Origin of the sequence: Methylobacterium sp. WSM2598, assembly GCF_000379105.1 — a bacterium.
Taxonomy (GTDB): domain Bacteria; phylum Pseudomonadota; class Alphaproteobacteria; order Rhizobiales; family Beijerinckiaceae; genus Methylobacterium.
The window spans coordinates 7,157,699-7,240,838 of sequence record NZ_KB900609.1 but is presented as its reverse complement, the minus strand read 5'-3'; the positions used below and the strand labels follow the sequence as shown (position 1 = coordinate 7,240,838).

The window sequence follows — 83,140 nt, the reverse complement described above, 5'->3', positions numbered from 1 at the left end:
CTGGTGCAGGGTGGCGATCGAGATCACCCCGTCCGCGCCCGCCGGCGCCGCCTCCCAGCGCCCGATCGGCCGCAGGTCGCCGGCCTGGTACCAATCCGTCGTGAAGTTCCAGCCCGCGTAGCTCGCCGCCTGGCGCGCCGACGCGGTGGTCAGGCCGGTGCCCATGCCCCCGGCGCTGGTCCCCTGGCCGGTGGTCTGCGTGTCCCAAAACGACGAGGTGATTTGGGGGAACATGCTGGCCCCGACAAGGCCGCCGACAGCGCCGCTGCCCGCCACGCTGCCGGTCGCGTAGGCTTGGCTGATGCTGCCCTCGCTGTTCCCGACGAGGCCGCCGACAGCGCCGCTGCCCGACACGCTGCCGGTCGCGTAGGCTTGGCTGATGCTGCCGACATTGTTGCCGACGAGGCCGCCGAGTGCGTCGGCGCCCGTCACGCTGCCGGTCGCGTAGGCTTGGCTGATGCTGCCGGAATTGTCCCCGACGAGGCCGCCGACAGTGCTGCCGCTGCTCGTCACGCTGCCGGTCGCGGAGGCCTGGGTGATGCTGCCGGAATTCGCCCCGACCAGACCGCCGAGAGCGCTGCCGCCCGTCACGCTGACGCTGGCAGAGGCTTGGCTGATGCTGCCGTAATTGGTCCCGACCAGCCCGCCGACATTGCTGACGCCGGTCATGCGGCCGCCGACGAGCCCGACGTTGCGGACCGCCGCGCTCCCATCCACGACACCGAACAGACCGATATTGGACGTGCTCCCCCGGTTGCTCACGAGGCCGGTGATCACGCGGCCCTGGCCGTCGAACAGGCCCTTGAACCGACGGGTGTCGCTCCCAAGCGGCGCGAACCCGCTCCCGTTGTTCCAGCCCGCCGTCTCGCTCGCATCGATGTCCCGGCCGAGCGCGTAGCCGCCCGACAGGTTCTTGCTGACGTCCTGCAGGTTCTGCGCCGTGTTCACCAGCATCCAGGCGCTCAGCACCGTCCCCGATCCGGCATTCGCCGCGTAATCGGTCGCGTCGCATAATCGGCCGGGTTGTAGTACAGCGCCACGCCGCCCGACGCCGTCGCCTGCACGCCGGACCCGAAGGTCACCGTGCCGGTGCCGCTGCCGGCCGCATCCGCCCGCAGCACGATCTGCGCGCCCGTCCCCCCGGTGAGGTTCGCGTTGACCGCCACGTGGCGCGCCGCCGCCAGCGTCAGCGTCGTGCCGCCGCTCCACGTCACCGGGTCGGCCACCGTGATGTCGCCCGCCTGGCTCCCGCCCGTGCCGGTCGTCACCGTCACGTTCGCGCTGCCCAGCGCGGTCTGCAGCGTGCCCACGCTCAGCACGCTGTCGTTCGCCGACGCGGCGAAGCCCGACAGGCCCGAATCGGCGGCGCCCGAGATCGTCAGGTCGTAGGGGTCGAGCAGCAGCGTCCCCGCCGCCCCCGCCGGCGCCGTCAGGTCGGTGCGGCCCCGATAGGCCAGCACCACCTTCGACGACACCTCCGCCGCGCCGCCATCCCCGCCCAGGCGGCCGCCCGTCGCCACGATCGTCCCGGAAAAGTCGGTCCGCCCGTCCGACCACAGCACCACGTCCCCGCCCGCGCCGCGCGCCGTCGCCTCCGCCCGGATCTCGCTGCCCGCATCCACGCTCAGCGTCGTGGCGTGCGCCAGCCCGCCCTGGCCCTGGCGCCCGCCCCCGAGCCGCACCCGCCCGCCCCCGGCCGCCCCCGACACGTCGATCCGCGCCAGGCTCAGCGCCATGGCGGGCGCCGTCGCCACCACGCTCCCGCCCGCACCCGACCGGCCCGCCGCCGCGAGGAGGCCGCTCAGCGCCAGGCTCTCGCCCGCCCGGATCCCGACCCGGCCGCCCCGCGCCCCCGAGGCCTCGATCCGGCCCGCCACCGAAACCTCCCGGCCGCGGATCCGCACCCGGCCCCCTTGCGGGCCGCCCGAGGCGTCGAGCCGCGCCGCCGCCCCGACCTCGACCTGCCCGTCCCCGCCCGAGAGCAGGATGGTGCCGCCCCGGGTCGTGAAGCTGCGCGCCTCCACCACGCCGGACAGGTTCACGGCCTGCCGCGCCATCTCCCGCGCCGCCGCCGCCCGCAGGGTCACGGTGCCGCCCTCGGCCGAGATCACCCCCGAATGGGCCACCAGCGCGCCCGCGCCCGCCCGCCGCGTCGGCACCGCCACCTGCAGGAACCCGTCCCCGGCGAGGTCCAAAGTCGCCTCCTCGCCCGAGCCCAGCCCGACCTTGCCGGCCGGCACCGTGATCACGCCGGAATTCGCCACCTCCCCGCCGATCAGCGCCGCGTAGCCGCCGCGGGCGATGGTCAGCGTCCCCGCTTGGGTCACCGGCGCCGAGGCGCCCGAGCCCCGGAACGACCGCCGCCCGGCCAGGAAGTCGCCGTCCGTGATGCCCAGCGAGGAGGCCACGAAGGCCCCCGCCTCGACTCGGCCGGTCGGGGTGATCGCGATGCCGTTCGGGTTGACGAGGTAGACCTGCCCGTTGGCGGTGAGCTGCCCGGCGATGGTCGAGGGCGTCGTCCCCGTCACCCGGTTGAGGATCGCCGCCTGCGCGTCCGGCTGCCGGAACTCGACCCGGCCGCCCTGGCCGATCGAGAAACCCTGCCAGTTCACGATGGCGTTCGGGCTGGCCTGGGTGACGGTGAGGGCGCCGTTCCGCGGCGCGCCGATGCTGACGCTGCCGGCGACGACCTGCCCGCCGCTCGGCAGGGTCTGGGCCGGGGCCGTCCGGGTCAGGGCCGTGGTGGCCAGCAGCGCGGCGAGGAGGCGGGGGGCGAGGGAGCGCACGGGCATCGGCGGGGCCGTTCGATCAGAATTGCAGGGTGACGCTGAAGGTGACGCGGTCCTCGGCGGGCAGCCGGTCGGAGCGCGCGGAGCGGCCGTATTCGAGGCTGGCGCTCAGGTTGGTGAAGCTCGCCTGCGGCGAGGCCGCGAGCCGGAGCCCCAGCCCGTAGGAGGCGCCCCGCACCATCGGCCGCTCCAGGGAGGTCGGGCGCTGCTGGCGCACCAGCCCGAAGGCCCCGAAGCCGTAGGGCGTCGCGACCAGCCCCGCCGCGGCGCTCTCCGCCTCCTGGAAGCCCGTGCCGAGCTGGGCCGGCAGCGAGGGCAGGCGGAACGGCATCGGGACCGAGGCCACGAAGGGGAATTGCACCTCCCCGCGCAGCACGTAGCCCTCGTCGCCCTGGAACAGGCCGGAATCGAACGAGGACAGGCCCGACAGGCTGGCGATGCCGAATTGCTCGGCCCGCGGCAGGGCCTGGTTGAACGAGGTCTGGGCCCGGGCCCTGAGGTCGAGGGCGAGGTGCTCGGCCAGGGGCTGCGCGAGGCCGAGGCTCGCCTCCAGCTTCTGGAAGTCCGGCCGCGCGCCCTGGCGCGAGAGCGGCACCACGCCCGGCCCGGGCAGGGGCGCCGCCCGGGCGCCGAGCCCGTCGAGGCCGAAGGAGCCGGTCAGGCGCGCCGTCAGGACGCCGTCCGTGGGCAGGACCCAGAGCGCGTCGCCGCTCGCCCGGGCGACCCGCAGCCGGTCGAGGCTGAACGGGGCCTCGATCGGCCGGATGACCGTGAGGCGCTCCTCCTGCGCGTCGAAGCTCGCCTCGGCGGCGAGGGTGAGGTCGCGCGCGCGGATCAGCGGGTAGCGCAGCCGCGCGGAGTAGCGCGAGAAGTCCGAGGTGAAGGCCGGGTTGCCGGGGCGCGGCTTGGCGGTGGTGCGCGCATCCGTGGCCTCCAGGTTGAGGGTGACGCCGTCGCTGCCGAGGGGCAGGATCAGGCCGGCGGCCAGGGAGCGGTTGAGCGGCCGCGGCGAGAACAGGCTGGCCTGGCCGGCCGGGATCGCGGCGCCGCCGGCGCGCAGGTAGAGCTGCTCGCCGTGGCCGGTGGGCGAGTTCATCTCCAGGCCGAGGCTCGCCGGGTTCCGCCCGAGCGCGTCCGAGAGGGTGTTGTCGACGCCGACCATCCCGGTGACGGGCTTGTAGCGCGCCTCGACCACCAGGATGCTGGAGCCCGGGGCGGTGCCGGGGGCGAGGGTGGAGCGCAGCACCGTGCCGGGGGTGTCGCCGGCCAGCATCAGCCCGCGCTCGATCTCGGCGAGGCGCAGGCCGCGGCGCCCGGCCAGGGGGGCGAGGAGGGCGGCGACGCGGTCGCGGATCTCGGGCGGGAGGGCGGCGGTGTCGATCCGCTCCAGGGTGCCGTCGATCACGACGAGCCGCAGCGCGCCGCCGTCGCGGAGCGCCTGGGCGGGCAGCACCACCCGCACCAGGGCGTATCCCTCGGCGGCGTAGGCCTGTTCGAGGTCGCGGGCGGCCGCGAAGATCTGCGCCAGGGTGACGGGGCCGGCGGCGAGCCGGTCGGCGAGGGCGCGGGTGGCGCCCTCCAGGGCCGGCAGGGTTCCCTCGGCCGCGACGGCGCCGAGGCGGACCGAGACGCGCTCGGCGCCGGGCGGCGCCTCGGGCCCGGCCCCTTCCGGGATGACGAGGCCCGCCCCGCGGGCCTGGGGGGCGGGGCGGAAGGACGGTGGCGTGATCTGCGAGGCGGTCTGGGCGCGGGCCGGGACGATGCCCGCCGCCGCGGCCGCGAGCGCCCCGATCGCCATCGCCGGCCACGGCCCGGCCCGACCGGCGACCGCTGCCCGCCCGCGCGCCGTCGAATCCTGCATCATGACGCCCACCCCGAGTAGATTGTCCGGCCGACCAGCGTTTCCGATCGGTGCGCCGCCTTGGATTATCTCGCGATCGGCCCGATCAGACCGGAGCAAGCGGGGAAATATTCCTGGCATTATCGCGGTTCTTGATCGGATATGCGGACCGATAGGCACTCGCCTGCGACGCGAGCTGCGTCGAAAGCAGGGTTCTCATACCTACTTACTTTACGCAAGCTTCCTTAAGGTCAAGTGCGGCCGGAGCCCGGCGGGATCGCCGCAAAGGCGCCGGGTGCGGCTTCGCGAACACACCCCGCGCGGCTTCGAGGACCCGGCGGCGCCCGCGGGGCGATCCGCGGCGGCGCCCGGCGGGACCGGCTCGGCCGGGCCGCGCGCGGGCCGGGCGGGATCGTCCGGCTTCGGTCGTGCGGGAGCGGTGCGCCGCGCTCGGGCGTTCTCTCGGCCTCGGGGGGCTTGGTTCCGATCTGCGCGGGATGGGTGCCGGACGGAGTCCCGGTGGGCGGTCCGGCCCGACCTTCGGCTCGGCGAGAGCTCCGGCCAAGGCTCTCCCCTGTCCCGCACGACCGGACCGGAGGGGAGGGGGGCCGGGACTCGGCGCAGGCGGCCGCGAAGCGTCCGTGTGCCCGCACCGCTACGCGATCAATCGACAATCTTACCGTTCAAGTCTTGTGCCGATCACAATTTCAGAAGATCACCGCACGTCACGCGCGGCATCCCCATCCGTCCCGCCTCGCGGTCGGTTCCTGGAAGCAGATCCGAGCCGGACAGGTCCTCGCCATTCGGTTGAGCGGAGTGGTCGTGCCGGAGACCGAAAGATCTCCGACCCGTCAGGAGAGATGCTCCGGCCGCAGGCGGCCGTCGTGGAGCGCGCTCGCGACCAGGATCCCGGCGGCGCCCGCCGCGCGCAGACCCGCCAGATCCTCCGGGCCGCGCAGACCCCCGGCGGCGTAGAGCCGGGCCGCGGGCGCCCGCGCCCGCACCGCCGCGATCCCGGCGAGGTCCGGCCCCGCCCCGCTCCCGACCCGCCCGAGCGCCATCACGATGATCTCGGACGGCCACAGGGACGGATCCTCGTGCAGGGCGGCCGGGCCGAGCGGCGCGCCGTCCCGGCTGTCGAGGGACAGGATCGCCGCGTCGCCGAGGCGGCGCACGAGGTCCGGATCGCCCTGGCTCTCGCTGCCGAGCACCGGCCGGCCGAGCCCCGCCTCCAGGAAGGCGGCGACCGCCGCCTCGCCGGCGAAGCCGGCATCGACCCACAATTCCACCCCGGGCGCGGCCGCCGCGACGGCGCGCAGCGCCGCGCGGTCGGGCGGCGCGCCCTCCATGATCGCGTCGAGATCCGCCACGTAGAGCCGGCGCGCCGGCCAGGCGGCGAGGAGCCCGGCCGCCACCGCGCCCGGATCCGCGCTCGCGCTCAGCGGCGTGCGGATCGGCGCATAGGCGTGGCGCTCGCCGGCCCGCGCCCGCACCACCTGCCCGCGCCGCAGGTCGAGGACCGGGATGATCGCGACCGGCTCCCGGCCCGCGATCGGGCTTGCGCCCGCGGCCCCGCTCATGCCACCCCGGCCCCGGTTCCCACCCGCCGCGAGACCTGCCCGTGCCCCTGCCGCATGATTCCGCCTCCGCCGCCCGCACCATCGGCTGGGACCTCGGCGGGGTGCATGTCAAGGCGGCGCTGGTGGAGGAGGGCGCCGTGCGGGCGGTGGTCCAGGCGCCGTGCCCGCTCTGGCGCGGGCTCTCCGCCCTCGACGCGGCGCTCGCCGGCCTGCCGGACTGGGCGCGGGGCCCCGCGCACCACGCCGTCACCATGACGGGCGAACTCACCGACTGCTTCGCCGACCGGGCCGACGGGGTGGCGCAGCTCGCCGCCTGGGCGGACCGGTCGCTCTCCGGCCCGGTCGCGATCTATGCCGGGCGGTCGGGCTTCGTCGCGCCCGAGGCGGCGGCCCCGGCCGCGGCGGAGATCGCCAGCGCCAATTGGTACGCCACCGCCGCCCTGGTCGGCCGCCTCGTCCCGGAGGCGCTGCTCGTCGATATCGGCTCGACCACGGCCGACCTGATCCCGGTCGCGGCCGGGCGGCCCGCCGCGCGCGGCTACAGCGACGCGGAGCGGCTGGAGACCGGCGAGCTGGTCTATACCGGCGTCGTGCGCACGCCGCTCCTCGCCCTGAGCCCCTGGGCGCCCTTCCGCGGCCGCCGCACCGCCCTGATGGCCGAGACCTTCGCGGCGACCGGCGACGTGCACCGGCTGCTCGGCGACCTGCCCGCCGAGGAGGACCAGCAGGACACGATGGACCTCAAGGGCAAGTCGCGGCCCGAGACCGAGACGCGGCTCGCCCGCATGATCGGGCGCGACCGCCACGAGGGCAGCCCCGCCGATTGGAGCCGCCTCGCCGGCCACTTCGCGGAGGCGCAGCTGCGCCTCCTGCACGACGCGGCCGCCGTGATCCTCTCGCGCGGCGACCTGCCGGCGCGGGCGCCGGTGATCGCCTGCGGGGCGGGCCGCTTCGTCGCGACGCGCCTCGCCGCCCGGCTCGGGCGCCCGGTTCGGGACCTCGCCGACCTGATCGCCCCGCACCTCGCGGCGGGCGCCGAGGCCTGGGCCTCGACCTGCGGGCCGGCGGTCGCGGTGGCGTGGCTGGCGCGGCCGGCCGGCTGAGCGGGGCCGCCCGTCATCCCCTGCCCGGCCGTGATCGTCCGGACAGCGGATGACAAGCCCGCGCGGCGCGTGAGCGAAGCCGAAATCCGCATTGCGAAGCAATCCATCGGATTTCGTATGGCAAGCCCGCGCGGCGCGTGAGCGAAGCCGAGTTTCGCATGGCGACGCAAGCCGTCGGATCAGGCGGTCCGGCGGCCCTCGGCCCAGCACTGCGCGGCGAAGAGGTCGGCCGCCATCGGCTGCCCGAACAGGTAGCCCTGGCCCTCCTGGCAGCCCTCCGCGGTCACGCAGCGCAGCATCGCGGGGGTCTCGATCCCCTCGGCCGTGACCTCCAGGCCGAAGCTGCGCCCGAGCGCCACCACCGAGCGCACGATCGCCAGGTCCTGGGCGGAATCCGGGATGCCGCGGACGAAGGAGCGGTCGATCTTCAGGCGGGTGAGGGGAAAGCGCTTCAGGAGGCTCAGGGACGCGTAGCCGGTGCCGTAATCGTCGAAGGCGAGGCCCACGCCCATGTCCCGCAGCGCCCGGAGCGGCGGGATCAGCGCGTCGTCGTGCTGGAGGATGATGGTCTCGGTGATCTCCAGTTCCAGGGCCGAGGCCGGGAGCGCCGCCTCGGCGAGGGCCGCGCGCACCTCCTCGACGAGGTCCCGGGACAGGAACTGCCGGCTGAACAGGTTGACCGCGACGCGCAGTTCCCCGAGGCCGCGGCGGCGCCAGCCGGCGGCCTCGGCGCAGGCGGTGCGCAGCACGAAGCGCCCGACATCCTCCGCGGCGCGGCTGCTCTCCAGCGGGGCCAGGAAATCCGCCGGGGCGAGGAGGCCGCGCTCCGGATGCCGCCAGCGGATCAGCGCCTCCGCCCCCGCGATGGTGCGGTCGCGCAGGCGCAGCTGGGGCTGGTAGAACAGGACGAACTCCCCCTCGGCGAGGGCGCGGGGCATCTCCTGCTGGCACGCCGTCCAGGCGAGGAGGCTGCGCCGCATCTCGGGCCGGAAAACCCGCCGGCAATGCTGCCCCGCCCGCTTCGCCTCGTGCAGCGCCATGTCGGCGCGGGCCAGGAGATCGTCCGCCCCGCGCTGGCCGTGCGGCGCGACCGCCACGCCGATGCTGGCGTCGAGGTGGAAGATCTGCTCGGCCACCCGGAAGGGCTCCGCGAGGCCGCCGAGGATCCTGTCGGCGGTCCGCTCCCCCTCGGCGGGCTCCGCCAGATCGGGGAGCAGGACCGCGAACTCGTCCGCGCCGATGCGCGCCACCAGCCCCGACCCGCCCACGTCCCCCTGCAGGCGCTGGCCGACGAGGCGCAGGAGGACGTCCCCGACGGCGTGGCCGAAGCTGTCGTTGACCCGCTTGAAGCCGTCGACGTCGATCAGCAGCAGCCCGGCGAGGCCCCCCGCCGGCCGGGCGTCGAGGGTCGCGAGGTCGCGCGTCAGGGCGCGGCGATTGTACAATCCGGTCAGCCCGTCCGTCTCCGCCTGCCGGCGCAGCGTCTGCATCAGGTTCGCGCGCTCCTGCAGCCGCTTCTGCAGAACCAGGAGGGCGTCGAACAGGAGGGCGATCTCGCGGACGCGCATGGGCGCCCGGACGGGGGCGGGATCGACGCCTCCCGCCAGGGCGACGATCGCCTCCCGCGCGTCGAGGAGCGGCCGCAGGATCGAGGCGCGCAGGGAGCCGAGGAGGCCGCCGATCAGGGCGAGGGCGGCGAGCGTCACGAGGCCGGCCGCGGCGAGCGCGTCGCGCGCCCCGTCGCGCTCCCGGGCGGAGGCCGCATTCATCCGGGCGAGAAAGGCCGTGCGCAAGTCCTCGAGCGGCTTCAGGGTCGGGACGTAGCGGGCGGTCAGCGTCTGCGCATCGAGCGAGTAGCGCCCCGAAGGTCCGCGCCCCTCGGCGATCACCGCCTCGACCGTGCCGAGCCCCTCGCCCAGGAAGCGGCTCTCGACCTCCCGCATCAGCGGATCGAGGGCGGCGGGGATCTGGCCCTGCAGGAGCTGCCAGATCTCGCGCAGGCGCCCGCGGGTCTCGACGGCTTCGGCGAGGTGGACCTCGCCGAGCGGCGCGCGCACGGCCAGCGCCGGGACGATGAAGGAGGCGATGCGCCCGCCATGCTCCCTCAGGTCGCTCACCGCCCGTGCCACCATGGCTTGGCCGGCGAGCGCCGGGTCGAGCTCGCGCAGCGTCCGGACCTCCCAGGTCACGACGTCCTGGAACTGGTCGACGACCGCGATCATCGCCCCGACGGCCGCGCGGATCTGGTCCGCGCCGCGGGCGGCGGCCGGCATCCGGGCGATCTCGTCGACCTCCCGGCGCGCCGCGCGCAGCCTCGCCTGCGCGGCGTCGATGAGGTCGGCCGGGAGGCGCCGGGCCGGGCCGGTGAGCCCGTCGGGATCGTCCGGGCCGTGGAGCTGCGCGAGCGCCCGGTCGGTGGCCTCGCGGAACTCCCGCAGCCGCGTCAGGGCCGCCGCGTTGCCGGCGGGATCCTGGGACATGGCGACGTTGGCCGGCCCGCGCTCGGCCGAGATGCGGTTGGCGGCCTCGAGCACGCGCGCGAACTGCGCGATCTCGGCGAGGTTGTGCCGGGACCGGAGGAAGGCCGTCACGGCCGGGGCGACCAGCGTCGCGCTCAGGGCCGCGAGGCCCGCGCCGATGAGGAGGATCGCGATCCAGAGGCGGCGGCTGAGGCTGGTGGCGCCGTCTGTCGTCCTGGCCTGCACACACACCTCCCGCGTACCGGCCGCAGCCGACGTCCCCGACACCTGCCCCAGCTGGCCCGACGCCGGATCCCGGCGCGCCATCTCTCCAGATGCGGCCGGACTCGTTGCGGAAAGATTATCTATTCAGTCCCCCTAGGTCACGTCAGCCGTAAAAATCAGGCAGTGCGGCGGATTGACCGAGAGGAACAGCGCTCGTTGAGCGGGCAAGTTGATCCTGCGGCCGTCATGCTGCAATGCAGCGCCGCACGAGGGCGACGACCAGCGGGTGCCCCTGGGAGTCCTGCCGCAGGGGCGTGCCCGCCAGCAGCCGGCCGGCCCGGGCCAGCCGCTGATCCGCCCTGGCCCGGCAGGCCTCGGCGGCCTCCCGCAGGGTCCGGGCTTCCTCGAGGTCCCTGTTCGCCTTGCGCAGGAGCCACATCGCCCGCAGGGTCCGGATGAAGCGCATCGCCCGATCTCCGTCGTGAGGCGGGCATCCTTCCCGAGCCGCGCTCCGGCGGCGGTGCGTCGCCGCACCCCGTCACGGGGCCGGGCGCGCCGCCCCGAGCACGGCGCGCAGCTTGGCGGCGAGCTGCGCCACCGTGAAGGGCTTGGTGATCAGCTGCGTGCCGGGATCGAGCATGCCGTTGTGCACGATGGCGTTGCGGGTATAGCCGGTCATGAACACGACCTTGAGGTCGGGGCGGCGGCGCAGGGCCTCGTCGGCGAGCCTGCGGCCGTTGACCTCCGGCATCACGACGTCGGTGAGGAGGAGCCCCACCTCCGGGTGGAGCGCCAGCAGGTTGAGGGCGGCGGCGGCCCCGTCCGCGGCCAGCACCCGGTAGCCGAGATCCGCGAGCGCCTCGACGGTGAACTGGCGCACCGCCGCCTCGTCCTCGACGACCAGCACGGTCGTGTCCTCCTGCGCGAGGGCCAGGGCGTCGGGGACGGGGGGAGGGGGGCGCTCCTCGGGCCCCGCGTGGCGGGGCAGGTAGATCTTGACCGTCGTGCCCTGGCCGAGCTCCGAATAGACCGCGACGTGCCCGCCCGACTGGCGCACGAAGCCGTAGACCTGGGACAGGCCGAGGCCCGTCCCGCGGCCCTGCTCCTTGGTGGTGAAGAAGGGCTCGAAGGCCCGCGCCAGCACCTCCCGGGGCATGCCGCTGCCGTTGTCGGTCACCGCCACGAGGACGTACTGCCCGGCCGCGACCTCCGTCCGGGCCGCCGCGTAGGCGTCGTCCAGGTCGGCGTTGGCGGTCTCGATGGTCAGGCGCCCGCCGGTCTCCGGCAGGGCGTCGCGGGCATTCACCGCGAGGTTGAGGAGCGCGTTCTCGAGCTGGTTGGGATCCGCGAAGGTCCGCCAGAGCCCGCCGGCCAGCACCGTCTCGAGCCGCACCGTCTCGCCGAGGGTCTGGCGCAGGAGCTCGGCCATGCCCGAGACGAGGGCGTTGGCGTCGACGGGCCTGGGGTCGAGGGGCTGGCGGCGCGCGAAGGCGAGGAGGCGCTGCGTCAGCGCCGCGGCGCGCTGGGCCCCGCCCACCGCGTTCTCCAGGAGGCGCAGCTGGCGGGCATCGGTCTCGCCCATGCGCCGCTGCAGCAATTCGAGGGAGCCCAGCACGACCGTGAGGAGGTTGTTGAAGTCGTGCGCGAGCCCGCCCGTGAGGCGCCCGACCGCCTCCATCTTCTGCGACTGGCGCAGCTGCTCCTCGCTCGCCTCCCGGCGCAGGATCTCGGCGCGCAGCTGCGCCAGGGCCTCGCCCTCGCGCCGGGTCCGCCGCAGGGCCACGAGCGTCAGCGCCACCAACCCGGCCGTCGCCGGGATGCCGAAGACGAGGTGGCTCGCCATCGTGTCGCGCCACTCCGCCAGGATGCGCGCGCGGTCGATCCCGGCGGTGACGTAGACCGGGTAGGTCGGGAGCCGCCGGTAGCCGTAGAGCCGCTCCTGCCCGTCCACCGCCGAGCGGGTCACGTAGAAGCCCTGTCCGGGCGCCCGGGACAGGGCCGCGAGGAAGCCGCTGTCGGGCGGCACGCGCGCGACGCGCCCCGGCTGCTCGGGCACCCGCGCCAGGATCGCCCCGTCTTCCCGCAGCAGCGAGACGGTGTCGAGGCCGCTCTCGCGCACCTGCGCGTAGAAGTCCCGGAAATAGGCCGGGTCGATCGCCACCGCGACGATGCCCCGGAAGCCCTGGCCGCGCCGGGCGGTGCTCACCTGGAAGACCGCGGCCCCGTCCACCCCGGTCATCACCTCGCCGACGTAGTCCCGGCCCGGCGGCAGGCCCCCGTCCCGGTGCAGGCGGAAGAAGGGGCGCTCCAGGAATTCCGGCTCGCGCCCCTCGGGCGGTGCGCCGGCGCTGACCAGGGGCCTCGCCCGCGCGTCGAGAACCCAGATGTCGCTCACCTGCGCCAGCGTGTCGCTGAGCTCCCGGAGCTGGCGGGAGAGGTCGGGGCCGCGGGCCCGGATCGCCTCGTCCGGCAGGCCGTCCAGGATCTGGTTGGCCTGCCGGGTCACGAGGTCCGCCGTCTCGAACACCTTGACCGCGTGCTCGCGCACGAGGTCCAGGGTCTGGGCGAGGCGCAGCCGCGCGTCCCGCCAATGGCTCTGGTAGGAGAGCCAAGCGCCCGTGGCGAGCACCAGCGCCGGCAGCAGCACGGCGGCCACCACGACGATCCGGAGCGACCGCTCGGCCCCCGTGGGAGGCGGGCGAGGCGCGCCGGCGCCGTCGGCGCGGGTGGGCGGCACGGGAGCTGTCACGGGGGCGCGGCCGGGGAGCTTGGGTGTTTAGTCCTATTCGGTTACCAGACGGGCCGGCCGGTCGCCAGCGCCGGCGCGGCGCGCGCGCCGGGGCGGGAAGGGTGGAATGAACGAAGGGTTGCGCCGATCGCGCGGGCGCGGGCGGGGTCCCGCGCCGTGACGGACCGCCCCGTCCTGACCGCCGCCCTGATCGCCCGGGCGCATCCCGATCCGGTGCCCGACGACGCCGCGGCGGTGCCGCTCCTGTCCGAGGCCGAGACCGAGGCGCTGCTCGCCGCCGCCCTCGCCGCCAAGCCCGGCCCGCCGGACGAGATCTGGCTCTTCGCCTACGGAGCCCTGATGTGGCGGCCCGAATTCCCGTTCGCGGAGCGGCGCGCGGCCGGCCTGCCCGGGTGGCACCGGCGGTTCTGCCTCTGGCAATGGCGCTTCCGCGGCACGCGCGACAATCCCGGGGTGATGCTCGCCCTCGACCGCGGCGGGCGCTGCCGCGGCCTCGCCTACCGGCTCGCCGGGCCGGACCCGCTCGCGGCTTTGCGCCCGGTCTGGCACCGGGAGATGCGCGGGCGCGGCTACGCGGCGCGCTGGCTGGCGGCCCGGACCGAGGCCGGGACCGTCCCGGCGCTCGCCTTCGTGGCGAACCGCGCGGGCGAGCGCTACGCCGGCCGCCTCGGCGAGGAGGCGATCGCCGCGCGCATCGCGGCGGCCTGCGGCCATCTCGGGCCGAACGCGGAGTACCTCCTCAACACCGCCGCCTCCTGCGCGGCGCTCGGCCTGCGCGATCGCCACCTGGAGCGCCTCCAGGCCCTCGTCGCCGCCCGCCTGGAGGCGGCGGCGCGCGCCCGAGCCGGTGCGGCGGACATGGCCGCCGGCGCTGCGAGGCGGCCCCCGGCGAGGCGGCCCCCGGCGGCGCGCGCCCCGGCGAGTCCGGAGCCTGAACCCGAGGCCTGAGCGGAGGACGCCTCGGCCCGCCCACGCCTGCTGCCCGGGGCCCGGGCGGAATCCGGGTTCGTGCGCCTCCCGGACCGGTGCCGAAGGCCCGGAACCCGGCACCCGTCCCGGGCATTTCCGAGGGGTGAGGCGGTCCCTGTCCCCAGCGGGCCGCACCGCAGTGAAAAACGCCGCCGAACCACCGCTGCGCGCTTGACGCCGGCCGCCTCCGAGCGCAATTGGGGGCGTCCGCGCGTCCTCGCCTCGGCCGTTCGCGCGGCTCCACCGGAACCACGAACTCCATGTCCAGCGACAGTAGTCGAAGGACCACGCCGCCTGCGCTTGGTGCGTGAGCCGCGCCTGATCGTGTGATCGGGCTCGCCCGCGACCAGTCGAGAGGCGGCTGGTCGCATGAGGTGAGCCATGACCCTGTTTTCCGGAACCGCCCGCGCGGCCGCGGTGGCCGATCGCCGTGATCAGAGCATCGCCGTCGCGCTGATCCTTCTCCTCGCCCTCGTCTTCGCACCGGCCATCGGCCTCCACGTGGCCGTGAGCACCTTCGGCGTCGGCGCGCCCGCGCCCACGCCCGAGGGAGTCGCGGCGGCCCCGGCAGAGGCCAAGCCGTCCCGCGGCTGAGCCGTCCCGCGGCTGAGCCGTCCCGCGGCTGAGCCGTGCCGCGGCTGAGCCGGCGCGGCCGAGCCGGCTCGCAACCGGCTTCCGGCTGTGCTTGGATCGGCCCCGGCGGGCGCCCGCAGGCGCCCGCGCCGGATCGGCCGACTCGAGAACGGCGCCTCATGAACGACGACCTGCGCGAATCCCGCGGCGCCCTCATCCTGCTCGCCGCCGCGGTCCTCTCGGTCCTGCTCTTCGGGGCCGCGACGCTGCTCGGCCTCACCGGCTGACGGGAACCCTCCGGCCCGCTCGGCGGATGTGTCGTCAGGAGGAGCGCACCATGACGGCCACCGATCCCGCCAAGGATTCCGCCAAACCCGGCGACAAGGCCCCGCCCGGTACCCCCGGCACCGGCGAGAACATCTGTCCCCGCTGCCACGGCTCCGGCCGCGTCGAGGGCACGTCCTGCCCGGACTGCGCCGGGACCGGCAAGGTCACCGAGCCGATCGGCGGCGCCTGAGGCGACCGACCCCGCCGCGCAACCCCGTCTTCACGTCCCGCCTGCGATAACCATCCGGTGACACCCACGGTCGTTGCTCACGAACGTGGGTTCCGTTCTCGAATCGGCGCCAAGCCTCGGGCTTGGTGTCGCCCATTCGAGAGGGTCGGCGGCCCGATGCGTCGGCATCCCGGGCCGCCGGGATGAGTGTGCCCGGAGGAGCGAGCGGATGGCGGGGGAGCGCAGGAGCAAGGCGGCGGAGTGGCGGGAGGCGCGCAACGCCGTCTCCCGCGCCCGCCTGGAGAAGGCGCTGCCCGCCATCTTCCCGCCGCTGGTGCTGCGCCACGCGCTCTCGCGGCCCTTCGTGCCCCCGACCCCGCGCCTCGCCGTCGAGAGCTACTGGCGCGGCCACGTGATCCGGGCCGACCGTCTCGCCCGGGCCCTCGCCGCCCGCAGCGGCCATCCCGAGGGCTGGACGTGGCGGCTCGGCAGCAAGGAGGAGGGGCTCGGCGCGAGCTTCCGCCTGCCGCCCGCCCCCTTCCGCGAGCCGGCCTTCGCCCGCGGGCGCGGCCATTGCTGCATCTGCGGCCAGCCGGTCTTCCGCTTCGGCTGGCACGCGGATCTCTGGGGCGCCGGCGCGCCCAACCGGAATGCCGGCTGGCACGCCGCCTGCGTCACCGCCTGGAAGTTCTGGATCGCCGCGAGCGACCACGCGAAGGTGCTGAAGGCGCGCCAGCGCCACCGCTGCCCGGAGACCGGCAAGCGCCTGCTGCGCAGCGCCGAGGTCGATCACCGGGTGCCCCTCTACCAGGTCTGGCGCGAGCACCGGGACGCGCCCTGGCCGCGCCTGCTCGGCTACTGGGGCGTGCCGAACCTCCAGGTCGTCAACCGCGCCGCCCATGTCGGCAAGTGCGCGGCCGAGGCCGGCGAGCGGGCCGCCCACCGGCGGCTCGCGGCGGCTCAGCGCGGGACGATGTGAAGCCCGTCGTCGGGCAGGAGGTTGCGGGCCGGTCCGCCGGTCTGCTGGCCGCGGCCCTGCTGGTAGTAGGGCCGCTCGGGGTGGTGGTCGTTGTCGCTGCCCGAATCGTACTCCCAGGGCTGCGACCAGGGCGCGCGCCCGCCCACCGTCCCGGTCGCGTCGATGTCGGGCGGGAGGCGCCGGGGCCCCGCCTGCGCGGAGAGCGGCAGCAGCCCCGCGGCGCCGAGGCAGAGGATCCGGATCAGCCCAGCCATCGTCATCGTCCCGCTCCGCCGGGTCCCGCCCGGCCATCCCGAGTCTCAACGGTCCAGCTGAAGGCTTCGTTCCCGAAGGGCAGGGCGCGAAGTGTTGCGTCCCCCGCCGCGCGACGCAATCCGCGATGTGCGCCGGCGCAATTCGCGCGCAACGCCGCGCGCCTACACAGCGCCCCAGAGACGGCCGCAGGGCCGCGAGGGGAGCGCACCATGATCCGGACCGCCACGCTGATCACCGCCCTGGCCGCCCTGGCCTCCTACGCCCTGGTCCCGTCCGGGACGGGCGCCGAGGCGCACGTCGCCCCTGCGGCCAAGCGCTTCACAGACAAGCGCTTCACCGAGCGGCTGCCGGTGGCGTCCTTCCGGCCCGAGCCGCAGGACATCGCCCTGTTCTCCCTCGCGGGCGCGCAGCGGACGGCCGCGCGGCCCTGCAGCACCTGGCCCTACGAGGGCGCCCGCTGCGTCGCCGAGGCGCCGGAGCCGGGCCTCGCCCGCGTCGCGGGCCTGGCGCGGCGATGACGCGGCGTCTGCACGAGGCGCTCCTGATCGCCGGCAGCTTCGGCCTCGGCGTCGGCCTGGCCTTCCTGGTCGCCCCGCTGATCTGAGGAGCGCGCGCCGATCGGGCGGGGGGCCGGCGGCGCGCCGCGCGTCGGAAGCCGGGACTCTCGGGCCGCGACGCGCTATACCGCGGCCATGCTCAAGCTCGCCCGCATCCTCGGTCTCCTGCTGCTTCCCGGCACCGCCCTGGCCCGGGACCTGCCGAACCGCGTGCCGGCCCCCGCCCTGCGCTGCGGCCAGGTCCTGGCCCTGCTGAACCAGCGCGGGGAGGCCATCGTCGACACCGGGCCCTTCACCTACGAGCGCCTGGTGCGCGACATCGGCTTCTGCCCGATCGAGCAGACGACCGAACCCTTCTTCGGTCCCTCGGCGGATGCCGGGAGGTGCTTCCTCGGCTATCGCTGCAAGGACCGGATGAGCGAGGGCCGCCGCGGCGACTGAGCGGCGGCGCGGCTCAGCTGCGCCAGCGCAGGAGCCGCGGCGCGAGCGGGTTGGCGAAGGCCGCGCCCGCCTCACGGGCGCGCAGGAACTCGCGCTTGAGGCTGAAATACCATTGCGACTGCACGTCGCTCTCCCCGATCAGCACCATCGCGGGCTTCCGGTCGAGGCCCTTCTGGGCGACCTGCAGCACGTCGCGGTCCTGGCCGAGGAATTGCCGCATCAGCGGCCGCGCCAGCGGCCGCAGGAGGTTCAGCAGCGGCAGGTTCCAGTACATCGCGTTGACGAGCGCCGTGCGGCCCGGGCCGAGCGGCGTCGCGAAGGTGTAGTTCGCCATGCGCTTCTCCCCGGCCCTGATCCGCTCCAGCCGCACGCCCGGCAGGCGGAACTCGATCTCGACCTCCGGCACCGCCCCGAGCAGGCGGTAGACCGCCGAGGCGCTCTTCGCCCTGTGGCTCGTCATGGTGAAGCCGAACGGGGAGGGGGCGAAGTGCTTCTCCTTCTCCCGCAGGGTCTTGGAGGTCCGCCACCACCACAGATCGTGCACGTAGGCGACATGGGCCGGATCGACGAAGCTCAACGCCACGAGGTCGAAGCTCGCCTCGACCTCCAGCGTCTCGACCAGCATGCCCGCGTAGGGGAACTCCACCTCCGGGATCGGCGGCGCGTCCGGCCGCGGCTCGCCCGCCGCGATCCAGACGAGGCCGGACACCTCCCTCACGGAGAAGCGCGGCAGCCGCACGGTGCGGAAGTCGGATTCGTCCCGGGCCGCGAGGGCGGGAATCGCCGCGCATTGCCCGTCCGGCCGGAACTCCCAGCCGTGGAACGGGCAGACGAGGCGGCCCTCGACCAGGCGCCCGGCCGAGAGCGCCATGCCCCGGTGCGGGCAGCGGTCGCGCAGGGCGAAGAGGCCGCCGCCCGCCGCCCGCCCGACCACGATCGCCTCCTCGCCGAGCGTGACGGCACAGAGCCGCCCCTCGCGGAAGCGGCGGCTCTCGCCGACGCAGTACCAGACGTCGTCGAGCGGGCGGCGGATGGGATCCCCTGTCATGCTGTCCTGCGGGTCGGGGCCGGGCCCCATGATGTCATGCGCGCGCCGGCTGCTTAGGGCAAAGTCGGCCGCGCGTCATCGCCGCCGCGGCAGCCGGAACGCGGGACGCGGCGTTTCGTTAACGGCGGCGCTGGGCCGGGCCGGCCCCGCTCGCCGGCCCACATCACAAGGAGAGACCGCGATGAGCCTGCTCGGATCGATCGTCAGCAAGATCCTCCATCCCTTCGGCGGCGAGGCCCAGGCGGCGACGCCGAACGCCCCGGCCTCGGCCTCCTCCGCCCCCTCCGCGGGCGGCTCCGCCGAGCCGGCCGCCACCGGCACGGTCCCCACCGTCGACGGCAAGGTCGACGTCGAGGCGGTCCTGAACGGCCTCGCCGCCAAGGCCGGCCAGCCGCTGAACTGGCGCACCTCGATCGTCGACCTGATGAAGCTCCTGCACCTCGACAGCAGCCTGACGGCCCGCAAGCAGCTCGCGGCCGAGCTGCATTACGGCGGCGACACCGACGACACCGCCACGATGAACGTCTGGCTGCACAAGCAGGTGATCCGGAAGCTCGAGGAGAACGGCGGCAAGGTGCCGGACGACCTCAAGGATTGATGCGGCCGGGGCGCGCCGCGGCCCCGGGCGGGGCCGCGGCGATCCCGCTCAGTTCGTCGGCTCGCCCGCCGCCACCTTGGCGGTCCAGTCGTCGAAGGCGATCACGGTCTGGCGCTGCTCGCCCAATCCCTCGATGCCGAGGCTCACCACGTCGCCCGCCTTCAGGTAGCGCGGCGGCTTCATCCCGAGCCCGACCCCCGGCGGCGTGCCGGTGGTGATGACGTCGCCCGGCTCCAGCAGCATGAAGTGCGACAGGTAGGAGACGATCTGGCGGCAGTCGAAGATCATCGTGCGCGTCGAGCCGGTCTGCATCCGCGCGCCGTTCACGTCGAGCCACATGCCCAGGTTCTGGACGTCCGGGATCTCGTCCGGCGTCACCAGCCAGGGGCCGAGGGGGCCGAAGGTCGGGCAGCCCTTGCCCTTGGTCCAGGTGCCGCCGCGCTCCAGCTGGAATTCCCGCTCCGAGACGTCGTTGCAGACGCAGTACCCCGCCACGTAGTCGAGGGCCTCGTTGGCGTGGACGTAGGAGGCGCGCTTGCCGATCACGATCGCGAGCTCCACCTCCCAGTCGGTCTTCGCCGAGGCCTTCGGCAGGATCACGTCGTCGTTCGGGCCGACGATGCAGGACGGCGCCTTGTTGAAGATGATCGGCTCGGAGGGGATCGGCGCGTTCGTCTCCGCCGCATGGTCCGCGTAGTTGAGCCCGATCGCGATGAAGTTGCGCACGCCGCCCACGCAGGGCCCGAGGCGCGTGCCCGCCGGCACCGCCGGCAGCCTCGCCGGGTCGAGCGCCCGCAGGCGCCCGAGGCTCTCGGCCCCGAGCACCGGTCCGGCGATGTCGCGGATCACGCCCGAGAGGTCGCGGATGGTCCCGTCGGGGCCGACGAGGCCGGGCTTCTCCGCGCCGCTCTCGCCGTAGCGTACCAGCCTCATGCTCAAAGCTCCCCTGTCGCGCCCGGCCGCGGCCGGGCCCCGGCGCGAAAACGCCCGCGGGCTCGCGGAAGTTCGTGGCAATTGTATCACAGAGGCCGGCGAAATGCCGGAGCGGCAGCCAACCGCTGCGGGCGTGCGCCAGTTATTGCAACTGATGCCAATAGTGGATCCGGCCGCTCTGCTCGTACTATCGCACGAAACTCCCATCGAACGAGGTTTACTCAAATATAGCCAGCGCCCGTGGCGGCCGGCGGGCCGCGTTGCGCCGCCGCCGCCGCCTGAGGCAGAGTCAAGCTGAGCCGCCGGCCGAAGCTGCTGCGACGGAGCCTCGCGGGATAATGGGGAGTGGAACGTGCTGAGCTCAACGAGCAGGGCTGCGCTGCTGGCCGCGCTCGCCTTCGGGGCGGGCGTCGCGGGGGCGGACCGGGCGCGGGCGGGCGCCTTCGGCCTGCGGGAACAGAGCGCCGAGGCCCAGGGCCTGGCCTTCGCGGGCGCGGCCGCCGGTTCGGGCGGCCTGTCCTCGATGTTCTGGAACCCGGCCGCCGTCACGATGAAGCCGGGCTGGAACTCGGACTACAACGCCACCGTGATCGTGCCGCAGGCGACCTTCACGACGCAGCCCGGGACCTTCGCGCCGCTGCGCACCCTCGGCGAATCGGGCGACATCGGCCAGGCCGCCGTGCTGCCGGCGACCTACACCAACTACCAGCTCGGCGAGCGCCTGTTCCTGGGCCTCGCGGGCGCCGCGCCGTTCGGCCTCGTCACCAAGCCGAACCAGGTCTGGGCCGGCCAGACCTACAGCCGCTCGTCGCGGATCTTCTCGCTCAACTTCAACCCGGTGATCGGCTACCGGGTCACCGACTGGCTGTCGGTGGCGGCCGGCCCGACCATCGAGTACTTCAAGCTCAAGCTGCGCCAAGCGGTCGGCATCTCGCCGCTCGCCCCGAGCGCGCTCCTCAAGGGCGACGATTGGGGTGTGGGCTTCACGGCCGGCCTGCTGATCCAGCCGACCGCCACCACGACCCTCGGCGTCGGCTTCCGCTCCTCGATCCACCACGAGCTCGACGGGGTGCTCTCCGTGGTGCCGGGCCGGGTGCGCTCGAACCTCAACACGCCCGAGAAGCTCTCGGTCGGCCTGACCCAGGGCATCACCCCGGAATTCCGCATCAATCTGGGCTTCGAGTGGGACAACTGGTCCCGCCTCGGCACGCCGGCCATCGTCTCGCAGAGCCTCAACATCCCGGTCTCGGCCCTGCCGCTGCGCTACCGGGACGGGTTCCACTACTCGGTCGGCGGCGAGTACGACGTCAGCCCGCAATGGACGCTGCGGGCGGGCTTCGCCTACGAGGTCTCGCCGATCACCGACGCCAACCGCTCGACGCGGCTGCCGGACGGCGACCGCTACTGGGGCTCGATCGGCGCGAGCTACCGCTACAGCGACAAGATCCAGTTCGACGTCGCCTACTCGCACCTGTTCGCGGCGGGCCGCAACCCGGTCCGGATCGTGCCGGGCGATCCGCTCTACGTGGCGCCGCTCGCCTATCTGGCGACGACGGACACGAGCGCCGACGTCGTGTCGGTGGGCATCAAGTACCGCTGGGATACGCCGGCGGCCCCGCTCAGCCCGGCGCCGATCATCCGCAAGTACTAACCCTCTCGGGCCGCCCGGCCGCGTGCCCGGCGGCCCGCGCAGGTCGGGTCACGCCTTCACGCGCACGTAGGTCCCGGGTGCCGGGGCCAGCGAGGGGAGCCTGCCGCCGCCCGGCTCGCGGGCCGGGACGCGCTCGGGCGCCTGGCGCTCGATCCACGCGAACCAGTAGGGCCACCACGAGCCGGGATGCTCGGTCGCCGCGGCGATCCACTCGCCGAGCGAGCCGTGGGCCGGGCCGCCGGTCCAGAACTGGTACTTCGGCTTGGCGGGCGGGTTGACGACGCCCGCGATGTGGCCGGAGCCGGCCAGCACGTAATCGACCGGCCCCCCGAAGCAGCGGCATCCCTCGAAGACCGAGAGGGCCGGGGCGATGTGGTCCTCGCGGGTGGCGAGGTTGAAGATCGGGATCGTCACCTTGCCGAGGTCGAGGCGCGTGCCCGCCAGCACCATCTCGCCGCGCGACAGCCTGTTCTCCAGGTAGCAGTTGCGCAGGTAGAAGGAGTGGTTGGCGGCCGGCATCCGGGTCGCGTCGGAGTTCCAGTAGAGCAGGTCGAAGGGCAGCGGCGCCTTGCCCTTGAGATAGGTGTTGACGACGTAGGGCCAGATCAGGTCGTTCGGCCGCAGCATGTTGAAGGCGTTGGCCATCTTGGAGCCGTCGAGGTAGCCGCGGCTCTGCATGCTGGCCTCGACGGCGCGGATCTGCGGCTCGTCGACGAAGACCTTCAGGTCGCCGGCATGGGTGAAGTCGACCTGGGTGGTCAGGAAGGTCGCGCTGGCGATGCGGTCGTCGCCCGTCGCGGCCATGGAGGCCAGGGTGACGCCCAGCAGGGTGCCGCCGACGCAGTAGCCCACCGCCGAGACCTCGCGCTCGCCGCTCGCCGCCTCGACCGCGTCGAGGGCCGCGAAGATGCCCTCCCGCATGTAGCTCTCGAAATCCTTCTCCGCGTGCCGCTCGTCCGGGTTGACCCAGGAGATCACGAAGACGGTGAGCCCCTGCGACACCGCCCAGCCGATGAAGCTCTTCTCCTTGTTGAGGTCGAGGATGTAGAACTTGTTGATCCAGGGCGGCACGATCAGGAGCGGGCGCTTCAGCACCGTCTCGGTCTGCGGGGCGTACTGGATCAGCTCGATGAGGTCGTTGCGGAAGACGACCTCGCCGGGGGTGCTCGCCATGTTGACGCCGATCTCGAAGCGGCCGGGATCGGTCTGGCGCACGCGCAGCTCGCCCCGCCCGGCCTCGACGTCCTCGGCGAGCATCCGCATGCCGCGCACGAGGTTGGCGCCGCTCTCGCGCATCGTGTCGCGGATCAGCTCCGGGTTGGTCGCCAGGAAGTTCGACGGCGACAGCGCGCTCGACAATTGCCGCACGTAGAAGCGCGCCTTGGCGCGGGTGTGGTCGTCGAGCCCCTCGGCCTCGTCGACCAGGATCTCGGCCCAGCGGGTGGTGATGAGGTAGCCCTGCTTCAGGAAGTCGAACATCGGGTTCGTCGACCATTCGGGGGCCGCGAAGCGCTTGTCGCGGGGATCGGGCATCGCCACGGGGGTCACCGCCTCGCCCTGCATCCGCTGCAGCGTCGAGCCCCACAGGGCCAGCATCTGGCCCCCGATCAGCGTCTGCGCCTCCGTCGCCTTCTGGGGGTCGGCGAGCCAGCGCTCCGCCACCGTCCCGAGGGTCCTGACCACTTCGGTGACGCCCTCGGCCAGCGCCGCGTCGGGCTTGCCCTGCTCGAAGGGCTTGGCGTAGGCCACCACCGCCCGCCGGAACTCCTCGACCAGCTGCCCCGCGTTGCGGGACATCGACTCCACGTCCACGACCGGCGTCGCGACCTTCTCGACCGTCACGCGCTACTCCCTCCCACTCGGCCGCCCCTGCCGGGCCAAGCCGCCTTTCGGACAAACTAACGCCTCACAACCGGATTCTGCCAGATGCCGAACCGGGTTTCCCAAGTACCCTGCCCATACCCTGCCCATACCCTGCCCGCGCTGCACTGCCCAGGTTCCACCGCCGCGATCCCACCGTCCAGGTTCCCATGCGCTTCCCGCTGCGTCGTGCCCTCCTCCTCACCCTCGCCCCGGCGCTCTCGGCCTGCGTCCTCGACGGGTCGAATCCCGTGCGCGACGCCGCGCGGGCGATCGTCCCGGCCCCGAAGCCGGTCGAGGCGCCTGACTTCGTCGCCCGGTCCCGGCACCCGGACATCGACTACGTGCCGGTCGGCACCTCGGCCCCGCCGCGCCCGGTGCGGGCGAAGTCGGCCGCGGGCGTGAAGGACCTGGAGGCCGAGCTCGACGCCAGCCGCCGCCGCAACGAGGCCAAGGGCAGGGACGCGGCCGGGGCCGGGGCGGCGGCGAAGCCGGCCCCGTGAGGCCGGGAGGCGCGGGGCGTCCGGGTCGCTTGGCGGCTCCTGCGGGTGTCTTGCCGGCCTTCTGGCAGAGATCTGCGACAGGTCCGCGAACCACACCCGCGCGGAATTCGACCTCGGTCGGAGGGAATGACAGTTCCGCCGCGGCCGGAACACCGCTAATCAGGACGGCTCCGGCGGCGCTGCACCCGCCGGACGAACGACCCCGCGACGGGCGCCCCGGGAGGCGGCGCCGATCAGGATCCGGCCGATGACCGATTTTCACCGCATCAAGCGACTGCCCCCCTACGTCTTCGAGCAGGTCAACCGGATCAAGGCCGCCGCCCGCGCCAACGGCGCCGACATCATCGATCTCGGCATGGGCAATCCGGACCTCGACGCGCCGCGCCACGTGATCGAGAAGCTGATCGAGACCGCCGGCAAGCCGCGCACCGACCGCTACTCGGCCTCGAAGGGCATCGCCGGCCTGCGCCGGGCCCAGGCCGGCTACTACCAGCGCCGCTTCGGCGTGAGCCTGAACCCCGAGACCCAGGTCGTGGCGACCCTCGGCTCGAAGGAGGGCTTCGCCAACATGGCCCAGGCCATCACGGCGCCGGGCGACGTGGTGCTGGTGCCCAATCCGAGCTACCCGATCCACGCCTTCGGCTTCCTGATGGCGGGGGGCGTGATCCGCTCGGTCCCGGCGGAGCCGACGCCGGCCTTCTTCCCGGCCGTCGAGCGGGCGGTGCAGCACTCGATCCCCAAGCCGGTGGCGCTGGTGGTCTGCTACCCCTCGAACCCGACCGCCTACGTCGCCTCCCTCGACTTCTACCGGGACCTCGTCGCCTTCGCCAAGAAGCACGACCTGATCCTGCTCTCCGACCTCGCCTACGCGGAGGTCTATTTCGACGACGCCAACCCGCCGCCCTCCGTGCTGCAGGTGCCGGGCGCCATCGACGTGACGGTGGAGTTCACCTCCCTGTCGAAGACCTTCTCGATGGCGGGCTGGCGGATGGGCTTCGCGGTCGGCAACGAGCGGCTGCTCGCGGCCCTGACGCGCGTGAAGTCCTACCTCGATTACGGCGCCTTCACGCCGATCCAGGTCGCCGCGACCGCCGCCCTGAACGGGCCGGACGCCTGCATCCACGAGATGCGCGCCACCTACCGGCGGCGGCGCGACGCGCTGGTCGATTCGTTCCAGAAATGCGGCTGGGCGATTCCCGCCCCCTCCGCCTCGATGTTCGCCTGGGTGCCGATCCCGGAGAAGTTCCGCGGCCTCGGCAGCCTCGAATTCTCCAAGCTGCTGGTCGAGAAGGCGGACGTGGCGGTGGCGCCGGGCATCGGCTTCGGGGAGCACGGGGACGAGTTCGTGCGCATCGCCCTGGTCGAGAACGAGCAGCGCATCCGCCAGGCCGCCCGCAACATCCGCCGCTTCTTCGAGGGGGCGGAGCGCACCCTGCACAACGTGGTCCCCCTGCAGAAAGCGGTCTGAGCCGGGATCCGCTTGATCGAAGCGGATCCCGGATCCCAAGCCTGCGCGGCGACTGAGCGAAGCCGACATCCGCATGGCCGCAATGGGAGATGGCGACGCAAGCAACCGGATGGCGGATGAGCCGGGCGGGGCCTTGTGGCCGCGCGGTGACAGGGCGGGGTGAAAGCCCGGCTCGGGCCGCGCCGGTCCCGGGCGCGCCTTGATCGGAGCGGGGCGGAGCGGCAGGGTTGCGGCCACGCTGCCGTTCCTCAACCCCCCGGGTTCTTCCATGCGTCGTTCGCTGACCCTCGCCGGCCTGGTCCTCGCGGCCCTCGCGCCGGCCGCCTGCGCGCCGAACCCGATCGTCGCCCGCGATCCGGTGCCGGCCCCGGGGCCGGAGGAGGCCTATCGCTGCCATTCCCGGCCGACCGTGCTGAACGGCTTCTGGACCGATTGCGAGCCGGCCCTGCGCGAGCAGGCGGTGGTGGTCCGCAGCAAGGGCTGATCGGCCCCGGCGGCGCGTCCCCCGGCGCGCTCTCCCGGCAACACTTGCGGTTCCGGCGCGTTGAGGAGTTCGTCCCCCCGCGCCAAGGACCCGGCCCGTGCCTCGCCCCCTTCTCCTCCTCGTCGCCGCCGGCCTCGCCGGCCCCGCCGCGGCCCAGACGGCCCGGGAGGCTCCGCTGACCCTGCGCGTGCGGCCCGAGGCGGCCGCGCGCCAGGACGTCTACGCCCGCGCGGCGGCGCGCGGTCCCGTGGTGCTGCGCGTCGACCCCTTCGCCGTCCCGAGCGGCGCGCCGCTGGTGGCGGTGCGGGCGGTTCCGGTCGCGCATGTCCAGAACGGCGGCGCCTTCGGGCCGACCGGGTTCGGCTACTACGACGACCAGATCAGCGAGGGGCCGCTCAACCGCCGGCCCCGCCCGGCCGCCTACGTCCTAGGCAGCGTGCCTTACTGAGCGTCAGGATTCCGCCATGCTGCGTCCCGTCCTCGTCCTCGCCGCCGCCCTCGCCCTCGGCGGGTTGGCGGGTCCGGCCTCGGCCCAGAGCGTCGGCTACGTCACGGGCATTCCCGGCCCCGATCCGGCGGGCGGCGACGAGATCGGCTGGGGGCCGGCCTACCGGCCCGAGACCAGCTTCTCGCAGCCCGGCACCCCGCCGACCCCCGGCGACTACGCGGGCGCCGCCTACCGGGCGCGCACGGGCCGGGGCGTCTACGAGGGCGTCCAGGCCGGCGTGACGCCCGGGACCGAGGCCCCGGCGCTGCGCCCGCGCCGCATGCGCGCCGCCGCGCCGCCGGCCCGCCGCCACGCCGTCCGTCGCCACCACCGGCAGGCGGCCCGCTGAGCCTCGTTCGCCGGAGCGGGCGGCGCGGGCGCCTCCACCCCGGAGCCTTGGCGGTGAAGAAGCCTTGGCGCTCCAGAAGCCTTGGCGCTCCGGAAGCCTTGGCGCTCCGGAAGCCTTGGCGTTGAAAATGCATCGGCGGCGGCCCGGGAGGGGCGGGCGCCGGAGGCCCGCGCCCCGTCCCGCAAGCCGGATGGAGCGCCGTGGACGGGGTGGATCGTTGGGCCGAGCGGCGGCGCATCGCCGAGCAGGGCCGGGGCGAGCGGGCGTGGTCCCTCTGGGGACCGTATCTCAGCGAGAGGCAGTGGGGCACCGTCCGCGAGGATTACAGCCGCGACGGCGATGCGTGGCGCGCCCTCACCCACGAGGAGGCGCGCTCGCGCGCCTATCGCTGGGGCGAGGACGGCCTCGCCGGGATCTGCGACGACCGCGGCTTCCTCTGCGTCGCGCTCGCCCTCTGGAACGGCCGCGACCGCATCCTCAAGGAGCGCCTGTTCGGCCTGACCAACCAGGAGGGCAATCACGGCGAGGACGTCAAGGAGATCTACCACTACCTCGACGCCGTGCCGAGCCACGCCTACCTCAAGTTCCTCTACCGCTACCCGCAGGATCCGTACCCCTACGAGGCCCTCCTCGCCGAGAGCCTGCGGCGCGGGCGCGACCGGCCCGAATTCGAGATCGAGGAGACCGGCCTCTTCGCGGATGACCGCTTCTTCGACGTCGCCGTCGAGTACGCCAAGGCCGACATCGCCGACATCCACCTGCGCGTCACCGCGGTCAATCGCGGGCCGGACCCGGCCGACCTCCACCTCGTGCCGCAGGTCTGGTACCGCAACACCTGGTCCTGGGAGGCGCAGGGATCCGAGGCGAGGCCGCGCCTCGCGGCGCTGCCGGACGGCTCCGTCGCCTGCGCGCATCCGCGGCTCGGCGCCTACCGGCTCAGCTACGAGGGCGCGCCGCGCCTGCTGTTCTGCGAGAACGACACCAACCTGCGCCGCCACGCCGGCCGGCCCGACGCGCCCGGGCCGTTCAAGGACGGCATCCACGCGGCCCTGATCGAGGGCGACCGCGCCGCCGTGTCGGAGGAGGGCGGCACCAAGCTCGGCCTGCACTACCGGTTCCGCCTGCGCCCCGGCGAGCGCGCGACGGTCCGCCTGCGCCTCGCGGCAGGCCCGCGCCCGCGCCCCGTCGACCGGGAGGACGCCGTGCTCGCCCAGCGCGTCGCGGAGGCCGATGCCTTCTACGAGGATCTCCAGGACGGGATCGAGGATCCCGACCGGCGGGCGATCTTCCGGCAGGCCGCCGCGGGCCTGATCTGGACGAAGCAGCTCTACCGCTACGACGTCCGCCGCTGGCTCGCCGGCGACCCGCTCCAGCCCGAGCCGCCGCGGGAGCGGGCCTGCGGCCGCAACGCCGCCTGGCGCCACCTCGCCGCCGCCGACGTGCTCTCGATGCCGGACAAATGGGAATATCCCTGGTTCGCGGCCTGGGACCTCGCCTTCCACTGCCTGCCCCTCGCCCTCCTCGATCCGGGCTTCGCCAAGGGCCAGCTGCTGCTGCTCACCCGCGAATGGTACATGCACCCGAACGGGCAGCTGCCGGCCTACGAGTGGGAGTTCGGCGACACCAACCCGCCGGTCCATGCCTGGGCGACCTTCCGGGTCTTCGAGATCGACCGGGAGCGCCGGGGCGGGCGCGGCGACCTCGCCTTCCTGGAGGGCGTGTTCCACAAGCTCCTGATCAACTTCACCTGGTGGGTGAACCGCAAGGACGCCACCGGCCGCAACGTCTTCCAGGGCGGCTTCCTCGGGCTCGACAACGTCGGCGTCTTCGACCGCTCCCGGCCGCCCCCGGGCTTCGGCATCGTCCACCAGGCCGACGGCACCGCCTGGATGGCGATGTACGCCCTCAACATGATGCGCATCGCCCTCGAACTGGCGCTCCACAACGACGTCTACGAGAGCACGGCCTCGAAGTTCTTCGAGCATTTCCTGCTCATCGCCGAGGCGATGACCGACATGGGCGGCGAGGGATTCGGGCTCTGGGACGAGGAGGATCAGTTCTACTACGACGAGGTCGACATGCCGGACGGCGGCATGATCCCGCTGCGGGTGCGCTCGATGGTCGGGCTGGTGCCGCTCTTCGCCGTCGAGGTGATCGAGCCCGGCATGCTCCAGCGCCTGCCGGACTTCGCCCGGCGCCTCAACTGGGTGCTGGAGCACCGGCCCCACCTCGCGCGGCTCGTCTCGCGCTGGACGGAAGGCGGCGTCGGCGACCGCAAGCTGCTCTCGCTGCTGCGCGGCCACCGCATGAAGGCGCTGCTGCGGCGCATGCTCGACGAGAGCGAGTTCCTGTCGCCCTTCGGCGTGCGCTCCCTCTCGAAGGTGCACGAGGCGCAGCCCTACGCCCTCGACGCCTTCGGGGCCTCCTTCACGGTCCGGTACGACCCGGCCGACTCGACCTCCAACATGTTCGGCGGCAACTCGAACTGGCGCGGGCCGGTCTGGATGCCGATGAACTACCTGATCGTCGAATCCCTGCGCCGCTTCCACGCCTATTACGGCGACGATTTCCTGGTCGAGTACCCGACCGGCTCCGGGGACCTGCGCACGCTGAGCGCCATCGCGGACGCGCTGGAGGACCGGCTCATCGCCCTGTTCACGAAGGACGCGGAGGGCCGCCGGCCCGCCTTCGGCGCCCGCCCGCCGCCGGTCTTCGGCGACGGGGAGCCGCTCCTGTTCCACGAGTTCTTCGACGGGGACAGCGGCCGCGGCCTCGGCGCCTCGCACCAGACCGGCTGGACCGCCCTGGTGATGAACCTGCTGCTCCGCCAGGCGGGCCGGCGCTAAGCATCATTCGCCGAAGGGGTCACCTTTTCGGCGGCGGCCCGAAGGACCGCGTCAGCGGAAATTGATGCGAGAACAAGAGCTAGGCAGAGTTGCCCGGCGCAACTCCGCTCAGCCCCGCGCCCGCGACCGCCCCGGGCGGCAGGATCGGGGGCCGGGAACGGCTCGTCCGCCCCTGGGGCGCGACGCGGTGTCCCGGCGTTCCAGCCCCGCGCCTTCGCGCCGGGCCTGTTCCCGGTCAGCCGCCGGCCTGCGGGCCGGCCTGCGGCCGGGCGAGGCGTCCCAGCGCCCGGACCAGCGCCGGTTCGAGGCTCCTCAGCTCCCGCAGATGCGCCGCCGTGAGCCGCGCCAGCAGCGCCTCGGCCCGCGGCGTCAGGGCGAGTTCCATCCGCCGCCGGTCCGCGCGCCCGCGGGTCTTGGCCAGCAACCCGCCCTCGACCATCCGCGCCACCAGCTCCGCGGCGCTGTGGGGCGCGATCAGCAGCTGCTCGACCAGCAGCCCGACCGTCGGCGGCCGCTCCCCCGCGTGACCCGCCACGGCGAGCAGCGCCTGGTGCTGCTGGGGCGGCAGCCCCTCGGCGAGCGCCGCCGCCTCGCTGAAGGCCAGGAACTGCCTCAGGCGGAACCGGAACGCCGCCAGCGCCGCGTATTCCGCGCGCGACAGGCCCTCCGGCGCAATCGGCTCTTCGGCCAAGGCATGCCTCCTCGTCGGTCCGCGCGCTGGAAATATATCGTGACACGATATATTTCCGCCCCGCGACGCGGAGGGAACATGGATCAGCAGAGGGCTCCGGCCCAGGCCGCCGGCAGGCCGGCCCAGTCCGCCGGGAGGCCGGCCCAAGCCGACGGCAGGCCGGCCCAGTCCGCCGGGCGGCACGCCATCCCCGTCCGGGCCCGGCGTCCGCTCGCGGATTTCAGCGCCGACCATCGGGTCGTGATCCTGCTCGCCATGGCGCTCGTGGTGGGGACGGGCGGGGCCTTCGCGGCCCTGGCGCTGGTCAAGCTGATCGGCCTCGTCACGAATCTCGCGTGGTTCGGGCGCCTCGACGCGGAGCCCGCCGGCCTCGCGGGCGCGCCCCGCGGCGCCTGGATGGTGCTGGCGCCGGCGCTGGGCGGCCTCGTGATCGGGCTGATGGCCCGGTTCGGCTCGGAGAAGATCCGCGGCCACGGCATCCCGGAGGCGATCGAGGCGATCCTGATCGGCGGCAGCCGGATGTCCGCCAAGGTGGCGCTGCTGAAGCCGCTCTCCTCGGCCATCTCGATCGGCACCGGCGGCCCCTTCGGCGCCGAGGGACCGATCATCATGACGGGCGGGGCGATCGGCTCGCTCTTCGCGCAGCTGTTCCACCTGAGCGCGGCCGAGCGCAAGACGCTGCTCGTCTCCGGCGCCGCCGCCGGCATGACGGCGATCTTCGGCACGCCGGTCGCCGCCCTGCTCCTCGCGGTGGAGCTGCTGCTGTTCGAGTGGCGCCCGCGCAGCTTCATCCCGGTCGCGGCGGCCGCCGCGGTGGCGACCGGCTGGCGGCCCCTGCTGTTCGGCGCGGGGCCGCTCTTCCCCTTCGCGGCGGTGCCGGACCTGCCCGGCTGGGGGCTGCTCTCCTGCGCCGGGCTCGGGGTCGCGGCGGGCCTGCTCTCCGGCCTGCTCACCAAGCTGCTCTACGGCCTGGAGGACGCCTTCGAGCGCCTGCCGGTCCACTGGATGTGGTGGCCGGCCCTCGGGGGCCTCGTCGTCGGGGCGGGCGGCCTCGTCGAGCCCCGCGCCCTCGGAATCGGCTACGACGTCATCGCCGACCTGCTCGGCGGCCGCCCGGGGGCGGGGGCCGTCCTCACCCTCCTCGCCGTCAAGGCGCTGATCTGGCTCGTCGCCCTGTCCTCGGGGACCTCCGGCGGCGTGCTCGCCCCGCTCCTGATCCTCGGCGGGGCGATGGGCTGGCTCCTCGGCCACGCCGCCGGCCTGCCGGGGGAGGCGGGATTCTGGGCGCTCCTCGGCATGGCGGCGATGCTGGGCGGCACCATGCGGGCCCCGCTCACGGGGGCGCTCTTCGCCGTGGAACTGACCGGCGAGGTGCGCGCCCTCGCGCCGCTGCTCGCCGCCACGGTGGCGGCCTACGCGGTGACGGTGCTGCTGCTGAAGCGCTCGATCCTCACCGAGAAGATCGCGCGGCGCGGGCAGCACGTCACCCGCGAGTACGGCGTCGATCCCTACGAACTGACCCGCGTCGCCGAGGTGATGGTGCGCGAGGTGGACGTGCTGCCGGCGGACCTGCCGGTGGCCGAGGCGCTGGCGGCGATCGAGGCGGGGCGCCACCGGGCCTACCCGGTCGTCGACGCCGCCCGGCGCCCGGTCGGGCTCGTGACCCGCGCCGATGCCCTGCGCTGGGCGGTGGAGGAGGGGCGGGGCGCAGCGCATCCGGGGGAACGCCTGGAGGAGCGGGTCTCCGACGCCTCCCTGGCGGTGGTGCATCCGCGGGACGTGGTGGCGCGGGCCATCGACGTCATGATGGAGAGCGACCAGGGCCGCATCCCGGTGACCGATCCGCGGACGGGCGCCCTCGTCGGCCTCGTCTCCCGCAAGGACCTGCTGCGCGTGCGCGCCGCGGTGATCCGCGCCGAGGCCGAGCGGCGCCCCTACCTCGTGCGCGGGCGCGGCGGCTGAGCGGCCGGGGCGGCCCCGCCGCGCGGTGGGCCCCGATCTTAACGTGGGTTGCCGCGGGACCGGGCGCCGTTCGCTACCCTGGGACGATCCCAGCGGGCGTGTCCGATGACCGCCGGGTCCGTTCTCGAAGCCTCGTCGAGCCACCGGCTCGCGCCGAGGATTCGAGGGGGTTGGAGGCCCGGTGCGCCAGCGTCCCGGGCCGTTGCGATGAGGGGTCCATCCTCCGAGGGTTGCATGACCAACAGGCAGCACGATCTTCTGGATCGCGGCACCGTGGCGGAGATCGAGGATCTCGTTCTCGGCGGGCGGGGCGACGTCGAGCGGCGGCGCATGGTGCAGCGGCTGCGGCAGCTGGAGAGCCTGTCGCGGCAGCGCATGAACGACCGCGAGGAGCTCCAGCTGATCATGTCGGCCCGGCGCCTGCTCGGCGACCGGGAGAGTTTCGGCGTCGTGCGCGGCCTCTTCGCCGAGGATGCGCGGCGGGCATGACCCGCAGGCATCCGCTGCAGGGCTCGCCCGGGAGCGCGGGCGGCTGAACGGCGTTCTTGTCCGACGAGACGCATCGAACCCGGTCCGGCGCCGGCTTCCGGCGGTTCGGGCCGGGCTGACGGCGGAGCCGTCGGATGACGACGCTGATGGAACGGGTGCTCGGTCGCGTGCTGGCGGCTCTGCCGCTGGCCGGGCCGCTGACGGTGCTGGGCACGGACGGGCGGCGCCTGACGGCCGGGCCCCGGGACGGTCCGCCGGTCCGCGTGCGGCTCCGCGACCCGTCGGCGGCGCGCCGCCTCCTCCTCGATCCCGACCTCGCCTTCGGCGAACTCTACGTGGAGGGCGGCCTCGTCCTCGAGGAGGGGACGCTGCCCGACCTGATGCGCGTGCTCCTCGCCCGCAGCCGCGGCGAGGTGCCGCTGCCCTCCGCGACCGCGATGGCGCTGCTGCGCCGCCTCGGCCGACGGCTCGGCCGGCGCAACACGCCGCGGCGGGCCCGCCGCAACGTCGCCCACCATTACGCGCTCGACGAGCGCCTCTACGGGCTCTTCCTCGACCCGACGTGGCAGTATTCCTGCGCCTACTTCACGGCGGAGGAGGACGACCTCGCGGCCGCGCAGCGGGCCAAGATGCGCCACATCGCCGCCAAGCTCCTGGCCGGGCCCGGGCAGCGGGTCCTCGACATCGGCTGCGGCTGGGGCGGCCTCGCGCTCTACCTCGCCGGGGTGGCAGGCTGCGCGGAGGTGCGGGGCATCACGCTGGCGGAGGGGCAGCTCGCCCGGGCGCGGGCGCAGGCGCAGGCGCGCGGCCTCTCCGCCCGCGCGCACTTCGCCCTGGAGGATTTCCGCCGGGCGTCGGGCAGCTTCGACCGGATCGTCTCGGTCGGCATGTTCGAACATGTCGGGCCGGCCGATTACCCCGGCTTCTTCCGCCTCGTCCGGGAGCGCCTGGCGCCGGACGGGGTGATGCTCCTGCACACGATCGGGCGCACGGGGGCGCCCTACCCGACGAATGCCTGGATCACCCGCTACATCTTCCCGGGCGGCCACCTGCCGACCCTGTCCCAGATCACGCCGGCGATCGAGCGCTCGGGCCTGATCGTCACGGACGTGGAGGTGCTGCGCCTGCACTACGCCCGCACGCTGGCCGCGTGGCGCGCCCGCTTCGCCGCGAGGCGGGAGGCGGCGCGCGCGCTCTACGACGAGCGCTTCTGCCGGATGTGGGACTGGTACCTCGCGGCCTCCGAGGCGGCCTTCCGGTACGAGGACCTGGTGGTGTTCCAGATCCAGCTCGCGCGGCGCAACGACGTGGTGCCGCTCACGCGGGACTACGTCGCCCGGGAGGAGGCCCGGCTGCGCGCGCGGGAGGAGTGGCGGGGCCGCGGAGCGCTCCCCTCACGGCCGGGTCAGCACGTCGCTGAGCGTCAGCGCGAACAGCACCCCCGCCCACAGGAACCCGGCCAGGGCGGCGAGGCGCACGAGGCCGCGCGCCTCCCGCAATTCCATGTAGAAGACCAGCACCAGGAGCGCCTTCGCGGCCGCGATGGCGAAGCCGATCGCCGCCGTCGCCGCCCCGAGCTTCCAGAAGGCCGCCGCGCAGGTCAGCGCCAGGAGGCCGAGCAGGGCCGCCCAGATCGCGAGGTTGCGCAGCCAGAGGGAGCGGACCGTCGCGCTCATCCGGACCGCCCCGGCAGGTAGAAGACCGGGTAGAGGACGATCCAGACGACGTCGACGAGGTGCCAGTAGAGGGCCGTCACCTCGACCTCGGGACTCCCGCGCAGCTCCAGCCGGCCGCGCCAGCCGAGGAGCGCGAGCCGCCCGACCAGCGCGATCCCGACCGACAGGTGCAAAGCGTGCACCCCCGTCATCAGCCAGTAGAGGGCGAAGAAGATCTGGGCCGGCGCCGCCGCGAGCGGGAAGTGCGGCCCGGGCACCAGGCTCTTCTCGATGTCCTCGCGGTACTCGACCCCCTTCACCGCCACGAAGGCGAGGCCGAGCGCGGCCGTGACGGCGAGGCAGGCGACCACGAGGCGGCGCAGGTCCTCCTCGGCCTTGGCGGCCTGGGAGGCCACCGCCATGGTCAGGCTGCTGGTGAGCAGGATCGCCGTGTTGGCGGTGCCGAGGGCGAGGTTGGTCTCGCGGCCCGCCGCCGCGAAGGCCTCCGGGTGGGCGATCCGCATCACCGCGTAGGTGAGGAGCAGCGCCCCGAAGAACAGCGTCTCGCTCGCCAGGAAGAGCCAGATCCCGAAGGTCGCCCCGCGCCGCTGGCGCCCGAGATCGGACCAGGGCTCGCGGATCAGCCGCGCGGCCGGCTCGCCCCCGGCGACGCCCCCCTCGGCCGCGCCGCTCACGGGAGGAGCTCCTGCTCGCGCTGGTAGCTCGGCGGGCCGATCGTCGCCGAGTGGCCCTCCGGATGGTAGTCGTAGGGCGCGCGCACCACCCGCGGCTGCCGGACGAAGTTCTTGTGCGGCGGCGGCGAGGTCGTGCTCCATTCGAGGCCGGTCGCGTCCCAGGGGTTGCTCGACGCCCGCGCCCCGTAGACCAGCGACCAGGTCAGGTAGGCGAGCGGCAGCAGGTAGGCCGCCGCCAGGATCGCCGCGCCCGACGACGACATCACGTTGTAGATCTGGAATTCCGGCGGATAGGTGTGGTAGCGCCGCGGCATCCCGAGATAGCCGGCGATGAATTGCGGCGCGAAGGTCAGGTTGAACCCGAAATACATCAGGATGGCGGCGAACCGGGCCCAGGATTCCGGGTACATCTTTCCCGTCACCTTCGGCCACCAGAAGTGCAGACCGCCGAAGAAGGCCGAGACCGAGCCGCCCACCATGATGTAGTGGAAGTGCGCGACCACGAAGTAGGTGTCCGTGACGTGGACGTCGACCGGGATGGCGGCGAGGAAGAGCCCCGACAGGCCGCCGGTCGTGAACAGCCCGACGAAGCCGAGCGCGTAGAGCATCGGCGCGCCGAACCCGATCTGCCCGCGGTAGAGCGAGAAGGTCCAGTTGAAGACCTTGATGGCGGACGGCACCGCGATGATGAAGGACAAGAACGAGAAGATCAGGGCCGCGTAGGGCGACATGCCCGACACGAACATGTGGTGACCCCAGACGAAGAAGCCGATCCCGGCGATCGCCAGGATGGCGTAGACCATGAACGTGTAGCCGAAGATGCGGCGGCGCGCGAAGGCCGGGATGATTTCCGAGACCACCCCCATCGCCGGCAGCACCATGATGTAGACGGCCGGGTGCGAGTAGAACCAGAACAGGTGCTGGAACAGGATCGGGTCGCCGCCGCGGTTCGGATCGAAGATCGGCAGGCCGAGCCAGCGCTCGGCCATGACGAGGAGCAGCGAGATCGCCAGGACCGGCGTCGCCAGCACGATCACGATGCTGGTGGCGTAGATCGACCAGACGAAGAGCGGCAGGCGGAACCACGTCATGCCGGGACAGCGCAGCATGTGCACGCTGGCGATGATGTTGATGCCGGTGGCGATGGTGGAGAAGCCGACCAGGAACACGCCGAGCGCCGCCGCGAAGACGTGCGTGTTCGAGAACATCGTCGAGAAGGGCGTGTAGAAGGTCCAGCCGGTATCGACCCCGCCGGCGATCAGCGCGTAGACCGTGCAGGCCCCGGCCGCCACCGTGAGGTACCAGCTGAACAGGTTGAGCCGCGGGAAGGCGAGGTCCGACGCCCCGATCATCAGCGGCACCAGGAAGAGGCCGAGCGTGTTGGGGATGGAGGGCACCAGGAAGAACCACACCATCACGATGCCGTGGAACGAGAACAGCTTGTTGTAGGTGTCCGAGGTGAGGAGGTGGCCCTCCGGCGAGACGAGTTCGAGGCGCACCAGGGTGATCGCCGCACCGCCCATGAAGAAGAACACGGTGATCACGACCGCGAACAGGATCGCGAGGCGCTTGTGGTCGGTGGTGGTGAGCCAGGACCCGACCGAGCGGCTGAACCGCAGGTAGTCCGGCTCGGTCGGCAGCGGCAATTCGCCGAGCGCCGCGGACTCGCTCATGACCGGTCCTCCTTCGCGAGGGAGCGGATGTAGGCGACGAGGCTCTGGATCTCCCCCTCCGAGAGCCGGCCGGCGAAGCTCGGCATGATCGGCGCGAAGCCGGCCACCACGTCCTTGTTCGGCTGCAGGATCGAGTCGCGCAGGTAGGCCTCGTCGGCCGCGACCACGCGCCCGTCCGCCAGCGCCACGGTGCGGCCGTAGAGGCCGGCGAGGCTCGGCGCGTGCACCCGGGCGGAGGCGGCGTGGCAGCCCGAGCAGCCGCGCTCCACGAACAGCGCCGCGCCCGCCTTGGCGAGGTCGTCGCCCTCCGGCTGGGCGGCGAGCCACGCCGCGTAGGCGTCCGGCCGCATCACCACGATCTTGCCGCGCATGCGGGAATGGTCGGTGCCGCAATACTCGGCGCAGAGGAGGTGGAACACCCCGAGCTTGGTGGCCTCGAACCACGCCACGTGGGTCTGGCCCGGCACCACGTCCTGCTTGAGCCGGAAGGCCGGCACGAAGAAGGAGTGGATCACGTCCTGCGAGCGCATCTCGAGGCGCACCGGCACGCCGATCGGCACGTGCAGCGCGTCGATCTCGCGGGCGCCGTTGGCGTGCAGCGCCTTCCACATCCACTGCTTGGCGACGACCTGCACCTCGATCGCGTCCCCGGGCGGCGTGAAGGACCTGATCTCGATCGAGGTGCCCCACCAGAACAGGAAGACGAACAGGAACAGGGTCGCGCTGGTCCAGCCGATCTCGAATTCGCGGCTCACCACCTCGGGCATCGGCCCGCGCGGGGCGGCGGAGCCGCGCCGGTAGCGGACCGAGAAGCCGAGGAGCAGGCAGACGACGAGGAGCAGGATCGCGCCCGACAGGACGAGCAGGCCGGCGAAGATCGCGTCGATGCGCTGCGCGAGGGTCGAGGCGGTCTCGGGCCAGAAGGCCATCACGGAACCCTCCGGGCCGGCCCGCCGCCGCGGCCGAGCCGCCACAGGGCCAGACCCAGCCCGGCCACCGTCAGCGCTCCGGCAAGCGTGAGGAGCCGCGAGATCGCGGGCGTGTAGATCCCCCGCGCCGCGTCGAAGCCGTAGCACAGCACCGCGAGCCGCCCCGCGACGCCCCCGATCGCCCCGCGCCCGGCCTCCAGCAGCGCGAGGCGCAGGCTCGGCCCGTCGAGGGCGAGGGTCGAGAGGGCGCGGGCGAGGTGTCCGTCCGGCGTCAGGGCGAGGGCGGCGGACGGGTGGGCGTACTGGTCGTGCTCGGCATCGTAGGCGGTGCGGTAGCCCAGCGAGCGGGTGAGGTCCGCGAGGGCGGCCGGGTCGGCGCGCAGGAGCACCGTCGCCGCGCGCAGGGCCGGATCGGCCACCTGCGCGCCGAGGAGCGCCCGGCCCTCGGCGAGGCCGTCCTTCGGGTCGAGGCCGAGCACGATCAGCCGGTAATCGGCGCCCGGCCGCAGCCCCGTCTCGCCGAGCGCGCCCGCCACCACGGCCAGGGCCGGCCCGCACAGGGTGCGGCAGGTGAAGTCGACCGGGACGAGGAGCGCCGGGCGGCCCCCGAGCGCCTCCCCGAGGGCGAGGGAGCGGCCGCTCTCGTCCGTGACGCGGGCGCCGAGGGGCAGGCGGGCGCCGGCCGGCGGCGCGAGGCCCGCCGCCGCGAGCTCGGAGGCGGCGAGGCCCGCCCGGGCGGCGCAGGGCGCGAGCGCGATCAGCAGGGCGAGGAGGAGGCGCGTCACGGCCGCCGGCTCTCCTTGATCGGGCCGGGCGCCGCCGCCGGGGCGCCGACCGGGTCGAAGGCCGCGGCGCCCCGGCCCGCGAGGATCTCCATGGCGCGCGCGACCGGGATCCGGACGATGCCGCGCTCCCGGTCGACCCAGGCATAGCCGGACAGGGCCTCGCCCTGCGCGTCGAGGAGGCGCTTGAGGTCGCCGGCCGGGTCGATCTGCAGGCCGGGCTGCGGCATCGCCCGCGGCGGCGGCCGCTCGCGCCGCGGGGCGCCGCGGTCGTAGGAGAGCTTGAGCCCGCCCATGGCGGCGGCGACGAAGAGCGCGAAGCCCGCGACGGCGGCGAGCACCGTCCGGACCGGGACGCCCGGGGCCTCAGGGGGGGCGGGGATCTCCGGGGAGGCGTCAGCCGGCATGGCCGAGCCCTCCGGGCAGGCGGCGCGCCGGGAACAGGCGGGCCAGGAGGCGCCCCGAGAGGCGCACGAGGCCGACCGTGACCGCGACGGCGGCGAGGAGGCCGAGCGCGCCCAGGAGGAGGGGCGGGCCGGGCGGGTCGTAGGCCGGCGCGACGAGCCAGAGCCGGTGCAGGCCGATCCCGAGGAGCACGAGCCCGCCCACCAGGCGCAGGGCGGCGCGGCTGCGCCGCAGGTGCCCGTTCAGCAGCAGCCCGAAGGGGAGGACCGCGCCGGCCGCGACGGCGGCGACGATGAGCCAGACGAGACCGTGCTGGCCGCGGCGCAGGTACCAGGCGGCCTTGTCGGGCAGGTCGCCGTACCACGCCACGATGAAGGACATCAGCGCGATGTAGACGGTGCCGGTCAGGGTGGCGAGGAGCAGGCCGGCGAGGTCGCTGGCGTCGCGCCCCGCGAGGTCCGGCGGCGCCAGCAGGGCCGCGAAGGCGAGGGCGGAGAGCATCTGCTCGATGGCGAAGCCCGCCGCGAAGGCCGAGGAGGTGAAGCCGGGCTCGACCGAGAGCACCCAATCGACCGCGACCACGCTGATCAGGACCGCGTGCAGGAGGAGGGCCACGGCCGCGAACAGGCCGCCGCCCCGTCCCGCCGCGACCACGAGGCCGATCACCGACCAGATCACCAGGGCGAGGACCGAGCGGGCGAGGAAGAAGGTCGGGTGCAGGTAGAGGGGAGCGACCTGCGGCGGGGCCTGCGCCGGATCGGCCGCCCACGGATAGATCGCCGCGAGGCCGAGCCCGATCGGCAGGAAGGCCAGGGCCGCGAGCGGGGTGAGCGAGGCGGCCGGGCGCAGCACGGGGGCGAGCGCCTCGCCCCAGCGCCCGCCGGTGAGGCCGTGGATCAGGAGCAGCGCGAGGCTGCCGATCGGGATGCCGCTCCAGGCGGCGTAGGCGGCGAGCCAGCCGCGGGCGGCCTGCGCGATCACCGCAGCCTCCCGGCGGCTTCGGGCGCCTCGGCCAGGGTGGCGTGGTGCGAGAGCTGCAGGGCCCGGATATACGCGGCCACGGCCCAGCGCTCGGCGGGCGGGACGCGGGCCGCGTAGGCGTACATCACGCCGTAGCCGCGCGTGATGACGTCGACGAAGTGGGAGGCCGGGGCCGCGCGCAGGCGCTCGGAATGGTAGGAGGGCGGCGGCGGGAAGCCGCGCTGCACGATCATCCCGTGCCCGTCGCCGTCGTAGCCGTGGCAGGGCGAGCAGAACACGTCGTAGCGGTCGCGGCCGAGCCCGAGGAGGGCGGGCGTCACCTCCGGCGGGGCGGCGAGGGCGGCGTCGCGGGCGAGGTCGCCCTGCGCGACCGCGCCCTCCGGCAGCGGCCGGGCCGAGGTGCCGTCCGGCCAGATCCGGGAGGCCGCGTAGGTGTCTAAGCGCTTCTGCTGGAAGAGGTTCTGGTCCTGGCAGCCGGCCACCAGCAGGCCGGCGAGGAGGAGGACCGGGCGGGCGCGCCGCGGCGCCGGGCGCCCCCGACGGAGGGGGGCGGGCGGGGATGACGGGCGCGCCCTCCTCATGGCCGCACCTCGAACACCACGAGGGCCCCGGTCTCCTCCAGGAGGTGGCGCAGGGCGGTGCCGTCGCCCGGCGCCGCCGCGGCGGCGAGCAGGAAGAACCGGTCCTGGCTCGCCCGCTCGAAGCCCGGGACCGCGAAGAGCGGGTGGTGCAGGCGCGGCAGGCCGGTGCCCCACAGGAAGGCGAGGAGCCCCGCCAGCGCCGCCGCGAACACCCCCACCTCGAACGGCACCAGCAGGAAGACCGGCCAGCTGTGCAGCGGGCGCCCGCCGGAATTGAGCGGGTAGTCGATCACCGCGCTGTACCATTGCAGGAGATACGCGAAGGCCGCCGCGCCGACGCCCCCGGCCAGCATCGCCCAGCGCAGGCGGCTCGGGCGCGGGTCCAGCACGCCCTCGACCGCCTCCACCGGGTAGGGCGTGAAAGTGTCGAGGGGCCGGTGGCCCCGCGCGCGCAACGTGCGGGCCGCCCGGACCAGGCTGCGGGGATCCGCGAAGCAGGCGAGCATCTCTCCCATCAGGCGGCCCCTTCCCGGTGGGCGAGTTCGCGCAGCTCGTGCATCGACACCGCCGGCACCACGCGCACGAACAGAAGGAAGAAGAAGGCGAACAATCCGAGCGGACCGATCAGGAAGGACCAGTCCCAGAAGGTCGGGCGGAACACCCGCCACAGGCTCGCGGCGTAGCCGTGCGACAGCGTCGTCCAGGTGATCAGGATGCGCTCCAGCCACATCCCGACATTGATGACGAGCGAGATCGCCAGCATGGCCGGGATGCTGCGCCGCAGGCGGCGCAGCCAGAGGGCCTGCGGCACCACCACGTTGCAGGCGAGCATCGCCCAGAAGAGGAGCGCGTAGTCGCCCAGGAACTCGTAGGCGACGAGGCGGCGCTCGTCGGGCCTGCCCCCGTACCAGGCCATGAACCATTCGGTGGCGTAGGACAGGCCCATGACCAGCGAGGCCATCAGCATCACCCGCCCCATCACCTCGAAGTGGTTGACGGTGATCAGGGCCTGGAGCCGGAGGCCCCAGCGCACCAGGATCGCCAGCACCACCACCATGGCGAAGCCCGAATACATCGCGCCGACCACGAAGTAGGGCGGGAAGAGGCTCTCCTGCCAGCCCGGCATCAGGCTCGCCGCGAAGTCGAGGCCGACGATCGAGTGGACCGAGCAGACCAGGGGCACGGCGAGCGCCGCCAGCGTCGTGTGCAGGGTCCCGAGGCGGCGCCAGTGCCGGGCCGAGCCGCGCCAGCCGAGCGCCAGGGTGCCGTAGAAGAGCCGGGCGCCCCGCGAATCCGCCCGGTCGCGCATCGTCGCGAGGTCGGGGATCAGCCCGACGTACCAGAACAGCAGCGAGAACAGCAGGTAGCTGACGATGGCCCAGAAATCCCACACCAGGGCGCTGCGCCATTGCGGCCACAGCCCCATCGTGTTCGGGTAGGGGGCGAGCCAGTAGGCGTAGATCGGCCGCCCGAGGTGGAGGATCGGGAACAGCCCGGCGATCGAGACCGCGAACAGGGTCATCGCCTCGGCGAAGCGGTTGATCGAGGCCCGCCAGTGCTGCCGGGTCAGGAGCAGCATCGAGGAGATCAGCGTGCCGGCATTGCCGATGCCGATCCACCAGACGTAGTTGGCGATGGCGAAGCCCCACACCACCGTGGTGTTGATGCCCCAGACGCCGACGCCCCGCCAGAACAGCCACGCGACGGCGACGAGCGTCAGGAGCACGAAGGGCAGGGTGAGTGCGAGGGCGATCCACCAGCCCCGGCCGACCCCGACCAGGATCGGGGCGACCACCGCGTCCGTGATGGCCGCGTCGCTCTCGCGCGCGGCGGCGATCCAGCGACGGGCCGGCCGGGGCTCCGCGCTCACGAGCCGTCTCCCGGCAGGTCGGGGGCGGGGTTGCGCAGGTCCGCCAGGTAGGTGGTGCGCGGGCGCGTCCCGAGATGGCCGAGCAGCGCGTAGTGGCGCGGCTCCGCCCTCAGGCGGGCGACGTCGGACCCCGCCTCGGCGAGGTCGCCGAAGGCGATCGCCCGGCTCGGGCAGGCATCCTGGCAGGCGGTGGTGACCTCGCCCGGCCCGAGCGGGCGCCCGTCCCGCTCCGCGGCGCGGCGCGCGCCGCTGATCCGCTGGATGCAGTAGGTGCACTTCTCCATCACGCCGCGCTGGCGGACCGTCACCTCCGGGTTGCGCTGGGCCGGCAGCGGGTCGAGGCCGAGATTGGCGTATTCCTGCCCGTCCGCGTAGCCGAGGAAGTTGAAGCGGCGCACCTTGTAGGGGCAGTTGGCCTCGCAGAAGCGGGTGCCGATGCAGCGGTTGTAGACCTGGAGGTTGAGGCCCTCGCCGTCGTGGACCGAGGCCGCGACCGGGCAGACCGGCTCGCAGGGCGCGTGCTCGCAATGCATGCAGGGCACGGGCTGGAAGCCCGGACGGGGATGGTCCGGCCCGCCGCGATCGTAGGTGTCGACGCGCAGCCAGTGCATCAGCCGCCCGCGCGCGACCTCCTCCGGCCCCACCACCGGCACGTTGTTCTCGGTCTGGCAGGCGACCACGCAGGCGTTGCAGCCGATGCAGAGCGAGGCGTCGATCACCATGGCCCAGGCGTGGCCGTCCGCGTCGCCCGTCCAGGGCGCGATCAGGCTCGGATGGGGGCCGGGATCGGTCCCGGGCGCCTCGCCGATGGCGGTTCGGCCCTCGGCCAGGGCGGCGAGCGTCAGGAGCGGGTAGTTCTCCCGCGCCTCCCGCTCGCGCACCACGCGCTGGGTCGTCAGGATCCCGGGATGCTGCCCGGTCGGGGCGAGGGCGACGCCGTCGACGCGCCAGAGGGCGTCCTCGCGGCGCAGCGCGTAGGCGCTGGCGCCGATGCCGTTGCCGATGGCGCCGGCCCGGGAGCGGCCGTGGCCGAGGGTCAGGCTCGCCACGCCCGCCGCGTGGCCCGGCACGGTCGCGACCGGCACCTCGATGCTGCGCCCGCCGGCGGCGACGCGGACGAGGTCGCCCTGGGCGAGGCCGCGCCGGGCCGCCTCGTCGGGGGCGAGGGCGAGGGCGTTGCCCCAGACCTGCTTGGTCAGGGGCGCCGGGCATTCCTGCAGCCAGGCATTGTTGGCCATGCGCCCGTCCCAGGTCCCGGGATCGGGCCGCAGCACCAGGGTGAGGTCCTGCGCGGCGGCGGGCGGCCCGGGATCGGGCAGGCGCGGGCTGCCGGTCGCCACCGGCGCGGCGGCGCTGTCCTGCACCACGCCCTCGTGCAGGGCGCGCCGCCACCATTCCTCGAACCCGGCCTCGCGCCCCGGCCTCCAGGTCTCGCGCACGAGGTCGTAGGACGCGGCGTCGCCCTCGCCGAGGAGGGCGCAGACGACCTCCTCGGCCGTGCGGGTGGCGTAGAGGGGGCGGATCAGGGGCTGCACCAGCGAGGCGGTGCCGTCGACGGCCCGCAGGTCGCCCCAGGCCTCGAGCGGGTGGGTCTCGGGCACGTGCCAGGTGGCGAGCACGGCCGTCTCGTCCACGGCGGGGCCGAGATGGAGCCGGAACGGGGCCCGGCCCAGCCTCTCCGCGAGGGCGAGGTCGGCGGGCGCGTCGTAGACCGGGTTGACCCCGAGCATCACGAGGTCCTGCACGCCGCCCGCCGCGAGGTCGCGGGCGAGGTCGGAGAGCGTGCCGGGCGCCCGGCCGCCGATCAGGTCCGGCGGCTCGATCCAGTCGAGGGGCGCGCCGAGCACGCCGTTGATCCAGTGCGCGAGGGCGTGGATCTCGGGCGGCAGGGTCGGCCCGGCGAGGACGAGGGCGGCGCCGCGGCGCGCGCGCAGGTCCTGCGCGGCCCGCGCCGCGAGGCGGGCGGCCTCCTCCGGCAGGGTCGGCGCGCGCAGGTCCGCCCCGAGGGCGCGGGCCAGCGCCACCGCCACCTCACCGATCCGGTGCGGCGGCAGGGCGAGGCGGTGGTCGGCCTTGGCGCCGGTCAGGGTCGGCGCCGCCTCGACCGCGTAGAGCCGCGAGAAGCCCTCGCCCGCCGCCGGGACGCGGCGGCTGCCGAAGCCGCGGCCGTTGCGGATCTGGTCGGGACCCGGGCCGAGCGGGTCGGCGTCGAGGCTGACGATCACGGCGGCGCGGTCGAGATGCGGCACGGGCCAGAGCGGGCGGCCGAAGGCGAGGGCGGCGCCGGCCCGGGCGGAGGCGTCCTCGGTCGGCTCGTGCGCGTGCCAGGCCGCCCGCGGATAGGCGTCGAGCAGGCGGGCGATCTGGCGCTGGAGCGTCGGCGAGGTCACCCGGCCGGTGAGCAGCCGCATCCCCTCGCCGCGCGTCTCCCGCCAGGCCGCGACCTTGGCGACGAGCGCCCGCTGCAGCGCGCTCCAGGTGCCGATGTCGCCGCCCTGGCGCAGGGTCTTCGAGCGGTCGGGATCGTAGAGGGACAGCACCGCCGCCTCGGCGAAGACGTCCGTCGCCCCGAGGCTCCCCGGGTGGCGCGGGTTGCCCTCGACCTTGATCGGGCGACCGTCCACGGAGCGCACCCGGCAGCCGCGGCCGTAGCCGGCGAGCGGCAGGGTGCTGGCGAAGGCGAGCGGCACGCCCCCGGTGACCCGCTCGGGCTGGACCACGTAGGGGACGATCTCCTCGTCCGGCTTGGTGCAGGCGCCGGCCGCCAGCGTGATGCCGGCCGCGAAGGCCCGCAGCGCCTCGCGGCGCGAGACCGTCCGGGGCCCGCTCAGCGGTGGCATATCGAGCACTCGCTGAGGCGGTCGGCGGACCGGATGTGGTAGGCCGCCCTCAGCGCCCTGCCGCGGGTCTCCTGGTCGGGGGGAGGGGTCCAGGCCATGTCGTAGACCTCCTCGCGGGGGCGGAGATTCGGCTCGGGGTTGCGGTGGCAGTCGAGGCACCAGCTCATCGTGAGCGGGGCGGCCTGGCGCATCAGCGGCATGCCCTGGACGGCGCCGTGGCAGGTCGAGCAGCCGACGCCCTTGGCGACGTGCACGCTGTGGTCGAAGTAGACGTAGTCCGGCAGGGTGTGGACGCGCCGCCAGCGGATCGGCGTGCCGGTGGCGAGGCTCGCCCGCACCGGCGCCAGCATCTCGGCATTGGTCCAGATCTGCGAGTGGCAGGACATGCAGGTGTGGGTCGGGGGGAGGCCGGCGAAGCGGGCCTTCTCCACGGAGGTGTGGCAGTAGCGGCAGGCGATCCCGAGCCCGCCGACATGGTGCTGGTGGCTGAAGGGCACCGGCTGCGCGCGGACCACGTTCTGCCCGGTGGCGTAGGGCGCGGCCCAGAGCCGGTAGGTCAGCCCGACCGCCAGCACCGGGGCCGCGGCCATCCCGGCCATCACCAGGCGGATGATCGTGTCGGCGCCGGGACGGAAGATCTGCACGGTCAGGCGGAGCGTCGGAGCGGGACGGACCGGTGAGCGGCGCGGAGGCGGCCGGTGCGCGGCGGCGGGCCATGTTCGGGGGAGCTCTCGGGCGAGGTCTCGGGCAAATTCTCGGGCTGCGCGAAGCGGAAGCTGACATCCGGCCGCGCCGCGGATTCGTCGCCCGCTCCCATCACGGAGATGCGCAGCAGCGCGCTGCCGGCCAGCACCGCGAGGCCCGCCGCCACGGACAGCTCCGCGGGCGGCCGCCGCCCGCGGGCGCGCATCGCGCGCTCGGCCGCGTAGAGCCCGAGCGGCAGCAGCACGCCCAGGCCGACGGCGCCGACCTTCTCGGCCGTCCCGGCCCGCCCGCGCGTGGCGGGCTCGACCCCCGTCCGCCGATAGGCGAGCGCCGCGGCCGCGTCCCCGGCGAGCTCGACCGCGAGCGCCGCGGCCGCGATGCCGTGCAGCGCGTCCCGCTGCGGCCCGGCGGGCTCGGCCATCGCCAGGGCCGCCGCCCCCGACGCCACCGAGGAAGCGCCGAAGCGCACTGCCAGCGCGCGGGGTGCCGCCGCCCAGAGCGGCGTCGAGGTCGCCGAGAGGAGGGCGGCCGTGTAGGTCGACAACCCCGCCCCGAGCAGGGCCGCCGGCACGCCCGCCGCGCGGGCGGCCCCCCGCATGGTCCTCGGGGCGATCCCGAGATCGGCGGCGACCTGCGCCGCGGCGCTCACGCCCGCGCAGGCGGAGAAGCCCATCAGGATCCAGGTCCCGATCGACATCGGCGAGGTGGCCTTGGCCACCCGCAGCATGTTGTAGAAGCGGCTCGGGGTGTGCAGGTCGTAGATCAGGAGCGCGCTGCCGAGGGTCGGCGCGAGCAGGGCCGTGTAGCGGGCGCGGCGGATCATCGGGCCGGCCTCGACGCCCCGGGTCGCCTCGGCGAGGGCCGCCAGGATCGCCGAGGAGCCCGAGAGGCCGGCGAGGAAGATGTAGCCGCCCACCACCGCGTTCTCGAACGGCGCCGGCTTGAGCTGCGCGCGGCCGTAATAGGTCGGCCCCGCCCAGGCCTCCCCGGGTTCCGGCCGGCGCGCGCCCGAGGCGCGGTCCGGGCGGGGGAGCGGGGCCTCGGGGCCGCGCGCGACGACGGGATACTCGGCCATCAGGCGCGCTCCTGGCGGCCGGCACCGCGCTGATCGGGACCGCGCCGGCCGCCCCGGGATCCGGCCCCGCCGAGCAGGAGCGCCGCCGCGAGGGCGAGGCCCGCCACCGCGGTGAGCCCGGTCGCGAGGCTCGGGGCGACCCGGTTGGCGGGCCGGGTCGGCGCGGCCGGCAGGTTGTAGACCTCCGGCCGGTCGGTGAGCAGGAAGAAGGCGTTGAGGTGCCCGAGATCGCCGGTGGCGCCCGGGCTGCCGGGCACGCCGTACAGGTAGGCGCCGGGCACGCCGCGCCCGTGCAGGGTCTCGACCCGCGCGCGCGCCTTCTCGTGCAGGTCGCCGAGTTCCCCGAACTGGATCGAGTCGGTCGGGCAGGACTTGGCGCAGGCCGGCTCCAGCCCGCCCTTCAGGCGGTCGTAGCAGAGGGTGCACTTGTGCGCCTTGCCGTCGACGGTGCTGACGTCGACCACCCCGAACGGGCAGGCCGGCACGCAATAGCCGCAGCCGTTGCAGATGTCCTGCTGCACCACGACGGTGTCGAACTCGGTCTTGAACAGGGCGCCGGTCGGGCAGGCTTCCAGGCAGGGCGCGTTGTGGCAGTGCTTGCACACGTCGCTCATCATCAGCCAGCCGCTCTGGAACGGCGTCTGGAGGCTGTCGCGCACCCCGCCGGGGCCGGACTTCTCCACGAAGCTGACGTGGCGCCACGTGTTGGCCGAGAGGGCGCCGGTATTGTCGAAGCTGTGGCCGGAGAGCCCGAGATTGTCGGCCGGCAGGTTGTTCCACTCCTTGCAGGCGACCTCGCAGGCCTTGCAGCCGATGCAGACCGTGGTGTCGGTGAAGAAGCCGTAGGATCGGCCCGGCTCGATGCGGGTGCCGGCGGTGATCTCGGCCTCGTCCGGGATCATCCGGTCGAGGCGCGACTCCGCGATCTCGGCCGCGCGGGGATGCAGGTGCTGGATGCCCATCGGCCGGCCCTCAGATCCGCTCCAGCCGCTCGGCGCGGTGGGCGATCAGGTTGCGGGTCCGCGCGTAGCGCACCCGCACCCGGGCCTGCTCGGCCTGGAGCCGGGCGAGGTCGTCGGGCTCCGCCCCCGCCATCGGCCCCAGCACGAAGAGGTGCGCGATCCCCTCGTCGTCGACGAGCTGGAACCGGGTCTCCTGCGCGATGGTGACGACGCCTCGCATCGACGGCATGGGATCCCTCGTCCGCGCAGAGCGCCCGCTCGCGCCGCTTTCGCGCCGCCAACGCCGGGGGACCGGGTTGGTTCAGCGGCGTCCCTCGGCGGCATCCCGGCCGGCTGCTCCCGCGGTCACATAACGCCCCCGGGCGGCGCCTCCAGGCGCCGGGCCGGCCGCGCTCGGTCCGGCAGCGTACGAAGCCGGGCGCCGTGCCGCCGGCGCGCGCCGCGCCGCCGGAACCATGACGCATGGTCGGGATTGGAGCGCTGGGGCGGGTCGCGATCGGCCCCCTGGACGGTGGAGTGGCGGCCATGGCGCGGCGGATCGGCAAGGGGATCGGCAAGGGGATCGGCGAGCGGGTCACCGGCTTCCTGCGCGACTGGTCGATCCCGCGGCAGCTCGCGGGCGAGAGCGTGATGGGGCGCGCCGCCCGCAGCACGATGTCGGAGCGCCTGCGGCCGCGCCTGGAGGAGGCCGACCGGGTCGGCACCAGCATCTGCCCGTTCTGCGCCGTCGGCTGCGGCCAGCTGATCTACGCCAGGAACGGCCGCCCGATCCACGTCGAGGGCGACCCGCGCTCGCCGATCAATGCCGGGACGCTGTGCCCCAAGGGCGCCGGCACGCTCGGCATGCTGCTCTCGCCCGAGCGGATCAGCCGCGTCCTCTACCGGGCGCCGCGCGCGCGGCACTGGGAGGTCAAGCCGCTGGACTGGGCGATGGAGCGCATCGCGCAGCTCACCAAGCAGGCCCGCGACGAGACCTTCGCCGAGCGGCTGCCGGACGGGCGCGTCGTCAACCACACGCTCGGCATCGGGTCGCTCGGCGGCGCGACCATGGACAACGAAGAGAACTACCTGATCAAGAAGCTCTTCGGCGGCGGGCTCGGCATCGTCAACATCGAGAACCAAGCCAGGATCTGACACTCCGCCTCGGTGCCCAGTCTGGGTACCTCCTTCGGACGCGGCGCCGCCACGATGGCGCTGTGGGACCTCGCGAACGCGGACTGCATCATCGAGATGGGGTCCAACATCGCGGAGAACCACCCGATCGCCTTCCGCTTCGTCACCGAGGCGCAGCGCAAGGGCGCGACCATCATCCACGTCGATCCGCGCTACACCCGCACCAGCGCGCTCGCGGACATCTACGCGCCGCTGCGCTCGGGCAGCGACATCGCCTTCCTGGGCGGGATGATCCGCTACATCCTGGAGCACGACCTGTGGTTCCGGGACTTCGCGCTCGCCTACACGAACCTCGCCCACATCATCGAGGACGGCTACCAGGACCCGGAGACCCTCGACGGCCTGTTCTCGGGCTTCGACCGCAGCTCCGCCGCCTACGAGGACGGGACCTGGCAATACGCGGGCAAGCGGGTGCCCTCCTCGGTGGCCGAGCACCGGGTGCAGACGAAGGAGGGCGACCCGGGGGAGGGCAGCCCCTACGAGAGCATGACCGAGGGGCCGCCGTCGCGGGACCCGACGCTGCAGCACCCAAACTGCGTCTACCAGATCCTGAAGCGGCACTACGCCCGCTACACGCCCGAGATGGTCGAGCGGGTGACCGGCTGCCCGCGGGAGACGTTCGTGCGGGTGGTCGAGACCTTCGCGCGCAATTCCGGGCGCGAGCGCACCGGCGCCTTCACGTACGCGGTCGGCTGGACCCACCACACCACCGGCGTGCAGATCATCCGCGCCGCCTCGATCGTCCAGATGCTGCTCGGCAATATCGGGCGCCCGGGCGGGGGCATCATGGCGCTGCGCGGCCACGTCAGCATCCAGGGCTCGACCGACATCCCGACCCTCTACAACATGCTGCCGACCTACCTGCCGCAGCCCAACGTCTTCCACGAGCACGCGACGCTGGCCGACTACCTGCGGGTCGAGACCCCGACCACGGGCTGGTGGGCGAACATGCCGAAATACGTGATCAGCCTGCTGAAGGCGTGGTACGGCGAGGCCGCCACGCCGGCGAGCGACTACGGCTACCAGTTCCTGCCCAAGCTCACGGGCGACGCCTCCCAGGAGCCGATGACGCTCTCGATGGTCGACGGCATGATGCGCGGCCAGTTCATCCTCGGCCAGAACCCCCTGGTCGGCGCCGTCAACGCGGACCTCGTCGAGCGCGGCTTGTCGAAGCTGCGCTGGATGGTGGTGCGGGATTTCGCCATGACCGAGACGGCGAATTTCTGGCAGAAGGGCCGGCTGGTCGAGCGCGGGGACCTCAGCCCGGAGGAGATCGAGACCGAGGTGTTCTTCCTGCCCGCCGCCATGCCGGGCGAGAAGGAGGGCAGCGTCACCAACACGAGCCGCCTCGTGCAGTGGCACGACAAGGTCTGCGAGGCGCCGGGCGACAGCCGCTCGGACCTCTGGTTCATCTACCATCTCGGCCGGCGCCTGAAGGCGCTCTACGCCGACAGCACCGAGACCCGCGACGGGGCGATCCAGGCGCTCACCTGGGACTACCCGGTCGAGGGCGCGGTCGCCGAGCCGCGGGCGGAGGCGATCCTCGCCGAGATCAACGGCTACACGGTCGCCGACGGCAAGCCGGTGGCGAGCTACAAGGCGCTCAAGGACGACGGCTCCACCGCCTGCGGCGGCTGGATGTATTGCGGGATCATGCCGGAGGAGGGGCGCAACCTCGCCCGGGCGCGCCGGCCGGACGGGCCGGACGGGCCGGGCTCGCATCTCGGCTGGGCCTTCTCCTGGCCGTCGAACCGGCGCACCCTCTACAACCGCGCCTCGGCCGACCCGGAGGGCCGGCCCTGGTCGGAGGCCAAGAAGATGGTCTGGTGGGACGAGGCGCAGGGACGATGGACCGGCCTCGACGTGCCCGACTTCGTCGAGACGAAGCGGCCGGACGAGCGTCCGGACTGGTCGAAGCACCCGCGCGGCATGGACGCGCTCGGCGGGGACGATCCCTTCATCATGGAGGCGGACGGCAAGTGCCAGGTCTTCGTGCCGACCGGCCTGAAGGACGGGCCGCTGCCGACCCATTACGAGCCGGTCGAGAGCCCGGTGCGCAACCCCCTCTACGGCCAGCAGATGAACCCGGCCGCGAAGCTCTGGGGGCGGCCCGGCAACGCGCTGCACGCCCCCCAGGACCCGCGCTTCCCCTACGTGTTCACCACCTTCCGGTTGACCGAACTCCATTGCGGGGGCGTGCCGACCCGGGTGATGCCGCACACGGCGGAATTGCAGCCCGAGGCCTTCGTGGAGGTCTCGCCGGAGCTCGCGGGCGAACTCGGCCTCCGCCATCTCGGCTGGACCGTGCTGTCGACCCTGCGCGGCGAGATCGAGGTGCGGGCGATGGTGACCGAGCGGATCCGGCCCTTCCGGATCGACGGGCGGACCGTGCACGAGGTGGCGATGCCCTGGGTGTTCGGCCGCGAGGGCTACGCGCGCGGCGCGGTGGCGAACGTGCTCCTGGCGATCACGGGCGACCCGAACACCAGCATCCACACGACCAAGGCGCTGACCTGCAACCTGCGGCCGGGGCGCCTGACGCAGCTCAAGCGGGAGGCGCGCCGTGGCCCCGCATGAATACGGCCACGCGGCGCTCTCCGCCCTCGACGCGGTGCTGGCCGAGCGGCCGCGCAAGGACGATCACGGCCTGACCCACGCGATGCAGTGCCTGACGCGCTTCCGCGACGAGGTGATCGCGATTCAGCGCGAGGACCCGCCGTCGCGGGACCGGCGCGAGACCCTCTCGCGGCTGAACGCGGTGGTGGCGGTGGTGTTCGGGGCGCATTTCCCCTTGGGCACCGTGCCCTGGGCCGAGGTCGAGAAGGCGCGGGGCTGGCTCCGGGACCTGGTGCGGGAGTTCGAGGGCGAGGGCGCGGCGGGCTGATCCGGGATCGGATTGATCACAGCGGATCTCCGGATCGCGCGCCCGCGCGGCGCGTGAGCGAAGCCCCAATCCGCCATCCCGAAGGAATCAAGCCGATGTGGCATGATGGGCTTGCCGGTGGCCGGTGCGGGCCGGCTCCCCGGCGGCGCGCCGCCGCAGGGGAGGGCGCGTCCGGTCCGGGACCGGGCGCGGCTTGCGCGGCTCAGCGCGGGGTCGGATCGACCAGCGTCAGCTTGCCCTCGAACGGCTTGCTCTGCGCCGTGACGCTCGTGCAGCCGAACGTGTACTCACCCGGCCCGATCGTGCGCAGGCGGATCTCGCCGGTGCCGTTCTCCTTGACCAGGTAGGCGTCGTTGCTCGCCACGTGGACCACGTCGCCGTCGTGGTGGAGCACGTTCTTGTTCTGGAAGATCTGCGGCGCCGTGAGCGTCACGCGGGCGCTCGACCGGTTGGTGACTTCGAGCGCCACGTTGCTGTTGGCCGGCAGGCGCAGCTCCGCCGGCTCGCACTTGGCGGCGCCGTTCTCGCTCGTGATGGTGAGCTGGACCGGCGGCATCGCGTCGCCCCCGGCCTTGGGCGGGGGCAGGTCGTTCGCCGCGAGGGCCGCCCCGGCGAGGGCCGCCAGCAGGAGCCCGGCGAGGCCGCCGCGGGCCAGGGAGAGGTGTCGCATCATCGTCGCTCCGTCCGGTCTGCATGAACGCGCAGGCCAAACGTCGGGAGCCGGCCCGATGTTGCCGGCTGCGACCGGAAGGACCGGCCGCCCGCTCAGGCGCTGTCCGGACGATCACGTCCGGACAGCGGATCCCGAGCCCGCGCGGCGCTTGAGCGAAGCCCAAAGCCGCCATCCCGAAGGGATCAAGCGGATCCCGAGCCTGCGCGGCGCTTGAGCGAAGCCCAAAGCCGCCATCCCGAAGGGATCAAGCGGATTTGGGATGACACGCCCGCGCGGCGCCTGAGCGACGCCGACATCCGCATGGCAACGCAATCCGTCGGATCTCGGATCAGGCGCTGCCGATCAGGATGCCGGTCGCGAAGACCAGGAGCCCCCCGACCACGACCTGGAACGCCGCCTGCAGGAAGGGCGTGTCCATGTAGCGGGCGCGGATCCAGGAGATCGCCCAGAGTTCGAGCAGCACCACCGCCACCGCGAGGCCCGTCGCGAGCCGGAAATCGTGGATCAGGTAGGGCAGGGTGTGGCCGATCCCGCCCGCCGTGGTCATCAGCCCGCAGACGAGGCCGCGGATCCAGGGCCGGCCGCGCCCGGTCATCGAGCCGTCGTCCGAGAGCGCCTCGGCGAAGCCCATCGAGATGCCGGCTCCCAGCGAGGCCGCGAGCCCGACCAGGAAGGCGTCCCAGCTGTTCTGCGTCGCGAAGGCCGCGGCGAAGACCGGGGCGAGCGTCGAGACCGAGCCGTCCATCAGGCCCGCGAGGCCCGGCTGGATCACCTGCAGCACGAACAGGCGGCGGGCGGTCTCCTTCTCCTCCTCGCCGGCCCGGGTCTCGGCGCGCGCCTCCAGCTGCGAGGCCATCGCCTCGTGCCCGGCCTCCACGTCCGCGAGGTCGCCCAGGAGCTTGCGCACCTTCGGGTCGCTGCAGCGGGCGGCCGCCTCCCGGTAGAAGCGCTGGGTCTCGGCCTCCATCGTCTCGGCGCGGTGGCGCACCGCCGCGATGTCGAAGCGCGCCTGCATCCAGACCGGCTTGCGGCGCACGAAGCCCTTCACGTCCTCGCGGCGGATCAGCGGGATGTGGTCGCCGTAGCGCTCCTCGAAGAGATCGAGGAGCTGGCGGCGATGGTCGCTCTCGGCGCTCGCCATCTCCCGGAACACCTGCGCGGAGGCCGGGTAATGCTCCCGCAGGCGCTCGGCGATCTCGCGGTAGATGCGCCCGTCCTCCTCCTCCGCCTGGATGGCGAGGGCGAGAACTTCCCGGTCGGTGAGGTCGGACAGGGCAACCTGCGGGCCCTGCGTGAACAGCGGCATGCGCGGCTCTCCGGTGCATGAATTTAGAATTGCTCTAATTCCAGACTGAGCCGCGCGTCAACACCCGCGGGGTGCCCGCGGCGCCGCGCACCGCCCCGGCGCGGGGGCGGCGGGCGCGCGGGGCTCGCCTCGACACGGGGGGATGGCATGACTAAGAGAACGGGCGCGAGCCCTTGGTGCTCCTCACGAAACGCCCGCCGCCCGCCCAGCGGGCGTTCCGTGAGCGGCACTCCCGGGCCGGGATGTTCTCGCCCCCACCTCAACCCACGAGTTTTCGCCCGATGAGCGGTGTCAACGAGATCCGGTCGACCTTCCTCGACTACTTCGCCAAGCACGGGCACGAGGTCGTCCCCTCCTCGCCGCTCGTACCGCGCAACGACCCCACGCTGATGTTCACGAACGCCGGCATGGTGCAGTTCAAGAACGTCTTCACCGGAGTCGAGAAGCGGCCCTACCACCGCGCCGCCACCGCCCAGAAGTGCGTCCGCGCCGGCGGCAAGCACAACGACCTCGACAACGTCGGGTACACGGCGCGCCACCACACCTTCTTCGAGATGCTCGGCAATTTCTCGTTCGGCGACTACTTCAAGCCGCTGGCGATCGAATTGGCCTGGAACCTCGTGACGAAGGAGTTCGGCCTCGACAGGAGCAAGCTGCTGGTCACGGTCTACGCCGACGACGACGACGCGGCGACGCTGTGGCGCAAGATCGCCGGCTTCCCGGAGGAGCGCATCATCCGCATCGGCACCTCCGACAATTTCTGGCAGATGGGCGATACCGGCCCGTGCGGGCCGTGCTCGGAGATCTTCATCGACCAGGGTCCGGAGCTGTGGGGCGGCCCGCCCGGCAGCCCGGAGGAGGACGGCGACCGCTTCCTCGAATTCTGGAACCTCGTCTTCATGCAGTACGAGCAGATCGAGCCGGGCAACCGGGTCGGCCTGCCGCGGCCCTCCATCGACACCGGCATGGGCCTGGAGCGCATGGCGGCGATCCTCCAGGGGGTGAAGAGCAACTACGACACCGACCTGTTCCGGAGCCTGATCGATGCGGTGGCCCACCAAGTCGGCCGGCCGCCGGAGGGCGCGCAGACCGCCTCCTACCGGGTGATCGCCGATCACCTGCGGGCCGCCTCCTTCCTGGTCGCCGACGGGGTGCTGCCGGGCAACGAGGGGCGCGGCTACGTGCTGCGCCGGATCATGCGGCGGGCCATGCGCCACGCCCAGCTCCTCGGCGCCCGCGACCCGATGATGTACCGCCTCGTGCCCACCCTGGTGCGCGAGATGGGGCAGGCCTATCCCGAGCTGGTGCGGGCCGAGTCGCTGATCTCCGAGACCCTGCGCCTGGAGGAGACCCGCTTCCGCCGCACCCTGGAGCGCGGCCTGTCGATCCTGGACGCGGAGACCCGCGACCTCTCCGAGGGCCAGAACCTCTCGGGCGAGACCGCCTTCACGCTCTACGACACGTACGGGTTCCCCCTCGACCTGACGCAGGACGCGCTCAAGTCGCGCGGCATCGGCGTCGACACCGACGCCTTCAAGGCCGCGATGGAGCGCCAGCGCGCGGCGGCCCGCGCCGCCTGGGCGGGCTCCGGCGAGGCGGCGACCGAGACCCTGTGGTACGCCCTGCGCGAGCGCGTCGGCGCCACCGAGTTCCTCGGCTACGAGGCCGAGACCGCGGAGGGCGTGGTCACCGCCCTGGTCCGGGGCGGCGTCGAGGTCGAGGCGCTGGCGTCCGGCGAGGAGGGCCTGCTGGTGGTGAGCCAGACGCCCTTCTACGGCGAGTCCGGCGGCCAGGTCGGCGATACCGGCACGGTCGCGGCGGCGGGGCTGCGGGCGCGGGTCACCGACACCGAGAAGAAGCTCGGCGACCTCTTCGTGCACCACGTCGCGGTCGAGGAGGGCCGGCTCACGGTCGGGCAGGCGGTGGAGCTGAGGGTCGACCACGCCCGCCGCGCGGCGATCCGCGCCCACCACTCGGCCACCCACCTGCTGCACGAGGCGCTGCGCCAGGTGCTCGGCGACCACGTCGCCCAGAAGGGCTCCCTGGTCTCGCCCGAGCGCCTGCGCTTCGATTTCAGCCACCCCAAGCCGATGAACGACGACGAGGTCGCGGCGGTCGAGGAGATGGCGAACCGCGTGCTGCTGCAGAACGGGCCGGTGGTGACGAAGCTGATGGCCGTCGACGACGCCATCGCGACCGGGGCCCGCGCGCTCTTCGGCGAGAAGTACGGCGACGAGGTCCGGGTCGTCTCGATGGGCGAGGATCAGGGCGGGGACGGGCGCCGGCGCACCTTCTCGGTCGAGCTCTGCGGCGGCACCCATGTGGGCCGCACCGGCGAGATCGGGCTGATCACCGTGGTGGGGGAGGGCGCGGTCGCCTCCGGCGTGCGCCGGATCGAGGCGATGACCGGCGACGCGGCGCGGCGCCACCTCGCCGAGGAGAGCCGGCGCCTCGCCGCCGTGGCGGGGCTGCTGAAGGTCCCGCCGGCCGAGGCGGCCGACCGCCTCGCCGCCCTGATCGAGGACAGGCGCCGGCTGGAGCGGGAGCTCTCCGAGGCGCGCCGCAAGCTCGCCATGGGCGGCGGCGGGGCGGGCGAGGAGCCGGTGCGCGAGGTCGCGGGCGTCAAGCTGATGGCCCGTTCCGTCGAGGGCGTCGAGATGCGCGACCTCAAGAGCCTCGCGGACGAGGGCAAGAAGCGCCTCGGCTCGGGCGTGGTCGCGATCGTCGGCGTGGCGCCGGACGGCAAGGCCGGCCTCGTCGTCGGCGTCACCGACGACCTGACCGACCGCTTCGACGCGGTCGCCCTGGTGCGGGCGGGCTCCGAGCGCCTCGGCGGCAAGGGCGGCGGCGGGCGCCGCGACATGGCCCAGGCCGGCGGCCCGGACGGGGCGGCGGCGCAGGACGCCCTCGCCGCGATCGAGGCGGCGCTCGCCGCCGCATGAGCCGGGCTTGCCGCCTGGGCGGGGCTTGCCGCCTGAGCGGCGCCGCGGCCGCTCGGGCTTGCCGCGGCTGCCGGGAGACAGTACGGCCCCAGCCGGGCGGACCCGGCCGGGGCCCAGGACGGGGAGCGGAGGGAGAGCGTCGCGCATGAGGATCGTGGATCAGTCCATCCCGGACGTGAAGCTCGTCGTCCCGGCGCGCCACGGCGACGCGCGCGGCTGGTTCTCCGAGACCTACCGGGCCGACCTCCTCGCGCAGGCCGGCATCACGGACCTCTTCATCCAGGACAACCAATCCTTCTCGGCCCAGGTCGGCACGGTCCGGGGCATCCACTTCCAGACCCATCCCCACGCGCAGGGCAAGCTCGTCCGCGTCGTCTCCGGGGCGATCCTCGACGTCGCCGTGGATCTGCGCCGCGCCTCGCCCAGCTACGGCCGCCACGTCGCCGTGCGCCTGGATGCCGAGAACGGCCACCAGCTCTACGTGCCGGTCGGGTTCGGCCACGCCTTCTGCACCCTCGAACCCGACACCGCCATCGCCTACAAGGTCTCGGGCGGCTACTACAGCCCCGCCCATGACGGCGCGCTCCTCTGGAACGACCCGGATCTCGGCATCGACTGGCCGGTCTCGCCCGAGGCCGCGATCCTTTCCGCCAAGGACAAGGCCGCCCCGCGCCTCGCCGACCTTCCCGCCCATTTCTGACGCCCCGAACGGAGATCCCCTCCCATGCGCATCCTCGTCACGGGCGGCTGCGGCTTCATCGGCTCGGCGCTCGTCCTCCACCTCGTCCGCGACCTCGGCCACGAGGTGCTCACCCTCGACGCCCTCACCTACGCGGCCAACCCGATCTCGCTCCTGCCGCTCAGGGACGAGCCCCGCCACCGGCTCGTTCAGGCCGACATCTGCGAGCCCGAGCGCGTCGCCGCGCTCTTCGCGGAGTTCCGGCCCGAGGCGGTGATGCACCTCGCCGCCGAGAGCCACGTCGACCGCTCGATCACCGGACCGGCCGCCTTCATCCGCACCAACGTGGTCGGCACCCAGGTCATGCTCGAGGCCGCCCGCGCCCACCATGCCGGCCTGCCCGCGGACGGGCAGGCGCGCTTCCGCTTCCTCCACGTCTCCACCGACGAGGTCTACGGCTCGCTGCCCCCGGGCGGCTTCTTCACCGAGGAGAGCCGCTACGACCCCCGCTCGCCCTACTCGGCCTCCAAGGCCGCCTCCGACCACCTCGCCCGGGCCTGGCACGAGACCTACGGCCTGCCGGTGCTCGTCACCAACTGCTCGAACAATTACGGGCCGCGCCACTTCCCCGAGAAGCTGATCCCGCTGATGATCCTCAACGCGCTGGAGGGCAAGGCGCTGCCGGTCTACGGCGACGGGCAGAACGAGCGCGACTGGATCCACGTCGAGGACCACGCGCGCGGCCTCGTCGCGGTGCTGGAGCGGGGCCGGATCGGCGAGACCTACCTGCTCGGCGGCCGCGCGGTGCGCAGCAACCTTTCGGTGGTGCGCACGCTCTGCGCGATCTTCGACCGGCTGCGGCCCGAGGCCGGCCCGCACGAGCGGCTGATCAGCTTCGTGACCGACCGTCCCGGCCACGACCGGCGCTACGCGATCGACCCGAGCAAGGCCGAAGCCGAACTCGGCTGGCGCCCGACCCGGAGCTTCGATCAGGCGCTTGAGGAGACGGTCCGCTGGTACCTCGACCACCGCGAGTGGTGGCAGCCGATCCGCGAGGGCCGCTACGCGGGCGAGCGCCTCGGCCTGACGGCGGCGTGAGGGCGCGATGCGGGCGATCCTGATCCTCGGCGGGGGCGGCCAGGTCGGCACGGCGCTGCGGCACGCCGCCTGGCCGGCGGGGGTGGCGCTGCACGCGCCGTCGCGCGAGGCCCTCGACGTCACCGACGAGGCGGCCGTGGCGGCGGCGCTCGCCGAGCGCGCCTACGCGGCGGTGATCAACGCCGCCGCCTACACGGCGGTCGACCGGGCCGAGAGCGAGGTCGCGGCGGCGTGGCGCCTCAACGCGCTGGCGCCCGCCATCCTCGCCGCCGCGACGGCGCGGGCGGGGATCCCGCTGGTGCAGGTCTCGACCGACTACGTGTTCGACGGCAGCTTGGCGGGCGCCTACCCGACCGACGCGCCCGTGAACCCGGCCAGCGTCTACGGGGCGAGCAAGGCGGGGGGCGAGATGGCGGTGCGCACGGCCAATCCGCGCCACGCGGTGGTGCGCACGGCCTGGGTGGTGAGCCCGCACCGGGCCAACTTCGTCAAGACGATGCTGCGGCTGGCGGGCGAGCGCGACGCGCTGCGGGTGGTGGACGACCAGCGCGGCTGCCCGACCTCCGCCGACGACCTCGCGGCGGCGCTCGCCGCGATCGCCCTGCGGCTCGCCGAGGATCCCGCGGCCCCGGGCGGCACCTACCATTGCGTGAATGCCGGCGCGACGACCTGGTGCGGCTTCGCGCGGGCGATCATGGCGGGCGCCCGGGCGCGCGGGGCGCGGGCGGTCCCGGTCGAGCCGATCGCGACCTCGTCCTACCCGACGCCGGCGCGGCGCCCGGCCAATAGCGAACTCTCGACCGCGACGCTGAGCCGGGATTTCGGGATCGTGCCGCGGCCCTGGGAGGCGGCGCTCGCCGACATCCTGGACCGGCTGATCGGCCCGGTGACGCCGGCCTGAAGGAGGCCATGATGAAGGGCATCGTGCTCGCCGGCGGCTCCGGCACCCGACTCCACCCGGCGACGCTCGCGATCAACAAGCAGCTGCTGCCGGTCTACGACAAGCCGATGATCTACTATCCGGTCTCGGTGCTGATGCTGGCCGGGATCCGCGAGATCCTGATCATCTCGAGCCCCGAGCACCTGGACAATTACAAGCGGCTGTTCGGGACGGGCGAGCAGTTCGGGGTGACCTTCTCGTACGCGCTGCAGCCGCGGCCGGAGGGGCTGGCGCAGGCCTTCCTGATCGGGCGGGACTTCGTCGGCGCGGACCCGGTCTCGCTGATCCTGGGCGACAACCTGTTCTTCGGGGCGGGCCTGCGGGCCCTGCTGCAGCGGGCGCGGGCGCGGGCGCGGGGGGCGACGGTGTTCGCCTACCACGTCGACCACCCGGAGGCCTACGGGGTGGTGAACCTCGACGGCTCGGGCCGCCCGACCAAGCTGGTCGAGAAGCCGAAACTGCCGGAATCGACCTGGGCGGTGACCGGCCTGTACTTCTACGACAACCAAGTGCTCGACATCGCGGCGGCCGTGAAACCCTCGCCGCGGGGCGAGCTGGAGATCACGGACGTGAACCAGGCCTACCTGGAGCGCGGGCAGCTCGAGGTGGAATGCATGTCGCGCGGCTACGCGTGGCTGGACACGGGAACGCATGACAGCCTGCTGGAGGCGGGGGAGTTCGTGCGGGTGATCCAGAGCCGGCAGGGGATGCAGGTGGCCTGCCTGGAGGAGATCGCCTACCTGCAGGGCTGGATCTCCCGCGAGCAGGTGGCGGCGCGCGGCGACCTCTTCGCCAAGACGAATTACGGCCAGTACCTGCTGCGCCTCGCCCGCCAGGAGACGCACGCGGGCTATTGAGGCCGGGCGCCTCCGCGGCGGGGCTCCGCCCCGCCCCCCGCACGGCCCCGCCGTCACACCGGCCGCAGCAGCACGTGCTTCTTGCGCCCGAAGGACAGCTTGATCACCCCGTCCCCGGTCAGGTCGCCCTCGCCGAGCACCGCCCGCTCGTCGCTCACCGCGGCGTCGTTGACCTTGAGCCCGCCGCTGCGCACCTGCCGGCGCGCCTCGCTGGTCGAGGGCAGCAGCTTGGCGTGGTCGGGGCCGAAGGCGGCGAGCACGCCGAGGCCCGCGGCCAGGGCCGCCCGCGGGATCTCGACCGTCGGCAGGGTCTCGGGCGCCGCCCCCTCCTCGAAGGTGCGTCGCGCCGTCTCGGCCGCCGCCTCGGCCGCCTCGCGCCCGTGCAGCAGCGCCGTCGCCTCGGTGGCGAGCACCTTCTTGGCCTCGTTGATCTCGGCCCCGCCCAGAGCGGCGAGGCGGTCCGTCTCGGGCAGCGGCAGCAGCGTGAACAGGCGCAGGAAGCGGCCGACATCCGCGTCCTCGGTGTTGCGCCAGAACTGCCAATACTCCCAGGGCGAGAGCAGGTCGGGGTTGAGCCAGACCGCGCCCGAGGCGGTCTTGCCCATCTTGGCGCCCGAGGCCGTGGTCATCAGCGGGCAGGTCAGGGCGTGGAGCTGCGGCGTGCCGAGCCGGCGCCCGAGGTCGATCCCCGTGACGATGTTGCCCCACTGGTCGGAGCCGCCCATCTGCAGGGTCACTCCGTAGCGCCGGTTCAGCTCCACGAAGTCGTAGGCCTGCAGGATCATGTAGTTGAATTCCAGGAAGGACAGTTCCTGGTCGCGCTCCAGCCGCAGGCGCACGCTGTCCATCGACAGCATCCGGTTCACCGAGAAGTGACGGCCGACCTCGCGCAGCATCTCGATGTAGTTGAGCTGGGTCAGCCACTCGGCATTGTCGGCCATGCGGGCGAGGCCTGCGGCCTCGCCGAAGCGCAGGAAGCGCGCGAAGGTCTTGCCGATCTCCGCCTTGTTGGCGTCGATCTGCTCCACCGTGAGGATCCTGCGGGTCTCGTCGCGGCCGGACGGGTCCCCGACCCGCGTCGTGCCGCCGCCCATCAGCGCCACCGGCGTGCCGCCGGTCGCCTGCAGCCAGTGCAGCATCATGATCGAGAGCAGGTGCCCGATATGGAGCGAGGGCGCCGTGCAATCGTAGCCCACATAGGCCGTCAGCCGGCCCTCGCGGGCGGCCTCGTCCACGCCCGCGAAGTCGGAGCATTGGTGGACGTAGCCGCGCTCGATCAGGACCTTCAGGAACTCGGAGCGGGGCGCGAAGTCGGTGGGCGCGGCCATGGGCATCGGGTCTCGTGTGGCGGCGGGACAAGCCCCGGCCGCCGTGCTAGCTCGGATGAATGCGCGGCGCTCATAGCAGCGCGCGGCGCGAAAGGCACGGGCCGGGTTCACGGGCCAGGTTCACGGGCCGGATTCACGGACAGGGATCGCGGGCAGGCATCATGGGACGGGTGATCGGCCTGATGAGCGGCACCTCGCTCGACGGCGTCGACGTCGCGCTGATCGAGACCGACGGCGAGGCGGTGAGCGTGACGCGCGGCGGCAACGGCGGCCTCGCGCCGCTCGGCCCCACCGGCTACCGCGCCTATTCGGACGAGGATCGGGCGCTGCTGCGCCGGGCCCTCGCCGACGCGGAGGCGATCCGCGCGCGCGGCGACCGGCCCGGAATCCTGCGCGAGGCGGAGGATCTCGTGACCGCGCGCCACGCCGAGGCGGTGGAGGCCTTCCTGGCCGAGACCGGGCTCGCGCCCGGCGACATCGACCTCGTCGGCTTCCACGGCCAGACCGTGATCCACCGGCCCGGCGCGGGGCTCACCGTGCAGATCGGGGACGGCGAGGCCCTGAGCCGCCGCCTCGGCCTGCCGGTCGTCCACGACCTGCGCGACGCGGACGTGCGGGCGGGCGGGCAGGGCGCCCCGCTCGTGCCGGTCTTCCACCGGGCCCTGGCGCGGGCCTCGGGCTTCGAGGGGGCGCTCGCGATCCTCAACATCGGCGGCGTCGCCAACGTCACGCTGATCAGCCGGGCGGGGGATCTCCTCGCCTTCGACACAGGGCCCGGCAACGCGCTCCTCGACGACTGGATGCGCGAGCGCACCGGAACGCCCCTCGATCGCGGCGGCCGCGCCGCGGCGGCGGGGCGGCCGGACGAGGCGCTGCTCGCCTGGCTCCTGGTCCACCCCTACTTCACCCGCCGCCCGCCCAAATCCCTCGACCGGAACTGGTTCTCGCACCGGGTCGCCGGCCAGCTCCCGACCGAGGACGGGGCCGCGACCCTCACCGCCTTCACGGTCCGGGCGATCGCCCGCGCCCTCGACTTCGCCGAGGAGCCGCCGCCGCACTGGATCGTGGCCGGGGGCGGGGCGCGCAATGCCGAGATGCTGCGGCTGCTGCGCCACCACCTGCGGGCCGAGGTGACGCCGGCCGACGCGATCGGCTGGTCCTCCTCGCATCTCGAGGCCCAGGCCTTCGCCTACCTAGCGGCGCGGTCCGCCCGCGGCCTGCCGATCACCTTCCCGTCCACGACGGGCGCCCCCGCGCCGATGACCGGCGGCGTCACGGCGCGTCCGTGAGCCTCGGCCACGCGCTCGCCCGCATCGTCCGCGAGTACCCGGCGGCGCGCTGCGACCCGCTCCCCGGCCACCCGCTGGCGCACGTGATCCGCCGCGGCGCCCCCGACGAGGTGCGGGCCGCCCTGCCGTCGGGCGCCGCCCTCCTGGTGAAGGGCAGCCCCGGCCGCGGGCGGCACTGGGCGGCGGTACCCTGGATCGCCGTCTTCGACCCCGCCGTCACCACCAGCGCCACGCGGGGCTACTACCTCGTCTACCTGTTTCCGACCGACCGGGAGGCCGTGCACCTCTCCCTGGCGCAGGGCACGGTCGCGGCGATGCGGGCGCACGGGTGCCGGGCCCCGGCGCATCTGCGCGCGGACGGCGAGCGCCTGCGGGCGCGCCTCGCCGACCATGCGGACCGGCTCCCGGTGACGCGGATCGGCCTCGGCACCGTCGGCGACCTCCCCCTCGGCTACGAGGCGGCGCACATCCTGGGCCTCAGCTACGGGCTCGCGGAACTCGGCGACGAGCGGCGGCTGCGCCGCGACCTCGCGGCCGGGCTCGAGGCCTGCGCGGCCCTCAAGGCGCGCGGCGGGCTGGCGCCCGGGTGATCCGGGATCCGCTTGATCAAAGCGGATCCCGGATCACGAGCCCGCGCGGCGCCTGAGCGAAGCCATCAACCGGATGGCGTATGAGCCGGCGGAGCGCCCAGTCGAAGCGCGGCTGTAACCTAACGGCAACAGGCATCCGGCGCCGGCACCGGAAGGCTTAGCGGCGCGTTAACCATGGCGCGCTTATCGCGTAACCGGGATCACCTTCGCGATTCGCCACAGCCCAGCCACAGCCCATGCCGCGACCGCCCGCCCGATTCGAGACCTGCGCCACGCCCGCGGCGGCCCTTCGGCCGTCCCTGCGCCGGGCGGCGACGCGTCTCGGCCTCGCGGCGGCCCGCCTCGTGCGAGCCTGCCTGGTCGGGATCTGCCTGGTCGGGGCTTGCCTGTTCGGGGCTTGCCTGTTCGGGGCTTGGCTCGGCCTCGCGCCCGCGGCCTGGGCGGGCGCGCTGCCGGCGGTCGCGATCGCGGCCGAGCTCTCGCCCGCGCCGGAGGGCGGCACCCGGCTCAGCGTCGTGCTGTCGCGCCCCGTCGAGGCCAAGGCCTTCGTGATGGAACGGCCCGACCGCGCCATCATCGACCTGCCCGAGGTGAACTTCCAGCTCCCGCCGGAGACCGGCCGGCGGCGGGAGGGCCTCGTCGCCTCCTTCCGCTACGGCCTGTTCGCGCCCGGCCGCTCGCGCATCGTCATCGACCTCGCCCAGACCGCCACGGTGGCCAGGGTCGCGACCAGCTCCCGCAAGCGCGACGGGGCGACCTTGCTCACCATCGACCTCGCGCGCGCCGACCGCGACGCCTTCCGGCGCGCCGCCGTCGCCCCGGCGCCGCCCGCCGCCCCGAAGGCCGTGCCGGCGAGCGCGGGCGACACCCGCCCCCTCGTCATCATCGATGCCGGCCACGGCGGCACGGATCCGGGGGCGATCGCCGCGAACGGCGCCTTCGAGAAGGACATCGTCTTCGGCGTCGCCCGGGACCTCGCGCGGCGCCTGGAGCAGGGCGGGCGGGTGCGGGTGCGCATGACCCGCGAGAGCGACGTCTTCGTGCCGCTCGGGGAGCGCGTCCGCATCGCCCGCGACGCGAGGGCGGATCTCTTCATCTCGATCCACGCGGATTCGATCTCGGCCGCCCCGCAGGTGCGCGGGGCCACGATCTACACCGGCTCCGAGAAGGCGACCGACGCGGAATCGGCCCGCCTCGCCGACCGCGAGAACAAGGCCGACCAAGCCGCCGGCGCCGACAGCGCCGAGGGGCCGGGCGACGTCGCCGACATCCTGCAGGAACTCACCCTGCGCGAGACCCGCGGCTTCTCGGCGCGCTTCGCGCAAGGCCTGCTCGGCCAGCTCGACCGGGTGATGGAGATGAGCAGCAAGCCCCACCGCGAGGCGGGATTCCGGGTGCTGCGCTCGCCGGACGTGCCCTCGGTGCTGGTCGAACTCGGCTACCTGTCGAGCAAGCACGACCTCGACCTCCTGCTCTCGGACGCGTGGCGGGCCAAGGTCACGACCCGCATGGCGGAGGCGATCGAGGCCTTCTTCGCCGCCCGCCCGGCCCCGGTCCCGGCCGTGGTCGCCCGCAGCTCGGCGCTGACCACCGCCCCAGTTTCACCATAGATCCCGTGTCGATGGGCGCCCGTCGGCGTCGCGATTCCCCAGGGCCTGCCGCGGCCGCTCGCCTCTCGCCGAAGCGGCGCGATGGGGATATCCTGGCCGCGGCGCGGCCTGCAGCCCCTGCGGCTCATCATCGACGGATCGGGTTCGGATGCGCTTTGTCCTTCGCTTCTTCGGCTTCCTGTTCAGCATCGCCGCGATGGTCTTCGTCGCCGGCGCCGCGGTAGGCGGCTACTTCTACTGGAAGTACTCTCAGGACCTGCCCGACCACGCCGCGCTCGCCAATTACGAGCCGCCGGTGATGACCCGCGTCCACGCGGCGGATGGCAGCCTGCTGGCCGAGTATGCCCGCGAGCGGCGGCTCTACCTGCCGATCCAGGCGATGCCCAAGATCGTCGTGGCGGCCTTCCTGTCGGCCGAGGACAAGAACTTCTACAAGCACAACGGCATCGACCCCGAGGGCATCGTCCGCGCCGTGCTCACCAACGCCCAGAGCGGCAAGAAGCAGGGCGCCTCGACCATCACCCAGCAGGTCGCCAAGAACTTCCTGCTCTCCAGCGAGCAGACGATCGACCGCAAGGTCCGCGAGGCGCTGATCGCGCTGCGCATCGAGTCGACCTATTCCAAGGACAAGATCCTCGAACTCTACCTGAACGAGATTTTCCTCGGCACGATCGTGCCGGGCCGCAACCTGCACGGGATCGCCGCCGCCGCCCTCGATTATTTCGGCAAGTCGGTGCACGAGCTGACGATCCACGAGGCGGCCTACCTGGCGGCGCTGCCCAAGGGGCCCAACAACTACCACCCCTTCCGCAAGACCCAGGCGGCGCTGGCCCGGCGCAACGAGATCATCGGCCTCATGGCCCAGAACGGATACATCACCCGCGAGGAGGCCGAGGCCGAGCGCAAGCAGCCCCTCGGGGTCAATCCGCGCAGCATCTCGCCCAACACCGCCAACGCGAACTACTTCGCCGAGGAGGTGCGCCGCGAGATCGCCGAGCGCTACGGCGAGAAGAAGCTCTACGAGGGCGGCCTGTCGGTGCGCACGACCCTCGACCCGAAGATGCAGGCCCAGGCCCGCAAGGCCCTGGTGGACGGGCTCGTGCGCTACGACCAGGCCCGGGGCTGGCGCGGCCCGCAGGCCCGCCTCGACCTCGCCGGGCGCGACTGGGGCCAGGCGGTGGCGGAGGTGCAGGCGCTGGGCGACGTCCAGCCCTGGCGGCTCGCCGTCGTCCTCGACACGGCCGGCGGGCGGGCGCAGATCGGCCTGCAGCCCAAGCGCGAGAGTTCGGGCCAGGTCTCGAAGGACCGCGAGACCGGGATCATCGGCCCGGAGGGCGTGCGCTGGACCGGCCGCAGCGTGGCCGCGGCCCTGAGCCCCGGCGACGTCGTCTACGTCGAGCGCATGGACGGCGCCGGCAACGCCTACCGGCTGCGGCAGGTGCCGGAGATCTCGGGCGCCATCGTCGCCATGGACCCGCATACGGGCCGCGTCCACGCCATGGTGGGCGGCTTCTCCTTCGACGAGAGCGAGTTCAACCGCGCCACCCAGGCCCAGCGCCAGCCGGGCTCCTCGTTCAAGCCGATCGTCTACTCGGCGGCCCTGGACAACGGCTACACGCCGTCCTCGATCGTCCTCGACACCCCGATCACCATCGAGGCCGGGCCGGGTCAGGAGGCCTGGACGCCCTCGAACTACGACGGCAAGTCGGGCGGCCCGCACACCCTGCGCTACGGGATCGAGCACTCGAAGAACCTGATGACGGTGCGGCTCGCCAAGGATATCGGCATGCCGCTGATCGCCGAGTACGCCCGCCGCTTCGGCGTCTACGACGACCTGCTCCCGGTGCTGCCGATGTCGCTCGGCGCCGGCGAGACCACGGTCATGCGCATGGTCACGGCCTACTCGATGCTCGACAATGGCGGCCGGCGCATCCGCCCGACCCTGATCGACCGCATCCAGGACCGCACCGGCGAGACGATCTACCGCCACGACAACCGCAAGTGCATCGGCTGCGACGCCGAGAAGTGGTCCGGCCAGGACGAGCCGAAGCTCGTGGACGAGTCCGAGCAGGTGCTCGACCCGCTCACCGCCTACCAGATGGTCTCGATCATGGAGGGCGTGGTCCAGCGCGGCACCGCCACGATCCTGAAGGACGTCGGCAAGCCGCTGGCGGGCAAGACCGGCACCACCAACGACGCCAAGGACGCGTGGTTCGTGGGCTTCTCGCCGGATCTCTGCGTCGGCATCTATCTCGGCTACGACAAGCCCCGCTCCCTCGGCGACCGCGCCACCGGCGGCGGGCTGGCGGCGCCGATCGCCCGCGACTTCCTGAAGGCGGCGCTGGCCGACAAGCCGCCGACTCCCTTCCGGGTGCCCCCGGGCATCAAGCTGATCCGGGTCAACCTCGCCTCGGGCACGCGCGCCTCGGGCGGGGAGGGGAGCATCCTGGAAGCCTTCAAGCCCGGCACCGCGCCGCCCGACAGCTACTCGGCCCCGGCGGCGGCCCAGCCCTCGGCCCCGGGCGCCCCGCCGCCGGACGCGGACCGGGCGGCCCAGGCGGGCGGCTTGTACTGACGCACCGGATTGCGGGGTCCCCGCGCGGGATCCCGCCCCGATTGGTCCGCGAGCAGGCCCTGGTGGCGCTCGTCCGCCCGGTCACCCGCCTCGGCTTCACCGCCACCGTCATTGCGGGCCGCCTCCTGCGCTTGGTCTCCGCACTTGGCAAGCGGGCTGGCGGGCGACGCCTGCATCACGGCCCGGGAGACGGGGCTCAACGTCCGGCAGCGAGGCGCCGATCGCATCCTCCCGCCCTGCGGTGGCGACGAGGGACGATGATGGCTGAGGAGATCCTCGACCTCGATCCGGCGGACATGCTCCGCTCGGACGAGGCCATCGGAGCGGTCCTGTCCGGCCTGCCCCGCGCGCAGCTGCAGCGCTCCCTCGCGGAGGGCGGGATCCCGAGCCTGGAGATCACGCTCGGGATCCTGAGGGCGCTCGGTGTCGGGGTCTCGGCCACCCCGCTCGGGGCCGCTTCCTGACCGGCGGCTCCGTTTACACCGCCCCGCCGGGGCGCTATCACACCCGCCCACCTCGCCAACCCCGACACACCAGATGCGCGCCGAGATCGAACAACTCTCGGATGCCGCCAAGCAGTCGATCGGACTGCTGAGGAGGCATCTTTGACTGGGATACCGCCGACAAGCGCCTCGCGGAGCTGAATGCCCGCTCCGAGGACCCCGACCTCTGGAACGACCCGGAGGCGGCCCAGCGGGTCATGCGCGACCGCAACGACCTCGAGGAGGCGGTCGCCTCCATCCGGCGCCTGGAGCAGGGGCTGGAGGACGCCGCCACCCTGATCGAACTCGGCGAGATGGAGGGCGACGAGGCCAGCATCCGCGAGGGCGAGGAGCAGATCCGCGCCGTCCAGGCCGAGGCGGCGCGCCGCCAGATCGAGACCCTGCTCGCCGGCGAGGCGGACGGGAACGACACCTATCTCGAAGTCCACGCGGGCGCGGGCGGCACCGAGAGCCAGGACTGGGCCAACATGCTCCAGCGCATGTACGCCCGCTGGGCCGAGCGCCGGAAGTACAAGGTCGACATCGTCGAGTGGTCCGAGGGCGAGGAGGCCGGGATCAAGGGCGCCACGCTGCTCATCAAGGGCCACAACGCCTATGGCTGGCTCAAGACCGAGTCCGGGGTGCACCGGCTGGTGCGGATCTCGCCCTACGACTCGAATGCCCGGCGCCACACCAGCTTCGCCAGCGTCTGGGTCTACCCGGTGGTGGACGACCGGATCACCATCGAGGTGAAGGAATCCGACTGCCGGATCGACACCTACCGCTCCTCCGGGGCGGGCGGACAGCACGTGAACACCACCGATTCGGCGGTGCGCATCACCCACCTGCCCACCGGCATCGTGGTGGCCTGCCAGCAGGAGCGCTCCCAGCACAAGAACCGGGCCACCGCCTGGAACATGCTGCGCGCGCGGCTCTACGAGCTGGAGCTGAAGAAGCGGGAGGAGAAGGCGAATGCCGAGGCGGCCTCCAAGACCGATATCGGCTGGGGCCACCAGATCCGCTCCTACGTGCTGCAGCCCTACCAGCTGGTGAAGGACCTGCGCACCGGGACCCAGTCGACGAGCCCGGACGACGTGCTGGACGGCGACATCGACCCCTTCATCGAGGCGTCCCTGGCCCAGCGCGTCTATGGCGGGGGCGAGGCGGTCGAGGACATCGACTGACGGGCCGGCGGGGCGCCCCGCGGCCCCCGGCCGCGCGGCGCCCCGCCTTCCGTCAGCGGATCCGCGACCATGCGCCGCCGTCGGGGCCGGCCGAGCCTCCTCCCGCGAAGGCCAGGGCGCTCGCCCGCAGGAAGCGCTGCGGGTCGACGGGCTCGCCGTCGATCCGCGTCTCGTAATGGAGGTGCGGGGCCGTCGAGCGGCCGGTCGAGCCGACGCGGCCGATCACCTGCCCGGGCTCGACCACCTGGCCCGGCGCCACCGCGAAGGCCGAGAGGTGACCGTAGCGGGTCGCGAGCCCGTGGCCGTGGTCGATCTCCACCATGTTGCCGTAGCCGCCGGCGTACTCCGCCGACACGACGCGGCCCGCCCCGGCCGCGCGCACGGGCGCGCCGTACTCCGCCTTGAGGTCGACCCCCGTGTGCAGGGCGAGGCCCCGGGTGAAGGGATCGACCCGGTAGCCGAAGGGGCTCGACACGCCGGCATCGAGCTGGGTCGGGCGCCAGAGCGGCAGGGCCTTGACGACGCGGCGCAGCTCGTCGCGCTCGCTCATCGTGCGCTGGGCCATCATCAGCGCCGTCTCGAAGGCGCCGCTCCCCACCGGGACGAGCGGCCCGCCGATCCCGGCCGGGCGAGAGGCCGCGAAGCGGTGCGGGTCGAGGCCGAGATCGGCCACGAGGCGGCGCAGCCGCGCCGCCTCGCCCTGACTGCGCTGCAGGATCCGGTCGAGGGCGAGGCTCTGCCGGGCCGCCGCCGCGTCGAGGGCGGCTTCGAGTTCGGCGACGCGCAGCGGCAGGCTGAGGGCACCCGGGCGCGGGGCCGGGTCCGCGGCCTCGCTGCGCAGGCCGAGGGATCCGGGCGTCGGCAGCGGCGCCGGCTTCGGCGGCGCCGCGGCGGGGAGGGGGGCCGGGTCGTGGGCCGACACGCCCTCGCCCGCCTGCTCGGCGAGCCCGAGCAGCATCGCCTGGCGGTTCTCCAGGGCCATCTGCCGGCTCGCCAGCTCGGCGACGCGGGTCTCGACGCCGTCCTGCTCCAGGAGCTTCTGCGTCGCCACCCGGTCGAGCCGGGCGCGCAGCGCGCTCACCTTCTCCTCGTAGGCGTATTGCATGGCGCTCTGGCGCGCCATGAACTGCGCCAGCGCCGCGTCGTGGAAGACGATGAACCAGGTGGCGGCGCTGGCCCAGAGGGCGAGGAGCCCGAAGGCCGCGCCGGCGAGGACGACCGTCCGCCGCCGGATCACCCACTGGCCTGGATCGTCCGCGGCGGGACGGGGCGGCGGGCCGGGGCGGGAGCGAGGTGAGGGCATCGGGCCGTTCCGAGGACGTATCCAGGAATTGAGCCCGTTAGGGTTAAGGAAATGCCAAGGGCCGCACCCCGCGGCCCCGGATGCGCGGCGCCCGAGCGCCCAAGGTCAGCGGCCCAAGGTCAGCGGCCCTGGTCAGAGCGCCTTGGCGGCCGCCAGGACCGCCTCGGCGTGGCCCGGCACCTTCACCCTGGGCCAGACCTGGGCGACGCGGCCGTCGCGGTCGATCAGCACGGTGGTGCGCTCCACGCCCATGTACTTTCGGCCGTACATGCTCTTCTCGACCCAGACCCCGTAGGCCTCCAGCATCGCCTTCTCCTCGTCGGAGGCGAGCGGGAAAGCGAGGCCGTACTTCTCGCGGAACTTGTCGTGGCTCCTGATCGGGTCGGGCGAGACCCCGATCACCGCCGTGTCGGCGGCCGCGAACGCCTCCCGCAGATCGTTGAAGGATTTGGCCTCCAGGGTGCAGCCGCTCGTGTCGTCCTTCGGATAGAAATACAGCACGGCCTTGTGGCCCTTGAGGGAGGTGAGACTGATCGTCTCGCCGCCGGTCGCCGGAAGCGAGAAATCGGGGGCCGGTTCACCAGATTTCAGCGGCATCGTGCCTTCCTTTCGGCCGATTGATGGTGTGCCTCGTCGGACCCGGGCGGACAGCGCCCGGGACGGGACGCCGACGATGCGGGGAGCCGCAGGCCGAGGCGCCCGGTGCCCGGACGGGCCCGGGCGCGACGGATGCGGTTGCAGGATTAACCGAGGGTAACCGATGGGAGAAGATGCTGGGCGGACTTGTCCGCAGGCCGCTTCTCCGGCGACGACAGGCATGGATCAGGCTTCCTCCCCCCGCCCCGCTCCCTGTCCGGTCCGGCGATCGGCCCTGAGCCGCTGCGTCCGGGGCGTGCTGATCCTCAAGCTCGGGCTGGCGCTCCTGCTCGGGCTGGCGAGCGGCCTCGCCTATCTGCGCCTGTCGAGCGGGCCGATGAGCTTCGCGTGGCTGGAGCCGCGCCTCGGCGAGGCGATCGCCGCGCGGCTCGGCCCCGGCTGGCGGGTCGAGATGCGCGACAGCGCCGTGGAGATCGACCGCGAGGGCGCGCTGGCCCTGCGCACCACGGGCCTGGAGATCCGCAACCCACAGGGCGCGCTCGTGGTGCGCGCGCCCCTCGCCCTGGTCAGCATCGACCTCACCTCGCTCCTCGGCCTGTCGATCCAGCCGCGCTCGGTGGAGTTCCGCGACCTGCAATTGCGGGCGGTGGTGCACCGGGACGGCTCGATCGCCGCCTCGGCGGACCCGTCGAACGCCGCCCCGCCGACGCCCCCGGTGGTCGAGGCGGCCCGCGGCAGCGTCTCCCCGCTCTCGGCCACGGTCGCCTCGATCCTCGGCCTGGTCCTCGATCCGGGCGGGGTGATCGGCAGCCTCGACCGGGCCCGGCTCACCAACGCGCGCCTGACCCTGACGGACGATGCCGGCGTGGAGCGCGCCGTCTTTCCCCGGGTCGACGGGCTGTTCAGCCGCGACGCGGTGCGCGAGGCCCGCGTCTTCGAGATGCGGATCATGGGCCCGCACGGGCCCTGGCGCTTCGGCGGCGACGTCGAGCAGGCGGCCGGAGACCTGCGGCGGGGCGTCCTCACCCTCGACGACCTGCCGGCCACCGACCTGCTGCTCCTCTCCGGGCAGTCCCGGCTGCCCGTCACCACCGACGTGAAGCTCTCCGGGCGCGCCACGGTGGCGATGCACGGGGCGCGGCTCGACACGATGACCCTCGGCCTGCGGTCGAGCGAGGGCACCGTCCTGATCGAGGAGAAGGACTTCAACCCGGTGACGGTCGAGGCCGTCACGGTCGAGGCGACCTGGGACGAGGCGCGCCGCGCCCTCAGCCTCACCTCCCTCGACTATCGCGGCGCCGGCAACGCGGTCCGGCTCTCGGGCGAGTGGGTCGCCGGGGCCGAGGGGGCGGAGACGGCCTGGACCGCCACCCTCTCGGGGCGCGACGCGGTGCTGCGGGGCGCCGTCGAGAGCGACGCGCCGGTGCGGATCGACAGCCTCGAAGCCAAGCTCGCCGGCCGCGACGAGGGCGTCGTCATCGAGCGCTTCGCCCTAACCGGGCCGACCGCGAGCGGCACGATCGCGGGCACGCTCGGCACCCGCGCGGACGAGGGCGGCCTCACCCTGCACATCCTGGTCGACCGGGCCGAGGGCCGCACCGCCCTGCGGCTCTGGCCCGAGCACATCGCGCCGCCGATCCGCAGCTACCTCGTCGACAACCTGCACGCCGGCAAGGTCGACAGCCTCGACATCACCGTCGACATGACGCGCGAGGAATTCGCCGCCGCGACGAGGGGCGACCCGATGCCCGACCAGGCGGTGCGGATCGCCTTCGCGGTGAGCGAGGGCAACCTGCAGATCTCGCCCGAGGCGCCGCCGCTCAGCCGCGGCCGGGTCGCCGGGCTGGTCACCGGGCGCAACACCACGATCCGGGGCGCCACCGCCGAGATCCGCGTGGCGGACGGGCGGGTGCTCGCCATCCAGGACGGCTCCTTCGTCATCAAGGACGCGGTGCCGCACGACGTGAAGGCGCAGATCGGGCTGCGCCTCAGCGGCGGCACCGACGCGCTCGCGGCGCTGCTTCAGGCAAAGCTCTTCCGGGGGCTCACCACCACCGAGATCGACCCCGCCGCGACCCGCGGCCAGGCGGATCTGCGGATCGACTTCCCCCTGAGCCTGGAGGCGGTGCCCGACATCGCGGACCTGCCGGTGACGATGACCGGCAGCCTCGCGGAGGTCTCGGTGGACCGGATCGTCGGCAAGGACCGGCTGGAGAACGGCCGCTTCGCCGTCACCTACGACCGCACCGGCTTCTCGCTCAAGGGCGAGGGCAAGCTCTCGGGCGCGCCGATGAGCGTCGACCTGCGCCAGCCCCGGGCGGGGGCCCCGGGCGAGGCGGTGGTGGCGCTCACCCTCGACGACGCGATGCGGGCGCGCCGCGGCCTGCCCGCTGCCCCGTCCCTCGCCGGGCCGGTGCCGGCGCGGTTCGTGGTGCCGATCGGGCGCCCAGGCCGCACCAGCACGCGGGTCGAGGCCGACCTCTCCCGGGCCTCGATCGACGGGCTGCTGCCGGGCTGGAGCAAGGCCGCGGGCAAGCCCGGCCGGCTCACCTTCGCGCTCAGCGAGGCCGGGAGCGGCTCCGAATTGCGCGACATCGTGCTCGAATCCGGCAGCGTGTCGGTGAAGGGCAGCGCGGTGGTCTCGGCCGAGGGCGGACTCGAACGGGCGGAGCTCACGAGCCTCAAACTCTCTCCGGGCGACGACGTGCGCGGGCAGGTCGAGCGCAGCGGCGGCGCCTACCGGGTCAACCTGAGGGGCAGCGTGGCGGATGCGCGCCCCTTCCTGCGCGCGCTCACCGGCCCGGGCAGGAAGGGCGGGGGATCCCGGGAGGGCGGCAAGGACGTCGACGCGGATCTCTCCTTCGCCATCCTCACGGGCTTCAACGAGGAGGCCCTGACCAACGCCACCCTGAAGCTCTCCCTGCGGGGGGACGACCTGCGGCAGGCCCGCATCCAGGGCCGCCTGCGCGGGGCCTCGGTGCGGGTCGAGGTGGCGCGCGGGGAGCGCGCCGGCCCGCCGATCCTGAGCGCGGACTCGACCGATGCGGGGGCGGTGCTGCGCTTCCTCGACATCTACCGCCGCATGCAGGGCGGGCGGCTGTCCCTGCAGAGCACCCTGAACGACGGGCCGCAATCGGGCGCCCTGCAGATCCGCTCCTTCACCCTGCGCGACGAGCCGGCCCTGGGCCGGATCATGGCGCAGGGCGAGCCGCCCGAGGAGGGCGTGCGCGGGACGGGGCAGCGGCGGCCGGTGAACGATGTCGGCTTCGACAGGCTGACCGCCGAGTTCGTGCGCAGCGGCACGCGGATCGACATCGCGGACGCGGCGATCTCGGGCCCGGCGATGGGCTTCACCCTCGGCGGCTCCCTCGACACGGGCCGCAACACCACCGACATCCGCGGCACCTTCGTGCCGCTCTACGGGCTGAACAACGTCTTCTCGCAGGTGCCGATCGTGGGCCCGCTGCTCGGCGGCGGCCACAATGAGGGGCTGTTCGGCATCAACTTCTCGGTGACGGGGCCGATGAGCGCGCCGAACGTGGCGGTCAACCCGCTCTCGGCGATCGCCCCGGGCTTCCTGCGCAAGCTGTTCGGCGCCGGCGGCGGCGATCCCTCCGCCGCGGCCGCGCCGAGGCCTGAGCGCTGAGCTGCGGCCCCCTCGCCATCCCGGTCGCGCCGCTCCGCCGAGGAGGCTTCGCGCGAGGGGGCCTCGCGCTCCTTCGTGACGCGCTTGGGCGCGATCGGGTCGCTCGCCGGGAAGGTCTCCTCGACCGCCTCGTCGAGGAGCTGGTCCTGGCGCGCCTCGCGGTCCTCGCCGGGCCGGCTCGGGGCGGGCGCCGCCTGGCGGCGCGGTCGGCGAGGGACCGGCCGCCGTCCCCCGGTCCGGGCCGGTCATCCCGGCTCGACGTCGAGGGTGGGGACGTCGAGGGTGGGGTCTTGGGAGCCTCCGTCCGCCACTCCGGCGCAAAGCCAGGGCCGGCCGATCGTTCGCCGGGTGGCGAGGGCCGCCCCGCGAGGCTGCGTGCGCGCCCGCACCGCCGCCCGGGGGGAGCCGCCATACTCAGGATCCATCGACGGCGCCGACGCCGCCGATGAGATCCAGCCGGCGGGGCGCTCGACCAGCACCGCCTCTTCATCCGGGAGACCGTGCCATGATCAGGAAGACCCTCGCCGCCGCCGTCGCCGCCCTGACGCTGGCGGGCGCCGTCACCACCACGACCTCCTCGGCCCAGGCCGGCTGGCGCGGCGCGGCCATCGCGGCCGGCGTGCTCGGCGTCGCGGCCGGCGCCATCGCCTCGCAGGCCCGCCCGGCCTACGCGGTCCCGGTCTACGGCGAGCCGGCCTACCCGTATGGCGGCTGCGGCTACGAGCGCCGGCCGGTCTTCGACGAGAACGGCTACCAGGTCGGCTGGCGCCGCGTCCCGGTGTGCTGAGGGCCCGCACCCGCTCCAGCTCCCCCACCGGTCACCGCCCGCCTCCCGCCCGGGGGGCGGGCCGTCCGCGTCACGGGCCCGGCGGCGCGGACAGCGCCGCCAGCGCGGCGTCCCGGGCCGCGCGGTCGGGCAGGGCCTCGAACACGCCGCGCCGGGCGACCACGCAGGCCGCGCAGGCCGCCGCGTGGCGCAAGCAGGCGGCGAGCGGATGCCCCTCGGCGAGGCTGACGGCGAGCCCCGCCGTGAAGGCGTCGCCGGCCCCGATCGTGTCGAGGGCCGCGACCGGCAGGGCGGGCTGGACCAGGAGCGGCTCCCCCGCCGCCCGGGCGATCGCCCCGCCGCGGCCGAGCGTCACCACGACGAGGCGCGGCCCTCGGTCGAGGAGGGCCGCCGCCAGGTCCGCGGGCGCCGCGCCGGCGAGCCCGAGCGCCTCCCCGAGGGCCGCCGCCTCGGTGGCGTTGACGACCAGGATCCCGGTCCGGGCGAGGAGCCCGGGCGGCGGCGGGCGGAAGGGCGAGGGGTTGAGCAGGGTCTCGACCCCGGCCGCCCGCGCGCGGCGGAAGGCCTCGCTCACCGCCGCATCGCTCGTCTCGAATTGTGCGAGGACGAGGCGCGCCCGGACCAAGCGGTCGGCCACCTCCGCCACCTCCGCCGCCCCGAGCCGCGCATTGGCCCCCGGATAGACCGCGATGCAGTTCTCCCCCGCCGCGTCCACGAAGCCGATTCCCGCCCCGGTCGGCGCCTCCACCCGGCGCAGCAGGGTGTCCGGGAGGTCCGCCCTGCGCAGGGCGGCCGCCGCGAGGTCGCCGAACGCGTCGTGGCCGACCGCGATCAGCCCGTCGACCCGCGCCCCCAGCCGCCGCGCCCCGACCGCGAGGTTCAGCCCCTTGCCGCCCGGATCGAACTGGAAGGCCCTGGCCTCCAGCGTCTCCCCGGGTCGCGGAAGCCGCGCAACCGTGGCAGAACAGGCCGCGACGAAGCTGCCCAGGACGAACAGGCTCGCACCTTCCCCCATGTCGCCCCCCGCGTCGCTCACGGCGAAGCTCCCTCCCGGCCGCGCGGTCGCCGCGCCTGGCGGCAGATCACCACGTCCGGCCCGGCCTGTCATGGTGCGGCGGCCGCCCGCGCGCCGCACCGCGAGATCGCGCCCGTGATGGCCGCGGGTGCCGCCGGGCGCGGCCGCGCCGGCCCGGGGCCGGCCGCGCCCTCGCTGCCGAGCCTGCTCCAGCTGCGCGACGATACGGCGAAGCCCCTCTACCTGCAGTTGGAGGAGCAGCTGCGCGCCCTGATCGAGGACGGCACGCTCCCGGGCGGCGTCACGCTGCCGGCCGAGCGCGCCTTCGCGGAGGCGATGGGGGTGAGCCGCACCACGGTCCAGCGCTGCTACGAGGTGCTGCGCCGCGAGCGCTACGTCAGCGCCCATGGCCGGCTCGGCCACATCGTCGAGGCCGGGCGGACGCGGCTCAGCCCCGGCATGGACCGGCTCAAGGGCTTCACCGAGGAGATGCGCGAACTCGGGCGCGTGCCCTCCTCGGAGATCCTGGAGCGCGCCGTCGTGCGGGATCCGGCCCTGGCCGGCCTGTTCGCCCGCCCACCCGAGGCGCGCTTCCTGCGGCTGGTGCGCCTGCGCAAGGGGGACGGCGTCCCGCTCTCGCGGGAGCGGGCGTGGTACGACCTCACCGCGGTCCCGCAATTGGCCGAGGCCGATCTCGGCGGCTCCGTCTACGCCCTGCTGGGCCAGCACGGGGCGGGGCTGGTGCGCTGCCGTCAGACGATCGAGGCGGCCCTGGCGGACGAGCATGCCTGCGCGCTGTTCGGCTACCCCGAGCCGCGCCCCTGCCTGCTGATCAAGCGCCACTCCTACGCCCGGGACGACCGGCTGATCGAGTACGTCGAGGGCCTGTTCCGCGGGGACGCCTACGCGTACCGGCTCGACTTGAGCGTGTGAGCGACGCCGACATCCGCATGGCGACGCAATCCGTCGGATTGCGCCATGAGGGGCGTCAGGATCGCGGCCGAACGGGCATCCCCGAGGGAGGGGCGGGAGGGACCGCCCGAGCGCTCGCGCCCGTCGGTCCCGGCTGCCACGTCGGAATGCCAGGGACGAAGCCGGACGGATCGGGCGGCCGGCCGACGCCGCGCTCAGGCCGCGGCCCGGCGCGGCGCCAGGGTCTCGGCGACCGCCTCGGGCGTCGCGAAGAGGTGGGCGGGCCGCAGCGCCGCCAGCGCGTCGGGCCGCGTGTAGCCCCAGGCGACGGCCCCGAAGGCGAGGCCGCAGGCGGCGGCGGCCTCCGCGTCGCGCAGCTCGTCACCGAGGCAGATCACCCGCTCGGGCGGCAGGCCGCCCGCGCGCACCAGGGCGCGGAAGCGGCGCGCCTTGCCGAACAGGGGGGCGCCGCAGGCGAAGGCGTCGATGCGGGCGGCGCTCTCGGGACCGAGCACCCGGCGCACCGTCGCCTCGCGGTTGGCGGTCACGACGGCGAGGCGCAGGCCCGCGGCCGCGAGGCGGGCGAGCAGGCCGGGGATGCCCGGGAACAGCCCGATCTCTTCCGCGTCCCGGGCCGCGAGGGCGCGCATGTGCCGCGCGATGAGGGGAAGCTTCCAGGCCGGGACCTGCAGGCGACGCAGGATCGCCCGGGCGCCGAGGCGGCGCAGATCCTCGACCTCGCCCGGCGCGACCCGGCGGAAGCCGTAGCGGTCGGCCACCCCGTCGAGAACGCGGCAGAACCACGGGAAGCTGTCGGCGAGCGTCCCGTCGAAATCGAGGAGGACGAGGCCGTAGGGCCCCGCCGGAGGCGGCCCCGCGCCGCGCCGGGTCACCGGCAGTAGCGGGGGAGACGTCGCTTCCAGCGCTCGCCGACCCGCAGGTCGCCCTCGCGCCGCTTCGGCCGCGGCGCGGCCTCGCCCACGGCCCGCAGGGCCGCGAGGGAGACCGGGGCGAGGGCGGGAGGGGCGGGCTCCGGAGCCGGGGCCGGGGCCGCCGGCGGCTCGTCGGGCCAGTCCTCAGGCCAGACGAAGCCGGTCTGCGCCGGACCCTTGAGAGCCGGGCCCTTGAGCGCCGGGCCCTTGGGCGCCGGCACCGCCTTCCGGGTGGCCGGACGGCCGGGGCGGCGGAAGACCGGCTCCTCCTCGACCGGGGCCGGCTCCGGCTCGGGCGCCGGGGGCTCCGGCGGCGCGATCAGGCTCGGCAGGACCCGGCGGGACGGGGTCTGGGCGGAAGAGCCCTGGGCGGAGGAGGCGGTCTTCGCGGGCGCGGGCAGCGGCGCGTCGTCGAAGCGGCCCGACTGCGTCGCCGCGGCCGCCTCCTCGATGAGGCCGGTACCGGCCCAGAGGGTGTTCGCCGGAGCTTTCGGCTCCCCGGCCTCGCTCGACGCGGCCGGGGAGGTGCGGGTACGTTTGATCTCGACCGTGAACGACGGTCTCGCGCGATAGCGCGTCATCGAATGTCCTGAAGCGGTCTGTTCGGGATAGGGCCCGCCGCATGCTGCGCGGACGCCTGCCCCTCACTTAGGATGAGACGCCTCACTTGTCCATGCGGGGAGTTGATAAAGTGTCAATGGATGAGATCTGGGGCGCAAACGCGCCGTCAACGGCGCGCGATCCGGCCGGCGCGGCAAGTTCAGGGAAGATCCTCCGGCGGCCCGTCGGCGGCCGCGGCCAATGCGCGGGCGGCCGGGCGTGAACATCTTCGTGCTCACCGGGGCCGGCATCTCGGCCGAGAGCGGCCTCGGCACCTTCCGCGACCGGGGCGGGCTGTGGCACCGGTTCGATCCGGCCCGTCTCGCGACGCCGGAAGCCTTCGCGGCCGATCCCGAGGAGGTCCACGCCTTCTACAACCTGCGGCGGCGCGGCGTGCGCGAGGCCGCCCCGAACGCCGCGCACCGGGCGCTGGCGCGGCTCGAGGCGGGCCTCGCCGCGCGGGGCGGGCGGCTCTTCCTGTGCACGCAGAACGTGGACGATTTGCACGAGCGCGGCGGCGCGCGGGCGGTGGTGCACATGCACGGCGAGATCCTGCGCGCGCGCTGCCTCGCCTGCGGGGCCGAGGCGCGCTGGGAGGAGGATCTGACGGTGGACACGCCCTGCCCATCCTGCGGGCGGGGCGGCGGGATGCGCCCGGCCGTGGTCTGGTTCGGCGAGGTCCCGCTCCACCTCGACGCCGTCGAGGAGGGGCTGGCGGCCGCCGACCGCTTCGTGGCGATCGGCACCTCGGGGGCGGTCTACCCGGCGGCGGGATTCGTGGCGCGGGCGCGCCGGCGCGGCATCCCGACCCACGAGATCAACCTCGAACCCTCCGACACGGCCCGCACCTTCGACAGCGCCGCCTACGGCCCGGCCACCGAGGCCGTGCCGGCCTTCGTCGCCTCGGTGCTGGGCGGGGAGGGCTGACCGGGCCGGCGGGGCCGCCTCACGGCGCGTAGGCGCTCGCGGCGGTGGGCAGGCCCTGGCCGGCCGGGCGGGACGGGGAGAGGAGCCGCAGGCGCGGCGCCGCCCAGGCGCCCGCGAGTTCGTAGAGCGCGGGCCTCGCGTCGCCGCCGCGCAGGACGTCGCGGGCGCTCGGCTCCACCTGGGCGGCGAGGCGCCGCTCGGCGAGGCCGATCTGCCCGCGCAGGGCGAGCGCCGAGAGCGCGGTGCGCACCTGCCCCTGCGCGATCTCGCCGAGCCCGCCGGTCACGCCGAGCGTCACCTGGGCGCGCTCGAAGGGCAGGCGGCCGCCCCGGCGCAGGACGGGATCGACGCCCGGCGCCTCGGCGAGGCTCAGCCCCGCGATCTCCCCGTCCTCCACCGTGACGGCGACCCGCCCGCCGAGGCGGCGGGTCATCGCCGCGAGGTCGCCGCCCGTCGCGTCGAGGGCGAGGCTGCCCTGCACCCGGCCGCCGAAGCCGCGGCCGAGGCCGAGATCCGCCAGCAGGGGGCCGATCTCGACCCGGTCGAGGTTGCCCTGGAGCTTGACTTCGAGCCCGCCCGCCCCGGCATCGAGCAGCACGGCCCGGCCCTTGACGGTGCCGCCCTGCAGGGTGGCGCGCCCGAGGCTCGCCTCCACCGCCCCGGCCCGCACGAGCAGGCCCGCCGCCACGTCCTCCGCCTCGACGGGGCCGAGCCGCGCCGCCGCCGCCGAGAGCCGCAGGTCGAGGTCGCCCTCGGTCCAGCGCGCCAGGGCGAAGAGCGCCTCCGCCCCGATCCCGGATGGAAGGCCCGGGAGATCGAGCCGCTCGGCCGCGAGCGTGCCCGAGAGGGCGAGCCGGCCGTCCGGCCCCAGGGACGCCGCGCCCGCCCCGTCGAAGGCGCTGCCCGCCAGGACGAGGTGCAGGGCCGGCATCGCCACCTCGCCCGGGCGGGCCTCGACGCGGCCCTCCAGGCTGACGCGGCCGAGGAGGGGGGAGAGGGGCGCGCGGCAGCCGAGCCACCCCAGCACCTCCGGCAGGGCGTCGGTCGAGAACCGGCCCTCGCCGGTGAGCGCCGGCCCCTCCTGCCACCTGCCCGTCCCGTCGAGGTCGAGGCTGCCCGAGGGCCAGGCCAGGGCGGCCCGGAGCGGGCTCGCGCCCCCCCGGGCGAGGTCGAGGGGCCGGGCGGCGGCCAGCGCCACCGTGGTCGGCACGCCGCGCCACGCGAAGCGGCCGGTGAGGTCGAGCCCGGCGCCGGCCCGCGGCCAGCTCGCCGAGAGGGTGACGTCGCTGAGGCGGTCCGGGCCGGTCTCGCCCGCCGCGATCCGGCCCCCGCTGAGGGAGAGCCGGCGCAGGGGCCTCGCGCCCGCGGCGAGGCGCGCGGTCAGCCGGGCGAAGGGCGCGGCCCAGCGGTCGTCCGCGTCGGGCAGGATGAGGCGGGCGCCCGTGAGCGTCACCGCCGCCGCCTCCGCCTGCCCGATGAGCAGGCCGCCGAGGCCGAGCTGCATGTCGAGGCTGGAGGTCTCGGCCAGGAGCCGCTCGCCGTTGCGCAGCCGCACGCCCCGGAAGGTCAGGCGCGGCGCCGGCAGCAGGGCGAGGCTGGTCGGCCCGTCCGCCTCGAAGCCGAGCCCGTAGGCACGGGCGAGGTGGCGGCCCACGAAGGCGACGGCCGGCGGCGTCGCCACGGTCCAGGATTGGCAGGCCGCGACGGCGAGCGCCACCGCGCAGGCGCCGCCGGAGAGGACCAGGATGGATCGGCGCGACATCGCTCCCCGGCTGATGGTGTGACCCGACACGTGCCCTGCACGGCCGGCCGCCCGCGGGCAGCCGGCGCGCGCGCCAACCCTCTCTTCTCCCATAGACCCTCGCGCCGGGTTTGTCTTCAGCCGGGGCGCGGCCCGTCCCCTGCCGGCCGGGGGCATGCCACCGGCGGCCCGCGGCGCGCCGCTTGCCGGCCCGCGGCGCGCCGCTTGCCAAGCGGGGTGCCCGCGTCGCAGGGCGGGCCACCGGGAGCGTGCCGGTTTTCGCGCGCGCCCCCGTGACCGTGCGCCCGTTCGGTGCTTAAGAAGGAACCCGCCCCCCGCGGGGGGCGAGGGCGGCAGCCCGCCTCATGCGGGAGGCGGGGGCGGCAGGCGCGGGATCCGCGAAGATCCGGCGCAGGAGAGGGATGGAGATGAAGAAGGTATATCCCGACGCCACGGCAGCCCTGGCGGGCCTGCTGCGGGACGGCATGACGATCATGGCCGGCGGTTTCGGCCTGTGCGGCATCCCGGACGTTCTGATCGACGCGGTGCGCGAGAGCGGCGCCAAGGACCTCACGGTCATCTCGAACAACGCGGGCATCGACGGTGTCGGCCTCGGCGTCCTGCTCGAGACGCGCCAGATCCGGAAGATGATCTCGTCCTACGTCGGCGAGAACAAGACCTTCGCGACGCAGTACCTCGCGGGCGAGCTCGAGATCGAGTTCAACCCGCAGGGCACGCTCGCCGAGCGCATCCGGGCCGGTGGGGCGGGCATCCCGGCCTTCTTCACCAAGACCGGCGTCGGCACCCTGATCGCCGAGGGCAAGGAGGTGCGCGAGTTCGACGGCGAGCACTACGTGATGGAGCGCGGGCTCTTCGCCGACATCTCGCTCGTCCACGCCTGGAAGGGCGATACCGAGGGCAACCTCGTCTATCGGAAGACCGCCCGCAACTTCAACCCGATGATGGCGACGGCCTCGCGCATGACGGTGGCGCAGGTCGAGCACCTCGTGCAGCCGGGCGAGATCGACCCCGACCACATCGTGACGCCGGGCGTGTTCGTGAAGCGGATGATCCACCTGCAGAACCCGCAGAAGCGCATCGAGCAGCGCACCACCCGCAAGCGCCCCGAGGCCGCCGCGACCGGCGGCGGCGCGATCTAGGATCAGGAGGATTCCCATGGCCTGGACCCGCGACCAGATGGCGGCCCGCGCTGCCCGCGAATTGCAGGACGGTTTCTACGTCAACCTCGGCATCGGCATCCCGACCCTGGTGTCGAACTACATCCCCGAGGGCATGTCGGTGCAGCTCCAGTCGGAGAACGGCATGCTCGGCATGGGCCCCTTCCCGTACGAGGGCGAGGAGGACCCGGACCTGATCAACGCCGGCAAGCAGACCATCACGGAGCTGCCGACCACGAGCTACTTCTCGTCGTCGGATTCCTTCGCGATGATCCGCGGCGGGCACATCGACCTGTCGATCCTGGGCGCCATGCAGGTGGCCGAGAACGGCGACCTCGCCAACTGGATGATCCCC

At 74.0% G+C, this 83,140-nt stretch carries 72 protein-coding genes and 1 pseudogene (1 of these 73 only partly in view); 37 read left to right on the top strand and 36 right to left on the bottom strand.

The genetic code is table 11. The features are described 5' to 3' along the window. The 4 genes from MET2598_RS42475 to MET2598_RS0133715 all read right to left on the bottom strand — a co-directional run. The coding region (locus tag MET2598_RS42475; RefSeq protein WP_018263824.1) for a GLUG motif-containing protein at positions 1-969 on the bottom strand (969 nt) is incomplete at its 3' end. Continuing rightward, positions 963-2,792 carry a two-partner secretion domain-containing protein gene (locus tag MET2598_RS0133725; RefSeq protein ID WP_020493683.1) on the bottom strand — a complete coding sequence of 610 codons (1,830 nt, stop codon included), beginning with the start codon at positions 2,790-2,792 and terminating at the stop codon, positions 963-965. The genes MET2598_RS42475 and MET2598_RS0133725, both read right to left, overlap by 7 nt. Positions 2,793-2,808: 16 nt before the next feature. Next, a complete protein-coding gene (locus MET2598_RS0133720) occupies positions 2,809-4,653 on the bottom strand; it encodes a ShlB/FhaC/HecB family hemolysin secretion/activation protein (protein WP_236728869.1) in 1,845 nt (614 codons plus the stop codon). A gap of 827 nt (positions 4,654-5,480) precedes the next feature. Then, positions 5,481-6,209: a HisA/HisF-related TIM barrel protein gene (locus MET2598_RS0133715; protein WP_018263822.1), complete on the bottom strand. Its 729-nt coding sequence runs from the start codon at positions 6,207-6,209 to the stop codon at positions 5,481-5,483. Between the two features lie 41 nt (positions 6,210-6,250). On the opposite strand from MET2598_RS0133715, the gene MET2598_RS0133710 reads away from it, so the two are divergent. Beyond that, positions 6,251-7,312: a hydantoinase/oxoprolinase family protein gene (locus MET2598_RS0133710; RefSeq protein WP_018263821.1), complete on the top strand. Its 1,062-nt coding sequence runs from the start codon at positions 6,251-6,253 to the stop codon at positions 7,310-7,312. 179 nt (positions 7,313-7,491) lie between these two features. Here MET2598_RS0133710 and MET2598_RS0133705 read toward each other — a convergent pair whose 3' ends face one another. From MET2598_RS0133705 to MET2598_RS0133695, 3 genes are all read right to left on the bottom strand, one after another. Beyond that, the gene (locus MET2598_RS0133705) at positions 7,492-10,017 is read right to left on the bottom strand and encodes a putative bifunctional diguanylate cyclase/phosphodiesterase (protein WP_012335455.1); all 2,526 of its coding nucleotides are present in this window, start codon (positions 10,015-10,017) and stop codon (positions 7,492-7,494) included. Positions 10,018-10,240: 223 nt separating this feature from the next. After that, complete coding sequence (locus MET2598_RS0133700; protein WP_012335456.1) at positions 10,241-10,462, bottom strand: hypothetical protein; 222 nt, start codon at positions 10,460-10,462, stop codon at positions 10,241-10,243. A 72-nt stretch (positions 10,463-10,534) separates the two neighbouring features. Continuing rightward, a complete protein-coding gene (locus MET2598_RS0133695) occupies positions 10,535-12,733 on the bottom strand; it encodes a hybrid sensor histidine kinase/response regulator (protein WP_236728868.1) in 2,199 nt (732 codons plus the stop codon). Positions 12,734-12,901: 168 nt separating this feature from the next. Between MET2598_RS0133695 and MET2598_RS0133690 the strand changes: the two genes are divergently transcribed. The 4 genes from MET2598_RS0133690 to MET2598_RS0133670 all read left to right on the top strand — a co-directional run bounded on the left by MET2598_RS0133690 (position 12,902) and on the right by MET2598_RS0133670 (position 15,762). Beyond that, positions 12,902-13,693 (top strand): gamma-glutamylcyclotransferase, encoded by a 792-nt coding sequence (locus tag MET2598_RS0133690; protein WP_018263819.1) that lies wholly within the window; start codon positions 12,902-12,904, stop codon positions 13,691-13,693. A gap of 402 nt (positions 13,694-14,095) precedes the next feature. Next, the gene (locus MET2598_RS0133685; RefSeq protein WP_012335458.1) at positions 14,096-14,308 is read left to right on the top strand and encodes a hypothetical protein; all 213 of its coding nucleotides are present in this window, start codon (positions 14,096-14,098) and stop codon (positions 14,306-14,308) included. A gap of 316 nt (positions 14,309-14,624) precedes the next feature. Next, complete coding sequence (locus MET2598_RS0133675) at positions 14,625-14,804, top strand: hypothetical protein (RefSeq protein ID WP_018263818.1); 180 nt, start codon at positions 14,625-14,627, stop codon at positions 14,802-14,804. 208 nt (positions 14,805-15,012) lie between these two features. Then, on the top strand, positions 15,013-15,762 hold the full coding sequence (locus MET2598_RS0133670) for a hypothetical protein (RefSeq protein ID WP_018263817.1): 750 nt from the start codon (positions 15,013-15,015) through the stop codon (positions 15,760-15,762). Here the strand turns inward: MET2598_RS0133670 and MET2598_RS0133665 are convergent. After that, the gene (locus MET2598_RS0133665; protein WP_012335462.1) at positions 15,744-16,022 is read right to left on the bottom strand and encodes a hypothetical protein; all 279 of its coding nucleotides are present in this window, start codon (positions 16,020-16,022) and stop codon (positions 15,744-15,746) included. The genes MET2598_RS0133670 and MET2598_RS0133665 overlap by 19 nt on opposite strands. Positions 16,023-16,226: 204 nt before the next feature. Between MET2598_RS0133665 and MET2598_RS0133660 the strand changes: the two genes are divergently transcribed. Further along, positions 16,227-16,535 (top strand): hypothetical protein, encoded by a 309-nt coding sequence (locus tag MET2598_RS0133660; RefSeq protein WP_018263816.1) that lies wholly within the window; start codon positions 16,227-16,229, stop codon positions 16,533-16,535. A 174-nt stretch (positions 16,536-16,709) separates the two neighbouring features. Further along, positions 16,710-17,015 carry a hypothetical protein gene (locus MET2598_RS0133650; RefSeq protein ID WP_018263814.1) on the top strand — a complete coding sequence of 102 codons (306 nt, stop codon included), beginning with the start codon at positions 16,710-16,712 and terminating at the stop codon, positions 17,013-17,015. Between the two features lie 13 nt (positions 17,016-17,028). Here the strand turns inward: MET2598_RS0133650 and MET2598_RS0133645 are convergent, their stop codons facing one another. Further along, positions 17,029-18,093 carry an aromatic ring-hydroxylating oxygenase subunit alpha gene (locus tag MET2598_RS0133645; protein WP_018263813.1) on the bottom strand — a complete coding sequence of 355 codons (1,065 nt, stop codon included), beginning with the start codon at positions 18,091-18,093 and terminating at the stop codon, positions 17,029-17,031. A 151-nt stretch (positions 18,094-18,244) separates the two neighbouring features. On the opposite strand from MET2598_RS0133645, the gene MET2598_RS0133640 reads away from it, so the two are divergent. Beyond that, the gene (locus MET2598_RS0133640; RefSeq protein WP_012335466.1) at positions 18,245-18,661 is read left to right on the top strand and encodes a DUF3597 domain-containing protein; all 417 of its coding nucleotides are present in this window, start codon (positions 18,245-18,247) and stop codon (positions 18,659-18,661) included. Between the two features lie 48 nt (positions 18,662-18,709). Here MET2598_RS0133640 and MET2598_RS0133635 read toward each other — a convergent pair whose 3' ends face one another. Next, positions 18,710-19,594, bottom strand: a complete 885-nt coding sequence (locus MET2598_RS0133635; protein ID WP_012335467.1) for a fumarylacetoacetate hydrolase family protein — start codon at positions 19,592-19,594, stop codon at positions 18,710-18,712. 352 nt (positions 19,595-19,946) lie between these two features. Here MET2598_RS0133635 and MET2598_RS0133630 point away from each other — a divergent pair, with 352 nt between their 5' ends. Next, the gene (locus MET2598_RS0133630) at positions 19,947-21,245 is read left to right on the top strand and encodes an OmpP1/FadL family transporter (protein WP_012335468.1); all 1,299 of its coding nucleotides are present in this window, start codon (positions 19,947-19,949) and stop codon (positions 21,243-21,245) included. Between the two features lie 48 nt (positions 21,246-21,293). On the opposite strand, the gene phaC is transcribed toward MET2598_RS0133630, so the two are convergent. Continuing rightward, positions 21,294-23,042, bottom strand: a complete 1,749-nt coding sequence (phaC, locus tag MET2598_RS0133625) for a class I poly(R)-hydroxyalkanoic acid synthase (protein WP_198293081.1) — start codon at positions 23,040-23,042, stop codon at positions 21,294-21,296. A gap of 233 nt (positions 23,043-23,275) precedes the next feature. On the opposite strand from phaC, the gene MET2598_RS0133620 reads away from it, so the two are divergent. The 6 genes from MET2598_RS0133620 (at position 23,276) to MET2598_RS0133595 (ending at position 29,242) form a co-directional block, all read left to right on the top strand. Further along, positions 23,276-23,608 (top strand): hypothetical protein, encoded by a 333-nt coding sequence (locus MET2598_RS0133620; protein WP_018263811.1) that lies wholly within the window; start codon positions 23,276-23,278, stop codon positions 23,606-23,608. 247 nt (positions 23,609-23,855) lie between these two features. Continuing rightward, complete coding sequence (locus MET2598_RS0133615) at positions 23,856-25,076, top strand: LL-diaminopimelate aminotransferase (RefSeq protein WP_012335471.1); 1,221 nt, start codon at positions 23,856-23,858, stop codon at positions 25,074-25,076. A 268-nt stretch (positions 25,077-25,344) separates the two neighbouring features. After that, positions 25,345-25,560: a hypothetical protein gene (locus tag MET2598_RS0133610; RefSeq protein ID WP_012335472.1), complete on the top strand. Its 216-nt coding sequence runs from the start codon at positions 25,345-25,347 to the stop codon at positions 25,558-25,560. A 97-nt stretch (positions 25,561-25,657) separates the two neighbouring features. After that, positions 25,658-26,008, top strand: coding sequence for a hypothetical protein (locus MET2598_RS0133605; protein ID WP_012335473.1), 351 nt, complete (start codon positions 25,658-25,660; stop codon positions 26,006-26,008). Positions 26,009-26,024: 16 nt separating this feature from the next. Next, positions 26,025-26,396 (top strand): hypothetical protein, encoded by a 372-nt coding sequence (locus MET2598_RS0133600; protein WP_018263810.1) that lies wholly within the window; start codon positions 26,025-26,027, stop codon positions 26,394-26,396. A 200-nt stretch (positions 26,397-26,596) separates the two neighbouring features. After that, a complete protein-coding gene (locus tag MET2598_RS0133595; RefSeq protein ID WP_012335475.1) occupies positions 26,597-29,242 on the top strand; it encodes an MGH1-like glycoside hydrolase domain-containing protein in 2,646 nt (881 codons plus the stop codon). A gap of 235 nt (positions 29,243-29,477) precedes the next feature. Here the strand turns inward: MET2598_RS0133595 and MET2598_RS0133590 are convergent, their stop codons facing one another. Beyond that, the gene (locus MET2598_RS0133590) at positions 29,478-29,933 is read right to left on the bottom strand and encodes a MarR family winged helix-turn-helix transcriptional regulator (RefSeq protein ID WP_018263809.1); all 456 of its coding nucleotides are present in this window, start codon (positions 29,931-29,933) and stop codon (positions 29,478-29,480) included. Positions 29,934-30,011: 78 nt separating this feature from the next. Here MET2598_RS0133590 and MET2598_RS0133585 point away from each other — a divergent pair, with 78 nt between their 5' ends. The 3 genes and pseudogenes from MET2598_RS0133585 to MET2598_RS43230 all read left to right on the top strand — a co-directional run. After that, positions 30,012-31,895, top strand: a complete 1,884-nt coding sequence (locus tag MET2598_RS0133585; protein WP_018263808.1) for a chloride channel protein — start codon at positions 30,012-30,014, stop codon at positions 31,893-31,895. A gap of 234 nt (positions 31,896-32,129) precedes the next feature. Then, positions 32,130-32,384, top strand: a complete 255-nt coding sequence (locus MET2598_RS0133580; RefSeq protein ID WP_012335478.1) for a hypothetical protein — start codon at positions 32,130-32,132, stop codon at positions 32,382-32,384. Between the two features lie 134 nt (positions 32,385-32,518). After that, positions 32,519-33,658 (top strand): annotated as a pseudogene (locus MET2598_RS43230) (class I SAM-dependent methyltransferase); the annotation flags it as partial. A gap of 120 nt (positions 33,659-33,778) precedes the next feature. Here MET2598_RS43230 and MET2598_RS43225 read toward each other — a convergent pair. The 15 genes from MET2598_RS43225 to MET2598_RS0133505 are packed head-to-tail and all read right to left on the bottom strand — an operon-like array spanning position 33,779 to position 47,766. Next, entirely contained in the window at positions 33,779-34,060 is a 282-nt protein-coding gene (locus tag MET2598_RS43225) for a cytochrome C oxidase subunit IV family protein (protein WP_236728939.1), read from the bottom strand. After that, entirely contained in the window at positions 34,057-34,734 is a 678-nt protein-coding gene (locus tag MET2598_RS0133570) for a cytochrome c oxidase subunit 3 family protein (RefSeq protein ID WP_012335480.1), read from the bottom strand. The genes MET2598_RS43225 and MET2598_RS0133570 overlap by 4 nt, the downstream gene beginning before the upstream one ends. Beyond that, positions 34,731-36,407 carry a cytochrome c oxidase subunit I gene (locus MET2598_RS0133565; protein ID WP_018263806.1) on the bottom strand — a complete coding sequence of 559 codons (1,677 nt, stop codon included), beginning with the start codon at positions 36,405-36,407 and terminating at the stop codon, positions 34,731-34,733. Before MET2598_RS0133565 ends, MET2598_RS0133570 begins: the two co-directional genes overlap by 4 nt. Continuing rightward, complete coding sequence (coxB, locus tag MET2598_RS0133560; RefSeq protein WP_012335482.1) at positions 36,404-37,336, bottom strand: cytochrome c oxidase subunit II; 933 nt, start codon at positions 37,334-37,336, stop codon at positions 36,404-36,406. The genes MET2598_RS0133565 and coxB overlap by 4 nt, the downstream gene beginning before the upstream one ends. After that, a complete protein-coding gene (locus MET2598_RS0133555) occupies positions 37,336-38,121 on the bottom strand; it encodes a hypothetical protein (protein WP_018263804.1) in 786 nt (261 codons plus the stop codon). Before MET2598_RS0133555 ends, coxB begins: the two co-directional genes overlap by 1 nt. Further along, positions 38,118-38,525: a hypothetical protein gene (locus MET2598_RS0133550; protein ID WP_018263803.1), complete on the bottom strand. Its 408-nt coding sequence runs from the start codon at positions 38,523-38,525 to the stop codon at positions 38,118-38,120. Before MET2598_RS0133550 ends, MET2598_RS0133555 begins: the two co-directional genes overlap by 4 nt. Beyond that, complete coding sequence (locus MET2598_RS0133545; protein WP_018263802.1) at positions 38,515-39,504, bottom strand: hypothetical protein; 990 nt, start codon at positions 39,502-39,504, stop codon at positions 38,515-38,517. Before MET2598_RS0133545 ends, MET2598_RS0133550 begins: the two co-directional genes overlap by 11 nt. Continuing rightward, positions 39,501-40,085, bottom strand: a complete 585-nt coding sequence (locus tag MET2598_RS0133540; RefSeq protein WP_018263801.1) for a c-type cytochrome — start codon at positions 40,083-40,085, stop codon at positions 39,501-39,503. Before MET2598_RS0133540 ends, MET2598_RS0133545 begins: the two co-directional genes overlap by 4 nt. After that, a complete protein-coding gene (locus tag MET2598_RS0133535) occupies positions 40,082-40,600 on the bottom strand; it encodes a DUF3341 domain-containing protein (RefSeq protein ID WP_026191072.1) in 519 nt (172 codons plus the stop codon). Before MET2598_RS0133535 ends, MET2598_RS0133540 begins: the two co-directional genes overlap by 4 nt. Next, the gene (gene nrfD, locus MET2598_RS0133530; RefSeq protein ID WP_018263799.1) at positions 40,600-41,955 is read right to left on the bottom strand and encodes an NrfD/PsrC family molybdoenzyme membrane anchor subunit; all 1,356 of its coding nucleotides are present in this window, start codon (positions 41,953-41,955) and stop codon (positions 40,600-40,602) included. Before nrfD (MET2598_RS0133530) ends, MET2598_RS0133535 begins: the two co-directional genes overlap by 1 nt. Then, positions 41,952-44,795 (bottom strand): 4Fe-4S dicluster domain-containing protein, encoded by a 2,844-nt coding sequence (locus MET2598_RS0133525; RefSeq protein ID WP_018263798.1) that lies wholly within the window; start codon positions 44,793-44,795, stop codon positions 41,952-41,954. Before MET2598_RS0133525 ends, nrfD (MET2598_RS0133530) begins: the two co-directional genes overlap by 4 nt. Then, a complete protein-coding gene (locus MET2598_RS0133520) occupies positions 44,783-45,394 on the bottom strand; it encodes a cytochrome c3 family protein (RefSeq protein WP_050777589.1) in 612 nt (203 codons plus the stop codon). Before MET2598_RS0133520 ends, MET2598_RS0133525 begins: the two co-directional genes overlap by 13 nt. Positions 45,395-45,441: 47 nt before the next feature. Further along, positions 45,442-46,575, bottom strand: a complete 1,134-nt coding sequence (gene nrfD / locus MET2598_RS0133515) for an NrfD/PsrC family molybdoenzyme membrane anchor subunit (protein WP_018263797.1) — start codon at positions 46,573-46,575, stop codon at positions 45,442-45,444. Then, positions 46,575-47,537, bottom strand: coding sequence for a 4Fe-4S dicluster domain-containing protein (locus MET2598_RS0133510; protein WP_012335492.1), 963 nt, complete (start codon positions 47,535-47,537; stop codon positions 46,575-46,577). The genes nrfD (MET2598_RS0133515) and MET2598_RS0133510 overlap by 1 nt, the downstream gene beginning before the upstream one ends. A gap of 10 nt (positions 47,538-47,547) precedes the next feature. After that, positions 47,548-47,766 carry a hypothetical protein gene (locus MET2598_RS0133505; RefSeq protein WP_012335493.1) on the bottom strand — a complete coding sequence of 73 codons (219 nt, stop codon included), beginning with the start codon at positions 47,764-47,766 and terminating at the stop codon, positions 47,548-47,550. A 296-nt stretch (positions 47,767-48,062) separates the two neighbouring features. Between MET2598_RS0133505 and fdh the strand changes: the two genes are divergently transcribed. Further along, on the top strand, positions 48,063-51,287 hold the full coding sequence (gene fdh, locus MET2598_RS0133495) for a formate dehydrogenase (protein WP_084673978.1): 3,225 nt from the start codon (positions 48,063-48,065) through the stop codon (positions 51,285-51,287). Then, a complete protein-coding gene (locus MET2598_RS0133490; protein WP_012335496.1) occupies positions 51,274-51,594 on the top strand; it encodes a hypothetical protein in 321 nt (106 codons plus the stop codon). Before fdh ends, MET2598_RS0133490 begins: the two co-directional genes overlap by 14 nt. A gap of 202 nt (positions 51,595-51,796) precedes the next feature. Here MET2598_RS0133490 and MET2598_RS0133485 read toward each other — a convergent pair whose 3' ends face one another. Both MET2598_RS0133485 and mbfA read right to left on the bottom strand, forming a co-directional pair. Next, the gene (locus MET2598_RS0133485) at positions 51,797-52,267 is read right to left on the bottom strand and encodes a cupredoxin domain-containing protein (protein WP_018263794.1); all 471 of its coding nucleotides are present in this window, start codon (positions 52,265-52,267) and stop codon (positions 51,797-51,799) included. Between the two features lie 328 nt (positions 52,268-52,595). Further along, complete coding sequence (mbfA, locus tag MET2598_RS0133480; protein WP_012335498.1) at positions 52,596-53,573, bottom strand: iron exporter MbfA; 978 nt, start codon at positions 53,571-53,573, stop codon at positions 52,596-52,598. Positions 53,574-53,854: 281 nt separating this feature from the next. Between mbfA and alaS the strand changes: the two genes are divergently transcribed. The 5 genes from alaS (at position 53,855) to rfbA (ending at position 60,089) form a co-directional block, all read left to right on the top strand. After that, positions 53,855-56,515 (top strand): alanine--tRNA ligase, encoded by a 2,661-nt coding sequence (alaS, locus tag MET2598_RS0133475; RefSeq protein WP_012335499.1) that lies wholly within the window; start codon positions 53,855-53,857, stop codon positions 56,513-56,515. A gap of 145 nt (positions 56,516-56,660) precedes the next feature. Then, positions 56,661-57,215: a dTDP-4-dehydrorhamnose 3,5-epimerase gene (gene rfbC, locus MET2598_RS0133470; RefSeq protein ID WP_012335500.1), complete on the top strand. Its 555-nt coding sequence runs from the start codon at positions 56,661-56,663 to the stop codon at positions 57,213-57,215. A gap of 24 nt (positions 57,216-57,239) precedes the next feature. Next, the gene (gene rfbB / locus MET2598_RS0133465) at positions 57,240-58,292 is read left to right on the top strand and encodes a dTDP-glucose 4,6-dehydratase (RefSeq protein WP_012335501.1); all 1,053 of its coding nucleotides are present in this window, start codon (positions 57,240-57,242) and stop codon (positions 58,290-58,292) included. A 7-nt stretch (positions 58,293-58,299) separates the two neighbouring features. Further along, positions 58,300-59,193: a dTDP-4-dehydrorhamnose reductase gene (gene rfbD, locus MET2598_RS0133460; protein ID WP_012335502.1), complete on the top strand. Its 894-nt coding sequence runs from the start codon at positions 58,300-58,302 to the stop codon at positions 59,191-59,193. An 11-nt stretch (positions 59,194-59,204) separates the two neighbouring features. Continuing rightward, a complete protein-coding gene (gene rfbA, locus MET2598_RS0133455; protein WP_018263793.1) occupies positions 59,205-60,089 on the top strand; it encodes a glucose-1-phosphate thymidylyltransferase RfbA in 885 nt (294 codons plus the stop codon). 53 nt (positions 60,090-60,142) lie between these two features. Here rfbA and tyrS read toward each other — a convergent pair whose 3' ends face one another. Continuing rightward, positions 60,143-61,417, bottom strand: coding sequence for a tyrosine--tRNA ligase (gene tyrS / locus MET2598_RS0133450; protein ID WP_018263792.1), 1,275 nt, complete (start codon positions 61,415-61,417; stop codon positions 60,143-60,145). A gap of 161 nt (positions 61,418-61,578) precedes the next feature. Here tyrS and MET2598_RS0133445 point away from each other — a divergent pair, with 161 nt between their 5' ends. The 6 genes from MET2598_RS0133445 to prfB all read left to right on the top strand — a co-directional run bounded on the left by MET2598_RS0133445 (position 61,579) and on the right by prfB (position 69,147). After that, on the top strand, positions 61,579-62,706 hold the full coding sequence (locus MET2598_RS0133445; protein ID WP_012335505.1) for an anhydro-N-acetylmuramic acid kinase: 1,128 nt from the start codon (positions 61,579-61,581) through the stop codon (positions 62,704-62,706). Continuing rightward, entirely contained in the window at positions 62,703-63,296 is a 594-nt protein-coding gene (locus MET2598_RS0133440; RefSeq protein ID WP_018263791.1) for a DUF3578 domain-containing protein, read from the top strand. The genes MET2598_RS0133445 and MET2598_RS0133440 overlap by 4 nt, the downstream gene beginning before the upstream one ends. A 236-nt stretch (positions 63,297-63,532) precedes the next feature. After that, positions 63,533-64,906, top strand: coding sequence for an N-acetylmuramoyl-L-alanine amidase (locus MET2598_RS0133435; protein WP_018263790.1), 1,374 nt, complete (start codon positions 63,533-63,535; stop codon positions 64,904-64,906). Between the two features lie 148 nt (positions 64,907-65,054). After that, positions 65,055-67,481, top strand: coding sequence for a penicillin-binding protein 1A (locus MET2598_RS0133430; RefSeq protein ID WP_012335508.1), 2,427 nt, complete (start codon positions 65,055-65,057; stop codon positions 67,479-67,481). 260 nt (positions 67,482-67,741) lie between these two features. Further along, a complete protein-coding gene (locus MET2598_RS0133420; RefSeq protein ID WP_236728866.1) occupies positions 67,742-67,945 on the top strand; it encodes a transcriptional regulator in 204 nt (67 codons plus the stop codon). Positions 67,946-68,018: 73 nt separating this feature from the next. Further along, positions 68,019-69,147 (top strand): peptide chain release factor 2 gene (gene prfB, locus MET2598_RS0133415; protein WP_150108745.1). Its coding sequence is split into 2 segments (ribosomal slippage): positions 68,019-68,087 and positions 68,089-69,147, totalling 1,128 coding nucleotides; the frame shifts between segments, so codons are not numbered across the junction. Between the two features lie 52 nt (positions 69,148-69,199). Here the strand turns inward: prfB and MET2598_RS0133410 are convergent. Continuing rightward, positions 69,200-70,450, bottom strand: a complete 1,251-nt coding sequence (locus MET2598_RS0133410) for a M23 family metallopeptidase (RefSeq protein ID WP_026191069.1) — start codon at positions 70,448-70,450, stop codon at positions 69,200-69,202. A gap of 132 nt (positions 70,451-70,582) precedes the next feature. Then, positions 70,583-71,047 carry a peroxiredoxin gene (locus MET2598_RS0133405; RefSeq protein WP_018263787.1) on the bottom strand — a complete coding sequence of 155 codons (465 nt, stop codon included), beginning with the start codon at positions 71,045-71,047 and terminating at the stop codon, positions 70,583-70,585. A gap of 220 nt (positions 71,048-71,267) precedes the next feature. Between MET2598_RS0133405 and MET2598_RS0133400 the strand changes: the two genes are divergently transcribed. Both MET2598_RS0133400 and MET2598_RS0133390 read left to right on the top strand, forming a co-directional pair. Beyond that, positions 71,268-74,693, top strand: coding sequence for a YhdP family protein (locus tag MET2598_RS0133400; protein WP_012335513.1), 3,426 nt, complete (start codon positions 71,268-71,270; stop codon positions 74,691-74,693). Between the two features lie 505 nt (positions 74,694-75,198). Next, a complete protein-coding gene (locus MET2598_RS0133390; protein ID WP_012335514.1) occupies positions 75,199-75,480 on the top strand; it encodes a hypothetical protein in 282 nt (93 codons plus the stop codon). A 70-nt stretch (positions 75,481-75,550) separates the two neighbouring features. On the opposite strand, the gene MET2598_RS0133385 is transcribed toward MET2598_RS0133390, so the two are convergent. Beyond that, on the bottom strand, positions 75,551-76,516 hold the full coding sequence (locus MET2598_RS0133385; RefSeq protein WP_012335515.1) for a PfkB family carbohydrate kinase: 966 nt from the start codon (positions 76,514-76,516) through the stop codon (positions 75,551-75,553). Between the two features lie 117 nt (positions 76,517-76,633). Here MET2598_RS0133385 and MET2598_RS0133380 point away from each other — a divergent pair, with 117 nt between their 5' ends. Further along, entirely contained in the window at positions 76,634-77,428 is a 795-nt protein-coding gene (locus tag MET2598_RS0133380; protein ID WP_012335516.1) for a GntR family transcriptional regulator, read from the top strand. A 194-nt stretch (positions 77,429-77,622) separates the two neighbouring features. Here the strand turns inward: MET2598_RS0133380 and MET2598_RS0133375 are convergent, their stop codons facing one another. Further along, positions 77,623-78,300, bottom strand: coding sequence for an HAD hydrolase-like protein (locus MET2598_RS0133375; RefSeq protein WP_018263784.1), 678 nt, complete (start codon positions 78,298-78,300; stop codon positions 77,623-77,625). Further along, positions 78,297-78,920, bottom strand: coding sequence for a hypothetical protein (locus tag MET2598_RS0133370; RefSeq protein WP_018263783.1), 624 nt, complete (start codon positions 78,918-78,920; stop codon positions 78,297-78,299). The genes MET2598_RS0133375 and MET2598_RS0133370 overlap by 4 nt, the downstream gene beginning before the upstream one ends. 220 nt (positions 78,921-79,140) lie before the next feature. On the opposite strand from MET2598_RS0133370, the gene MET2598_RS0133365 reads away from it, so the two are divergent. Beyond that, positions 79,141-79,866, top strand: coding sequence for an NAD-dependent deacylase (locus MET2598_RS0133365; RefSeq protein WP_018263782.1), 726 nt, complete (start codon positions 79,141-79,143; stop codon positions 79,864-79,866). Positions 79,867-79,885: 19 nt separating this feature from the next. On the opposite strand, the gene MET2598_RS0133360 is transcribed toward MET2598_RS0133365, so the two are convergent. Continuing rightward, a complete protein-coding gene (locus MET2598_RS0133360; protein WP_012335520.1) occupies positions 79,886-81,628 on the bottom strand; it encodes an AsmA family protein in 1,743 nt (580 codons plus the stop codon). Positions 81,629-82,035: 407 nt separating this feature from the next. Here MET2598_RS0133360 and MET2598_RS0133355 point away from each other — a divergent pair, with 407 nt between their 5' ends. Together MET2598_RS0133355 and MET2598_RS0133350 are read left to right on the top strand one after the other, a co-directional pair. Next, positions 82,036-82,767 carry a CoA transferase subunit A gene (locus tag MET2598_RS0133355; protein ID WP_026191068.1) on the top strand — a complete coding sequence of 244 codons (732 nt, stop codon included), beginning with the start codon at positions 82,036-82,038 and terminating at the stop codon, positions 82,765-82,767. 16 nt (positions 82,768-82,783) lie between these two features. Beyond that, positions 82,784-83,140, top strand: the 5' portion of a protein-coding gene (locus MET2598_RS0133350; protein ID WP_018263780.1) for a 3-oxoacid CoA-transferase subunit B. It continues 309 nt past the right edge of the window; the window shows 357 of its 666 coding nt (coding positions 1-357); it begins with the start codon at positions 82,784-82,786; the stop codon falls past the right edge of the window.

Excerpts from the sequence above, each read along its gene's own strand:
- MET2598_RS0133445 (WP_012335505.1), top strand. The coding sequence starts at position 61,579 with ATGGGACGGGTGATCGGCCTGATGAGCGGCACCTCGCTCGACGGCGTC.
- MET2598_RS0133365 (WP_018263782.1), top strand. The coding sequence starts at position 79,141 with ATGCGCGGGCGGCCGGGCGTGAACATCTTCGTGCTCACCGGGGCCGGC.
- MET2598_RS43225 (WP_236728939.1), bottom strand. The coding sequence starts at position 34,060 with ATGAGCGCGACGGTCCGCTCCCTCTGGCTGCGCAACCTCGCGATCTGG.
- MET2598_RS0133700 (WP_012335456.1), bottom strand. The coding sequence starts at position 10,462 with ATGCGCTTCATCCGGACCCTGCGGGCGATGTGGCTCCTGCGCAAGGCG.
- MET2598_RS0133550 (WP_018263803.1), bottom strand. The coding sequence starts at position 38,525 with ATGCCGGCTGACGCCTCCCCGGAGATCCCCGCCCCCCCTGAGGCCCCG.
- MET2598_RS0133670 (WP_018263817.1), top strand. The coding sequence starts at position 15,013 with ATGGCGGGGGAGCGCAGGAGCAAGGCGGCGGAGTGGCGGGAGGCGCGC.
- MET2598_RS0133390 (WP_012335514.1), top strand. The coding sequence starts at position 75,199 with ATGATCAGGAAGACCCTCGCCGCCGCCGTCGCCGCCCTGACGCTGGCG.
- coxB (WP_012335482.1), bottom strand. The coding sequence starts at position 37,336 with ATGGCCTTCTGGCCCGAGACCGCCTCGACCCTCGCGCAGCGCATCGAC.
- MET2598_RS0133525 (WP_018263798.1), bottom strand. The coding sequence starts at position 44,795 with ATGCCACCGCTGAGCGGGCCCCGGACGGTCTCGCGCCGCGAGGCGCTG.
- alaS (WP_012335499.1), top strand. The coding sequence starts at position 53,855 with ATGAGCGGTGTCAACGAGATCCGGTCGACCTTCCTCGACTACTTCGCC.
- MET2598_RS0133675 (WP_018263818.1), top strand. The coding sequence starts at position 14,625 with ATGACGGCCACCGATCCCGCCAAGGATTCCGCCAAACCCGGCGACAAG.
- MET2598_RS0133600 (WP_018263810.1), top strand. The coding sequence starts at position 26,025 with ATGCTGCGTCCCGTCCTCGTCCTCGCCGCCGCCCTCGCCCTCGGCGGG.
- MET2598_RS0133615 (WP_012335471.1), top strand. The coding sequence starts at position 23,856 with ATGACCGATTTTCACCGCATCAAGCGACTGCCCCCCTACGTCTTCGAG.
- tyrS (WP_018263792.1), bottom strand. The coding sequence starts at position 61,417 with ATGGCCGCGCCCACCGACTTCGCGCCCCGCTCCGAGTTCCTGAAGGTC.
- MET2598_RS0133635 (WP_012335467.1), bottom strand. The coding sequence starts at position 19,594 with ATGAGGCTGGTACGCTACGGCGAGAGCGGCGCGGAGAAGCCCGGCCTC.
- MET2598_RS0133420 (WP_236728866.1), top strand. The coding sequence starts at position 67,742 with ATGGCTGAGGAGATCCTCGACCTCGATCCGGCGGACATGCTCCGCTCG.
- MET2598_RS0133435 (WP_018263790.1), top strand. The coding sequence starts at position 63,533 with ATGCCGCGACCGCCCGCCCGATTCGAGACCTGCGCCACGCCCGCGGCG.
- MET2598_RS0133360 (WP_012335520.1), bottom strand. The coding sequence starts at position 81,628 with ATGTCGCGCCGATCCATCCTGGTCCTCTCCGGCGGCGCCTGCGCGGTG.
- MET2598_RS0133405 (WP_018263787.1), bottom strand. The coding sequence starts at position 71,047 with ATGCCGCTGAAATCTGGTGAACCGGCCCCCGATTTCTCGCTTCCGGCG.
- MET2598_RS0133620 (WP_018263811.1), top strand. The coding sequence starts at position 23,276 with ATGCGCTTCCCGCTGCGTCGTGCCCTCCTCCTCACCCTCGCCCCGGCG.
- rfbC (WP_012335500.1), top strand. The coding sequence starts at position 56,661 with ATGAGGATCGTGGATCAGTCCATCCCGGACGTGAAGCTCGTCGTCCCG.
- MET2598_RS0133505 (WP_012335493.1), bottom strand. The coding sequence starts at position 47,766 with ATGCCGTCGATGCGAGGCGTCGTCACCATCGCGCAGGAGACCCGGTTC.
- MET2598_RS0133520 (WP_050777589.1), bottom strand. The coding sequence starts at position 45,394 with ATGGCCGGGATGGCCGCGGCCCCGGTGCTGGCGGTCGGGCTGACCTAC.
- MET2598_RS0133665 (WP_012335462.1), bottom strand. The coding sequence starts at position 16,022 with ATGACGATGGCTGGGCTGATCCGGATCCTCTGCCTCGGCGCCGCGGGG.
- MET2598_RS0133535 (WP_026191072.1), bottom strand. The coding sequence starts at position 40,600 with ATGGGAGAGATGCTCGCCTGCTTCGCGGATCCCCGCAGCCTGGTCCGG.
- MET2598_RS0133430 (WP_012335508.1), top strand. The coding sequence starts at position 65,055 with ATGCGCTTTGTCCTTCGCTTCTTCGGCTTCCTGTTCAGCATCGCCGCG.
- MET2598_RS0133685 (WP_012335458.1), top strand. The coding sequence starts at position 14,096 with ATGACCCTGTTTTCCGGAACCGCCCGCGCGGCCGCGGTGGCCGATCGC.
- MET2598_RS0133640 (WP_012335466.1), top strand. The coding sequence starts at position 18,245 with ATGAGCCTGCTCGGATCGATCGTCAGCAAGATCCTCCATCCCTTCGGC.
- MET2598_RS0133585 (WP_018263808.1), top strand. The coding sequence starts at position 30,012 with ATGGATCAGCAGAGGGCTCCGGCCCAGGCCGCCGGCAGGCCGGCCCAG.
- MET2598_RS0133370 (WP_018263783.1), bottom strand. The coding sequence starts at position 78,920 with ATGACGCGCTATCGCGCGAGACCGTCGTTCACGGTCGAGATCAAACGT.
- MET2598_RS0133645 (WP_018263813.1), bottom strand. The coding sequence starts at position 18,093 with ATGGGGCCCGGCCCCGACCCGCAGGACAGCATGACAGGGGATCCCATC.
- MET2598_RS0133580 (WP_012335478.1), top strand. The coding sequence starts at position 32,130 with ATGACCAACAGGCAGCACGATCTTCTGGATCGCGGCACCGTGGCGGAG.
- MET2598_RS0133660 (WP_018263816.1), top strand. The coding sequence starts at position 16,227 with ATGATCCGGACCGCCACGCTGATCACCGCCCTGGCCGCCCTGGCCTCC.
- rfbD (WP_012335502.1), top strand. The coding sequence starts at position 58,300 with ATGCGGGCGATCCTGATCCTCGGCGGGGGCGGCCAGGTCGGCACGGCG.
- rfbB (WP_012335501.1), top strand. The coding sequence starts at position 57,240 with ATGCGCATCCTCGTCACGGGCGGCTGCGGCTTCATCGGCTCGGCGCTC.
- MET2598_RS0133410 (WP_026191069.1), bottom strand. The coding sequence starts at position 70,450 with ATGCCCTCACCTCGCTCCCGCCCCGGCCCGCCGCCCCGTCCCGCCGCG.
- MET2598_RS0133650 (WP_018263814.1), top strand. The coding sequence starts at position 16,710 with ATGCTCAAGCTCGCCCGCATCCTCGGTCTCCTGCTGCTTCCCGGCACC.
- MET2598_RS0133400 (WP_012335513.1), top strand. The coding sequence starts at position 71,268 with ATGGATCAGGCTTCCTCCCCCCGCCCCGCTCCCTGTCCGGTCCGGCGA.
- MET2598_RS0133725 (WP_020493683.1), bottom strand. The coding sequence starts at position 2,792 with ATGCCCGTGCGCTCCCTCGCCCCCCGCCTCCTCGCCGCGCTGCTGGCC.
- MET2598_RS0133565 (WP_018263806.1), bottom strand. The coding sequence starts at position 36,407 with ATGAGCGAGTCCGCGGCGCTCGGCGAATTGCCGCTGCCGACCGAGCCG.
- MET2598_RS0133610 (WP_012335472.1), top strand. The coding sequence starts at position 25,345 with ATGCGTCGTTCGCTGACCCTCGCCGGCCTGGTCCTCGCGGCCCTCGCG.
- MET2598_RS0133720 (WP_236728869.1), bottom strand. The coding sequence starts at position 4,653 with ATGATGCAGGATTCGACGGCGCGCGGGCGGGCAGCGGTCGCCGGTCGG.
- MET2598_RS0133510 (WP_012335492.1), bottom strand. The coding sequence starts at position 47,537 with ATGGGCATCCAGCACCTGCATCCCCGCGCGGCCGAGATCGCGGAGTCG.
- mbfA (WP_012335498.1), bottom strand. The coding sequence starts at position 53,573 with ATGCCGCTGTTCACGCAGGGCCCGCAGGTTGCCCTGTCCGACCTCACC.
- MET2598_RS0133715 (WP_018263822.1), bottom strand. The coding sequence starts at position 6,209 with ATGAGCGGGGCCGCGGGCGCAAGCCCGATCGCGGGCCGGGAGCCGGTC.
- nrfD (WP_018263797.1), bottom strand. The coding sequence starts at position 46,575 with ATGGCCGAGTATCCCGTCGTCGCGCGCGGCCCCGAGGCCCCGCTCCCC.
- phaC (WP_198293081.1), bottom strand. The coding sequence starts at position 23,042 with ATGTCCCGCAACGCGGGGCAGCTGGTCGAGGAGTTCCGGCGGGCGGTG.
- MET2598_RS0133485 (WP_018263794.1), bottom strand. The coding sequence starts at position 52,267 with ATGATGCGACACCTCTCCCTGGCCCGCGGCGGCCTCGCCGGGCTCCTG.
- MET2598_RS0133355 (WP_026191068.1), top strand. The coding sequence starts at position 82,036 with ATGAAGAAGGTATATCCCGACGCCACGGCAGCCCTGGCGGGCCTGCTG.
- rfbA (WP_018263793.1), top strand. The coding sequence starts at position 59,205 with ATGAAGGGCATCGTGCTCGCCGGCGGCTCCGGCACCCGACTCCACCCG.
- MET2598_RS0133380 (WP_012335516.1), top strand. The coding sequence starts at position 76,634 with ATGGCCGCGGGTGCCGCCGGGCGCGGCCGCGCCGGCCCGGGGCCGGCC.
- MET2598_RS0133540 (WP_018263801.1), bottom strand. The coding sequence starts at position 40,085 with ATGAGGAGGGCGCGCCCGTCATCCCCGCCCGCCCCCCTCCGTCGGGGG.